Here is a 115,343-nt window from a genome sequence, read left to right as displayed (position 1 = left end):
GGGTGCGGATAATGGCCTGCTTGCCGTCTTCCCGCAACTGTATCTGTCGCAACTCGATGGTATTGAGGATCAGCTTGGCCACCATGAAGTTGGCGTTCTGGATCTTGCTGTATTCATCCCGGGTGACCTCCTTGCCCTCCGCAGGAAGAAGATGACGGAATTCCGGCGCGAACAACGTCATCAGGGGATCAAGTTCCTTGCGCATGACATGCGTCGTCTGCTCGTCCAGGAAGGCGCGGATATCGGCTTCAGTCATGACATCGAGGGCGCAGGCGATGTTCGCGGACAAGGCCAGCAACACCGCCGCCAGGAAACGCACCTCAGACTCCGGCAGCCGGCTGCAAGCGGCCGGCGATCAGGGAAGGAATGTCTTTCTCGACTTCCTTGAGCGCGACGCGGATGGCGTTGGCGAATGACTTCTGATCGGCGCTGCCATGGCTCTTGATCACAATGCCGGTCAGGCCGACCAGACTGGCGCCGTTGTAGCGCCCCGGATCCATACGCTGGCGCAGGCCGTTCCAGATGGGAATGGCAATAGCCCCGGCCAGCTTGGTGAACAGGTTGCGGTTGATCTCCTCCTTGACGAAAGCCCCAAACATGCGGGCGACGCCTTCGGTAGTCTTCAGCGCGATATTACCGACAAAGCCGTCACAAACCACCACATCCGCTTCTCCGGCAAAAACGCCATCGCCTTCAACATAGCCGATATAGTTGAGCCCGGAGTCCTTGAGCAGGCCGTTGGCCTCCTTGATGAGGTCGTTGCCCTTGATCTCTTCCTCGCCGATATTCAGCAGCCCGACGCGGGGGCGGTCAATCCCGTCCAGCGCGGAAGCCACCAGACTGCCCATCTGCGCGAACTGCAGCAGGTGCACGGCCTCGGAATCGACATTGGCGCCCAGGTCCAGCATGTGGCAATGCCCCTTCACGGTCGGCAAGGCGGTCATGATGGCGGGACGGTCGATCCCGGCGTGGGTCTTGAGCACAAAACGGCTGACCGCCATCAAGGCTCCGGTATTGCCGGCACTGACGCAGGCGGCGGCCTTGCCTTCATGAACCAGGTTGATGGCGAGACGCATGGAGGAATTGCGCTTGTTGCGCAGAGCGACCGCGACCTTGTCATCCATCAGCACGACCTCATCAGTATGCAGGATACTGACGCGCGAGGACTCTTCCGAGGTCAAACGGGCAAGCAAGGGACGAATGAGGTTTTCCTGACCGACCAGGACAAGGTTCAGTGCAGGATGGGTCTTGAGGACGGAAAGCGAGGCGGGAACGGTAACGCGGGGACCGTGGTCCCCGCCCATGGCATCAACGGCTAGCGTGATCGCCATGCCGTTTATTACTCTTCGGCGACAGCCACGGGGAAGAGTTGACGGCCACGGTACACGCCATCCTTGGTGACGTGGTGACGACGATGTACTTCACCGGTAGTGCTGTCCACGCTCAGGGCGGCAGCGGTCAGGGCATCATGGGAACGACGCATGTCGCGACGCGAGCGGCTTTTACGGTTTTGCTGAACGGCCATTTTGAGACTCCAGACAACATCTGTTGATTACGGGTTATTCGTCTGCCGCCGGCTTTTTGAGAGCCGCCAGCACCTGAAACGGGTTTTCGCGACGGGTTTCGCCGACGGGTTCCTCGGGATTCCGGTATTCAAGCTCGCAGCTCTCATGGGACGGAATATAAGGAATGGCCAGCAGCAACTCGTCTTCCAGGATTTCCGCCAGAATCAGGCCCTGCTCGGATACGACCAGATAATCCGCGTCGTCCGACAGCCGTTCGGCGTCTTCCTCATCATGTACCAGCGCCAGCTCCACCTCCACCGAGACCGGCAGGGCCATCGGCTTCAGACACCGCTGGCAAGTCAGCGTCACGCTGGTTGTCAGGGTTCCGCGCAGCCAAGGCACGCGCTGGGCGTCACGCTCGAACCGGCAATCAACCTGAACCGTGCCCGCCTGATCAGCCAGTCCCTCGCACAAACGCGGGAATGACGCCAAAGGGACATCGCCTGCCACTTGGGCAGCTCGGTCAGCCCATTTAAAGGGCTCGATTGAAGCAGGTAGAGAGAGGACTGGCATAATAGGCGGGCGATAATACGGGGTCGAAGGCTGCTTGTCAAAAGCCGGAGGGGCTTTTTTCTGTTTCCGGCCGTTTCAGGAGGCTTCGGCGCTGGTCCACTTCAGGAGGACACGGGTCAGCTCTTCCAGACGGATGGGTTTGCCGATAAAGTCCGTCATGCCCGCCAGCCGGCAGGCCTCGCGGTCGGCAGGCATCACATTGGCAGTCATCGCGATTACCGGCAAGGCATCGAATCCGGGCATCCCGCGCAGCATGGCAGTGGCTTCCAGACCATCCAGCACCGGCATTTGCAAATCCATGAATACCGCGTCGTAACAATTCATGCCGCTCGCCGCCAGCAAATCCAGCGCCAGCTTTCCGTCATCGGCGGTATCCACACGGACCCCGAGACTCTCCAGCATGCGCCGCCCAACCAACTGGTTGACCGCATTGTCCTCCACCAGCAGCACCCGTTTTCCAGCCAGCGGAGCAGCCATGGGCGGACGAACGACCGCTGCGCCCTCCTCCCGGATCCGGATCGCCAGATCCTTCAGGCTGATCGGGGTCACCGGCTTGATCAGGGTGCGCACGCCCTCGGGCAGCCCTGCGGGCCTGAGACGCTCTTGCCAGGGGAACTGCAAGACCACGAGCGGCAGCGAAACCCCGGTCAGCCTGCGGCACTCCTGGCATTGCTCGCCGGGGAGGTCCGCATCAAACAGCACCCAGTCATAGGGCGGCGGCATGGCCGTGACATCCAGGCAAACACTCCCCAGATCTCCCGCCACATCCAGCCGCCAGCCCCAACGTCCCACCAAAGCCCGCACGGCGCGGGGCAGGCCCGCATCCCGGGTGACCAGCAAAATACGCAAGGCTACGGCATCCTGAGGACCGTCTTCGGCATCCCGAAGGACTCCCAGCCGGACCTGGAATGAAAACGTGCTGCCCGCGCCGACCGCGCTGCGAACCTGCATTGCACCACCCATGAGGCCGACCAAGCGCTGGCAGATGGCCAGGCCCAACCCCGTGCCGCCGAAACGGCGGGTCATGGAGGCATCCGCCTGGCGGAAGGCCTCGAAGATACGCGACTGCTGCTCGGGAGTCATGCCGATACCGTTGTCACTGACGCCGAAATCCAGGATCACGGCATCCTCATGCTGCTCCCGGACACTGACAGCAAGGTCAACCCGCCCTTCGGGCGTGAATTTGATGGCGTTGCCAAGCAGATTCATCAACACCTGCAACAGGCGCAAGGCATCCCCCACCAAGACAAAAGGCACTTCGGGCTCAATCCGGAAACAGACTTGCACCGGCTTGTCCTGGGTGGCGCTGACCGCCAGATTTCGCAACGACTCCAGCAGCTGTTCCAGACGGAATGGCTCCTCCTCCAGCGTCAGCTTGCCGGACTCTACCTTGGACAAATCCAGAATGTCGTTGAGGATCTGCAGCAGCAACTCTCCCGAGTTTTGCAACCGGGTCAGATAATCCCGCTGCTGCTCGTCCAGCGTCGTCATTTCCAGCAAATGGCTCAATCCCAGTATCCCGTTCATCGGCGTGCGGATTTCATGGCTCATGTTCGCCAGGAACTCGCTCTTCGCGCGGGTAGCGCTTTCCGCCGCTTCCTTGGCTGCCCGGAGAACAGCTTCGTTTTCCTTATCAGGGGTAATGTCGATGAAGGCAACCAGGTTCAGCTTGCCCAGCAGGAAGGAGTGAAAACGGACATGACGAAAATCGCCGTTACGACAGACAACGCGGGCCTCCATCGGCTCCATGTCCTGACCGGCCTGCCGCGCCGCGGACAGCCGCCCGAACCAGTCACGCCGAATTGCATCGCGGTACACCGGATCGGGATAGGCTCGCACCCACCAATCCCCGACGGTATGAAGCTCATTCGGCTCATAGCCGAACATTTTTATGAAACAACGGTTTAACAGCGAAACCTCGCCTTCCTTTCCGGAAAAGATGGCAAAAGCGATGGGCGCATTCTCAATCATCAGGCGGAAACGCTCCTCGCTTTCCTCCAGCGCCCGCCTGACTTCCGCCTCCTGCCGGTGACGCTGTTGCAACCGCATCCGGAAAAACAAGAACACCACCAGCACCGCCAGGCCGCTGAAAAACGCTACCCCCGACAACACGGCGCCGGGCCGGTAACGCCAGTAATCCAACAGGCTGAATTCACGTTTGTGAACGCCCAGCCACTTTTCACGAATGGCCGCATGCTCGGCGGGAGTAATCTCCGCAATTACCCGGTCAAGCAGACCGGCCAGCAACGGCCAATCATCACGCACTCCGATCGACAAGGGCGAATTATAGGGCGTGATCGCCGCCAGCTTGATGCCGGTCACGTGCAACGACTGCACCAGCCACGATGCGGACGCATGGTTGGAAAGCACATAATCCACCTCCCCCATCGACAAGCCCGACACCAGCTCATCCAGAAAGCGGTAACGCACCGGCTTGATGCCGGGGTAACGGGTTTTCAGGATTTCATCAGTAAAGTAGTCCGCTTCCACACCCACCCGCTGACCGTTCAGGTCTTCCAGCTGGCCCAGAAACGGGGTCTCGGTGCGGGTCAGTATCACCACGGGAAAGCGCAGATAAGGACGGGTGAACAGCAGGAAGTCACGCCGCGACGGGGTTTCCGTGATGGATGGCGTAATATCGAGCGTCTTTTGCTGCAATTGCAGCTGGGTTTTGGACCACGGCTGGCGCGGGCCGACCGCGAAGCGCACCCCCAGCCGGGCAGAAACCAGCTTCAGGTAATCCGCGCTGATTCCCTGATGGCGGCTCTGATCATCGAGGAACTCATAAGGCGGCCATTCGGGATCGATACCGACGCGAATGACCGGGTGCTGCGCCAGCCATTCGCGCTCAGCCGCACTCAAGGTCAACGCCGACGCGGCCAAAGGCATCAATAACAGCCACAACAGCCAGGCGACCCGCGGAAAACCCATCCGGCCCTCCATTATTCTTGTCATGTACGATAAGGCACCTGACGACTATTTAAGGGAAGTGCGACGCGAAAGCAAAGAAAAACCGCTAATGAACCCCATAAAAAATGCCCGCGCAAGGCGGGCATTTTCTGATAACCGCCGAAGCGGTTACTTGGCGGCGGCGGCGGCCTGCGCGGCAACTTCTGCAGCGAAGTCGACCACAGCCTTCTCGATGCCTTCACCCACTTCGTAACGCACGAAGCTGACAACGGAAGCACCCGCCTTCTTCACGAAGTCACCGACCTTGGTGTCCGGATCCTTCACAAAGGCCTGCTCGACCAGGCTGACTTCGGCCAGGTACTTCTTCAGGCTGCCCTCAATCATCTTCTCGACGATATTTTCGGGCTTGCCGGATTCACGGGCCTTGGCGGCATAGATTTCCTTTTCACGGGCCAGCACATCGGCGGCCACGTCAGCGGGATTGACCACGGCCGGGTTGGCGGCGGCCACGTGCATGGCGACATCACGGGCCACGTCGGCGTTGCCGCCGTTCAGGACCACGGCGACACCGATCTTGATGCCGTGCACATAGGTGCCGACCACATCGCCGGTCACGATCACAGCGCGACGGACCTGGATGTTTTCACCGATCTTCTGAACCAGGGCGACACGGGCTTCTTCCACGGTCAGACCGTCGCCATAGGCGAGGCCGGCAATCTTGGCGGCATCGGTTTCACCGGCGGCCAAGGCCACTTCGGCAACCTGCTTGGCGAAGGTGGTGAAGTTGGCGTCCTTGGCGACGAAGTCAGTCTGGCTGTTCACTTCCAGCAGCAGGGCGGTCTTGCCGTCAGCCGAGGTGGCGGACAGGATGGCGCCTTCGGCGGCCACGTTGCCGGCCTTCTTGGCGGCCTTGGCCTGACCGGACTTGCGCATGTTGTCGATGGCCAGCTCAATGTCGCCACCGGCTTCGGTCAGCGCCTTCTTGCATTCCATCATGCCCAGACCGGTACGGTCGCGCAGCTCTTTAACGAGGGAAGCAGTAATTTCTGCCATGTTCGTGTCCTCTTTTGGATTTCCACAAAACAGTCCGTTTGCCAAGGCAATCCGGACTACAATCAGTATTAATGAAGAAAGGGAGACTTAGCTCCCTTCCTCAACGAACCACCGGCCAGAATCAGGCGGCGGATTCGGGGGCTTCAGCCTCGGCTTCGCGGCCGCCGCTCTGGGTGGCGGAATATTCCTTGCCTTCCAGGATGGCGTCAGCCATGGCGCCGGCGTACAGCTGGATGGCGCGGATGGCGTCATCGTTGCCCGGAATCACATAGTCCACGCCAGCCGGGTTGGAGTTGGTGTCGACGATGCCGATCACGGGGATGCCCAGCTTGTTGGCTTCCTGGATGGCAATGGCTTCGTGGTCCACGTCAATGATGAACAGGGCATCGGGCAGACCGCCCATGTCCTTGATACCGCCAAGGCTCTTTTCCAGCTTTTGCATTTCGCGGGTGCGCTCAAGGGCTTCACGCTTGGTCAGCTTGGCGAAGGTACCGTCTTGGGCCTGGGCTTCCAGATCCTTCAGACGCTTGATGGACTGGCGGATGGTCTTCCAGTTGGTCAGCATGCCGCCCAACCAGCGATGGTCGACAAAGGGCATGCCGGCGCGCAGGGCGTGTTCACGGACGATTTCGGAAGCGGCGCGCTTGGTGCCGACGAACAGCACCTTGTTCTTGCGGGCGGCCAGACCATTGGCATAAGTCAGGGCATCATTCAGGCGCTTGACAGTGATGTCGAGGTTGATGATGTGAATCTTGTTGCGGGCGCCGAAAATATACTCGCCCATCTTGGGGTTCCAGAAACGGGTCTGGTGACCGAAGTGCGCGCCGGCTTGCAGCAGGTCGCGGATCGAAACTTGTGCCATGATGTGAACTCCAGGTTCGGGTTAGGCCTCCATGTACCCCGGCTACCGACCTGACTGGCAGGCACCCAATAACCGTGACGGCACATGTGCGTGTTTTAAAAGTTGAAAAAACCTGTCCGGTTTATTTGCCGAAACAGGCGCGGCTTTATACCATATCGGCCTTCCCGCCTCAATGATGACGTAATGCTTTATGACCGTATCCCTGAAAACCCCTGACGAAATTGAAAAAATGCGTGTCGCCGGTCGTCTGGCGGCCGATGTGCTGATGATGATCGGCCCGTTCGTCAAGGCGGGCGTGACCACGGAAGAGCTGGACCGCATCTGTCATGACTATATTGTCAACGAGCAGCAGGCCATTCCCGCTCCCTTGAATTACAAGGGCTTTCCGAAAAGCATCTGCACCTCAGTCAACCATGTGGTCTGCCACGGCATTCCTTCTGACAAGAAGGTGTTGAAGAACGGCGACATCATCAACATCGACATCACCGTCATCAAGGACGGCTATCACGGCGACACCTCGAAGATGTTTGTGGTCGGTGAGGGTTCGGTGCTGGCCAACCGGCTGGTGAAAGTGACGCAGGAATGCCTGTATCGCGCCCTGGCGACCGTGAAGGCCGGTTCCCGCACCGGCGATATCGGCGCGGCCATCCAGAAGCACGCCGAGGCCAATCGCTTCAGTGTGGTGCGCGAATACTGCGGTCACGGCATCGGCAAGGTCTTCCATGAGGAGCCGCAAATCCTGCACTACGGCAAGGCGGGTGAAGGCCTGACGCTGAAGGCGGGCATGATCTTCACGATCGAGCCGATGATCAATGCCGGCGTTTGGCAAACCAAGCTGCTGCCCGATGGCTGGACGGCCGTCACCAAGGACCACAAACTGTCCGCCCAATGGGAACACACGATTCTGGTCACGGAGACCGGCGTTGAAGTCCTGACCGCCCGCCCCGACGAAGACCTGTCCTTCTTACAAGGTTAATCCCATGTCGCCTCCCCCCACGCTGGTCCCCCGCCTGTTTGACGCCGCCCGGCTGAATGCGCCGCAGCTCAGCAACGCGGAATACCGCGATCTGCTGAAGGATGCCCACCAGCAACTGCGTACCGAATTCGACGGCGGCACCTGTGTCCGGCTGCTGGTATCGGCGCGCGCGCAGGCCGTCGACGAGGTGCTGCGCCATGTCTGGGCCGCCGCCGGTCTCGACCGGACGCCCGAACTGGCCTTGCTGGCGGTCGGGGGCTATGGCCGGGGGGAACTGCATCCGGCCTCCGATGTCGACGTGCTGGTGCTGCACTCGCACGACACCCTCCCCCCGGACCTCAGCGAAGCCATCAGCACCTACCTGTCCCGGCTGTGGGACCTGGGACTCGACATCGGTTCCAGTGTGCGTTCGCTGGAAGAATGCGTGGAAGGCGTCAGCCAGGACATCACCATTGCCACAACTTTGCTGGAGGTGCGGACCCTGTGCGGGCCTGACAGCCTGCGCCAGACCCTGCTGCAGCTGACCCGGCCGCTGTGGACCGGAGCCGCGTTCTTCGAAGCCAAGAAGGAAGAACAACACGACCGTCACGCCAAACACAACTTCACTGAATACAATCTGGAACCGGACATCAAGAATGCGCCGGGCGGGTTGCGCGATATCCAGACCGTCGCCTGGGTCGCTAAGCGCCATTTCGATGCCGGAACGCTCTACGACCTGGTCAACCACGGCTTCCTCACCGAATTCGAGTATCGCCAGTTGATGGAAGGCGAAGCCTTCCTGTGGCGGATCCGCTTCCTGCTGCACATGCTGTCGAACCGCAATGAGAACCGGCTGCTGTTCGATTACCAGAAGACCATCGCCAACCTGCTGGGCTATACCGACAGCAATGCCAACCGGGCGGTTGAACAGTTCATGAAGGCCTATTACCGCGCCGCCATGAACCTGTCGATGCTGAACGAACTGTTGCTGCAATATTTCGATGAAACCATCCTGAAGACGGAAGAAGACAGCGAGATCGTTGCAGTTAACGACCACTTCCAGTTGCGCGACAACCACATCGAGGTCACGCACCATCAGGTGTTCGCCAAGTTCCCCTCGGCCCTGCTGGAAATCTTCCTGACCCTGGCCGAGAACACGCTGATCCAGGGTGTGCGCGCCAGCACCATCCGCCTGATCATGGTCGAAGCGCGCAAGATCAACGACGATTTCCGCAACAATCCGCGCAACCGGGAACTGTTCATGGGCATCCTGCGCGCGCCGCACGCCCTGTTCTCAACGCTGAGGCGGATGAAGCGTTACGGCGTCCTCGGCGGCTACCTGCCGGCGTTCGGGGCCATCATCGGCCAGATGCAGTACGACCTTTTCCACATCTATACCGTCGATGCGCACACGCTGCTGGTCATCAAGAACATGCGCCGCTTCCGTTATCAGGAAGGCGCGGAAGCATTCCCGGTGGTGGCGGACGTCGCACAACGCCTGCCGAAGCTGGAGCTGCTGTACCTGGCCGGCCTGTTCCACGATATCGGCAAGGGCCGCGGCGGCGACCACTCCGAGCTGGGATCGGTCGATGCCCGCGACTTCTGTCTGGCGCACGGCCTCAGCCTGCGCGAAGCAAACCTGGTCGCTTGGCTGACGCAGAAGCACCTGCTGATGTCCGTCACTGCCCAGAAGCAGGATGTGTCCGATCCGGAAGTGATCCACAAGTTCGCCGAACAAGTCGGCGACCTCGTGCATCTGGATTATCTCTACGCCCTGACCGTGGCCGACATCTGCGCCACCAACCCCAAGTTGTGGAACTCCTGGCGGGCTTCGCTGCTGCGCCAGTTATACCAGCAGACCCGCCGCGCCCTGCGTCGCGGCCTGAACAACCCGGTCGACCGGCAGGAATGGGTGCATGAAACCCGCATTCACGCCCTGGAAATCCTGGTCGATGAGCAGGGCATGGATGAAAGCCGCATCAATGACATCTGGAGAGGACTCGGCGAGGACTATTTCCTGCGGGAAACCGCCGCTGATATCGCCTGGCACACCGCCGCCATCCTGGCGCACGGCGACAATCCGGCGCCGCTGGTGGTGATCAAGGAAAGCCACGGCACCCAGTTTGAAGGCGCAACCCAGATCTTCGTCTATACCCGCGACCTGCCGAACCTGTTCGCCGCCTCGGTGGCGACGCTGGATCACCTGCACCTGACCGTGCTGGATGCCCGCATCATCACGGCGGAAAACCGCTACTCGCTCGACACCTACATCGTACTGGACGAGGACAACACCCAGATCTCCGACCCCGAGCGACTGGAATACATCCAGGCCGACCTGGAGCGGACCCTGTCGCATCCCGACCAGTTCCCGACCATTGTCCAGAAGCGCCTGCCGCGCCAGCTGAAGCATTTCAGCGTCAAGACCATGGTCAACATCAGCAATGACATCCAGCGCCACCAGACCATTCTCGAGGTCATCACGCTGGACCGTCCCGGCCTGCTGGCGCGGATCGGCCTGATCTTCATGGAGCACGGCGTCAACCTGCAGAACGCCCGCATCGCCACGCTGGGCGAACGCGCGGAAGACGTCTTCTTCATTACGGATCGCGACGGCCACCCCATTTCCAATCCCGAACTTTGTGAGAAACTGGCCTCCGCCCTGCGCAGCCAACTGGACACGGTGAACTGAATGAATCCCGACCTGAGCCAACTCCACCCCTATCCGTTCGAGAAGCTGGCGCGCCTGTTCAGCGACCTGACGCCGCCCGCCGACCTCAAGCCGATCGCCCTGTCTATCGGGGAGCCGAAGCATCCGTCGCCGGACTTCGTGATGCGCACCATCAACCAGCAATCCAAGCATCTGGCCACCTACCCCACCACCAAGGGTATTCCGGAACTACGTCAGGCCATCGCCGCCTGGCTGCAGCGCCGCTTCCGGCTGGTGCATCTGGATGCCGAAACCCAGATCCTGCCGGTCAACGGCACCCGCGAGGCGCTGTTTTCCTTTACCCAGGCCGTGGTCAACCGCCAGACCCGTCCGCTGGTGATGATGCCCAACCCCTTCTACCAGATCTATGAAGGTGCGGCGTTCCTGGCGGGCGCCGAACCCTGGTACCTGCCCTGCACCGCCGAAACCGGCTTCATCCCCGACTTCGATGCCGTCCCCGCCGAAATCTGGCAGCAAACCCAGCTGCTGTTCATTTGCAGTCCGGGCAACCCCACCGGCGCGGTCATCCCCCGCGACAAGCTTGTGCGGTTGCTGGAACTGAGCGACCAGTACGGTTTTGTCATCGCCTCGGACGAGTGCTACTCCGAAATCTATTTTGACGAAACCGACCCGCCGGTCGGCCTGTTGCAGGTTTGTGCCGAGACGGGGCGTCACGACTATCGCAACTGCGTGGTGTTTCACTCGCTATCCAAGCGCTCCAACGTGCCGGGCTTGCGCTCCGGCTTTGTCGCCGGTGACGCCAGCATCCTGAAGCCGTACCTGCTGTACCGCACCTATCACGGTTCCGCCATGCCGGTGCAACACCAGTGGGCCTCGATCATGGCCTGGCTCGACGAGGGCCACGTCATCCAGAACCGCGCGCTTTACCGTCAGAAATTCAAGGCTTTCCGTGACATTCTTGATCCGGTTTTGCCCTTGCAAATGCCGGATGCGGGCTTCTATTTCTGGGCCGATACCCCGACCGACGATGAATCCTTCGCCCGCCTGCTCTTCGGTCAGGCCCACGTCACCGTGCTGCCCGGACGCTATCTCGGCCGGACCGTGGATGGCTTGAACCCGGGTGAAAACCGGGTGCGGATGGCCTTGGTCGCCTCCCTGAACGATTGCGTGGCCGCCGCCGAGCGCATCAAGGCCCTGCTTTGATGATGCGATTGGCCGGTTTGATGCTGCAAGATGACCGGTTTGACCGGGAAAACCCGGTATAATGCCTCCCTTTTTACGAATACCTGACCGACGGAGACCTCCATGTCACTCGCCGACCTGATCACCCAGGCCTTTGAAGACCGCCTGCAGTTCAGCCCCACGAATGCCCCGCAGGACGTTCGCAATGCCGTTGCCGAAGCCCTGAACCTGCTGGACAGCGGCAAGGCCCGCGTTGCCGAGAAGATCAACGGGGAGTGGGTCGTGAACCAGTGGCTGAAGAAGGCTGTGCTGCTTTCCTTCCGCCTGAATGACAACGTTCCGCAGTCCGGCGGCAACGCCATCCAGTTCTACGACAAGGTCCCGACCAAGTTCGCCGACTGGACCGCCGACCAGTTCCGGGAATCCGGCATTCGCGTCGTGCCTCCGGCCGTCGCCCGTCGCGGCAGCTTCATCGCCCGCAATGTCGTGCTGATGCCGTCCTACGTGAATATTGGCGCGTATGTCGATGAAAATTCGATGGTTGATACTTGGGCCACCGTCGGCTCCTGCGCCCAGATCGGCAAGAATGTCCACCTGTCCGGCGGCGTCGGCATCGGCGGCGTGCTGGAGCCGCTGCAGGCCAACCCCACCATCATTGAAGACAACTGCTTCATCGGTGCGCGCTCGGAAATCGTCGAGGGCGTGATCGTCGAGGAAGGCGCGGTCATCTCGATGGGCGTCTACATCGGCCAGTCCACCCGCATTTACGACCGTGAGACCGGCGAAGTGCACTACGGCCGCGTCCCGGCCGGTTCGGTGGTGGTGCCGGGCAACCTGCCCTCCAAGGACGGCACGTACAGCCTTTATGCCGCCATCATCGTCAAGAAGGTGGACGCCCAGACCCGCAGCAAGGTCGGCCTGAACGAACTGCTGCGCGCCGACTGAGGCCGGAGACCGGATCGGCTCCTGACCGGTCCGGTTGCACACCATGATTACGATCTACGGCATCCGTAATTGCGATACGGTCAAGAAAAGTCTGCGCTGGTTTGACGACCGGCAGATATCCTACCGGTTTCATGACTTCAAAAAAGAAGGGCTGGATGAAGCATTGCTGGCCAACTGGCTTTCACAACGTGGCTGGCAAGCGCTGATCAACCGACAAGGCACGACCTGGCGGAAGCTCGGCCTGACGCCGGAGATGATGGAAGCCTCCGCGCTTTCGCTGATTCTGGCGAATTTGTCCATGATCAAGCGGCCGCTGATCGTCGAGGATGACGGATTGCCGTTAACGGGATTCGAACCCGCCATTTGGGAAAATGGCTTCATTTCCGCCCCCGGCTTTGATCGCGGAAGATAAATGAAACAAATCGGGTATTGCATACGCTACCGGCGCTGCCCTAATATTGGAAGATACCTTTAAGGTGATTTCTCAAGGAGTTCACACCATGCAACGCAAACTGCTCGGAATTGCAATCATCGCTCTTCTTCCCTTCGCTGGAGCCCACGCTGCTTCCGGTCAATCTTGCTCGGCTGCCGTGAAAAGTGCAAAGGATGGCGGAGCCTCTTACAAGTCTGCCATGAAGAGCGCCATTCAATCCGGCGCTTGTACACCCAAACAGGCCCGTGCTGCTGCTACCCGTCTGGCAACCACCCGTGCCGAGAGGCAGGAAGTCGTCACTGCCTACCATGAAATCAATCAGGAACTTCAAGCTACAGGCTCCAACGGCGGCACTGGTGGTAATGGTCAAGGCGATGGCAGCATTACCTCTAATGGCGGCAACACGGGCGGCCTGCTGAACTCCGGCAGCTTTGGCGGCTCGGGCGGCACCGGCGGTGGCGGCGGTGGCGGCTACGTTCCCAAGTAAGCTGCTGTTGCAGTCATTCCTGCTTGAAAAAAGGGTCGTCAGACCCTTTTTTCATATCTGCCCGACGCACTTGCTCTGACTTCGCTCGCATGGAAAAAGCTTTATTCTGCCTGCTGGGCTTCATGATCCTTTGGGCCCCTCTCCCCTTGGGAAGCAGCAGACCTTGGCCGGCCGGTTTTCTCGAAGCCTGCATGGCGATTTTATTCTTCGGCTGGTTGCTGACCTTGGCCCGTAAGCCCGGTATCAGCCGCAGCCTTGCCAAAAACCGATGGGTCATTGCCCTGTTCTGGCTGATCCCTGCCTATAACCTGTTGCAATTGATTCCCATGCCGCCCGACATGGTGAGCCTGTTTCGCAATACCCATACGCTTCCACCACTGCGAGACACGGTCTGGTCGCCCCTGACGGTTGATATCGGAGCCTCCGTATTACAACTGCAGAAGAGCCTGGCCCTGGCAATGCTCCTGACCGCGACCATCGGCATCGTCAACACCCCGAAAAAACTCGAACTGTGCATGGAACTGGTGGTGCTCACCGGTGTGATCCAGGCGAGTTACGGCGCGCTGGTTTCCTTGGGCGGCAATGCGTTTGACATTCTGAAAGTACATGAGGCCTACGCTCATAACTCCGAGGCCACAGGAACGTTCATTTCGCGGAATAACTTTGCCGGTCTGTTGGAAATCACGATTGCCACCGGCGTCGGGCTGGTCATCACGAATATTCTCCAGACCAAGGATCTGTATCTGGGCTGGCGGGCAGCCCTTCGAGGGTTCCTGCAAACCATGCTGGGCAAGAAAGCCCGATTACGTATTTTCCTGGCGCTGATGGTGGCCGCCCTGATTCTGAGCCGGTCGCGGATGGGCAATACCGCCTTCTTCGCCAGCCTGGGTATCTCAGCCGTGGTTGGCTTGCTGGTCTTCCGCAAACACCGTCAGCGTTCAAGCCTGATCTTCCTGTTTTCCAGCATGATCGCGATTGACTTCCTGATCCTGGGCTCCCTGTTCAAGCTGGATCAGCTTGCTTCCCGACTTGAGCACACTACCCTGGAGCAGGAAGAACGCGTCTACGTATTCCAGGCGGCTCTGGATATGGTCAAGGACGCCATGCCCGGCGGAACTGGAGGCGGGACGTTCGCCAGCGCTTTTGATGCATACAAAACCAATCAGATTTTCCTGAACTATATTGATGCCCACAATGATTACCTTCAGACCGCCATCGAATATGGCGCCGCCGGCGTCGTCATCTTTGGCCTGATCACCGTCCTGATCCTGTGGAAATCACTGTTCGCCCTCATATACCGTCAGACAGCCGCGCTGCGCGGGGCCGCATTTGCCGTCATCATGGGATTGATCAGCCACATGATCCACGCTACGGTCGAACTGAACTTGCAGGTTCTTTCAAACGCATTCCTGCTGACCCTCTTGTGTGCCTTTGCCTGTATTGCTTACGGCCTGGAGCACCAGCCCCACCATTCACACACCGCCAGGAGGCATCGCCATGAAAAGACTGATTCTCCCGATATTGCTAGCAGCCAGCTCGACCGCCGTCCTGGCTGACGAACCGGTACGCAACCGCATCGATTTCCAGACCGATGTTGAAACCGTCGCCACCAATGACTTGCTGACCGCGACCCTGAGCGTGGAAACCAATAGCCGCAATCCTGCCGCCCTGGCGCGGGAACTGACGCAGAAAATCAACGACGCATTGAAACAGGCTCAGGGGTTCAAGACCGTCAAGCTGACCTCCGGCAACCAGCAAACCTGGCCGGTCTATACGGACAAGAACAAGCTGGACAGCTGGCGCGGCCGCGCGGAAGTACGCCTGGAAAGCCAGGACTTCAAATCAGCGGGAGAGTTAATCAGTCAGCTGCAAAGCAACCTGCAACTGAACGGCCTGAATTTCAGCGTCGCCCCGGCAACGCGCCGGGAACTGGAAAACCAATTGACAGAACAAGCGGTACAGGCCTTCCGGCAACGGGCTGACCGTATCCGCCAGTCGTGGAACGCCAAGTCATACAAGTTGGTGCAGATGAACATCGGCTCGGCCAATCCCCCCTCTCCGCCCCCGGTTTACGCCATGCGGGCCGCCAAGATGGAGATAGCGGCGGATGTTCCGTCAGCGGAGTACTCCAGCGGCGAAAGCCGTCTCAGCATCCAGGTTTCCGGCTCCATTGAACTGGAGCCCTGATCCCGACCGCCGGACAGCCTTCAGAAAACTGGCAGCTCGATGTTCGCGAAGATGGCTTCGACAGACTCCGCATCACCGGCCGCAATCGCCGCTTCCACGCGTTCACGCGTCAGATGCGGCGAGAATTCCTGGATGAAGTCAAACATGAACCCTCGCAACCAGATCCCGCGGCGGAAGGCCAGGCGGGTGGTGCTGGCAGGAAAGAGATGGCTGGCGTCAAGTGCGATCAGATCGGTATCGATTCCCGGCTCATAGGCCATATGAGCCACGATACCGATGCCCATTCCCAGACGGACATAGGTCTTGATGACGTCCGCATCCGTCGCCGTGAACACGACGTTTGGCTGCACGCCCTCGCGACGGAATGCCTCATCCAGCACCGAACGGCCGGTAAATCCGAATACATAGGTGACAATGGGATAAGCAGCAACATCCTGAAGCGTCAGACGACCGATCTGCGCCAGCGGATGCGCTTTGGGCACCAGCACGGTGCGGTTCCATTGATAGCAGGGTAACAACACCAAGTTGTTGAAATTCTCCACCGCCTCGGTAGCAATGGCGAAATCCGTGGTGCCGTCTGAAGCCATCTGCGCAATCTGCTGCGGATTTCCCTGCTGGATATGCAAACTGACATCCGGGTACCGCTGACGGAAAGCACCGACCACCGGCGGCAGGCGGTAACGGGCCTGGGTGTGGGTGGTTGAAATGGAGAGACGCCCCCGACGCGGATCACTGAATTCCTCACCGATCTGCCGGATATTGTCGGCCTGCCGAAGCATTTCACGGGCAATCGCCAGCACTTCTTTGCCGGCCGGAGTGACTTGCGTAAAGTGCTTGCCGCTGCGGGTGAATATTTCAACCCCCAACTCGTCTTCCAGCAATCGGATCTGCTTGCTGACGCCCGGCTGCGAGGTAAAAAGGCTTTGCGCCGCCACCGACACATTCAGGTTGTTGCGCGCAACCTCAACGATATAACGCAGTTGCTGCAGCTTCATAACGCAACCTCATTCCATATGGTTATAAATATATACTTATTTGTTTCTTTATACGAGGCTCCCGATACCGTAGATTGCGCCCATTACTGAATCGGAGTGCATCATGACGGCGGACATCGGCTTTGTCATGGCGGGAGCATTGGTGGGAATGTGTGTCGGCCTGACCGGTGTCGGCGGCGGCTCGCTGATGACGCCATTGCTGACCATGATGGGGATCCCGCTGCATACCGCCATCGGCACGGACTTGCTCTATGCCTCGATCACCAAGTCCAGCGGCGCCCTGGTGCACTTCAACAAGAAGAATATCGAATGGTCCGTGGTCGGCTGGCTGGCCCTGGGCTCGATCCCCGCTTCCCTGCTTACCGCCTGGGCGCTTCATACCCTCTTCGGTAACGCCAACAACTATAAAGGCGTCATGACCGTCGCTCTGGGCCTGATGCTGATGCTGACGGCGCTTTCACTGATCTTCAAGAAGCAACTACAGAAATTCCATGACGCCAATCCGGTGAAAAGCCGCTTCCGGCGCTGGGTCAGTGACAACCATACGCAGGCGACGCTACTGATGGGCGTGATGCTGGGCATCCTGGTTACCCTGTCGTCGGTGGGTGCCGGGGCTTTCGGGGTGGTGGTGCTGCTCAGCCTCTACCCGGCGCTGTCAACCATCAAGATTATCGGTACTGATGTTACCCATGCCGTGTTCCTGACGCTGGTGGCCGGCCTGGCGCATGCCAAGATGGGCAACGTGGATTATCATCTGTTGTCGATGTTGCTGATCGGCTCCATTCCCGCCATCATCATTGGCACCCTGCTGAGTTCGCGGATGCCGGAAACGGTTATTCGCCCCTTGCTCGGCGTTACCCTGATGGCGCTTAGCATCAAGTTTGTCTTTTATTGATTCCCGCTTCGATGGCGAATGCCCGCTCATGCGGGCTTTCGTCGTTTTAAAGCATGCGCTCCGGCAGTATTTTCCCCAGAAAGGCCGCTTTCCAACGCTTCCAGAAACCGGCTTCCGGATCACGGGCCAGAATCACATCCTTGCCGTCAGGCCTTCCCCACCAGAGCAATCGGCCCGGTTCGCTTTTATCCGCAAAGACTTCATAGCTGAGGTCGGGCAACATCATCCGCTCGAAACTGGCGCGCAAATCCGCCGCCAGTTCCGGGCTGTCAATCAGGATGCCGGTTTCGGTATTCAAATACACCGAGCGCTGGTCCAGATTCATCGAACCGATGAACACTTGCCGGCTATCCAGAATCAGGGCCTTGGCATGCAGGCTGCTGAGGGATCTGCCGATCAATCGGAAGGAAGGCACCGGCTTGCGCGCAACCGGCCGCATTTCATACATTTCAACCCCGGCGTTAATCAGCGGTCCACGCCAGCGCGAATAAGCGCCGTGGACATAGGCGACATCCGTGGCGGCCAGCGAATTGGTCAACACCCGGACCCGTACACCGCTAGCAACCAACCCCTCCAGCAACTCCCGAAGGCGGGGACCGGGGACAAAATACGCTGAAACCAGCAATACGTCCTTTTTCGTGCGGGCGATCGCCGGGTATAGTTCCGCTGCGATATGCACGCCCTTGAACAAGCCCTTGACCTCGCTCATGACCTTTTCAGGACGGTCATAGAGCATTCGCGCCCGACCCCGACGGAAAAGCAACTGATGATTACTGATGTCTTCCGCCAGACGGCTGCGCGAGAACTGGGTCTGATAATTATTACTGCGTAACTGGCTCATCAACTTCTGCAGCCGGAAACGCATGGATTCCAGATGCTCTTCCGTGGGCATATCCCGCAGGAATGCGCGTACCGGTACGGCCAACTGGTGATTCCAGTATTCATCGAAACTCTCGGAGGCCTCAAACACGACCGGCCCCATCACCAGCACATCCACGTCGTTGAACTCGGTCTCGGCTTCACTGTCGAAATATTCGTTGCCAAGATTGCGGCCGCCAACTACCAGCGCCGAGTTGTCCACCACCAGCAGCTTGTTATGCATCCGCTTGTTCAGCGACGACTTTTGCAGGAATTCGAAGAAGCGCAGCGGGTTGCCCTGCCCCCGCGCCAGGAACGGATTGAAGACACGTATCTCGATATTGGGATGGGCGCTGAGCGTCGCCAGTACATGATCGCGCTTCAGGCCGAAGATATCATCCACGAGCAGCCGCACCCGGACGCCGCGATCGGCCGCCTGCAGTAACTGATGGATAATCAGCTGCGTGCTGCTGTCATCGCGCAGCATGTAATACTGCATGTCGATACTGCTGGAAGCCTGATCTATCAGCGCCAAACGCGCCGCCAGCGCATCACGGCCGGAGGTGATCAGGTGGAATGCCGAGATGCCGGGCGCCAGCTTCAGCGAGGCCGACCACTCCTGCAACGGACTGGTTTCCAGCGGCATGAAGGATTCGGAAATGGGACGGGGCGCCTTGGGGTTCAAGGAAGTACACCCCATGAGAAAGCAGCACAGGCAGCACAACAACCATGCCGTGAATTGCGGGGGCGCCTTGCCATTTTCATTTTTCGTCATGTAGGCCGACTGCAAGAGGAAACTCTTGATGCAAACCGACTTTATCACAGCAAAGCGGGACCACAGGTGGGATGACAGATATATCAGGACATAAAAAAACGGCTGACAAGGTGTCAGCCGTGTAAAACAGAATCCGAATCAACGAAAGTAGGCGTTTTCTGTAACAGTATGATCGGTGCTGTCAATCACCCGATGCAGCTCGGGAATGCTGGCCTTGAGCGTGGTCTCTACGCCTTGCTTCAGGGTCATGTCCACCGCCGAGCAGCCCTGGCAGCCGCCGCCGAACTTCAGCACCGCCGTCAGGCCTTCCTTGTCGTCGGTGAAGATTTCCAGCAGGCTGACATTGCCGTTGTGCGCCGCCAGGCCGGGATTGATTTCACTGAACAGGACGTGGTTGATGCGTTCCTCAATGCTGCTGCCCTCGCCGATCTGCGGCACCTTGGATTTGGGAGCCTTGAAGGTCAGCTGTCCCCCGAAACGGTCCTTGTTATAGTCGATGACCGCATCTTCCAGATATGGCGCGCTCTTCAGCTCGATAAAGGCAAAGAAACCGTCCAGTCCCATGCGGATATCGTCCGGCTGCTCTTCCCCGACCGTACAATAAGCCATGCAGCACTCGGCGCGGGGGGTGCCGGGGTTCTCGACAAAAATACGCACGGAGATGCCTTCGCTGTTCTGCTTCGCCAGCAGCTCGCGCAGATATCCTTGGGCAGCTTCAGTGATGGTGATGTTCAGATTGCTCATGCCACGGCTCTCGGGGAAGGGTTTTGACAATTATAACGGCTTTCATCATACCCGAGTAGATTACTAAGGTATACCCATCCGCCGGACAGCGGGACAGTCCGTGACCGTTTTGCTAGAATAGTCCCCCATTTTTGATTTCCCTCAATGTGTCCCCCGCCATGACCGCATCCCGTACCGCCCAGCTTCGCGCCGCCCTGCAACAACGCATCCTGATCATAGACGGGGCAATGGGCACGATGATCCAGCGCCACAAGCTGCAGGAAGCCGATTATCGGGGCGAACGCTTTGCCGACTGGCCGCACGATGTGCAGGGCAACAACGACCTGCTGGTGCTGACCCGGCCGCAAATTATCGCCGGCATTCACGACGCCTACTGCGCCGCCGGGGCCGACATCCTGGAAACCTGCTCCTTCAACAGCACGCGGGTGTCGCAGGCCGACTACCACATGGAAGAGCTGACGCCGGAACTGAACCGCGCCGCCGCCCGCCTCGCCCGCGAAGTCGCCGACAAATGGACGGCGCAGACCCCCGATAAGCCGCGCTTCGTGGCCGGGGTGATCGGCCCCACCTCGCGCACCTGTTCCATTTCGCCGGACGTGAACAACCCCGCCTACCGCAACATCACCTTTGATGCGCTGGTGACGGACTATTACGAAGCCACCATCGGCCTGGTGGAAGGCGGCGCGGATATCCTGCTGATTGAAACCGTCTTCGACACACTGAACTGCAAGGCGGCGATCTATGCCGTCAAGAAATACTTCGACGACACCGGCACCGAACTGCCGGTGATGATTTCCGGCACCATCACCGATGCCTCCGGACGCACCCTGACCGGCCAGACCGCCGAGGCCTTCTGGAATTCGGTGCGCCATGCCGACCTGCTGTCGATCGGTTTCAACTGCGCGCTGGGCGCGGACGCCATGCGGCCCTACGTCAAGGAAATGGCCGAAAAAGCCGACATCTTCGTTAGCGCGCACCCCAATGCAGGCCTGCCGAATGCCTTTGGCGAATACGACGAAACGCCGGCCCAGACCGCCGCCTTCATCCGCGATTTTGCGGAAAGCGGGCTGGTGAACATCGTCGGCGGCTGCTGCGGCACCACGCCCGAGCACATCGCCGCCATCTACGCGGCGGTGAAGGATCTGCCGCCGCGCGTCATTCCGGTTATTGAACCCGCCTGCCGCCTGTCCGGGCTGGAACCGTTCAACATCACCAAGGACTCGCTGTTCGTCAATGTCGGCGAGCGCACCAACGTCACCGGCTCGAAAAAATTCGCCCGACTGATCCGCGAGCAGAACTATGCTGAAGCGCTGGATATCGCCCGCCAGCAGGTAGAGGGCGGCGCGCAGATCATCGACATCAACATGGACGAAGGCATGCTCGACTCGCAGGGCGCGATGGTCACCTTCCTCAACATGATCGCCTCCGAGCCGGATATTTCGCGGGTGCCGATCATGGTCGACTCCTCGAAGTGGGAAATCATCGAGGCGGGCCTGAAGTGCATCCAGGGCAAGCCGGTGGTGAACTCGATCTCGCTGAAGGAAGGCCACGCCGAGTTTGTCGAGAAGGCGAAGCTGTGCCGCCGTTATGGCGCGGCGGTCATCGTCATGGCCTTTGACGAACAGGGCCAGGCCGACACCGCCGCCCGCAAGCGCGAAATCTGCGAGCGTTCTTACCGCGTGCTGGTCGATGAAATCGGCTTTCCGGCGGAAGACATCATCTTCGACCCGAACATCTTCGCCATTGCGACCGGCATTGAAGAACACAACAACTATGCCGTCGATTTCATCGAAGCCACCGGCTGGATCAAGCAGAACCTGCCGCACGCGATGATTTCCGGCGGCGTCTCCAATGTCAGTTTCTCCTTCCGCGGCAACGAGCCGGTACGCGAAGCCATTCATGCCGTCTTCCTCTATCACGCCATCCAGCAAGGCATGACGATGGGCATCGTCAACGCCGGGCAGCTGGCCATTTATGACGACATTCCCGCCGAACTGAAAGACGCCGTGGAAGACGTGATTCTCAATCGGAATCAAGGAGAAAGCCGCAACGACGCCACCGAAAAGCTGCTGGCGCTTGCCGACAAGTACCGCGAGCACGGCAAGACCGGCGACAATGCCGCCGCCGATACCCTGGAATGGCGCAACCAGCCCGTGGAAAAGCGGCTGGAATACGCACTGGTGAAAGGCATCACCGCCTTTATTGACGTCGATACCGAAGAGGCGCGCCTGCAAGCCAAACGGCCGCTGGACGTGATCGAAGGCCCGCTGATGGCGGGCATGAACGTGGTCGGCGACCTGTTCGGCGAAGGCAAGATGTTCCTGCCACAGGTGGTGAAGTCGGCGCGGGTGATGAAGCAGGCCGTGGCTTGGCTGAACCCGTACATCGAAGCGGAAAAGGTGGTCGGCCAGAGCAAGGGCAAGATCCTGATGGCTACCGTCAAGGGCGACGTGCACGACATCGGCAAGAACATTGTCGGCGTGGTGCTGGGCTGCAACGGCTACGACATCATCGATATGGGCGTGATGGTGCCCTGCGAGAAGATTCTGGAAACCGCGATCCGTGAGAAGGTGGACATCATCGGCCTCTCCGGACTGATCACGCCGTCGCTGGATGAAATGGTCTATGTGGCGCGCGAGATGCAGCGCCAGGGCTTCAAGATCCCGCTGATGATTGGCGGCGCGACGACCTCGAAGGCGCATACTGCCGTCAAGATCGACCCACAGTATCACAACGACGGAGTGGTCTATGTCGCCGACGCCTCACGCGCCGTCGGCGTAGCCACCACCCTGCTCTCCCCGGAAATGAAACCGGCCTTCCTGGCGGAACGTCGCGCCGAATATGAAGAAGTGCGCGTGCGCCACGCCAACCGCCAGCCGAAGGCGGCGAAGCTGAGCTACGAACAGGCCATTGCCGAAAAGTTCAAGAAGGACTGGGATGCCTACACGCCGCCCAAGCCCAAGCAATTGGGCGTCACCGTGCTGAAGGACTATCCGCTGGAGGAAATCCGCCAATACATCGACTGGACGCCGTTCTTCATCACCTGGAGCCTGGCGGGTAAATTCCCGGCCATTCTCAACGATGCCGTGGTGGGCGCGGAAGCCACCCGCCTCTATAACGACGCGCAAGCGATGCTGGACAAGCTGATCGGTGAAAAGTTGCTGCAAGCGAACGGCGTGATCGGCTTCTGGCCCGCGGCGCAGGTCAATAACGATGACGTCGTGGTCTATGCGGACGACTCGCGCCAGACAGTGCTGACCACCCTGCACCACCTGCGCCAGCAAAGTGACAAGGTCAGCGGCAAGCCGAACTACTCGCTGGCCGACTTTGTCGCGCCGCAATCATCTACCGCCAAGGACTATATTGGCGGCTTTGCCGTGACGTCGGGTCTTGGCGCGGAAGCGCTGGCCAAGCAGTATCGCGATGCCGGGGATGACTACAACGCCATCCTGGTGCAGGCGCTGGCCGACCGGCTGGCCGAGGCCTTTGCCGAACGCCTGCACGAGCGCGTGCGCAAGGAGTTCTGGGGTTATCAACCGGCGGAAGCGCTGAGCAACGAAGAACTGATCAAGGAAAAATATGTCGGCATCCGCCCCGCGCCCGGCTATCCCGCCTGCCCGGAGCATACCGAGAAAGGCACGCTCTTCACGCTGCTGGATGCAGAAAGGAATACGGGCATCGCGCTGACCGAGCATTTCGCGATGTGGCCGGCGGCTTCCGTGAGCGGGTTCTATTATTCGCTGCCGGAAAGCACCTACTTCAATGTCGGCAAGATCGACCGCGATCAGGTGGCGTCGTATGCGCAGCGCAAGGGCTGGGATCTGATGAAGGCGGAAAAGTGGCTGAGTCCGAACCTGGGGTATGATCCGGCCTGATACAGGTCTTCAGACAGCCGTTCGGGATTGAGCGCCAACCTTCATCGACCGGCGCTCAATCTCCGCCCGTTTTTGCCCGCAAGATCAGACTGTTGGCGAAAATGGCGTCCCAATCCACGATGGTCGTATCATCCGGCCATCCCTCATCATTATCGTGAGGCACCCCCAGCCCATCCGCGCTGCTTTCAACCACCGCCAGCTCGAAACCGCCGATCCGCAGTTGATCACCCACTCGCAGCAGCTGGACTTCATTCTTGAACAGCTCGTTTTTGCCCACCCAAACCGGATTCACACCGGCCGTCACCCGCAACCACCAGCTTCCCGACACCAGATCAATCCGGCAATGCTCCCGGCTGACGTGCTGATCCGGCAGGGGCAAGGTGCAGTCGGGGCTGCGACCGATGGTCAGCACGCCGGTCAGTGGCACAGCGCGACGATCCGGCATGGAAACGCCCGGGGGACATTTGAGAATCACCAGCGTCAGCATGGAAGCACCTTGGAGGGTATCGGGGTAAACCAGTCTGGAGCATGCCATAAACGGCAAAACCACATCAAGAAATTGGCGCGCCCCATGGCGTATGCCAGAATGAAGCGCCCTCCAACCACCCCCGGAAACATCATGACCATTGTTCCGCTTTACGCAGGCCTGCTTGCCCTGTGGTTTCTTGCCCTCAGCTTCCGCGTCGTACAAATGCGCCATGTTGTCAGTCTGGGTGATGGCGGCAACCCGGAACTGCTGCGTCGCATCCGGGGACATGGCAACTTCACCGAATACGTCCCTTTCATTCTGCTGATGCTTGGTTTTCTCGAAGCCAGTCACTACCCGGCCTGGTTGCTGCATGCGCTGGGGGCGACACTGGTGGTTGCCCGACTGCTGCATGGGTATGCGCTGTCCTTCAGCTTGCAATTCAAGTTTGGCCGCTATTGGGGCACCGTGCTGACTTTCCTGCTGCTGATTATCTGCGGACTGCTGTGTATCTATCAGGGCATTATGGCTCCGGTATCGCCCCTGTAAATCAAAAAGGGGCTTGAAGCCCCTTTCTGGTTTATCCGTGATTCAGTTCTGCTTCGCGAAAATCACGCCCAAGGCATCCATTTGCTCATCATGATCCTCACCCAGTACCTGTTGCAGACTCTGGTCGGCGCTGATTTTCACCCCGCTCTTTTCCAGATCCGTCACGACGGTTGATACATCCTTACCTGCCAATTGGGCGACCATGGACAGCGGTCGGGACAACAGGGCATCCATCGCCAATGCACGGCCGGAGTCCTCGCCGCCCTTGGGAGCCGGCATGAACGACAAACCAAGAACCACCACAAACACACCGACGATCGCAAACGCGGGGCGATGCTGGAAATGCCTTTTCGCCCCATGGATATTGGCCGTTACGTGCATACCGACACCCGCCAGCAAGGCCCAACTCAACCACTCGTGAGCCGGTTTGTTGAAACCGGTATCAATTTCAAAAAACATCAACAGCCCGGTGACAGCCATCAGCATGAAGCTGCCCATGGTCAGCGGGGTCGCCCAGTCTCTCAGGTTCATGGTTTTCCATCCTTAAAAAGTATTTACTATTTCAGTATAAACCCGATTGTGCTTCGGGTAACCAGCCTGCCCGGACAAGAAAACGCCGGATTTCTCCGGCGTTCAGACATCAACGGCACTTTACATAACAGTGCGGCGGGATTTTGTCGGCAATCAGTACATGGTAATACGGCAACAACGACCAGTGGATGAACGGCTTGATGTGATGTGCGGTGTGGTAGCCCAGGTTACAGGTGCGAATGTTGTAGAGCCGGCCGACGCGGTTGCGCGAGGCTTCGTAATGGTTCTTGGTATACAGGCCGCTATGGTGTTCGTAGGTCAGGTCATAAACATACAGCAGCATCATGAATGACGGAACCAGGAACACCGCCAGGTAGTTCTGCCAGTTCACCCAGGCCAAGGCCGCCTGCACCGCCAGATACGGCAGGAACATCAGCGTGAAATACAGCAATACCTTCGGCCGCTTGCGGATGCCGACCAGGATGCTGTCATAGGACGCCCGGAACAGCAGGTTCAGCGTGTATTCGGGGCGGGTCATCAGGCTGCCGTCAGGACGGGCCCAGCGGGATTCGTCTTCATCTTCGTCGGGCGGCTGGTTCATGTAGTTGGGATGATGGCCGAAGTTGTGGTGTAACACCCAGGCATAGGACGTGATCATGGTCTGCGTCCCCAGCACGGTTTCAAACACCCGGTTCAGAAACGGCGACAGGAACGCGTTATGGTGTTGCTGGTGATGGTTGTAGATGGCGCTGGTGCCAAGGAACGGCAGCAGCAGTATCCCGGCGACAACCGCCCCCCACAGCGGCAGATACCACCATGCCAGCAGTTGCACGACAAACAGGCCGAAAATATAGGTGACCGGCCCGCGGTCAGCCCGGAATTTCAGGATGCGGCCTTCAACCGTCTTGTTCTTTGCGTAAATCTCTTCCAAGGTCACGACAGTGTTTCAACCCGAATGCTGTTGTTATGAGGGTTTAACCGGGACGACCCGGCTGAAAAGGAATGGGAATCTATCACGCGGGCCTCCGGGCTGTCATGCATGGCCCGACAGACTCCGGGCCGAGCCGGATATCAGCCCTGCTCCAGATTGACCGGGCTGCTGCCGGGACGATCCCACAAATGCCATTCTTCCTTGAACCAGGCATAAAACACCGGCGCCGCCGCCACACCAACCAGACCGAACAGGCGCTCCATCACCAGCATCCACAGCAGGATTTCCCAGGCACGGGCGTTAATGCTGGTGCCGACAATACGGGCGTTCACAAAGTATTCCAGCTTGTGGATGACAATCAGGAAGACCAGGGCGGCGATCGCGACTTCAAAGGACACGCTCAAGCTGATGACGGTAATCGCGGAGTTCGAAATCAGGTTGCCGATGACGGGTAGCAGCCCTGCCAGGAACGTGACGGCAATCAGCGTCTTGCTAAGCGGAATCTCGACGCCGAACAACGGCAGCAACACCAGCAGATAGATACTGGTCAGTGTGGTATTGAGGGCGGAAATGCGCAGCTGCGCCGAGGCGACGCGCCAGAACGACTCACGCAGACCTTCCACTTGTTGCAGCATCCGGCGACTGACCGGGCCCAGCGGCGCAGAACGGGTCGCGTCGGAAACCGCCACCATCGCCCCCAACAGCACGCCGAACAACACATAGCCCACCCCTTTCAGGGCGCCCAGCCCGAAGGTGCCGATCTCGGTTGCATGCGTTCGTAGCCACTCGGAAATCTTGTTCAGCAATTCGCTTTGCTGCGGAATGGCCTGGCTCATCCGCTCCGGCAGCCAGTTACGGGCCGAGGTCAGAATTTCACTCATCTTCAGCAATAGGTCATGGACATCCGTGCTGGCCTTGAGCAGCAGATGAATAATCGCTCCCGCCACAACCAGCACAATCACCACCAAGGTAGCGACCAGTGCGGTCGCCACCCACTTCGAACGCGCCGAACGGATCTTTTCATCCACAATGGTGCCGGATGTCTTCAGCACCATGGCATACGCCAGCAAGCCGGAATACATGGGCACCAGCAGTCCCATGCGGACGGCCAGCAGGAAGACACCGCCCACAAAAAGGAACGTGATGAAACGGGCATTGCGGGCCTGGTTGAAATAGCCGGGCAGCATGAGGGGTTCCCTGTCACAACAGTCAGATGTAAAGCATTGTGACAGAGATTTCCGGGGAGTGGGTAGCCTCCGACAAGGGCGCAACCAACTTCTGGTAACGCCCGGATGAAAATTGCAGCGTCAGGCCGCCAGCGGCATCTTGTCGCCCAGATAGTCCTTCAGCAAACGCAGGCCTTTCTCACGCAAAGCACGGCTGTCGCTCTGGTTGGGATGAAAATCCGGACGGTAATACGCCAGATAACGCGGCAGCATGCCCCGGAAGAAGCCCTTGGGGCCAGCCAGCTTGCCCAAACCGGTCGCCACGGCGCGCCAATTACCCAGTTCGCCCTGATGGTGCAGCAGCTGAACGGTATGGAAGCCGGTAAAAAAGCTGAACAACACTGTTGTCAGCGCCATTTCACTGGTGCGTGTCCAGTAACTGCCTACCTGCTGCTGATAAACATCGAAGGCCACGGCCTTGTGCTCGCTTTCTTCGACCGCATGCCATAACCACAGCGGGCGCAAGCGCTCGTCAATCGCATCCAGGAATTCCGGATGCTCCAGCACCGTTTCCGCAAACATGGCGGTAAAGTGTTCCAGCGCACACGTCTTGGCCAGCATGCGCTCCTTGGAGAAAACACTTTCCTCCTTGGCGATGGCCTTCTTGACGAAAGTGGTGATTTGCTCAATGGGCAAGCCCTTGCGCGCCATCAGGTTGTTGAAGGCCTCATGCTCCTTGCCGTGATGCGCCTCTTGCCCGATAAAGGCGCGCACTTCCTTTTGTAAATCCGGATCGGTGATGCGGTCCTGATAATGACGCACGGCGCGCATGAACATGCGCTCCCCTTCCGGGAACGTACATGACAAACCGGTCAGCAGCATGGTCAGGAGCGGATTGTTGTCGAACCAGTACAGCGGAATAGCATCATCAAATTCAAAATCCATGCGGCGAACCGGAATATTGGGAGTCCCTGCCGGGGTCACTGTTTTTTTCGTGGTCATGGCGATGATCTCGGGTTAACGCGTTGAGCGATGAGATCAGTATCGTTGTTTACCGCGCATACGGTGATGGATCAAAATGCCATTATTCCAGTCATTTCAGGCCAGACGAGCCCGCATGGACCGGCGCACACCGGTGCGCCCATGGTGAGGCTTTCTCCAACTGCCCCGCCAGCCGGAACAGGGTTGCCTCATCGCCGAAGCGGCCAGTGAACATCATCCCCACCGGCAGGTTATCGGTCGTCCAGTGCAAAGGCAGCGAGACTGAAGGATGACCACTCATGTTCATAACCGGTGTGGAAGTCACCCAACGGAAATTCTGCTCGGCGAGACGGGTCAGGATCGGCAAGAGGTGCACCAGCGGACCGACCGGAAAACGCTTGGCCAAAGGGGCCAGCCACTTTTCGGCGCCCTTGAGGCGGAACTCGCCGAATCCCGGCGGTGGCGAGGCCAGCGTCGGGGTCAGGAAGACATCATAACCCTGCATGAAAGCATCGAAGCGCCGCAACTGGCCATAGATCAGCCGGTTGGCGTTATCGAGCGCGCCAGCGGTGAAGGATTGGCCCAGACGAACCAGTGACCAGGTCTCGGTCTCAAAGTCGTCCAGCGTGAGACGGCGGCCCAGCGTCCGCTCTGCTTCACCGACCTCACCGGCCGTCGCGGCGGCAATACGCAGCAGATAGCCTTCGGCCAGCGCCTGCTTGTCCAGCACCGGCGCCGCCTCCACCACCTCATGACCGAGCGACTCCAACAAACGGACCGTGGCCTCCAGCCCCTTCAGGCATTCCGGCTCCATGACACCGTCACGCAGCAACGGTTCCGCCGTCCAGGCAATGCGCAAGCGACCCGGCGCGACCGAGACTTCATCCAGAAAGCGCCCGCTATACGATGGAGCGGCATACAGTGCGCCCTGATCCGGGCCATGCGTCGCATCGAGCATGGCGGCGGTATCGCGTACCGAACGGCTGATCACGCCTTCCTGCACCTGCCCGAACCAGGGTTCGGATACGGCCGGCCCGTGCGGATTGCGGCCGCGGGTAGCCTTGAAGCCGACAAGTCCGCAACAGGAGGCCGGAATGCGCAAGCTGCCACCGCCGTCGCCGCCACTGGCCATGGGGACGATCCCGGCAGCAACGGCCGCCGCCGCTCCGCCGCTGGAGCCACCGGGCGTACGCTCCAGATGCCAGGGATTGCGCGTGATCCCGTAGAGAGCGGGCTCGGTCACCCCCATCAAACCGAATTCGGGTGTGTTGGTTTTGCCAAAGATGACTGCCCCGGAAGCCTTGTAGCGCTTCACCATTTCGCTGTCGAAGTCTGGAATATAGTGCCGATAAGCACGGCTGCCGCTGGTCAGGGGAACTCCGGCATAGGCAGCCAGCAGATCCTTGATCAAAAAAGGGACGCCGGAGAACGGACCATCCGGAACCCCTTGTCTGAGCGTTTCGCGGGCCTGACGGCCCATATCCAGAATGACGGCGTTGATGAAGGGATTGATACGGTTGCGGCGTTCGATCGCCTCTTCCAGCAGTTCCACCGGGGAAACTTCGCCCCGCTTCACCAATTCCGCCAGCCCGAGGGCATCATAACGATCGTATTCGGCAAATCCTGTCATGTCCGCCACTCCCGCCGGTTATCAGAAACGAGGGCGCTGCACCAAACGCTCCCACCAGCCCAGCAGCACCCGGTCAAGACTGGAGGCCGCCACCAATCCCACGCGTTGCAGCAAAGGAACCTTCTGCACAAAGCGGACCGCAAAGATATCCGCTTCCTTGCTGGCCGTTTGCAGGTATTCGTCGCTGGTCATCAGCTTGTCTATCAACCCCAGATCCACGGCGCGACGGCCGTACCAGTGCTCACCGGTCGCCACTTTGGCGATGTCCAGCGCGGGGCGGTAATCCTTGACGAAGTCCTTGAAGAGCGTATGCGTATCCTCCAGCTCCTCCACGAATTTTTCCCGCCCGGCATCGGTATTTTCCCCGAATACGGTCAGGGTGCGCTTGTATTCCCCGGCGGTCAGCACTTCGAAATCAATGTCCCATTTATCCAGCAGGCGATGAAAGTTGGGAATCTGCGCCACCACGCCGATGGAGCCCACAATCGCGAACGGAGCCGCCATAATGGTATTGCCCAGACAGGCCATCATGTAGCCGCCGCTGGCCGCCACCTTGTCCACACAGATGGTCAGGGGCACATTATTCTGCCGGATACGCGCCAGTTGCGAGGCGGCAAGACCGTAGCCATGAACCATGCCGCCCGGGCTTTCCAGACAGACCACAACCTCGTCACGGGCCTCGGCCATCGTCAGAATGGCGGTAATTTCCTGACGGAGGTTATCCGTTGCCGAAGCGCGCATGTCGCCATTGAAATGGATCACGAAAATACGGCGTCTGCCTTTGGCTTCATCACCGGTCTTGGCGGAATCCTTCTTGCTTTCGGCTTTCTCACGGTCCTTTTCGGATTTCAGGAACGCCTTGAACTCGGCCTTGTCGAGCACCGCCATGCGCAGGACATCGGCGAAATGCTCGTAACGGTCGTTCAGCCGCATGATCTCGATATCGCCATCGTCCTCGCTGTGCCGCCGCCGCTCACCCAGATTGGCCACGGTAATAATGACGAACATGGCAGCGATGACCACCGTGATGGCCTTGGCCAGAAAAAGTCCGTATTGCAGCAACATGTCAACCATAGTGACTCCGTAAAGGCGGGTTTGGCTTAGCCGTATTTGGCGGTCAGCTCGTCTACCGCCGCCATGATCAGACTGTAGGCTATGCTACCGGCTGGAGGAATCATCGGCAGGTTCCTATAGTGGAAGAATTGTGCATCCATGATCTCCTCTTCCTGAATCACAATGTCGCCGCCGGCCCATTCGGCGCGGAAGGCCAGCATCAGATTGCTTGGAAAAGGCCAGGACTGGCTGCCGAAATAGCAAAGCTTGTCCACCCGCACCCCCGACTCCTCCGCCACCTCGCGCGCCACGGCCTCCTCCAGGGTTTCACCAACTTCCACGAAACCGGCCAGCAGGCTGTACATCGGGATGTTGTAGCGCTGGGCCCGCGCCAGCAGGATGTGATCGTCGCGGGTAATTGCCACAATCACACAGGGCTGGATACGGGGATACTGGCTGTACTCGCAAACCGGGCAGACCTTGGCGCGCTCACCCTTGGGATGGGGGACGGTTGACGATCCGCAATGACTGCAGAAACGATGGTTGCGATCCCACTCCAGCACCTGCAGGGCGGTTGCCGCCAGACGAAACGCCTCTTGGGACTCATCCAGCAGCAACTCGCGCAATCCGCGCAAGCGGTAATCCGGGGACGGGGCGAAACCGGTCAGGCGTGCGGTTCGCACACGACGAGCCGCGGTCTGCTCAACCAGATGGACAGCTTCGGGGGGAAAGTCAAAAACCGGCTCCGCGAGCAGCGGACTACCGGTTTCGGCGTGAACAACAAGCTTGTTTTCATGAAAGAGGAGCCAGAGATCAAGCTCTGGCTCCAGGGTCAGCAGCGGCATCAGGCGGCCTGTCGGTTCAGAACGGGGAAGCCCAGTTCTGCCACACTCTCCTCACCGATGTCAAAGACATTGTCGCTGACCGGTTTGTTGACTTCCAGGCTTTCCAGATAGTAGTCGACACACGCGATGGCGTCGGCAAACGTCTCGATGACAGACATCGGCGCCATCTGCTTGGTATTCACCAGCCGGTCAATAAAGGCCGCACAGGAGCGCAGGATGCCGGCGCCACGCTCGGCCATCAGGAACGACAGGCCGCCGCTGGTAGACTGCAGCGTTGCCGGGACATTGGCCAGATGCAGGGTATCGCCCTGCGACTCAATGTAGGAAAGGATGGCGCGCTTGACCAGCGACATGCCAGCGCGACTCTCGGCCACGAGCATGGAGCGTGCTTCATCAAGCTGGTGGATGGAGATGCGGGCATTATTGACAACAGTCTGGCTGCCGGGTGTCATTTCCTTGTCCAGCGCCGCCACCGCATTGTCGGCCTGAAGCAGGATATCCACCAGCACGTTCAGCTCGCCTTCTGCCGGGACATCCTGCCAATGGCGAACGACGTCAGCCTGACGGCGCATGGCGCCGGCCACGTCATTCAGCGAGAGCATGATCAGCGTCTGCGAGGCCTTGGTGATTTCGTCAGCGACAGTCTCGTAGCTCTCCTCTTCCTGCTGCGAGCCGCGGGCAATGATATCGAGCACATCCTTGATATGGGCGATTTCGTCCTTCAGAACGGCTGCCACCGTCTTGATGACCGAACCGCCCGGGCCGAACATCGAGTCATGCTGCAGCCGCAATTGGCTCTGGGGAATACAGCTGGCGCCGAGCTCGAAGGCGGACTGCACTTCCAGCACATGCTCACCGGACTCGCCAAGGCCGACGATCGCCAAGGCATTGGCCAGCACCGACGTATCAACCGGCTGCGAAGAGCCGCCCGGCAAAGTCAAAAGACGCAGTTGTTGTTCAAGCTGGGCAAGCAGGCGCTTGCGACCGTCAGTCAGCTCAACCCCTCCCGACAAGGCCTCCATAACGGCCTGACCCACCCACCACAGCAGGGACTGGGCGTTGCCGGCACAGATCTGGGCCGCGCGCTCGAGCGCGCGGCCCATCAAACGATAATGAACCGGCTCGGCCTGGTCACGCAGCAGGTTGAGCAGACCGATCTGGTACATGTGACGGATACGGTGGGCCAATTGCAGCTCGCGCGACGAATCCAGATCCAGCGGCATCAACGCGGGCGGCGCCGGGAGATAAGGCACATCCAGGAAAAAGCCTTCGCCAAGCTCCGGCAGGCCCAGCGCCTTGCGGCACTCGTTGATGGAAGGCAGCAGCAATTGCGGCAGACTGACTGCCTTGATCTGCACATATTCCAGATAACGGTTCATGACCATCATGCCGTTACCCAGCGCCGAGAAATAGCGCTCCGGCGTGTTTTCCTGCAGTTCGTTGATCTGCCGCAACAGCGCAAACATCAACTCGGACAGTTCGGAAGCGCCGTGAACGTTGATGAGGCGCAAGGCCCCCCACACCTGCTCCATGGCTTCGGCACAGTCGCCAAGGGTGCCGTTGTTGGAGTTATCCTCGACAAAAGCGCTCAATGCGCCCTCGATCTGGGTCAGGGAAACGTCGATTTCGGACTTGATAAGGTTCAGCGCGCTTACATCGATTTTCGGAAGCATGGATTCCTTCCTGTATTCTTCGGGTTGGGGAAACGGCCGGGAGCCGGTGTTATTATTGGTCTTAAAATAATGGTTTTACCGGCTTCACGCCAGCCCCTCTTCGCGCCAAATGCACGTTCCGCCACAGGATTTGTCAATAATATCGAGGCGGGCGGCATGGGCTGCCGATTCTTCAGGCGATGCCGCGATCACCCGCAATCGCGGCCGGTCGGCGGGCAGGCGGCGGACGGTTTCCCGCGCCCCGTCTCCGGCCTCGCTGTCATCCTGCAGGCTGAGTCCGACCTGCCCGCCCGTCATGGCCAGATAAACATCCGCCAGGATCTCGGCGTCAAGCAGCGCGCCGTGATAGGTCCGCTGGCGGTGGTCGACAAAGTAGCGCTTCGCCAGCGCATCCAGGCTGTTTTTCTGCCCGGGATGCTTCTGCCGCGCCAGCGTCAGCGTATCCAGCACGTCACAGAAACTGCGGATGGTGCTGAAGCCGGGCGACAGCCGGCGCATTTCATGATCCAGAAAGCCAACGTCGAAGGCGGCGTTATGAATGATCAGTTCGGATCCCCGGACGAAAGCTTCAAACTCGGCAGCCACCTCTTCAAACTTCGGCTTGTCCTGAAGAAACTCATCCGTAATGCCGTGAACCGCCACTGCTTCCGGATCCACCGGGCGATCCGGCTTCAAGTAATAATGAAAGGAACGGCCGGTCAAACGACGGTTTTCAAGCTCCAGGCAGCCGATTTCAATGATGCGGTGCCCCTCCAGCGGGTTCATGCCGGTGGTTTCGGTATCCAGTACAATCTGTCTCATGAGGCGATTTCCAACATTTCATCAATGGCCTGATTGGCCAGGCGATCCGCTTCCTCATTACCTTCGTGGCCGGCATGGCCCTTGACCCACTGCCAGTCGACACGATGGCGCAAGGCCTCCCGCTCCAGTTCCTGCCAGAGATCGGCGTTTTTTACCGGCTCGCGGGCCGCGGTCTTCCAGCCCTTGGCTTTCCAGCCGGACAACCACTCGGTCATCCCTTTCTTCACATATTGGGAGTCGGTCCAGACGGTGACGTCGCAGGGCTCACGCAATGCCCTCAATGCCTCGATAGTGGCCTTCAGCTCCATGCGGTTGTTGGTCGTCAGTTTTTCGGAACCATACAGCCTTTTTTCGCGGTCGCCGTATCGCAGCAGGGCGCCCCAGCCGCCGGGCCCGGGGTTTCCCCGGCAGGCTCCGTCGCTGTAGATTTCGATTTTCTTCATGATGGAAACGTCATTCATCCTGTTGTTTGAGCGAATCGGAACTGCGCGTCTCCGCCACCAGGGCCGGTCGCAGCATTTGCAGTAGCGGTTGTCGCAGGCGCATCGGTGTCATGCAGGAAACCCGCTTGCGCGCCAGCACCACATAACCCGCGCCGCCCTGGCTCCAGTAGCGCGATCCCAGCGCTTCCAGCCAGTCAAGCCGTCGACGCATCCAGGCGTTATCCACCGGCGGCAGGAAACAGGCCGACTCCACGCCAACCACCTCGAAATCCAGTAGGGACAGCCAGTCCGTCAAGCGTTGCGGACTGAACACCCGACGCAACCAAGGCGTTGACGACCACGGCAACCGGAAAAGACGCCATAGTCCCCACAGGCTCCACGGATTGAAGCCCACAATAACCAGATGCCCCTCCGGCAACAGCACCCGGCACGCCTCGCGCAGAACCGCGTGCGGGTTGGCGCAGACATCCAGCAGATGGTGCATCACCACTACATCGACGCTGTCAGCCGCCAGGGGGAGATATTCCGGACGGGCGCGGAAAACCGACAGTCCTTCAACCGGCTGTGGCGAGACATCTGCCACCAGACGATGACGGATACGGCTGGATTGCAGCAGGTTGACCGGCGCGACCTGACCCATTTGCAGGGCATGGTAGCCAAACAGGTCCGGCAGCACATGCCCGAGCAAGCGGGTTTCCGCCGACAGCAATTCCCCCCCCAATTCGGTGCCGAACCAGGCCGCCAGGGAGCCGGACAGATCCAACCGCGAGGCCGGCTGCCAAAGATGGGGTAATTCCATGTCAAAAAACCCGCCTGATTGCACTAAGATGCATTATGGATGCAGAGAGGTCGCCTGTCATGTCCGAGACGTATACGCTATTGCCGGTTCCCATGTTTCACGACAACTATCTGTGGTTGTGGGCTTCGTCATCCGGTGAAGCACTGGCCGTTGATGTCGGCGATTACGCGCTGTTGGCCAAGGTATTGCAAGACCGCGGCTGGCGGCTGGCGACAGTATTCGTCACCCACCATCATCATGATCATACCGGAGGCCTGCCCGAAATCGCGCACCGGCACCCCGGGATTCCAATCTACGGACCAACCGCCATTGCGGGGATAAACCGGCCGGTTAGCGGCGGAGAAACCCTGGCTTTACCCGGGCTGGGAGACTGGACGATATTGGCGACCCCCGGCCATACCCACGACCACGTGAGTTTCTATCATCCGGAGGAAGCCGTCCTCTTTTGCGGGGACACCTTGTTCAGCGGCGGTTGCGGCAGGATATTCGACGGTGACAGCGAATCCTTCTTCCAATCGCTGCAAACAATATGCGGACTACCCGACCGGACGCGGGTTTGCTGCGCCCATGAATATACCGTCGCCAATCTGGATTTTGCCCTGGCGGTAGACCCCGGTAATAAACTCCTGCATGAATATCGCACAGCGGCGGAAACCCTCAGGATGGCCGGCATTCCCACGCTTCCGGCCATGCTCGGTCTCGAAAAAGCCATCAATCCGTTCCTGCGGACAACCCGCCCCGACCTCCGGGAAATCCTGGCGGAGACCATCCCCGGACTCGGTTTAAATCCTTCTGCATCAGAGACTTTCGCCCGGCTTCGTCGCTTCAAGGACAGCTGGCGGCCTCCAGAGGCTTGAAAAAACGGTATTTTGCCGCACTTCGTTACAGTTAAGCGGGATTATTGGCGGCCATTGGCTTGCCAGTATTCCGCCTGCCTCCCTAAAATCTGGCAGCTTTTCGTATATACGGAGTAATATGGCATGCATTTTCGGCTTCACCTCAGCAAATACGTTCAACAAGTTCTGGTATTTGCCTTCGCAAGCCTGATTCTGTCTGCCTGCTCCACACAGCCTCATAAAGCCGTCGCCGGTATTTTCTCCTCCCCCGTACAAACGTCTCCCGTGGTTGCCACCGTCGTATCCGCCCAAAGCGGCGACGGCCTCAGCAATGCCCCCGCCGGTTACTACGATACCGACGGCAGTGAGTTCACCCAGGACGACATTGATGAATTGCTCGGCGTGACTGAGATGGAGCCTGTCTCCCTCAGCCCCGAAGAACTGGCGAAATTCGGCGACCTCTGGGCTCGTGTGCGTGCAGGCTTCAAGATGGACCTCACCCAGAACAACGAGCGCATTGCGATGCAGCGCAACTGGTTCGCCAAGCGTCAGGACTATATTGATCGCATGACGGCGCGGGCCAGCCACTATCTCTATCACACGGTCACCGAGGCGGAAAAGCGCGGCCTGCCCACCGAGCTGGCGTTGCTGCCGGTCGTGGAAAGCTCCTATGATCCGTTCGCCTTCTCCCCCGCCCAGGCAGCCGGCATGTGGCAGTTCATTCCCGGCACCGGCAAGATTTACGGTCTGAAGCAGAATTACTGGTATGACGGTCGCCGCGATGTCATGCAGTCCACACGCGCCGCCTATGAATTCCTCAGCACGCTTTACAAGAAGTTCGGCTCATGGGAACTGGCGCTGGCCGCCTATAACGCCGGCCCGGGCACGGTGGAGCGCGCCATCAACAAGAACGCCGCCGCCGGACTGCCGACCGACTACTGGTCGCTGGACCTCCCGGCCGAAACCGAGGCTTACGTCCCGCGTTTCCTGGCCGTCGCCCAGATCGTCAAGTCGCCCGCCAACTACAACATTGCGTTCAAGCCGATCGTCAACCAGCCGATTTTCCGGACGGTCAAGGCTCGCAGCCAGGTAGAACTGGACGCCGTGGCCCGCATCGCCGGCCTGACGCTGAAGCAACTGTATCAATTGAACCCCGGCTTCCTGCGCTGGGCGACCGACCCGCAGGAATCGCACAATATCCTGGTGCCGACAACCGCTCCAGGCGACTTTGACAATCGTCTGGCCGCCCTTCCGCCGGCCGAGCGCACCGTGGTTCAGCGCTACAAGACCCGCAAGGGTGATACGCTGGCCAAGCTGGCCTCCCGCTTTGATACCTCCGCCAAGACCCTGGCGGCAATCAATGGCCTTTCCACCAAGAAAAAGAAGCTGCCCGCCGGGCGCTGGCTGGTGGTGGCCCATATCAAGGTGAAGGGCCATTATTATGATCGTCCTGAAAACGCCGTCACCACCCGTGTGGCGCAGTTGATGGAGGAAAGCGAGGACCAGGTGGTTTCGGAAGTTGACGAGACTCCGGCCTCCGATGCCCCCGCCGCCAAAACCAAAGCCTCGGACAAGATCGCCGATGCCGGCGACACTCAGGATTCCGGTAAGGACCGCGGTGGAAAAGCCGCCAAGGCTGACAAGACCGACGCCAAGAAAGCCTTGGTCTCCAAGGACAAGCCGGCTGACAGCAAGCGCGAATTCCACAAGGTTCGTCCCGGCGAGACCCTGTACGCCATTTCCCGCAAGTATGACATCAGCCCGAAGGACCTGGCCCGCTGGAACGGCATGAAAGCCAACGAGAGCCTGCGTCCAGGCAAGCGTCTGGTAATCAATATCGAAAGTGACGATGCCGAACCGGAGACCAAGCCCAAGGCGCGCGGCAAAAAGGATGGCAAGGACAACCGCGATGAACGGGTTGCCGAAAGCAAGCCTGGCAAGAAGGACAAGAAGTCCGAACGCACCGCCAAGCGCGACAAGTCTGAGAAGGACAGCATCAAGCAGGTTCGCTACGAAGTTCGCCGCGGCGACACCCTGTACTCCATCAGCAAGCGGTACAAGGTCTCGGTCAGCCAGATCCAGACTTGGAACAAGGGCTCCCGCAACATCAAGCCCGGCCAGGATCTGGTGCTCTACCTCGCCAAGGGCTGATTGCCTGAAGCACACAAAACCGCCGCATTTGCGGCGGTTTTTTTTGTTAAGCTGCTGCCTTACAATTCCGGCCTCAATGCCCTGTTTTCATTATTAAAAAGCTGTCTGCGGTTTTCGAGAGATCCTGCCCATGAACAAGCTGTTGTTCGCCACCCTGATGTCCCTGACGGTCACGATGGGCCATGCCGCCATCATCTCCAGCAACGCCATCGCCCTGCATGGCAAACCCACCCAGCCCGATAACTTCAAGGCCTTCCCCTATGCCAGGCCGGATGCGCCCAAGGGCGGCGAATTGCGGCTGCGCGCACTGGGGACGTTTGACAGCACCAACCCCTTCATCAACAAGGGAAATCCGGTGGAGGGGACCGACTATCTTTATGATTCCCTCACGGTTGCCGCACTGGATGAGCCGTTTGCCCGTTACGGTCTGTTGGCCGACCGCATTGATCGCGATCCCGAGGATCCCAGCTGGATCACCTATCACCTGAACCCTGCGGCCCGTTTCAGCGACGGCTCACCGGTAACCGCTGACGATGTCGTGTTCACCTTCGACCTGATCCGTAAGGAAGGTGCCCCCAACCTGCGCAACTATTACAATGAAATCAGCAAGGTCGAAGCGCTGGACAAGCAAACCGTCAAGTTCAGTTTCAAGAACAAGAACAATCGTGAGCTGTCACTGATTGTCGGCGAGATGTCGATCCTGCCCAAGCAGTTCTGGAGCAAGCGAACCTTCAACAGCACCAACCTGGACATTCCTATAGGCAGCGGCCCCTACCTGCTGACCAAACTGGATCCGGGAAAATCCGCCACCTATACCCGCAACCCGAAATATTGGGCGGCCAACTTGCCGGTCAATCGCGGCAAATTCAATTTCGACACCATCAAGTTTGTCTACTATCAGGACATGACGGTGGCTTTTGAAGGATTCAAGGCCGGGCAATACGACTTCCTGACTGAATTCAAAGCCAAGACCTGGGCGACCGAATACACGTTCCCGGCGGTCAAACAGGGGCTGGTGAAAAAGGTCGAACAACCCAATTTCAACCCGGCCGGGATGCAGGGTTTTGTGTATAACCTTCGGCGCCCGTTGTTTCAGGATCGTCGCGTGCGCCAGGCGCTGTCGTACGCATTCGACTTTGAATGGAGTAACCGCAACCTCTTTTTCAGCGCCTACAGCCGGTCGCAAAGTTACTTCGACAACTCTGAACTGGCCGCCACCGGGCTGCCTTCGCCCGCCGAACTGGCCTTGCTGAATCCGTTGAAAGCCCAAGTGCCGCCGGAGGTCTTCACCACACCGTTCCAGGCCCCGAAAACCGACGGCTCGGGCAATGTGCGCGCCAACCTGATGGCTGCCCAGCAACTGTTGCAAAGCGCGGGCTGGACCATCAAGAATGGCAAGCTGGTGAATGCGAAGAATGAACCCTTCAAGTTTGAAATCCTGCTGGTGCAGCCGGAATTCGTCCGCATCGTCGAGCCGTTCACCCGTAATCTTGCCCGCCTTGGCATCGAAGTCAGCATCCGCCCGGTGGATTCATCACAATACATCAACCGTGAGCGCAACTTTGACTTCGACATGGTGGTGGAAGGCTTTGCCCAATCCCTGTCGCCCGGAAATGAACAACGTGGTTTCTGGGGTTCCCAAGCCGCGGACACACCGGGCAGCCATAATCTCGCCGGCCTGAAAAGTCCGGCCGTGGATGTGCTGGTGGACAAGATTGTCGGCGCGCGCAGCCGGGAAGATCTGGTGACGGCGACCCGGGCGCTGGACCGCGTGCTGCTGTGGAACCACCTGGTCATCCCGCAATACCATAACCGCAGCTACCGCCTCGCCTACTGGGACTTCCTGGAACAACCGGCCATCAAGCCGAAATACTCCCCCGGCATTGACTTCTGGTGGGCCAACGCGGCCAAGCAGGCGCGCATCCGCGCCGCCCAAGGCAAGCGATAACGGAGAGGCATGATGCTGGCATACCTGCTGCGACGCCTGCTGCTGGTGATCCCCACCCTGCTGGGCATCCTGCTGATCAATTTCGTGATCGTGCAGGCGGCTCCCGGCGGGCCGGTCGAACAGGCCATCGCCAAGGCCAAGGGACTGGACACACGGGGGAATCCGGTCAGCGGCGGCGCAGCCGGCGACATGACCTCCGGCGGCAACAGCCAGGGCAAGGAAAGCCCCTATCGCGGCGCACAGGGTCTGGATCCCGAACTGATCAAGGATCTGGAGCGCCAGTACGGATTCGACAAGCCGCCCGCCGAGCGCTTCTGGCTGATGCTCAGCAGCTATGCGCGCTTCGATTTCGGGCAGAGTTTCTTCCGCGACAAAAGCGTGATCGGCCTGATTGTCGAGAAGATGCCGGTTTCCATCTCACTGGGTCTCTGGAGCACCCTGCTGGTTTATCTGGTTTCCATTCCGATGGGTATCCGCAAGGCGATCCATCACGGCAGCCGTTTTGATATCGCCACCAGCACCCTGATCATCGTCGGCTACGCCATTCCGGGGTTCCTCTTCGCTATCCTGCTGATCGTGCTGTTCGCAGGCGGCAGCTACTGGCAATGGTTCCCGATGCAGGGCCTGGTTTCCGACAATTTCCAGACCCTCAGCCCGATCGGCAAGGCTCTGGATTATGCGCATCATCTGGTGCTGCCAACGTTATGCATGACCATTGGCGGTTTCGCCACGCTGACCATCCTGACCAAGAACGCCTTTCTCGACGAAATCCACAAGCAGTATGTCGTCACGGCCCGCGCCAAGGGGCTGAACGACACCCAGGTGCTCTATGGCCATGTCTTCCGTAACGCCATGCTCATCATCATTGCCGGTTTCCCGTCGGCGCTATTGTCGATCTTTTTTACCGGCTCCTTTCTCATTGAGGTCATTTTCAATCTGGATGGCCTTGGGCTGCTCAGCTTCCAGTCGGCGATCAACCGCGACTATCCCGTGATCTTCGGCACGCTGTTCATTTTCACCCTGCTCGGCCTGATCCTGCGCATCATCAGCGATCTGATCTATACGTGGATCGATCCGCGCATTGACTTCGAGAGCCGGGGATAAATCATGGGATTGTCACCCGTCAACCAGCGTCGCTGGCAGAAATTCAAGAACAACCGTCGCGGCTATGTCTCGCTGTGGATTTTCATGATCCTGTTTGCCCTCAGCCTGTTTGCCGAACTGCTGGCCAACGACAGACCGTTGCTGGTTTCCTTCCAGCAGAAACTCTATGTTCCGGTGCTGAAGGATTACCCGGAAACCGTCTTTGGCGGAACCCTGGCCAGCAACACGGACTACCGCGACCCCTATGTGGCGGAGCTGATCCAGGCCAAGGGCTGGATACTGTGGCCGCCAATCCGCTACAGCTACAGCACCATCAATTACAACCTCAGTGTTCCGGCCCCGGCCCCGCCTTCCAACGAAAACCTGTTCGGCACCGATGATCAGGGGCGTGATGTGCTGGCCCGTATCATCTACGGCTTCCGCATCTCGGTCCTTTTCGCCCTGACGCTGACCCTCGGCAGTTCGGTCATCGGCATTGCCGCAGGAGCGCTGCAAGGATATTACGGCGGCTGGGTGGATCTGGTCGGACAGCGGGTGATCGAGATCTGGTCCGGACTGCCGATGCTGTTCATGCTAATCATTCTGGCCAGCCTGGTGCAGCCGGGGTTCTGGTGGCTGTTGGGACTGATGCTGCTGTTCTCCTGGCATGAACTGACCGGGCTGGTGCGCGCGGAGTTCCTGCGCGGCCGTAATCTGGAATATGTCAGGGCGGCGCGGGCGCTGGGTCTCAGCGACCGCAAGATCATGTTCCGGCATATCCTGCCTAACGCCATGGTATCGACGTTGTCCTATCTGCCGTTCATTTTCACCGGCGCCATCAGCCTGCTGACCTCACTGGATTTTCTCGGCTTCGGCCTGCCGGTCGGATCACCCTCGCTGGGAGAGCTGGTCGCGCAGGGCAAGAACAACCTGACCGCCCCTTGGCTGGGCCTGTCCGCGTTCCTGACGCTGGGTATCCTGCTGACACTGCTCGTCTTTATCGGAGAAGCCGCCCGTGACGCTTTCGACCCCCGCAAGCAATAAGACCGGCGAGCTGTTGGCGATCGACCGTCTGACGGTCCGCTTTGCACAGCATGGCCAGGAAAGCACGCCGGTGCAGGCGGTCAGCCTTTCCATCCAGCGCGGGGAAATGCTGGCCATTGTCGGTGAAAGCGGATCGGGCAAATCCCTGACTGCGCTGTCCATCCTGAAGCTGTTGCCGGATAACGCCCGCTGCGACGGCTCGATTCGACTGGAAGGCGAAGAACTACTGGCCGCTCCCGAATCCCGCCTGCAACAAGTGCGCGGCGAACGTGTCAGCATGATCTTCCAGGAGCCGATGACCTCGCTGAACCCGTTGCACACCATCGGCCGTCAGATTGACGAAATCATGATGCAACACCACCCGGATACCGCGACCGCCATCCGGGCCCGTACCATCACGCTGCTTGAGGAAGTCGGTATTCCCGATCCCACCGGACGGGTCAACAGTTACCCGCATGAGCTCTCCGGCGGCCAGCGACAGCGCGTCATGATCGCCATGGCCCTGGCAAACCGCCCCGCCCTGCTGATCGCCGACGAACCGACGACTGCCCTTGATGTCACCTTGCAGGAACAGATCCTGAGCCTTCTCAGGCAGCTTCAACAGAAGTTGGGGCTTTCAGTGCTGCTGATTTCACACGATCTGGGGCTGGTGCGCCGCTTTGCGGATAAAGTCGGCGTCATGCAGCAAGGCCGACTGGTGGAAATGAATGCCACCGATACCCTGTTTGCCGATCCGCAACATCCCTATACCCGTATGCTGCTGGCCGCCGAACCAGAAGGGCAGCCCGCACCGGTTCCGGCCGACGCCGCTACGATCCTGACCGTAGACAAGCTGCGCATCTGGTTCCCGATCCGCAAGGGTTTTCTGAAGCGCACGGTCGGTCATATCAAGGCGGTGACGGACCTCTCCCTGCAACTGCGGCAAGGGGAAACCCTGGGTGTGGTTGGCGAGAGCGGTTCGGGCAAGTCGACGCTCGCCTTCGCCGTGACCCGCCTGACGGAAATCAGCGACGGACGTATCGTATTCCTGGGGCGGGAGATTCACCATCTGGCGCAATCCGTCTTACGGCCGATGCGCAAAGACCTGCAGATCGTTTTCCAGGATCCTTATGGCAGCCTTAGTCCGCGTCTCAGTGTCGGGCAGATCGTCGCCGAAGGCCTGGAGCTTTCCACGCTGACGGCCGAAGCCCGGGAAGCGCGGGTCATCGAAGCGCTGACGGCCGTCGAAATGGATCCCGACACCCGGCACCGCTACCCGCACGAGTTCTCCGGCGGCCAACGGCAACGGATTGCCATCGCCCGGGCGCTGGTGCTGAAGCCGAAAGTCCTGATTCTGGATGAACCCACCTCCGCTCTGGACCGTACCGTACAAAAACAGATTGTGTTGCTGCTGCGCCGATTGCAGGCTGAACTGGGCTTCTCCTGCCTGTTCATCAGCCACGACCTGAAGGTGGTGCGGGCGGTCAGTCACCGAGTGCTGGTGATGCGCTTCGGCGAAATGGTCGAAACCGGTGATACGGAAACGGTTTTCAGCAACCCGGTATCCGACTATACCCGGCAGTTGATGGCCGCCGCCTTTGCCGGCGATCACCCCTGAACCGGAATATCTTCGACTGGAGAACCTGCGAAGATTTGTGGCACACTCCGGGGCGGTTATCGGCCGCCCGTCATGCGACCGCCTCCGCTAGCCTTGACCACATACGTTAAACAGGAGCACAACATGGGTTTTATGTCCGGTAAAAGGGTTCTGATCGTCGGCGTCGCCAGCAAACTTTCCATTGCCTACGGCATCGCCGCCGCCATGCACCGCGAAGGCGCGGAACTTGCCTTCACCTACCAGAACGAAAAGCTCAAGTCCCGCGTGGAAGAGTTCGCCGCCACTTTCGGCTCCAGCCTGGTTTTCCCCTGCGATGTCAGCAATGACGCGGAGGTAGCCGCTGTTTTTGCCGGACTCTCCGCTCACTGGGAGGGACTGGACGGTCTGATTCACTCGGTCGCCTTTGCTCCTGGGGACCAACTGGAAGGTGACTTTGTCGATGTCACGACTCGTGAAGGCTTCCGTATCGCCCATGATATCAGCAGCTACAGCCTGCTGGCGTTGGCCAAGGCCGCCAAGCCCATGCTGGAAAAGAACCGCGGCGTCATCCTGACACTGACCTATCAGGGTTCGGAACGGGTGCTTCCCAACTATAACGTCATGGGTTTGGCCAAGGCCTCACTGGAAGCCAACGTTCGCTATCTTGCGTCCAGCCTCGGCCCCCTGGGTATCCGCGTCAATGGCATTTCCGCCGGGCCGATTCGCACCCTCGCGGCCAGCGGCATCAAAAACTTCCGCAAGATGCTGGCCTACAACGAGTCCGCGACCCCGTTGCGCCGCAACGTCACGATTGAAGAAGTCGGAAACGCCGCCGCTTTCCTCTGCTCTGACCTGGCCTCCGGCATCAGCGCCGAGATTCTCTATGTCGATGGCGGTTTCAACACCACCGCCATGCCCCCGCTGGAATAACCGGTCGCTGTAAAAACAAAGCCCGCCAATTGGCGGGCTTTGTTTTTACGATAGATCAGGACATCAGTTTTTCTCAGGCTTGATGATCTCGATCTTGGCCTTGCTGCGCAAGTACTCAACGTAATCCATCAGTTCCTGCTGGCCGCGCATGGTTCCCTGGGCTTGCGCAAGTTGCTGACGCTGTTCAGGCGCCAAGGGGGTAAGGTCTTCCGTCACGGCGCTAATGGCGATGACGGCGAAATCCTTGCCCAAGGGCTTGGCATCGGCCGACCAACTGCCAGCCTTGGGGGCTGGCAAGCGGAACGCGACTTTCTGGATATCCGCCGAGGGTGTTTGCGCCGAGCGGGTCACCGCCGCGAAATCGACCCATTGCAGTTGTTCAGCCGCTGCGATTTCGGCAGGGCTCTTGCCAGCCGCAAGGGCCTTGGCCGCATTCTCGGCATGCGTGCGCGCCATCGCCGAAGCCTTCTCCAACTGCAGCCGCAGCCGGATCATCCCGGTCACATCCGCCAGCGGCTTCAGGGCCGCCTTGTCATGACTCTTCACCCGCAGCCAAACCACGCGCTTGTCTTCCAGGCGCAGACCGGCAGAGTTCTTCCCGTCCTTGAGCAGATCATCGCTGAAGGCGGTTTGAACGAATTTGCGGTTGGCGGCAACACCATCTCCGCCCTTGAGCGTGAACGGAGTGGTGACTTCAACCGGCAGCTGATAGGCCTTCGCGATGTCCTTCAAGTCTGATGACTCGTAGGCAGTGGCGTCCAGCTTCTCGATCGCTTCATTGAAAGCGTCTTCGGCCTTGATCTGGCGCACCTCGGTTTCCAGTTCGGCGCGCATGTCCGCCAGCGTCGGTACGGCCGCTTTCTGAACATCCAGCAGCTTGATCAGGTGATAGCCAAACTGGGTCTTGACCGGAGCGGAGACTTCGCCGGTTTTCAGGGCAAACAGCGCCTTTTCAAACTCGGGAACGAACATGCCATGACCTGCCATCCCCAAATCCCCATTGTTAGCCGCGGAGCCCGGATCCTGGGACAGTTCCTTTGCCAGCTTCCCGAAATCTTCACCGGCCTTGACGCGCTTTTCGATCGCCTGGATTTTCGCCCGAGCATCCGCGTCCTTGGTCTTGTCATCCACCTTGATCAGGATGTGGCTGGCATGACGCTGCTCATTAGATTCCAGGGCCTTCAGCTTTTCCGCATAGCGTTGGTCAAGATCATCCTGTGTAATGGTTACCGTTGACTGGAAGCGCTCGGGTGACAAGGCAACATATTCGGCGGTCACCTTTTCTTCAGAGGTATAGCGATCCGGGTGTTGCTTGTATTCCGCCGCCACCTCGGCATCCGTCGCCTGCACCATTCCGACAAAGTGCATGGCGGGAATGGTCAGGACGTGAATATCACGCTTCTGGTTATTCAGGCGGGTCACCAGGTTCATTTCATTCAGGGACGTGAAACCGGTCGCGATAATGCCGGACATCAACTGGCGCTGGGCGATACGTTCCTTGGCCTGAACGGGAAAGGTTGCCGGGTCTTCGCCAACGCTGCGGAGAACCTGGGCAAAACGGCTTGGGGAAAACTTGCCGTTCTCCTGAAAGGCAGGCTCCTCACTGATCATGCGGCTGATCATGGCGTCGGAAACCAGAAATCCCGACTTGGCAGCGTCCTGCCGCAGCAGTTCCTCATCGACCAGGTTGCGCAGGATTTCGGAACGCAGGACCGCCATATCAATGCGGGAGGCATCAGCGCCAGGCCCCATTCCGGACAGGATTTCCTGCTTCTGCTTTTCCAGGGCCTTGTCCAGCTTGGTCATGGGAATGTCGGTGCCGTTGACAGTGGCGGCCGGAGCGGCGTGTCCACGGACAAAATAGGACTCGATACCCACCAAGGCGAATGGTACGAGCAGCAGGACCAGCAAGGCTTTGCCCAGCCAGCCCCGGATAAGGTCACGAAAAGCTTCCATGTATCTCCACCACAGGTTGATGTTGCAACAAAAACGCGCCCATGAGGGGCGCGCTTTTCAGTACGGCGAAACAGCCGTTCAGGCGATGGCGTCTTTCAGGCCCTTGCCGGCCTTGAAGTCAGGCACCTTGCGGGCGGCAATTTCAATCTTTTCGTTGGTCTTGGGGTTACGGCCGGTACGCGCTGCGCGCTCCTTGACGCCGAAAGTGCCAAAACCAACCAAAGTCACCGAATCACCGGCCTTCAGGGCATCAGTAATTGCTGCAGTAACCGCATCCAGTGCCCGGCCAGCATCCGCCTTTGTCAGGTTGGCAGAGGCTGCGATGGCATCAATCAATTCGGACTTGTTCATTTCTTCCCCTTGTTCTTGCTTTGATGATGTTGCAGAAAGGTCCGCGGCAAACAGGCACCGCAACAGGTTGCCATTTATAGCAATGGCCCCGTGTCAGGGTCAAGTTAAAGACAGTAGCCATTCGTCAATACGTGACGAAAATTCCGTATTCTCTCCCCTTAACACCCTCAGGGCCTTATTGCTACGATAACCTCCGACACATTGAGGGAATAACCATGTTGCTCAGAACCCTGGAGAAGCGGCTGATGCCGCCCGATCTCAGAGATGCTTTCGAGAAAGCGAGAAAGCCGCTGGGCAGTCTGGAATACGACCGCTGGGGCTATCATCTGCCTACCAGTCATGTCGCCGCCGCCCTGACCCGCCCCTTCTACGAACGCTATTTCCGGGTGGAGTCCTTTGGCCTGGAGAACATTCCCTCCCGGGGCCGGGTGTTGATCGTGCCAAACCATTCCGGTTATGTGCCGCTCGACGGCTCACTGATCGGCTACAGCATGCTGACCAATCCGCTCGGCCCCCGCGTGCCGCGCGCGATGGTCGAGCGCTTTTTCCCCGATATTCCCTACCTTGGCAACTTCCTCAACGCCATCGGCGCCGTCGTGGGCGAACCCCATAATTGCCTGGACATGCTGAAGCAGGAAGAAGCCGTCATTATTTTTCCGGAAGGCGTCCGCGGCACCGCCAAGGGCTTCGGCAAACGCTACCAGCTCCAGCGTTTCGGCTGCGGCTTCATGCAGATCGCCATTGAAACCAATACTCCGATCATCCCGGTCGGGGTTGTCGGTTGTGAAGAGGCCCTGCCGATGCTGGGGAACCTGAAAGGACTGGCCAAGCGGCTGGGCCTGCCCTATGTTGCGGTCGCCCCGCCCTTCCCGCTCCCGGTGAAGGTTACGCTGCACTACGGCGAGCCGCTCTATTTTTCCGGGCCGATCCAGTGCGAGGACGATCTGGAAATCAAGGTGGAAACTGTCCGCAACAAGATCCGGCAACTGATTCAGCAAGGCCTCGACCAACGGGGACAAGGACCAACAACATGAAAGATCCCCGCAAAAAGACCGTCCTGATTACCGGCGCCGCCGGGGCCTTGGCGCAGCAGGTCATCAACCGCCTGCACGGTCATTACAACCTGGTCGTCTGCGATGCCCGGCGAGAAGTGAGCATGCCGGAAGACATTCCCAGTTATCAGGTGGACTTCAACAAACGCCGCTTCGAGGACCTGTTCCGCGAACATCACTTCGACAGCATTATCCATCTGGGCCGCATCGGCACCAATGAATACAGCCGGGAGGGCCGCTACGCCGCCAACGTACTGGGGAGCCAGCGCCTGCTGGATCTGGCCCGCAAATACCAAGTGGGCCAGACGCTGATCCTGTCCACCTACTTCGTCTACGGCGCACATCCGCTGAATCCGGCCTACCTGACCGAAGCCGCGCCGCTGAAGGCCGCCGGGATCACCATGGATCTGGTGGACTCGGTGGAACTGGAAAACCTGGCCACCATCTATTTATGGAAATACCCGGAACTCAATATTACGATTCTGCGCCCCTGCAACATTGTCGGGCCAGGCGTGAACAACACCCTCAGCCAGTTGCTGATGCAGGATCGCGTGCCGGTGCTGATGGGCTTTTCGCCAATGATGCAGTTCATCCATCTGGAAGACATGGCGGAAGCAATTGCGGCCGCCTTTGAGGGGAACCAGCCCGGCATCTACAACGTGGCGCCGGATGACTGCGTCCCGTATGCGAAAGCGGTCGCCTTGTGCGGCTGCAAGACGCTGCCGGTGCCGTCGACTCCCGCGAGCATGCCGGCGCTGATGTCGCGCCTGCTGGGCCGTCAGCTGTTCCCGCCGCACCTGCTGAACTATTTCAAATACGCCGCCACCATTGATGGCAGTCTTTTTGCGACGACTTTCCGTTTCAAGCCGCGTTATTCCCTGCGCGACATTTTCACCCACTACCGCCACTTGAAAAGCTGAATGCAAAAAGCCCCGTCCACCCATGGCGGCCGGGGCTTTTCAGGTTGCAGCAGGGTCTCAGGAGTCCTTGCGGTTGCGCCTCATCTCTTCGGTCAGTTCCACCAGTACGCTGGTCAGCGTATCCAGGCGCTCGTTAACCGTGTCCAGTTCGCGCTGGGTGGGAATTCCCAGCCGGTTCAAGGCTGCCGACAGCTTGTCATCAAAGGCTTTTTCGACCTTGCCGCGGGTGTCACTGGCCTTTTCCAGCACCTTGTCACGGGCTTCCGCCACGGTTTCCACCGTCGTGTCGGCGATATCCCGGGTCCGGGACTCCAGCTCTTCGCCCACCTTGACCAGGTTGTCAAACAGCTTGCCGCCCTCTTCCTCGGCGCGGGAGAAAGCGCCCAGACCGGCCAGCCAGATCTGTTGGGTGTACTTGCGGAGGTCCGTGACGGACGTCAGCTTCTGGGACTTATCGGTCCCCTTTTTTTCATTCGTCATGGCAGCCCCCCAAAATGGCATTTTTATAAACGAGCAATGCTAGCACGCGCATTTGGCCCAATCTCATAAATTGTAGGACAAAATTATGGCGGCAGGCTTTGCATTCTGCGCCGACAGACGTTATAAGAGGAAAGGACCGGATCAATGCCGCCCGCACCAAGACAAACAATACCCCTCTGAAAAAGATGACTGGACGAGAAGAAAACGCCCAACACTCCGGCACGCTGTCCTATTTCTGGCTGAACAGCCTGGAAAGCCTGCTCAACTCCTTTCTGGAGCTTGATCCTGAACACCGGCAGCATATCGCTCCGCTGGACGGGATGGTCGTCCGCGTCAAAACGTTCTCCCCCTACATGGTGTTTTACCTGCAGTTCTCCAGCGACCGCATCGAGGTTTCCCCGCGCGCGCCCGGCGAGGTCCAAATCCGTATGAGCGGCCGTGTCCGCGATCTGGTCTGGACATTCCTGGGGCTTGAAGATGAACAGCGCATGGAGGACAAGGGCCACCTCAACCTGTGGGGCGACACCGAGATCACCAATAATCTGCGCTTGCTGATGCAGGAGTTCAACGTGCGTTCGGCCGCCGGTCTGTGGCTGAAGAGCCACTGGCCGCTGAACCAGCTTTGGCAGAAACTGAGCCAGCAGGACCTGACCTGGCTGCAGGACCTGCAACCGCTGCCGGAGTTGATCCGCGAAACCCGCGAGGAAGTATCGGAACTGCGGCGTGAAGTGCTTTCACATAAGCACCAGCTGGATACCATCACCGAACAGTTGCAGACACAACTCTCGTATATCCGCTTCATGATGGTGGTGTTGCTGCTGACACTGGGCGGCGGCATCGGCGCCTGGGTAGTCTACGCCCTCAGCTAGGGCCGGTCAGACGTCATCGGTTTGACGCCGCCATTTTCCGATCAGGTTGCTGAGGCTGTCACTCAGCAGATCCGAGCCTGACTTGGCAGCCTTCCATGTGGTTTCACGCAGCATGTCCGCCGGACGAGGATCACTCAGGCTTTCGGTTACGGCCCGGCGCACCCGGGTTTCAACCGTGCGACCGATATCATCATGCAGCTGGCGAAAGCGCACCTCCATGTCCCGCTCCCAGAAACGGCGGAAGATCCAGTAACCGAAGGTAAGCGTCAGCAGACTGGAAAGAATGGCAGTGGCGATAACGATGATCAGGGTGGACATACAACGACCGTTCCATGAGTTGAGGCTGCATTCTAGCAAAGGGCAAATGCCTGCCGCGCAACAATTGTAAGGAAAATCAGCAAGCCTGGTGCGCCACCTTTACTCGCCGGGACCTCATGCTAAGATGCGGCTCCGCCTCAACAAGTGACCCCATCATCATGATTACCATCGAAATCACCAATCTGGATGAACTCGTCAAGGAGCATCGCGGCTCCTTGACCGCCATGCTGGGCAAGATTGTGGCCGATGTGGAAGGCGAGGTCGAAAAGATTGTGATCGAAGAGTTGCGCAACGAATTCGAACGGCGCGGGATCCGCGCCAACTTCTGCAGTATCGCCGGCATCAATCTGCGCCGGATTGTGACCTCGTGACCCGGCCCCGCTAGTGGGGAACAAAGCCGCCCGTGCGGCTGCCCTGCCCCGCGGCCAGCACCGGCATATCCAGCACCATCACCTCGGCCAGTGAAAAAGCGGTCGATCCGCCACCCTCGCACCAATAGGCCGCCAGCAAGCCGACCACCGGCATGTGGCAAACCAGCGCAATCACCGAATTCTCGGGCAAATCCAGCGAGTCCAGCCAGGCCGTAATCTCGCGGGGATCACGATCCGGCGTGATGCGATCCGTCAGCGTGACCGGCACATCCAGGACATTGCCGATTTCACCGGCGGTTTGCCGCGCCCGATAATAAGGACTGGCAAACAGGCCGTCCAGGCTGACGCCATGATTGATCAGCCAGGCGGCAGCCTGCTGGGCCTGATGAAGTCCGTTCAGAGTCAGGTTGCGTTCGGCGTCGGTACGACGCATCGGCTCGGCTTCACCGTGCCGGATCAGGATGATTTGCATGAAAGCTCACCGGTTGGGCAATACGAATTCGACATCGCTGCGCTGGCCGCTGGTCATCATTGCCGCGGCGACCTCAAAGATCGGCTTGTCGTTAAAAATGATCTCGTAGAGACCGGCGACAATGGGCATGTAGACCCCCAGACGGTCGGCCTGCTGGCGCACCTGCAGGATAGTGTTGATACCCTCGGCCGTCTGCTCCAGATCAGCCACGATATCGGCCAGCTTTTTGCCTGAGCCCAGCGCAAAGCCGACCTGATAGTTACGACTGAGGGGAGAACTGCAGGTTGCAAAGAGGTCGCCGACGCCTGAGAGTCCGAGGAAGGTCAGGGGATTACCGCCCATCTGCACGGCGAAGCGGCTCATTTCCGCGAGGGCGCGGGTCAGCAGCATGCTGCGGCTGTTCTCCCCGACCTTCTGGGCCACCGCCATGCCGGTCGCGATGGCGTAAATGTTCTTCAAGGCGCCGCCCAGCTCGACCCCGTAGATATCGGTATTGGCGAAGACACGGAAGTAGGGACAGGCCAACGCCGTATGCACGGTTGCGCGCACTTCCGGATCGATACTGGCGATCACGGTGCCTGCTGGCATGCAGGCCGCGATTTCCTTGGCCAGGTTGGGGCCGCTCAGCACCCCGATGCGTCCTCCCGGCACTTCTTCGCGCAGTATCTGGCTCATCATGGCGAAGGTGCCGGCCTCGATGCCCTTGGTCATGCTGACCAGCATTTGCCCTGGCTGAAGATGCGGCTTGACGGTCTGCACTACCTGACGGAAGGCTTTGCTGGGAATGGCGACAAACACGAGATCAGCGCCCGCGACCGCCTCGGCCAGATCGTTGCTGAAGCGCAGGCCGTCGGCCAGCCGGAAACCCGGCAGATAGCGGGTATTTTCCCGGGTAGCGCTCATGTCGGCGACCAGATCGGCGTCACGCAGCCAGAGTGTGGACTCGCAGCCGTTACCGGCGGCCAGATTGGCGATCACCGTTCCGAAGCTGCCTCCACCCAATACGGCCACACGCGGTCTGACGGTCTCAGTCATTTTGCACCTGCCTTGAAATCCATACGAAAACCGCCTGCCAGCCAGACGGCAATTGCGGAACATGATAACGCAGCTTAATCCGCGATGGATGTATTCATTTCACCGGTTGCTCATGCTAGCGTCAGCACCCAACACCTCCCGCTACTGGATCACCCCGTCCACCATGAGCCATTATCCCTTTCCGCAATCGTTTTTCCGCAGCCCTTTCCGTCCCGCCAAGGGGTTGGAAAATGCACACCTGCAAACCGTTTTCGCGACCTTTCACCGCCGTAATCCGCCCGGACTGCATCGTCGGCGGCGGGAAATCACGCTGCCCGACGGCGATCACTTATGGCTGGACTGCCATGAGCCGCACCCCGTCGCTTCCGATGTCCCGCTGACCCTGATCGTGCATGGATTGGGCGGCAGCAGCGAGTCACACTACGTCCTCGGGTTGCAAAAGGCGCTGGCGGCGCTTGGCTGGCCCAGCGCCGCGATGAACTGTCGCGGCGCCCGGATTCCCAACCGCCTGCCGCGTGCCTATCACGCCGGAGCCAGCGATGATGTCATCGCCGTACTGGAAATGCTGGCGGCTGAAAGCGGCCGGAAAGTCGCGCTGGTCGGTTATTCCCTGGGTGGCAGCATGGTGCTGAAAGCGTTGGCGGAGTTGGGTTCCGACAACCGGCTGTTAGGCGGGGTCGCGGTTTCCGTACCGCTGGATCTGGCGCAATGCGCCGACCAGATGAACCGGGGATTGTCCAGACTGTATCGCAAGCATTTGCTGACCGAGATGGGCGGGCTGTGGTTGTCCAAACTGCAGCATTTCCGGCAAACCGGCGCCAATGAGGCCGTCCGGTTGCTGGAAAAGCACGTCGGCAACGGCCGCTTTACTTCCTTCTGGGAATTTGACCAGCAGGTGATGGCGCCACTGCACGGCTTCCGCGATGTCGATGATTACTATACCCGCTGCCAACCCAGCCAGTTCCTGCGCCACATCAGCGCCCCGACGCTGGTCATCCATGCCGCCGACGATCCGTTCATGGTGCCCGAAGTGGTGCCGCCCGCGGAAATGCTTTCGCCCAGCATCCATTTCGAACTGGCGGATAAAGGCGGGCATGTGGGGTTCATCGGAGGAACGTGGTTGCGGCCGGACTACTATCTGGAGCGGCGGATACCCGCCTTCCTGCAGCATATCCGCCAGACCGGATGTTGAAAAACAAACAGGCCCGCAATAGCGGGCCTGTTTGTTGAATATGGCGGTGAGGGAGGGATTCGAACCCTCGGTACGCTATTAACGTACACACGCTTTCCAGGCGTGCTCCTTAAACCACTCGGACACCTCACCGGGTCTCGCCGGGCTTGGCCCTGCGAGGTGCGAAAGATTAGCGCAATGTTCTTGGAAACGCAAAAGTTTTTTCATCATGCTTTCTCCTTGGCCCGGGTGTGGAAATAGACCGGGCAATGGTAAAATGCATGAACGAATAGCCAGCCATTCCCCGATCCCACGGAAATCCACCCCAAAGCCCCATTCCAGTTCCAGGCCCGTCACGGCGCCCACGGAGAAGATTTTTTCATGCAGTCCCATGATTCCCAGCGAACCCCGATGCCCGCCCTGACCCTGGGCGCCCTTGGCATTGTTTTCGGCGATATCGGAACCAGCCCGCTGTATGCGCTCAAGGAGTGTTTCCACGCCAGCCACGGCATCGCCATCACCCACGACAATGTGCTGGGCCTGCTGTCGCTGATTTTCTGGTCCATCACCGTTGTGGTGTCGCTGAAATACATTGCCTTCATCATGCGTGCTGACAATAACGGGGAAGGCGGCATCATGGCATTGCTGGCCCTGAGCCTGCGCAACAAGTCGCTGGTCGCCTGGCAGCGGCGTCTGCTGATCGCCATCGGCCTGTTCGGGGCCGCGTTGTTCTTTGGCGACGGCATCATTACACCGGCTATTTCCGTGTTGTCGGCGGTCGAGGGTATGAACGTCGCCGCGCCCGCGCTGCACCAATACGTTCTGCCGATCACCATTACCGTGCTGTTCACGCTGTTTTTCATTCAGCGCCACGGCACCGGTTCGGTTGGCAAGTTGTTCGGCCCTATCATGCTGATCTGGTTCGCGACGCTTGGCGGACTGGGCCTGTACAACATCCACAACCATCCGGAAGTGCTGCAGATGGTGAACCCGCTCTGGGCCGTCAGCTTTCTGACAGAGCACCCCGGCACGTCGTTCATTACCCTTGGTGCGGTTGTGCTGACCGTGACCGGCGGTGAAGCGCTGTACGCCGACATGGGTCACTTCGGACGCAGCCCGATCCGCTACGCCTGGTTTGCCCTGGTTTTCCCGGCGCTGATCCTGAACTACGCCGGTCAGGGCGCCCTGCTGCTGACCGATCCGTCGGCCATCAACAATCCGTTTTACCAACTGGCCCCGGACTCGCTGCTGATTCCGCTGATCATCCTGGCCACCGCCGCCACGGTCATTGCCTCCCAGGCCGTCATCTCCGGCGTATTCTCCATTGCCCGTCAGGCCGTGCAACTGGGCTATCTGCCCCGTTTCGACATCCAGCACACCTCGGTCAAGGAAATCGGCCAGATTTACATCCCCTTCCTGAACTGGTTGCTGTTGGGCTCAATCATCATCCTGGTGCTGACGTTCAAATCCTCCAGCAACCTGGCCTCGGCTTATGGCATCGCTGTCACCATGACGATGATTTGTGACACCTTGCTGGCCGGTTTTGTCGCCACCACCGTCTGGGGCTGGTCGCCCTGGCTGGCCGGGCTGCTGGCCGCACCGTTCCTGATTGCCGACTTCGCCTTCTTCGGCGCGACCTCGTTGAAGATCCTGCAAGGCGGCTGGTTCCCTCTGACTTTGGGCGCCACGGCGTTCACCATCATGATGACCTGGAAGCGCGGCCGTGAAATCCTGTTCGAGAAACTGAACAACGAAACCATGCCGTTGAAACTGTTCGTCAACAGTATCGCCTCCGGCCCGATCCAGGAAATCGAGGGCACCGCCGTCTTCATGACCGGCAGCCATCAATACGTACCGCACGCCCTGCTACACAATATGAAACACAATAAAATCCTGCATAGCCGCAACGTACTCTTGACTCTGCACACCAAAGATATTCCATTTGTAGAAGACCGGCATCGGCTTAAAGTTGAACAGATTTCCCATAATTTCTGGCTGATTACCGGTGAATACGGTTTCAAGGAGCAACCGGATGTCCCCCGATTATTGTCGGGCTGCGCGGACTTCGGGCTGGAATTCGATATGATGGACACCAGCTTCTTCCTGTCCCGGGAACGGCTGATTCCCCGAGTCGAAGGCGGCATGGCTCCCTGGCGTGAAATGCTGTTCGTGGCGATGTCGCGCAATGCCGCCTCCGCTACCGACTTCTTCCAGATCCCCACCAACCGGGTGGTGGAGCTGGGAACCCAGATCGAACTCTAGTGATGAGGAGATCCGGAGCCTTGCCGATCAGGCTCCGGGTGGTTGGCCGAATGAATCGACCGGCGCACGGAATGAAAGAAAACGGATAAGCGACACTAAACTCATAGTCAAAACAAATAAGAAGGAGCCATCATGGCCACCGCCCAGAAAAACTTCACCAAGATCGGGATTTTTTACGACGGTAATTTTTTCCTGCATGTCAGTAACTACTACCAGTATTACCATTCCCGCAAATCCCGCATCAGCATCTCCGGACTGCATGACTTCATCCGCCACCGCGTGGCTGTCGAAGAAAACACCGATGTCCGCTATTGCCATATCGTGGATGCCCACTATTTCCGCGGCCGCCTGCGCGCCCAGGATGCCGAGCAACGCGACCTGCTGCTGAAAGAACGCCTGTTTGATGAAGTACTGATGCGCGAGGGCGTCACCACCCACTACCTGCCGTTGGGACCGGATGGTGAAAAAGGCATTGATGTCTGGCTGGCGCTGGAGGCCTACGAGCTGTCCATCTACAAGCAGTTTGATGTCCTGGTGCTGGTCGCCTGCGACGGCGATTTCCGGCCTTTGCTGCGCAAGCTGAATACGCTGGGCACCCGCGTGATGCTGCTGGCCTGGGACTTTGAATACACCGATCGCAACAACCTGCAAAAACTGACCCGCACCGCCCAAGTACTGCTGGACGAAGCGACTTACCCGGTGCTGATGCACCAGATCATTGATGACCGCTCCATGCGCAATGACGCCCAGATCAACAGCCTCTTCCTGTATCCCAAGGAGGAGCAGGGCATGTTCAGCGGCTTTGGTTTCGGCAGTAGCGGCAACGGTCATCATCATCATTCGCCACCGGCCCCTGTCGCGCCGACACCGCCGCATATTCCCAACCCGGACATCCGCAGTGAAGGCGTCATCCAGAGCCTGAAGGAAGGCGGCTTTGGCTTCATTACGCCGGACGACAACATGGACAACGTCTTCTTCCACTTCAGTGAAGTCAAGAACCGTAATTTTGCCTCGCTGCATGTGGGCGACCGTGTCAGCTTCCTGCTGGGCCGCAACGACAAGGGTTTTTGCGCCACGCAAATCATGGTGATGACGCCGGAACAAGCCCCGGCGCAGCCCTTCATTCCTTATGAGGACAGCGTCGAGGAATGAAACCTCCACTGTCCGGCGAATCCCCTTCGTCCGGACAGTTCCCCTGACCTGCAAGCCCCTATAAACTATGGGGAAACCTGCCGGGATTCCCCCATGAACAACGCCCTGATCTTCGACCCCGAACTCTTGCAACGCTATGACCTGTCGGGGCCGCGCTACACCTCGTACCCGACCGCCGTACAGTTTCACGAAGGCTTCGGCGAGGAAGCTTACCGGGAAGCCATCGCTGCCTCCAATACGGCGGCGCGACCGCTGTCGTTGTACGTCCATCTGCCCTTTTGCGGCGTGGTCTGCTATTACTGCGCCTGCAACAAGATCATTACCGCCAACCGCAAACGCGCCTCCCCCTATCTGGCCGACCTGCACCGGGAAATCGAACTGCAATCCGCCCTGTTTACGCCGGGGCGGGAGGTTCGCCAGTTGCACTGGGGCGGCGGCACGCCAACCTTCATCAGCGACGAAGAAATGAGCGCGCTGATGAACAAGCTGCGCGGACACTTCACCTTTCTCGACAACGATGAAGGCGACTACTCGATCGAGATCGATCCCCGGGAAGTCACCCCGGCCAAGATTGCGCACCTGCGCCAGCTGGGCTTCAACCGCATGAGCTTCGGCGTGCAGGATTTTGACCCGGTCGTGCAAAAGGCGGTAAACCGTATCCAGACCGTCAAGGAAACTTTCGATGCCGTGGATGCCGCCCGCGCCAACGGTTTCAAATCCATCAACATCGACCTGATCTACGGCCTGCCCTTCCAGACGGTCGACAGCTTCGCCGTGACGCTGGAAAAGATTCTGGAACTGTCGCCGGACCGGCTGTCAGTCTTCAACTATGCGCATATGCCGCACCTGTTCAAGGTGCAAAAGCAGATGGATGCCGACACCCTGCCCTCTCCCGCCGTCAAACTCGCCATCCTGCAATACGTGATCGAGAAACTCACGGCGGAAGGCTATGTCTATATCGGCATGGATCACTTTGCCAAACCGGATGACGAGTTGGCGCTGGCGCAGGAACACGGCACGCTTTACCGTAACTTCCAGGGTTACAGCACCCACGCCGGCTGCGACCTGGTGGCGATGGGCATTACCTCAATCGGCATGGTGGACGACACTTACAGCCAGAACGTGAAGTCGCTGGAGGAGTACCACGAGCGGGTCAGTGCCGGAAAGCTGCCGGTTTATCGCGGCGTAAAGCTGACTGAGGACGACAAGCTGCGCCGGGCTGTCATTACCGAATTGATCTGCCATTTCTCGGTCGATATGGCGGCGATGGGGCATGCCTGGAATATCGACTTCAGCACCTATTTCGCCAAGGAACTGGCGCAACTGCAGGACATGGCCGCCGATGGCCTGATCAATCTGAGCGATGGCCGCATTCAGGTTCAGCCGCGCGGACGGCTGCTGATCCGTAATGTTTGCATGGTGTTTGACGCCTACCTCAAGAATGAGGAAAGCAAGAAGCGCTTTTCGCGCGTCATCTGAGACATCCGGCCCGGCATTCGCCGGGCTTTCAGTTTCCGGAGCCCATAAAAAAGCCCCGTCACCTTGTGAGTAACGGGGCTGCTTGCCTTCGGTAAAAGGCGAGGTTTCTTACACGCGCTGGATGATCGTGGCGATGCCTTGACCCAGGCCGATACACATCGTGGCCAGGCCGAACTCGGCATCCTTCCATTCCATCACGTTCAACAGCGTGGTGGTGATACGCGAGCCGGAGCAACCCAGCGGGTGGCCCAGGGCGATCGCGCCGCCGTTCAGGTTGACGAAACCGTCAGCCTTGTCGAGGATCTTCAGACCCTTCATCACCGCCAGGCCTTGCGCGGCAAAGGCTTCGTTCAGCTCGGCGATCTGGATGTCATTGATCGACAGACCGGCGCGCTTCAGGGCCTTTTCCGTTGCCGGAACCGGGCCCCAGCCCATGATGGCGGCGTCGCAGCCGGCCACGGCCATGCTGACGATCTTGGCGCGCGGCTTCAGACCCAGTTCGGCGGCCTTGGCGGCGGACATCACCAGCATCGCGGATGCGCCGTCGGACAGCGCGGAGGACGAACCGGCGGTAACCGTGCCGCCCTTCGGGTTGAAGGCGGGCTTCAGCGAGGCCAGCTGTTCCAGCGAGGCGTCCTGACGGATCACTTCGTCGATCTCGCAGAGGACCTTGAAGCCGTTGGCGTCATGGCCTTCGATGCCGATCACTTCGTTCTTGAAACGGCCTTCCAGCGTGGCTTCCCACGCCTTCTTGTGCGAACGCAGGGCGAACTCGTCCTGCATTTCACGGCTGATGCCGTTCATGGTGCCCAGCATTTCGGCCGTCAGGCCCATCATGTTGGACGCCTTGGCGTAGTACTTGGACGCAGCCGGGTTCAGGTCGATGCCGTGCATCATGCCGACGTGGCCCATGTGTTCCACGCCGCCAATGACGAAGACGTCACCCTGGCCGGTGGCGATCTGGGCGGCGGCGGTATGCAATGCCTGCATCGAGGAACCGCACAGACGGTTCACGGTCTGGCCGGGAACGGTACGCGGCAGCTCGGCCAGCATGGCGATGTTACGGGCGATGTTCATGCCCTGTTCCATGGTCTGGTTGACGCAGCCCCAGATCACGTCTTCGATGTCGGCCGGGTTCAGGGCCGGGTTGCGCACCAGCAGAGCCTTGACCAGCTCGGCGGACAGCGAGTCGGCGCGGACATTGCGGAACATGCCGTTGCGGGAGCGGCCCATGGCGCTACGCACGCCATCAACAATCACGACATCACGAGGATTCAGTGCCATTTTCATGCGCTCCTTAATTAACCGAAGAACTTCTTGTTGGCGGCGGCCATGTCACGCAGCAGTTGCGGCGCTTCGTAAGCCTTGCCCAGATGAGCGTACTTTTCGCACTGGGCGACGTAGTTCGCGACACCGATCTGGTCCACATAACGGCAAGCGCCGCCGCGGAACGGGGGGAAACCGATACCCATGATCAGGGCCATGTCGGCTTCGGCGGCGGAGGCCACAATGCCTTCTTCCAGGCAGCGCGCCACTTCGTTCACCATCGGGATCATGCAGCGGTCGATAATTTCCTGGGCGTCGAATTCCTTACGCTCGGCAGCGATCGGAGCCAGCAGTTCGTAGGTGGTCTGATCGACAACCTTCTTCGGCTTGCCCTTCTTGTCCTGTTCGTAGACGTAGTAGCCCTTGCCGTTCTTCTGGCCGTAGCGGTTGTTTTCGAACATGATTTCAGTGCCGGACTTGTAGTTCGGCTGCATGCGGTCGGGGAAGCCTTCGGCCATGATCTTGGCAGCGTGCACGCCGGTGTCAATACCGACCACGTCGAGCAGGTAAGCCGGGCCCATCGGCCAGCCGAAACGTTCCATGACCTTGTCGACGGCCTGGAAGTCGGCGCCGTCACGTACCAACATGTCGAAACCGCCGAAGTACGGGAACAGCACGCGGTTCACCAGGAAGCCCGGGCAGTCGTTGACGACGATCGGGGTCTTGCCCATCTTCTGGGCCAGCTTCACAGTGGCGGCGACAGCGGCGTCAGAGGACTTCTCGCCGCGGATGACTTCGACCAGGGGCATCATGTGCACCGGGTTGAAGAAGTGCATGCCGACAAAGTTTTCCGGACGCTTCAAGGCCTTGGCCAGGTAGGTGATGGAAATGGTCGAGGTGTTGGAGGCGAGGATGGTGTCTTCGCTGACCAGACCTTCCACTTCGCTCAGCACGGCAGTCTTGACCTTGGGGTTTTCGACCACGGCTTCGATGACGATATCGACCGTCTTGAAGTCGCCGTAGTTCAGCGTCGGACGGATGCGGGACAGCACCTTGCCCATTTCGGCCGGGGTCATGCGACCCTTTTCCACGGTCTTGCCCAGCAGCTTGGTGGCTTCGCCCATGCCCAGATCGAGGGCCTCGGTGCGAATGTCCTTCATGATGATCGGGGTGCCCTTGCTGGCGGCCTGGTAGGCGATGCCGCCACCCATGATGCCGGCGCCGAGCACGGCGGCCTGGTTGATTTCCTTGTTGGAGCCCTTTTCGTGCTTCTTGGAAATCTTCTTCACGGTCTGGTCGGCGGTGAACAGACCGATCAGCGCGTTGGCCTGAGGGGTCACGGCGACCTTGGCGAACTGCTTGGCTTCGACCTTGAGGGCGGCGTCGCGGTCCAGGCTGACATGCTGCTGCATGGCTTGCAGGGCCAGCTTCGGCGCCGGGTAGTTCGGGCCGGCCTTGCCGACGACCATGGCGGTCGCGGTCTGGAAAGCCATCATCTGCTCCAGCATGTTCAGCTTGACCGGGTTCAGCTTCTCGGCGCGCTTGGCTTGCCAGTTCAGCTTGCCGTCGAGGCACTGCTGCACCAGGTTGATGGCGGCGTCACGCAGCTTCTCGGGAGCGACCACGGCATCCACGGCGCCATCCTTCAGGGCAGCGTCCGGACGCTTTTCACCAGCGGCGGCAATCCACTCGACGGCATTGTCGACACCGATCACGCGCGGCAGGCGCACGGTGCCGCCGAAGCCCGGGAAGATACCCAGCTTGACTTCGGGCAGACCGACCTTGGCGGCGGTGGACATGACGCGGTAATCGCAGACCAGGCACATTTCGAAACCGCCGCCCAGGGCGATGCCGTTGATGGCGGCCACGGTCGGGATCGGCAGGTCTTCGAAGCTGTTGAAGATGGCGTTGGACTGGGCCAGCCACTCGAGAATGGCGGCTTCGCCGGAGGCAAAGCTGTCGCCGAATTCAGTGATGTCGGCGCCGACAATGAAGACGGGCTTGCCGGAGGTGACGATCAGGCCCTTGATGCTGCTGTCGGCCTTGACGGCCTTGACGGCGGCGGCCAGGTCTTCGACCGTGGCGCGATTGAATTTGTTGACCGATTCGTTGGCGAGGTCGAACTTGAACTCAGCAATGCCGCCGTCGAGGGCTTGCACGCTGATGGCAGTTCCGGAATAAATCATGCCGAAGTCTCCATAATTTTGTGTTGGATGGCACAGTGACACGGCGGTCGGATCCGTCAGCCGCACTGGGCGTTCGGGAGGCCGTACCCGCTATTCAGGCTGGGCGGTGCGACATTTCGGGCGCACGTCGCCTGGGCGGGGCTAAGTGTATGACACTCGATAGGGCTTTTGGCAGTCTTTTGTGGACTGCCGGTCATTATTTTTACGATGGCAAGATAAGGACGAATGTGCAGGAATGGCAAGGGTTTGCGCGGAAACCGACCTGTAACTTACCGGATGATTGTATGGCAAATGACGCTCAGAAAATTCCCGCTTCCAGCCCCGCCGCCAGATACAGTCCCGCCTCCTCCGCCAGACCGGCAAATTCCTCCCGCCACTCGCCGCGCAACACCAGCGGCTCGCGCACCTGCTTCCAGCGCAAACCGGTCAGGATCGTATCCAGCGCACGGCGGGTGCCGGTGCCGTCATGCCCGGCGCGGATGACAACCAGGCATGGCAATCCCTGCTTTTCTTCCAGCACCGGGTAATAGCAACGGTCAAAAAAATCCTTGAGCGCGCCGCTCATGTAACCCAGGTTTTCGGTGGTGAACAGCAGGATGGCGTCACAGCTACGGATGTCATCCGGTTCGGCTTGCAAGGCAGGCTTATGCATCACCTCCACCCCGGATATATCCGAATGCGCTGCTCCATGCAGGAGAGAGTCCAGCAAGCGCCGGGTATTGGGCGACGGCGTGTGGGCGACAATCAGCAGTTTCCTGGACACGACAACCCTCCTGACTCGGACCGGCTCCGAACCCGGTCGGAGTGCGAACAGCAGACAACAGCGGGACTTCCCTGAAACACAAAAGGAGGCCCCGGGCCTCCTTCTGGATTAGTTCATGCCCGCTTATTGCGCCAGCATGAAATGCACTTGCAATTCGCCCACCAGGAAGCCCAGCGCCGCGCCGACGGCAATCAGCGACCATTCGTCTTCCTTGAAGGCCGGACGCAACATGCCCTCGAACTCGGTCGGGGTCAGGCGCTGCATGCGCTCCACCAGCGTGTTGCGGATGTCCATCGCGTCTTCGGCGTAGGACTCCATGTGCTTCATGGTTTCTGGCAGTTGCGCCATGATGCGCTCGGCAACATTCGCCTTCATCTCGATGTACTGCTTGGTGCCGACAGCGTAGACCACCAGCGGCTTGACCATGCCGGACTGGTTATCGATCATCAGGCGGACATGGCGATGGATCAGGTCCATGATGCGGTCGCTCATCGCGCCGCGGCAGAGCTCTTCCACCATGTTGGCCGGGGTCAGCAGCTGCTTGGAAATCAGGGCAGCGTAATCGCGGGCGACTTCATGCTGGCGACGCAAGAACAAGCCCTGGAAGGTAATGCCCAGGTACTTTTTCGGCTCCAGCGGGCGGAACATCATCTGCAGCGCCGCCCAGTCACTGAAAAAGCCGACAAAGCCGCCGAAAGCGGGCAGCATCCAGCCCTGCTTGAAGATCAGCCAGCACACCATCTGGATCAGGCCGATACCAAAGCCGAAATAGAAACCGGCGTTGCTAAAGAAACGGAACTCCTGGCGTCCCACTTTCTTGAAGATGTCGTTCAACATGCTCTTGTCCTTGAGCAGGTTGCTGATCACCATGTGCTTGATGTCGAAGTACTTGGCGACATCCTTCTGCACTTCGGTCATGACCGCTTCGACCACGGCGGGGGCTTCCGCCTGCACTTTCTTGATCACTTTCTGGCGGGCGAAGTCCGGCATGGCTTCCCACAAACCCGGCTTGTAGGTCTGGGCGACCTCGTGGACGATTTCTTCCACGGCCGCCGTCATCGGCACTTCAATTTCCTTGGCAATGCGCTTGGGATCAAGGCGGGCGAAGATTTCCTCGGCGCGGATCAGGCGGGTGGTCATCAGCTCCACGGAAATGGTGGCCATCTTCACGGCCTTGCGCGGCACGATGCCCTGCCAGCCGAAGAACGGCTTGATGCCGACAAATTCCAGCGGCGAGAACATCATCTCAATCGCCACCACCTTGGTGACATAACCGATGAAGCCGCTAATGAACGGAATGGAGATGTACAGCCACATATGGGCCTGGAATTCTTGCCACATGAAAGTGTCCTTGCCGGGTCTCAGCCCTGTTCAGTAGATCAAGTCGGTTTTGACCCGTTAATGTGATGGATTCACACTGACGGGTCAATGCTCATCGGCGACAGAAGCTGGCGTCATCAAGGCCAATCGGCTTACTGGTTGCTGCGCAGGTCAATAAAAGGCGTTGAACCGCCGGTAACTTGAGGCAGTTTGCCGTCCCATTTTTCGATGGCGCGCTGTTGCATTTCAATCTGACGCAGCTTGATCAGGTTTTCGGTCACGTTTTCCTTCTGCACGCGCAGGGCTTCTGCCTCGGCGCGGGCCTGCGTCATTTTCTGTTCGGACTCGATCCGGATGCGTTCCAGATCACGTTCGGCCTTGAGTTTCAGCTGTTCGGCCGTGGTCTTCGATTCAATGGCGTTACTGAACTCGCGGGAAAAAGCGAAATTGACGATGGAAAACTCGTCAACGATGACGCCGTTATGCGCCAGCCGCTCACGCAGCAGGGAACGGATCTTGTCGCGCACTTCCTGACGGCGGGAAACCAGCTCCTCCGCTGTGTAGACTGCAGTGGCCGCCTTGACCGATTCCTGCACCGCCGGAAGGATGATGCGCTCGGCCACCTCCGCCAGCGTGCCGACGGTCTGGTAGGTTTCAGCCACCCGCGTCGGGTCCAGGTGGTAATTGATGGCGACGTTGGTGGTGACTTGCTGCAGGTCCTTGGAGGCGGCATCCCCCTGCCCTTCCCCCTTTTGCACCTTGACGTCCATCACCACGACTTTCTGCATGATGGGGATACGGAAATGCAGGCCTTCGCCCATGATGTCTTTTTGCACCGCACCGAAATTCATCACGACGCCGCGCTCACCGGCCCCGATCACGACGAAGGGGTTCAGGATTAACACAAGCAGTAATGCGCCGACGCCCATAACCGCGTATTTTATAAAGTTTACATTCATGGTCGATTCCCTGGAGTTTCCCTTGAGGCCTAACCCGTTCAAGCTAATCATATTTGTCCTGACATGGCTAGCATGGGGCTGCGCCGCCCAGGCCGCCGAACTGAAACGCCTGGATGCCGCAACGGCAGGGTTTGGCGGCTCCAAGCCTACCGCCGCACGCGAATTCCTCCCCGCCGAACAAGCCTTTACCTTGCTGGCCAGCCCTCAGGGCGACGGGGTTTCATTACAGTTCAGCGTGACGCCCGGCTATTACCTTTACAAGGATCGCTTCAAGTTTACGGTCAACAGCGGCAATGTCCTGCTGGGCGAGGCTGTTTTCAACCATGCGCCGGAAATCAAGGATGATCCGGAGTTCGGGCGCGTTCCGGTGTATCACAGCGACGTGCTGGTGAACCTGCATCTGAGCGGCCAAGGGGAAATCAAGGTCAGTTGGCAAGGCTGCGCCGAAGCCGGCCTGTGCTATCCGCCGCAATCGCAGACTATTCCCGTCAGCGCCGCCGCCCGCACGCCAGATATCCGCATTACCCCGAAAGATGTGAGCATTCCCATTCCGACCATTGTGCCCACCATCACCTACGATGTGGACGATGAAGGACCTGACACCCCGAATGCCGCTCCGGCCACCGCCGCAGCGGCCGGCGATACCCTCCCAGCCGCCGGTTCAGCCACGGACAGTTTCCACTTGGCCGACCGGCCGCTGCTGGCGCTGCTGACCCTTTGGGTACTGGGGCTGGGGCTGGCGTTTACTCCCTGCGTACTGCCCATGCTGCCGATCGTCGCCAGCCTGGTGGCGCGCCAGCATGCCGCCAATGCGCGCCAGGGCTTCCTGCTGGCGCTGGCCTATGGCATCGGCGTGGCGACCAGTTACGGCACGATCGGCGGGCTGGTGGCTCTCTTCGGGGGCAAGGCCAATCTGTCATTGTGGCTGCAGCATCCGGCGGTGCTTGTTGTATTCAGCCTGCTGTTCGCCCTGCTGGCGCTGGCCAGTTTCGATGTCTTCCACCTGCAACTGCCTGCGGGGTTGCAACACCGGCTGGACGCGCTCAGCCGCAAGGGCAAGGCGGGCAGCTACGCCGGCACGCTGATGATCGGCTTCTTTTCCGCACTGGTGGTTTCTCCCTGTGTTTCCGCGCCGCTGGCGGGCGTGCTGCTCACGGTTTCCGCACACGGCAATGTGACCATGGGATTCGCCGCCTTGTTTGCACTGGGACTGGGACTGAGCACGCCGCTGATGATTCTCGGCGCCAGCGAGGGTCGCTTCCTGCCCAAGTCCGGCACCTGGATGAACCGGGTCAAGCAGGCGTTCGGCGTGATGTTGCTGGGGGTGGCGATCAGCTTGCTCAACCGCCTTTTGCCCGGCCCGGCGACACTGTTCCTGTGGGCGGTGCTGGCGGCGGGTACGGCTTTCTGGCTGAACCTGTGGGGCGGCAAATGGCGCGTGTTGTGGCGGACGTTGTCTTATACCGGCCTGATCTGGTCGGCGATGCTGCTGGCGGGCGCCGCCAGCGGCGGTTCCGATCCCTTGCAACCGCTATCGCATTGGGGTCAGGGCAATCCCGCCGATGGGGCCCGCGCCTTCCGCACCATACACAGCAGCACCGAACTGGATGCCTTGCTGGAAACCTCGCGCAGCACGGGTCAGCCCTTGCTGCTCGACTTTTATGCCGACTGGTGCGTCAGCTGCAAGACCATGGAACGCGAGGTTTTCGCACAACCGCAAGTGCAGGATCGCTTGCAAAACTGGCTGCTGGTGCGCGCGGACATCACCGATAACACGGCAGCCTCGCGGCAGTTGCTGGACCGCTTCCAATTGTTCGGCCCGCCCGCCGTACTGATTTTCCGGCAAGGCGCCGAGGTCACGGAAGCCCGACGGGCCGGGGAATTGACCCTGGATCAATTCGAGCAATTAATTCGGCAATACCCTTGAGAAAGGTGTGCAAATCCTCCGCGGCTGACCTATGGTTTTGATGAAAGGGGCTTTGACCGGAGTGACAAAATGGAACAAGAGTGGCTGACCGCTTCCGCGGACTTCGAGGACGGAACCAAGAAAATCTACAGCGTGCGGCAACACGCGCCGGCAGGCGCGGATCCCGACGCGTTCTCAACCGTGGTGGTCATCGAATGGATTTTCGAGGATCAGTTGCCGGATCAGCACCTGCTGCAGGAAATGCAGGCGTTCCAGGAGTTGCTGGACCCGCTGGATGACGCCGAGGAAAGCTTCCTGGTGCACATCATCACCGGCGACGGCCAGCGCGAGTGGTGCTATTACACCCGCAGCTATCCGCGTTTCATCCAGCGCATGAACAAGCTGCTGGCCGGGCACAAGCATTACCCGCTGGATATCGAGTACCAGGAACATACGGACTGGGAGTACTGGGAAGAAATCCGCGAGTATGTGCAGGAAGGGGCCGAAGGCTAGGCCCCATTCCGTCAAAGGCATCGGCTATTCGGCGGCAGCCTTTGAATCGCCGCCCTTGCCTTTTTTCTTGCCCTTCTTCTTTTTGCGGCCGCCGCCCTCGCCGTCATCGCGCTCGGCTTTATGCCAGCGCTTCAGCTGTTTCAGCACCCGGCCGGTAATGCTGTCATCGGGGTAATGCCCCTTGGCGTCCGGCGTCCCTATCGGCATGCCCAGCAGCAACTCCAGCGCTTCCTCGGCGCGGCTGATGGCATAAATGGTGAAATGCCCCTGCTCCACCGCTTCCAGCACATCGGCGCGCAGCATCAGGTTGCGCACGTTCTGCACCGGCATCACGACGGCTTGCTTACCGGTGATGCCTTTCAGCTTGCAGGCGGCGAAGAAACCCTCGATCTTGGCGTTGATGCCGCCGATCGGCTGCACGTCCCCGACCTGGTTCATGGAGCCGGTAATGCCGATGCCCTGCTGCACCGGGATGCCGCTGATGGCCGACACCAGCGCCGCCAGTTCGGCCAGCGTGGCGCTGTCGCCGTCGACGCCGCCGTAGTTCTGCTCGAAGGCGATACTGGCGGAAAAATGCAGCGGCCGTTCACGGCCGAAACGCGACTTGAGGAAGCTGGACAGGATCAACACACCCTTGGCGTGCAAGGGGCCGCCCATGTCGACGGTGCGCTCGATATCCAGCACGTCGCCGCCGCCGTGATGCACGGTGACGGTAATGCGCGACGGCATGCCGAACTCGCTGTCGGCGTAATGGATGACGGTCAGGCCGTTGATCTGGCCGACCACGCCGCCGTCCAGCGTCAGCAATTGCGTGCCGTGGGCGATGTCTTCCAGATAGTATTCGCGCAACTGGCCGCGACGGCGTTCCTGTCCGTTCAGCGCCAGCCGTACATGGCGGGAGGTGACTTGCTTGGCGTCTTCCGACTTCGCCCAGAAATGCGCTTCACGCAACAGGTCGCCGACGCTGGCGGCATGCAGCGACAGCTTGAACTGGTCTTCAGCCGAACGCGCGCTTTCCTCGATCAGGCTCATCAGCGCGCTGCGGTCAAAGGGCATCAGCTTTTCCTTGGCGACGCAATCCGCCAGGAAATGGCCGTAACGCTGTTCGTTGTCGAGGCTGCGCGGCATGGTGCCCGCGAAATCGGCGCGGATCTTGAACAGTTGCTGGATTTCCGGATCGTATTCCTGCAACAGGTAAAAGGTTTCCGGATCGCCCAGCAGCACCACCTTCAGGTTCAGCGGAATCGGGTCCGGCTCCAGCGAGATGGTGCCGGTCAGGGTCAGCATCTGCTCCAGCGACGACTGCTTGATGGCGCGCGACTTCAAGGCACGCTTCAACCCTTGCCAGGCGTAGGGCTGCTCCAGCACCTGTTCGGCTTCCAGCATCAGGAAACCGCCATTGGCGCGGTGCAGCGAGCCGGCGCGGATCAGGGTGAAGTCGGTGGCGACCGTACCCATGTAGGTGACCTGTTCGACATGCCCCATCAGGTTGTAGTGCGTCGGCAGGTCTTCGAACACCACCGGCGCGCCCTTCTTCGGGTTATGCGACACCACCACGTTGATCTGGTAGCGCGAGGGAATGGCGTTGTCGGACGTGACGCTGGCGACGGCATCCTGCTCGTTGTCTTGGGCGTTGAGGATCAGGTCGATGTTGTCGACCACGTCCTGCTCGTAGGCCTGCAGGTAATCGGTGAAGGCCTTGAGGTCGCTGAACTGGTCATGCACGCGCTGGATCAGCGGCTTGATCGTGGCCAGCGCCACTTCCTCGTTCAGCTTCTGCACCTGGTCGCGGTTGATCTCTTCCAGACGGCCGAGTTTTTCGGCCAGCTTCTGCATGCGCTCTTCCATGTCGCCCATGGCCTTCTTGCGCTTGTCCTGTTCTTCCGGCGGCAGGGTGTTGAACTCCTCGACGTTCATCACCTCGCCCTTGTCGTTCACCGGCGAGAAGCCGTGACCGCCGGGCGTGCGCAGCACCAGTTTCAGGCCGCGCTTCTCGCCCTCGTTCGCCAGCTCCTGCAAGGCATTCTGCTGCGCCGTCGTCAGTTCACCCTTCAGGCTTTCCACCCGGCCCTGATAGGCCTCGTGCTGGAAGGTGGTGAGGATGGCGCGGCTGAGCTGCCGCCACAGTTTCGCCAGCGCCTTCTGCATCAGCGCGCCCTTGCCCGGCGGCAGCTGCAGCGCGATCGGCTTGCGGGGATCGGCGAAGTTGTTGAGATAGCACCAATCGCTGGCCGGCGGCAGGTCCACGGCCATTTCCTGCAACAGCCGCTTGATCATGGTGCGCTTGCCCAGACCGTTGGAACCGACCGCGAAGATGTTGTACCCGTCGTGCGGCATGGCCAGCGCCATGTGCACCGCCTCGCGGGCGCGGTCCTGGCCCAGAAAGTCATTGAAGGCCTTGGTGCGACGCGTGGACGCGGGCAGGGATTCGGCATGGGCGGGTTTGTACAACTGGTCTACGGTCAGGGGTTTGACAGGCATGAAGGCTTCCGGGGGACAGCGATATTTCGGGGAAAGAGGGTCATATTAGCAGTTTTCTCCGGGGGGCTGTACGCCGTACAATCGCGCATCCGTCCGACCTGTTCATTTTCTACTGGAACCCGAATATGCGCGCCAGCCGATTCCTGCTCGCCACCCTGCGTGAAACCCCCAGCGATGCCGTCGTTATCTCCCACCAGTTGATGCTGCGCTCCGGCATGATCCGCAAGGTCGGCACCGGCCTGTACAACTGGCTGCCGCTGGGTCACCGCGTGCTGAAAAAGGTGGAAGCGATCATCCGCGAGGAAATGAACCGCGCCAACGCGCTGGAAGTGCTGATGCCGGTGACGCAGCCGGTCGAGCTGTGGGAAGAATCCGGCCGCTATGTGCAATACGGTCCGGAACTGCTGCGTTTCAAGGACCGCCACGGCGCGCCCTTCGTGCTGGGCCCCACCCACGAAGAAGTGATCACCGATCTGGCGCGCAACGAACTGCGCTCCTACAAGCAGCTGCCGGTCAACTTCTACCAGATCCAGACCAAATTCCGCGACGAGATCCGTCCCCGCTTTGGCGTGATGCGCTCGCGCGAGTTCATCATGAAGGATGCCTACTCCTTCCACGCCGACCAGGCTTCGCTGCAGGAAACCTACGACGTGATGTACGACACCTATTGCCGGATCTTCACCCGTCTGGGTCTTGATTTCCGTCCGGTGCAGGCGGATACCGGCAGCATCGGCGGCACTGGCTCGCACGAATTCCACGTCCTTGCCTCCAGCGGCGAGGATGACATCGCCTTCAGCAATACCAGCGATTACGCCGCCAACATTGAAATGGCCGAAGCCGTCGCCCCGGCGCAGCCCCGCGCCGCCGCCTCGGAAGATTTCCGCGAAGTCTCTACCCCGACCCAGACCGCCTGCGCCGATGTCGCCGCCCTGCTGGGCGTGGGCGTGACCCGCACCGTCAAGGCCGTGGCCGTGGTGAGCGAAACGCAAGCCGACGAGAAAGCCCCGGTGGTGAAGCACTTTACCCTGCTGCTGGTGCGCGGCGATCATGACGTCAACGAGATCAAGGCCGGCAAGCTGGCCGGGCTGAAGGATCACCGTCTGGCGACCGAAGCCGAAATCGTCGAGTTCCTCGGCTGCAAACCCGGCTTCATCGGTCCGGTGGGCGTCAGCAAGGCCGTGCGTGTCATTGCCGACCGCACCGTGGCGGTGATGAGCGACTTCATCTGCGGCGCGAACAAGGAAGGCTTCCACCTGGCCGGCGTCAACTTCGGCCGCGACCTGCCGGAACCGGAAGTCGCCGATGTACGCAACGTGGTGGAAGGCGATCCCTCCCCCGACGGCCAGGGCACGCTGGTGATCAAGCGCGGCATTGAAGTCGGCCACATCTTCCAGCTGGGCACCAAGTATTCGCAGGCGCTGAACTGCAACGTGCTGGGCGAGGACGGCAAGCCGTTCACCGTCACCATGGGCTGCTACGGCATCGGCGTCACCCGCGTGGTGGCTTCCGCCATCGAGCAGAACCACGATGAGAACGGCATCATCTGGCCGGACGCCATCGCCCCCTTCCACATTGCGCTGGTACCGATGAACTGGGCCAAGTCGATGCGCATCCAGGAGGAAGGCGAGAAGCTGTACCAGACGCTGGTTGCCGCCGGTTACGATGTCTTCTTCGATGACCGCAACGAGCGCCCGGGTGTGAAGTTTGCCGACAGCGAGCTGATGGGCGTTCCGCACCGGCTGGTACTGGGCGAGAAAGGACTGGACCAAGGCTTTATCGAGTACAAGGGCCGCCGCGATAGCGAAACCACGCATATCCCGCTGGATACCCTGCTTGATTTCCTGAGCAAAACGATAAAAAAATAAACAGTCGGGGCGTGTTGGCGCACGCCCCCCTTGAACGATGGATGCAATCTGGTATCATGCACCCCTCGTTGAAAGACGGGCGATTAGCTCAGCGGGAGAGCACTACCTTCACACGGTAGGGGTCACTGGTTCGATCCCAGTATCGCCCACCAAATACCTTGAAAACAGGCGCTTGCAAGCGCCTGTTTTCATTTGCGCGTCATTCCTCCCTCTATCCCCCGCCTGTTGAAGCGCCTCGCGCACCGCATGCAATTCCACAAATTTGTGCCATAATCGATCGATAACGCCGGTGGGGGACATCTGCCCCGCTGCAGCCTAACAACGATGCGTTGACAATAATCACAGGCCCCGACAGGGCCCGGCATAAGGATGAATCCCATGTTTTCGAGCCTCAAAAAGAATCTGCTTCACGTCTGCCAAGCCGGTCTGCTGCTGGCCGGCGCCAGCGCCATGGCCGCCGACCTGCTGCCGTTGGCCACCGACCTCAAGCCCGGCACCGAAGGCCTGCCCGCCGCCTTCGCCAAGCCCCTGAAAATGTCCATCTGCTTCTTCGACATGCAGGGCCGCAACGGCGAGTACTATGGCCGCGCCCAGGATCTGGCGCTGATCGCCAAGCGCTGGAACATCCAGGCCACCCTCAAGGTCTTTACCGAGGAAGAAGACGCCGTCAAGGCCTTCAAGGCCGGACAATGCGAAGGCGCGGTGATGTCGACGTTGCGCTCGCGTGAGTTCAACCGGTTCATGGGCAGTATTGATGCCCCCGGCGCCATACCCACCTACCAGCACATGCGGGTGGTGCTGAAGACCCTGCTGGACAAAAAGATCGAGCCCTACACCATTTCCGGTCCTTACCAGACGATCGGCGTTTATCCGCTGGGCGCGCAATACCTGTTCACCCGCGACGGCAGCACCAAGACGCTGGATGCGCTGAATGGCAAGAAGATCGCCATCCTGAACTGGGACAAGACCCTGAACACGCTCATCGGCAAAATGGGCGCGACCCCGGTGGCCGAGTCCCTGAGCGGTTTCGCCAAGCCCTTCAATAAGGGAGAAGCAGACGCCATTCTGGCTCCGGCCGTGGCCTACTACCCCTTCCAGCTCGGTCAAGGCATCGGCGACAAGGGCGGTGTCTTCAAGACGCCGATCACGCAGCTGACGGCGGCTCTGGTGATCAACCGCGACATGATCCGCAAGAAAACCGAGGATGTGGATGCCCGCGTGGCGGCTTTCCGCTCCATGTCCGCCCAGTTCCTGGAAGACATGCTGAACCAGTTCTTCATCAGCATCGACCATCAGGACAAGGATGTTCCGGGTAAGTACTGGATTGAACAGGAGCCCGCTCAGGCTCAGGCGCTGGAAGACTTCCTGACCAAGTCCCGCATCGAAATGACCAAGGAAGGCCTGTACGACGCCCGGATGATGAAAATCCTGAAGAAGGTGCGTTGCTCGCTGGACACCACCCGCGCGGAATGTACCGGAACCGACGAATAATCCCGGTCTGGTCAACCCAAAAAGGATGCCCTCGGGCATCCTTTTTTTATGGGCGTTGCAGCTCGAACCGTATTTCTTCCACGTGTTTCAAACGTTTCACCCGCGCAAACAGGGCCGAGGCTTCGGGATAGCCCTGCGTCAGCATTGCCAGCCATTGCTTATAACGACTGACCATGCCGTGTTCGGTCCATTTCGCCCCGCTGCACGCCTCAACCGGATTGATTCCCGCCTCTTCCATATGCGCCAGGAACTGCTTCTGCCACGTCACCACCTCTGGCCAGGTCAGCGTGAAGTTTTCGCCGCGCAACTGTCGGACCAGATCCGGACGGGAAACCGCCCCCCGCCCGATCATCAGGTCTTCGCAACCGGACAGGGCGCGGCAACGCTCCGCCTCGGCGGGGCTGACAATATCGCCATTGGCGATGACCGGCATGGTGGTCGCCTCGCGGATACGACCGATGGCGTCCCAATGCGCGGGCGGGCGATAGCCGTCGGCCTTGGTGCGGGCGTGAACCGTCAGCCAGGCGGCTCCGGCCGCCTCGATACCGCGCGCGTTGTCGAGCATGTATTCGCGGTCGTTCACGCCCAGGCGCATCTTCGCCGAGACCGGCACCTCCGGCGGCACCGCCCGCCGCACGGCGGCGACGATGGCGTGAACCACGTCCGGCTCATCCAGCAGCACCGCCCCACCCCGGTGCTGGTTGACCGTCTTGGCCGGGCAGCCGAAATTGAGATCGATGCCCGGCGCACCCAACTCGGCCGCGCGGGCGGCATTTTCGGCCAGTACGGCGGGCTCGCTGCCCAGCAGCTGGATATGTACCGGCGTCCCGGCGAACGTCCGGCTGCCCGTGAGTAATTCCGGGCAATACTGGTAAAAGGTGCGGGCAGGCAGCAAGCGGTTGGTAATGCGGATGAACTCGGTCACGCACCAGTCATAACCCTGCGGCCCGGCGATGCGGGTCAGCAGGTCGCGCATATGCACGTCGGTCAGCCCTTCCATGGGGGCGAGAATGAGTTTCATGGGGAAAGAAAACCGGGACGGAAGGCGGGTGATTATACCCGCCTCCGAGACGGGGTGTTACCGGCGGTGCTCTTCGTCCCAGTGCTTCTGCCGGTCTTCGTTGATGAAGTCGGGCAGCCATTTAACCCGGGGGAAGAACAGCACCCGCACCAGACCGATCAGCATCCAGCCATAGCAGGTGCTGAAGACAAAGCCGCACCACCAGGTAATGTATTCAAAGTTGTCCGATACATATTTGATGCCCCACCAGGAGGCCACATCGGTCAATGACGCCGCCAGGCCCACCGGAAACACCCACTGGTAGATTTTCAGCCGGTTGAAGTGCATCGAGAATGGGATACCGATAATGAAGAAACTGGTGGTGAAGCCGAACAGGTGCGCATGCGTGAAGGCAATCAGCTTGCCCTGCCCCATCTGATGGAAATAGGCTTCAGCGCTGCCATGCAGTCCCATCTGGTAATTGATTTCCAGCCCGCCGAAACAGAAGGCGATGCCGAACAGGATTACCGCCATGCCGATGCCGCGCTGGGCCGCTACCGGCAGGTCGTGCAGGTCGAAACGCATGGCGGTTTCGCGGAACGGAATCAGCCAGCGCACGATGAAACAGAAGGTAAAGAACAGGCCAAGCAGGGCTATCGGACCGCCGATGGTCATCCATTGGGGCTTCGGCGGCTCCACATGCACCAGTTGCGCATCGGGGATAGGCTTGTCGCTGAAGAAATCGAAACCCGCCTGATCGGCGCCCCAGGCCTGGGCGGTCAGCACCAGCAGTGGCAGCAACAGCCAGCGGTAACGCCACGGATTCATGATCAGGCTCCCTTCAGGCGCACGTACAGCAGCACCCCCGCATTTTTCACCGCCGTAGTGATGGCGGCATCCAGATCGCTGCCCTTGGGGGCGGGAACGGTTTGCGCCTGCTGACCGTTGAACGACGCGTAGACCTTGCTGCTCTTGGCGGCGGGCAGCTTGTCGGCATGCAGTACCGAGACCCCGGTAATCTTCAGGGCGCGGTCGGTGGTCATCAACAGGAAACCGGTCTTGCCCTGGAACGTGACCGGGAAAATCAGCGCGGTGCCGGCGGGATGCTGGTCCTTCACCGGCACATAGATGGTGTTTTCATCGGCGGCGCTCAGTGTCGCGCCCATGCTTTTCGCCGTGGCGATATCCGCCGGGGTCAGGATGGCGTCACGCGGCATCCAGGTCAGGATGCCCGGAAAACGCGCCTGGACTTCCTTGGGAATCAGGCTGGCCATGTCCAGCCAGTTGCCCGGCTGCTTGAGGGTGGATGCCTTGTCGCCGGGATTGGCCTTGCCCTGGGCCTCGGCGGCATTGGCCGCGCCATCACCGTCACTGTCGGCGGCGGCGATCCGGGCGAAGGTGGCGTCGTTCTTGCCCGCTTCCTTGAAGGCCTTGCCGAAGCCGTTCAGCGCTGTTCCCCCGCCTTCCGTATGGCAGGCATTGCACGACGGCATGTAACCGTACTGCTGCTTGTAGGCGCGCGCAAAGGCGGGCATGGCCTGGGCAGGCAGTACCGCCCCCAGGAGCAGCGACCCCATCAGGAATGGAAGCAGGCGCATAGAGTCCTCGTGATTTTAAAAGTCAAACATCCCCGGCACCGTCTCCCGCATCTTCTGGCGGTATTCCGGTCCGGCTTTCTTCAGCTTCTGGTACTGCACCGAGTCGCGCGGCGGCATCAGCTTCGAGGCCTTGTCGGTGCCTTCGTAGCGTTCCCAGTCCAGCGCGTCCCGGATTTCCTTCTTGGCTTGCAGATTGGCCAGCACCGCATCTTCGTTCGCGCCGTTCATGAAGTCCAGCCGCTTGGCGGGATTGCCGCGGTGGCAAGCAAAACAGTGTTCTTCAAAAGGCTTGAGTTGCAACTGGCGCACGATCTTCAGCGGCGGCACGCCGGAGGCGACCGGCGGCGACATTTCGTCGGTTTTCAGGCAGCAATAGTCACGAGGCTTGTCCAGCAGCGCATTCATCATCGCCACCCGTGAAAACGGCCTGGCGGCAAAGGTTTCCGGCGACAGGGAAGCAACACGGCTGCGCAGCTTGCGGATGTCATACCCGTACTGCTCGCCCAGGGTCTTGATGTCGGCATCGGTGAAAAACGAGGCCACACCGTAGACGCCGTCGATATCCGACGCTTTCAGTATCTGTTTCGGTGGCCGCACGGTCAGCGGATCCACGTCGGCGGCCAACGGCGGCAGCTTGTCGAAACGGCTGAGGTCCTCGTTGTCCTTCGCGCCTTCACCGAAATGGATATCGCGGGTAACCAGCGACTTCAGCCAGCCCTTGAACCCCTGTTTCTCACCGATCGGATCGCGGTTATGCAAATCGGACTCCGGGACGGTGATGCCCTCCTTGGGAAAGGTTCCGGCCTGCAACTGGCGCAACTTATTGGCCTCCGCACCCTGGCTGTCGAAGCCGCCGGGATTATCGGCATACAGCAGGGCCAGCGACAACATCTGACGCCGGCACTCATTCCCCTCCGCGCCACAGCCATCCAGCCACAACTTCTGGGTGGCTTTCAGGAAGTTGCCGACATCGGTCAACTGGTCAAAACGCTCCGGCATCGACAGGGGCTGGCGCACCGGAATACTGTGGTAAGGCTTGTCGCCACGGGCGGCGGCAATGGCGTTGGCAGTGGCCTGTTGTCCGTTGGTTTCGTTCCACGGGCGCTGAGAGAAGATCGGGGTGCCGCCCTGGTGACAGGTGGTGCAGATAGCGCGGCGGGCGTACACAATACGCGGCACACAACCCTCGCAATAATTCTGCACCAGCTGGAATTCAAAACGGCCGGCGGCTTCGTTGTAGCTCAATACCTCGATTTCCTTGGCATTTTCGACAAAGCCCAGAAACAGCTGCCCTTGCGGAGCCACGCCCAGCGCCGCCGGTGTATTCGGCTTCTGGTAGTCCGCGGCGACCACAATGCGCGGATGGGCGTCATCTGCTTGCCCTTTCAGCAGCGACCGTCCGTGCGGGATCAGCAAGGCTACCGGCGGTTGGCCCTCGGGGTGCTGCTTTTGCAGGAGGGCGACCAGCTTGCTGAAGGGGTGCGGCAAGCCGTCATTCTGGACGATGAAGTGGTCAAAGGCGGAGCGGGTGCCGGGGGGCGGCAGGTCCGATTCGAGAATCAGTTTTTCCGAGAGGGTCGGGGCATGCGCGGGCTGGGTTTTGGCCAGTTCGGCGATGGAGGTGGTCGAGGCGGCCGGTTGACGCAGTAGCATCCAGGCCGTGATGACCACCAGGACGGCGATTGCGGTAATGATCAGGGGCTTGCGGGGTGGCATGCGCATTCAGGCTTTTCTCGGGAACATTCGGCATCCGCCTGCCGCGGGCCTTACTTTTGTCTTGGCAAAAGTAAGCAAAACCGTGTCCGCCTCAAAACTCACCTGAGGCCGGGACGCTGTCGTTCCGCAACGATTCAGGCGCTTCGTTGCCCATCGGGTGGCTCGGACAGTTTCGGCGGACGGGTACTTTTTACTTTTAAATGTTTTATTAATTGACTGATTTATTTCGCTTTTTCCGGAATCCGGGAGCGCGGGGTTGCCGCGCTCCCTGTTCCGTTTACATCAGTTTCAGGAACTCCCGCAGGGCGTATTTGTCTTCCTTGCTCAGGTCGACACCGAACTGGTGTCCCTTGTTTTCGACCAGATCGTCACACTTCATGAACAGGGCGTCGTGCGGGTCGGCCGAGGCGGCGTAAGCCACCGGGGTGCCCTTCTTGATCGTGATCTTCGGCCAGCCCTGCATGTCCTCACGCGGGGTTACGACCATGTCCTCGTTCAGGGTGGTGATCTTCTGCGGACGATGCACCTTGGCCTTGGGATCATCGGAAGTCATCAGCTCGTCGAAGGCCATTTCGAACTGCTTGATGCGTCCGGCAATGGTGTAATCCGGCGAACCGTCCTTGAGGAAGGTGACTTCGCCCACGGCGTTGTTGTGCAGGAACGGAGCGGTGGCCCAGACCGACAGCAGCGAGATATTGCGCAGGTAGCCGGAGCCGCCGTCAATTTTGCGCTCGCCGAAGGTCTTGCCGCCCAGCCACGGAATCAGCCGGTTGAAGACACGCTTGTCCGGTTGTACAGCCGGGGAGTTCTTGTAGGTTTCGGACGAGAACTCTTCCCAGATGTGGCCCTTGCTGTGGTTGTCGTGGAAGGCGCGGCACTTGTTGGTGCCCACGATGTTGTACGGCGTGCGCTCGTCATTGCCCAGCCAGTCCTGACCGAAGATGCCCTTTTCAGCGAACTGAACCGGACGCAACTTGCCGCTTTCATCCTTTTTCAGGTACTTGGCGATGAAGTCCGGTGAATTGCGTTCGGCTTCGGTGAACTCGTACTGCCAGTAGTCTTCCTTGCCGAAGACATGGCCGTCATAGAACTTGGCCAGCGCTTTCTTGTCGGCGCGGATATTCTCCGGGGCCATCTTGGAACTATGGCAACCTGCGCATTCGGCGGCGAAGATCTTGCGACCCTGCGGCACCACCTTGGTGTCGACAAACTGCGGGCCGGCGACGCCGTTGCTGTCCTTGGCGGCCATCAGGTACGTGGGACCGCCGGTAATCAGGAACGCTGCCAGATCATCCATCTTGGCATCGGCATAGTTCCACGGATCGCACTTGGCGGCGCACTGCATGATGCGCATCGGGCTTTGCTTGGTGCCGCGACCGATCAGCTGGCCGGGGAACGGGAAGTTGGGTACCCAGCATTCCTCGGTGCACATGCCGATGTTCACATAGACGCGGATCAGCGCCAGATGTTCGCCAACGCTGTCTTCCCCGCCCTTCAGCACGTGGCGGGTATGGGCGGAACTGATCTTGCCGGTAACGGGGTCCTTCATGTCCTCGGTGAACATGCGCTTGTTCGAGAAGTCCATGATGTTGTTCTGGGTGCCGGGGTTGTGCATCCAGTCGGAAGCCACCAGCGAGGTATCGATGGTGCCGAGACGGCCGCCCATGACAATCTGGTTGGCCGGCGACGCCGACGGCGCGCCCTGGAAGAAGGCCAGCGGCTGGCGCGTATGCTGGTTGCCGATGGTGGCGCTCAGGTTTTCCCACTTCGGCTGGTTCGGGTTGACCGGCGGATTGGTCGGATCGAAACCGACGTGGCACTGCACGCAGGGGTGACCGATCACATAACGCTTGTTCTGCTTGATTTCATTGACGTCGTAGGCGGCGGTGCGCGGGTCGTAGACCACCTTGCCGCTACTGTCCTTGACCGGGTCGGCGTAATACTTGCGATAGCCGAGCACGCCGGAGGAATGCGGGTCCTGGCACTTGTCATACCAGTTGGTGGAAGCATCGCCCTGCACGCAGTCCGGATCGTTGATCAGGCCCCACTTGGTAAAGCGCTCGTTACGGGTGCGGGTGTCCAGCCACGGGTAATACATGTGCTCCTTGCCGACGACGCGGGTCTGGTGCAGGTAGTTTTCATCCTGGTTGCCGAACGTGCCCTTGAACCAGACATCGCGGCCGCGACGGGCCTGCTCGCGCATGGCTTCGGCCTTGGCCGGGTCTTTCGCCTCGACATCCTTGAACAGGCCGGAGACATAACGGCAGCCTTCCGCATCATAGCCGGTGGGCTGAGGCTGATTGCACGGCGGCGGCGTGTACTGGGGAATGGCCTCGAAACCCCAGGTCACGGGATCGCCGCGCTTGTGGGTGTCGGGCGACTTGCCTTCCGGCCAGACCTTGCGGGCGGCCAGGGTGTCGTAGAAGTGATCCTTGAACCATTGCTCGCGCTGCTTCCAGTACGGCGTACCGGTATAAACACCGGTAGTCAGGTCACGGGTGACCAGATCCTCGATGGATACGCTGCGGTTGGTGGAGCGATAAGGTTCTGCCGACACCGGCACATGCCCTGCGGGCAGATCATACGGCGTCAGGGCGGGAACCTTGGGAACCGGGATATTCGCGGGAACCGGCGGAACTTCCGGCGGCGGGGGCGGCAAGGTCAGGAAGTGCACGCCTGCTGTCACACCGACCACCGCGAGTGCGGCGATTCCCCATGTTTTTTTCTTCATGACATCCCCCCGTGAGCAATTGTTGTGCAAGTGTAATCAGAATGTTTAGCATTCACAACTGGTGCAACTGCTCTAATTTTTGTTGTATTTCAAAGAGTTATTTGCCAATTTCCAGAGTCTTTACTCTAAAAGCGGGAGCCTGGAGCCGCCTTCGCGGCCAGCCCTGAGAATAGCGGCATCCCCGGAGCGTGGCCACCCGTTTTTGAAGCCCCTCACCCTTCAGGCGGAGGCATACCCGGCCGGATTTTGCCGCTGCCAGTTCCAGGCGTCCCGACACATGGCTTCCTGATCAAATTCCGCCGCCCAGCCGAACAATTGTTGCGCCAGAGCAGGATCGGCATAACATGCCGCCACATCACCGGGGCGGCGACCCACTAGTTCGTAAGCCACGGGCTTACCCGAGGCCCTTTCGAAGGCCTTGACCATGTCCAGTACGGAGTAGCCTCGCCCGGTTCCCAGGTTGACGGTGACCAGCCCCGGATGCGATTCCAGATATTGCAAGGCCTTGACGTGGCCGCGCACCAGATCCACCACATGGATGTAGTCTCGTACGCCGGTACCGTCATGGGTGGGGTAATCGCTGCCAAACACGCTCAGACGGGACAACTTACCAGTCGCCACCTGTGCAACATAAGGCATCAGGTTGTTGGGAATACCGTTGGGGTCCTCCCCGATGCGACCGCTAGGGTGCGCCCCGGCCGGATTGAAATAACGCAGTAGAGCAATACGCCATTCCGGTTGGGCATGGATCAGGTCACGCAGGATATTCTCGATCATCAACTTGCTGCCACCGTAGGGATTGGTGGCGGAAAGCGGAAAATCTTCACGGATGGGAACCGTATGCGGATCACCGTAAACCGTCGCCGAAGAGCTGAAGACGAGGCAACGGACATTGGCGGCGGCCATCGCCTGCAGCAGGGTCACCGAGCCGCAAACATTATTGTCAAAGTAATGAAGGGGCTCCCTCACCGATTCACCAACCGCCTTCAAACCGGCGAAATGGACCACGGCGGAAATCGGATATTGCGCGAAAACACGATCCAGCAACGCCCGATCGCGGATATCGCCTTCAATCAGGGGAAAATCCTTGCCGGCCAGCTCCCGGGTCCGGCGCACCGCCTCCGGCTTGCTGTTGCTGAAATTATCCAGCGCCAGCACCTCATACCCCGCCTTCACGAACTCAATGGCCGCATGTGAGCCAATATATCCGGCTCCGCCTGTCAACAAGATCATTGCTCTGTCCTTTGCTGTTAAACCGTTTGTACATCATCTCACATTTAAATGACCATGCTCTGGCAGCTGTGTCGCCAGTAGCTGCTTTTCCAACGCCTCCCAGTCCGCTCCGCCGGACACGATCAGCTCGAGGCGGCTGTCAGCGGAGGGACTCCGCGAGTGCAGCCCTGCATCCAGCCCGGTCAGGTTCACTTCCAGCCAGCCCTGGTCGGTATGAATGACCCCTTTGATCCGGTCGGCGCGACAGGCAAACAGCAGGTTCAACAGGTCATTATGGCGGAAGCGCCAGTCTGCCGGAAAGACCCAGCCGCCAACCTCGAGGTCCAGCACCAGTTGGTGATAATGGTAGGGCGGGATTTGCGGGGAAGCCGGGGACTCCGTGGCCTGCCGGACATGCAACAGCGACCGTTTCACCAGCCGGGTATGACGACGGGGTATATCCAGCAACGCCGCCGGCAGGTCGCCTCGGGCGCTGAAGGCCGCTTCCCGTACCGGGGGCGGCAGCTGCGCGGCAAAATCCCGGGCCTGTTGCCGCCGGGCATCATCCAGCAGGTCGTCCTTGCTGAAAACAAGGACATCGGCAATGTCCGCTTGCGCCAGAAAGGTTTCGTGGGTCGTGACGCGCGGGTCATCCAACTGGCGGGCATCGACCACGCACAGGGTGGCGCGCAGGTCCAGCGTCGACCGCCAGTGATCCTCGGTCAGGTTCTCCACAATCTGCCGCGGATGACCCAAACCGGTCGGCTCGACCAACAGCCGGTGCGGACGCGCCTTGGCCAGCAGTTGCGACAGCGCCACCTGCATCGGCAAAAAGTTGGCGCAGCAGATGCAGCCGCCCGCCACCTCCTTGATATGAATGCCGTCAGCGTTGTTTTCGATCAGGCTGCCATCAATGCCGATCTGGCCGAACTCGTTGACCAGCACCGCCCAGCGCTCGCCGGCGGGGCGACGCTGCAGCAGGCTGCGGACCAGGGTGGTTTTACCTGCGCCGAGGAAGCCGGTGATGATGTTGGCGGGAATGGCTTGCAGGATGGGTTGCATGTCCAGGGCCGGATAAGGGAATGATGGATCGGGATTGTTCCACGGATGCCGGATCGGGGTAAACCGCTATGACAACAGAATAATGCGTCCAATAGCCATCCCCCGCCCTCACCCGCTACACTCCGCCCCATTCGCACACTCCGGGCATGAACCATGCGCATCCTCCTCACCGGCGGCACCGGCTTCCTGGGCAGCCACCTGACCCCATTGCTGCTCAAGGAAGGCCATCACGTGACCATCGTGACCCGCCAGCCCATGAAGGTCTTCACCCGTTACGACGGCATGGTGCGCGCGCTGCGCCGTCTGGCCGACCTCACTGTCAACGACCACTTCGACGCGGTGATCAACCTGTCCGGTGAAGGTATCGCCGACAAGCCGTGGACGCATCCACGCAAGCTGGCGCTGTACACCAGCCGCGTCAATTTCACCGAGGAACTGGTCGACTGGATGCGCCGCGCCGTCAGGCCGCCGAAGGTATTGCTGTCCGGCTCCGCCATCGGCTGGTACGGCGATCAGGGGGATGCGCTGCTGGATGAGGACTCGGCGTTCCATGACGAGTTCACCCACCACCTGACCCGCGACTGGGAAAAGGCGGCGATGGAGGCCCGCAAGATCGGCGTCCGCGTCTGCCTGCTGCGTACCGGCGTTGTCCTGGGCCGGGCCGGTGGCATGCTCCGTCGCCTGCTGCCCGTGTTCGGCCTTAGCCTGGGCGGCCGCATGGGCGACGGACGGCAGTGGATGTCGTGGATCAGCCTGCAGGACTGGCTGGCGGCGGTGCTGTTCCTGCTGGCCGATGATCGTCACGACGGCGTGTTCAACCTGACTTCACCGCAGCCGGTCACCAACACCGACTTTACCGAGCAACTGGCCGAGGCGCTGGGCCGCAAGGCTTTCCTGCATGTGCCGGGATCCGTGCTGCGCATGCTGATGGGGGAAATGTCAGTGCTGATGCTGGGCGGCCAGCGGGTGCTGCCCAGCCGCCTGCTTAATGCGGGCTTCCGCTTCCGGGCGCCGGCGTTGCGGAAGTCGCTGGAACTGGAGTTGGGGATGTCCGGTAACTGAAGCGGTATTTGACCTGTCCAAGCAATTCGCTGAGGCCAAATAAATTAATCAGAAAAAGATCTGCCCGAGGCTCCAAAGCCCTTGGGGCACTCTTCATGTACGAAAGCGGATATCCTGTTGGAGCGGGAATGACCTCAAAGCCATAATATCTGAAAATCTGCCAAGAACGTCCCATATGCCACGCATCTGTAACCAGCACAACGCGCTTGATGCCTGCTGGCAGAAGCATTCGAGCTGAAAACTCCGCATTTTCAGCCGTTGTTTGGCTTTTGTCTTCCATCCAAGTCACAGACAATCCATAGTCTTGTTTTAATGTTTCCTTCATGCCTTTGGCCTCAACCCCAGACAAGGCCAAAGGCAAGCCTGTCCGATGAGCCAATTGGACCGCATATCTCAATCGCCCCAACGAGTAACCGCCGGCAACCTCTATGTCCCCAGTTTCAGGACTTCTATACAGACCACTGCCCAAGACAACAATCGCCTGCGCCCCTCTACTGACCAATGTCTGAGGAGCCACTTCGGGCGGGAAATAACCGGTAGCACTGATTAACCCGCGTGTAACAGCCGCCGTGCATAACAAATATAATGACATAGCCATTGTCCCCAAAAGGGTGGTCATTATCCTTAACTTACCGGCCCTGCCCAACCAGATAGCCAGCAACAATCCCCAAATCAATAAAAACGGTAGAGAAAAGAAAACTTTCATCAATAAAGGCCATCCGGTCGGACGCGGGACATGACGACCGTCCCCCCGCTGCGTTATTCTATCCGACTTCATTTTTCCCAGATATGACAACCGCCACGGCCATGCAAGAACAGTACTCCCCGCACGAGATCGAACCCCAGGCCCAGTCCGACTGGAACGCCCGTCAGGCCTTTGCCGCCGTTGACGGCAGCGACAAGCCGAAATACTACTGCCTGTCGATGTTCCCCTACCCGTCCGGCAAGCTGCACATGGGCCACGTGCGCAACTACACCATCGGCGACGTGCTGTCGCGCTTCAAGCGCATGCAGGGCTTCAACGTGCTGCAGCCGATGGGTTGGGACGCCTTCGGCCTGCCCGCCGAAAACGCGGCGATGAAGAACAACGTCGCCCCGGCCGCCTGGACCTACAGCAACATCGACTACATGAAGCAGCAGCTGAAGTCGCTGGGTCTGGCCATCGACTGGACGCGCGAAGTCACCACCTGCAAGCCCGAGTATTACCGCTGGGAGCAGTGGCTGTTCACCCGCCTCTACAAGAAAGGGGTCATCTACAAGAAGAGCGGCGTCGTCAACTGGGACCCGGTGGACAACACCGTGCTCGCCAACGAGCAGGTCATCGACGGCAAGGGCTGGCGCTCCGGCGCGGTGGTCGAGAAGCGCGAAATCCCGATGTATTACTTCGGCATCACCCAGTATGCCGAGCAGTTGCTGAACGACCTCGACCAGCTGGAAGGCTGGCCGGAACAGGTCAAGACCATGCAGCGCAACTGGATCGGCAAGAGCTACGGCGCGGACATCGTCTTCGACTATGACGAAGCCAGCATCGGCCAGACCGGCCAGCTGAAGGTCTACTCCACCCGTCCCGACACGCTGATGGGCGCGACCTACGTCGCCGTCGCCGCCGAGCATCCGCTGGCCACCCTCGCCGCCGCCAACAATCCGGCGTTGCAGGACTTCATCCATGAGTGCAAGGGCGGTTCCGTGGCCGAGGCCGACATGGCCACCATGGAAAAGAAAGGCATGGCCACCGGCCAGTTCGTCATCCACCCGCTGACCGGCGACAAGCTGCCGGTGTTCGTGGCCAACTACGTATTGTGGGGCTATGGCGAAGGCGCGGTGATGGCGGTTCCGGCGCATGACGAGCGCGACTTCGAGTTTGCCCACAAGTATTCGCTGCCGATTAAACCTGTTTATCGTCGAATCGGCGCTATGGTTGATAAGGTGCCGGGTGAACGCTCTACCGCTGATGAAATTGACGAAAAGGTTGATCCAAGTGCTTGGCACGACTGGTATGCCGCAAAAGATGAGCTGATGTATACCGTCAACAGCGGCAAGTACAACGACCTGACGTTCAATGCTGCTTTCGACGCCATCGTTACCGACCTCGAAGCCAAGGCCCACGGCACAAAACGCACCCAGTTCCGCCTGCGTGACTGGGGCATTTCCCGCCAGCGCTACTGGGGCTGCCCGATTCCCATCATTTATTGTGACAGCTGCGGCGACGTGCCGGTGCCGGACGACCAGCTGCCGGTGGTGCTGCCGGAAGACGTGGTGCCAGACGGCGGCGCGTCCCCGCTCAAGCGCATCGACGCCTTTGTGAATTGCGCCTGCCCGACCTGCGGTCAGCCCGCGCGCCGCGAAACCGACACCATGGACACCTTTGTCGAGTCCAGCTGGTACTACGCCCGCTACGCCTCGCCGCAATGCGACACCGGTATGGTCGACAAGGCCGCCGCACAGCAATGGCTGCCGGTGGACCAGTATATCGGCGGTATCGAACACGCCATTTTGCACCTGCTCTACGCCCGCTTCTTCCACAAGCTGATGCGCGACGAAGGCCTGGTGCAAGGTGACGAACCCTTCACCCGCCTGCTGACGCAGGGCATGGTCATTGCCGAAACCTATTACCGCGATCTGGGCGAAGGCAAGAAAGACTGGATCAACCCGGCTGACGTCACCCTGACCAAGGATGACAAGGGCCGCATCCTGTCCGCCGTGCTCACCACCGACGGCCTGCCCGTGGAAATCGGCGGCATGGAAAAGATGTCGAAGTCGAAGAACAACGGTGTTGACCCGCAGGCGCTGATCGACCAGTTTGGCGCGGACACTTCCCGCCTGTTCATGATGTTCGCCGCCCCACCCGACCAGTCGCTGGAATGGTCCGACGCCGGGGTGGAAGGCGCCCACCGCTTCCTGAAACGGCTGTGGAAAGCCGTACACAGCCATGTGCAGAAGGGAGCAGCGCCCACACTGAACGTCGCCGAACTGGACGACAACAGCCGCGACCTGCGCCGCAAGACGCACGAAACCATCGCCAAGATCACCGACGACTACGCCCGTCGTCTGACCTTCAACACTGCCGTCGCCGCTGTCATGGAACTGCTGAACAGCATCCAGAAGTTTGAAGCCGCCAACGGACAGGCGCTGGCCGTGGAACGTGAATCGCTGGAAACCGCCGTGCTGTTGCTGGCCCCGATCGTGCCACACATCAGCCATGCGCTGTGGCAGGCGCTGGGGCATGAGGATGTCGTCAACGCCGCCTGGCCGGTGGTCGACGCCAATGCCCTCGTCCGCAACACGCTGGAACTGGTGGTGCAGGTCAACGGCAAGTTGCGCGGCAAGATCCAGGCCGCCGCCGACGCTGACAACGCCACGATCGAACAGCTGGCGCTGGCCAACCCGGATGTGCAACGCTTCCTCAACGGCCAAACGCCCAAGAAAGTGATTGTGGTCAAGGGCAAGCTGGTCAGCGTGGTTGTCTGAGATGACAGCCCCGCGCTTCCTGGGCACGATACTGCTGGCGCTGAGCCTCGGCGCCTGCGGCTTCCACCTGCGCGGCAGCTACGCCATTCCGCCGGAGCTTCAACGCCTCAATGTGAGCGCACCGGGCAACAGCGCCCTCTCCCAACCCTTGCGGGACGCCCTGAAAACCGCCGGGATTTCACTGGACTCGGGCAGCTACACCCTGACGCTCACCACGGAAAAGCTGACCAAGCAAACCAGCAACACCGACGGCCGCGCCAAGGTCGCTGAATACACGCTGCTGTATGACGTTCGCTACCGCATCAGCCGCCCGGACGACGCCGAACCCGCTCCCGAGCAGAAACTGTCGCTGCGGCGCAGCTACCAGTACGACACCACCGCCATTGTCGGGAAGAGCGAGGAAGAAGAAACCCTGATCCGCGAGCTCTACGCGGATGCCGCCCAGCAAATCCTGAGACGGCTCAGCTTCTTCAAGCCTGCGCCAACGCCTTCTTCCCCATGAAATGCGACGCCCGCGCCCTGCCCCGGCAACTAAAGGTTCTCAAGCCTGTCTACGTCATCCACGGTGACGAGCCGCTGCTGGCGCAGGAGTCGCTGGATGCGCTGCGCGCCGCCGCCCGCAAACAGGGATTCACCGAGCGCGACCGCCACGATGTGGGCAAAGAGTGGGACATGGCGCTGCGCAGCTGTGACACTTTGTCGCTGTTTGCCGACCGCAAGATTCTTGAACTGCATGCCCTGAACAAGCCGGATGCCGCCGCCGGCAAGGCGCTGGACGCCTTCCTCAAAAATCCTCCCGACGACATCCTGTTGCTGATCGTACTGCCACGCCTGGATGCCGCAGCGCAGAAAGCCGCCTGGTTCAACCGCTGCGATGCGGTCGGCGTCACGGTCAGCTGTCAACCGCTTACCAGCCGGGAACATCGCGATTGGCTGGTGGAGCGGCTGGGCCGCCAGCGGCTGACCGTGACCGAGGATGCCCTGACCTGGCTGGCCGGGCAGACCGAAGGCAACCTGCTGGCCGCCGACCAGGAGGTGCTGAAACTGCACATGCTGTTCGGGGAAGGAAGCATTGATCTGGCGCAGGTCCAATCCGCCGTGGGCGACAGCGCCCGCTTTACCCTGTTCGATCTGACCGACACCGCGCTGGCGGGCGATGCCGCCAAGACGGCGCGTATCTTTTTCAGCCTCAAGGCCGAGGGACTGGCCGAAAGCCTGATCCTGTGGACACTGTCACGCGAGATCCGCTCCCTGCTGGCCTTTGCCGAAGGCCAACAGCAAGGCACGCCTCCGGCGCAACTGTTCCAGCAATTGGGTATCTGGGCAAAGCGTCAGGGACTGGTCAGCGCGGCGCTGCGCCGCCTGCCGCCCGCCACGCTCAAGCGCCTGAATAACGAGCTGATGGAGGCCGACCTGGCCATCAAGGGCCAAAGCCCTGACAGCGCCTGGGATATACTGCTGCGCCTCAGTCTGGACCTGGCGGGAGTGCGCCTGTTCGATGCCGTTATCTGACCCGGAATTCCGTCGTCTGTCCCGTCTGGTATACCGTGACGTGGCGGTCGATACCGTTGGCAACCTGCTGCTGTGCCTCGGCCTGTACCTGGCGTTCAGCGAGGGCGCGCGCGGCTTCCCGCTTTGGCTGCAAAGCCCGGCCATCAAGGCGGCGCTGATCGCTACCGGCCTGATGAACCTGCGCTTCCTCGGCAACCGTATCCGCCGCCTGCGGCAATGGCAGGCCGAACGACGGGAGCGCGACAACCCCTGAGTCCTCCCGCCGGCTTGCCATTCCCCGGCAACTGGTGAATGATGCCCCAACCGGAAAACAGACAAGAACATAACCCGCATGAAAGAAGACCAGGATACCTCCAGCATTTCCTTCACCGCCCACTATACCGGCTTTGTCTGGTATCGCTTCGGCCTGTCGCATCCGGCCTTCGCCACCCGTCAGGGCTGCGCTTATTTCCAGTTCCTGCGCCCCTTTGAAGTGGCCGCGCGCAAAGTGATCGGCTCGGATATCAAGACGACGCTGCTGCAACGTCATCACCTGATTGACCATGAGCTGGAACAGCTGATCGGGAAATACCCTGACATCCAGATTGTGGAGCTGGCCTGCGGCCTGTCTCCGCGCGGCTGGCGCTTCCACCGCGACCATCCGTCCATCACCTATGTGGAAGCCGACCTTCAGGAGATGGCGGCCCGCAAGCAGGCCCTGCTGCGTGAGCTTCACTCACTGGACGAACGCCACACGGTTCAGGTCTGCAATATCCTGATCCAGGACGCTCCGGAAAGCCTGGAATCCTTGCTGAAGCGCGAGCTGGATCCGGCCCGCCCGGTGGTGGTGATTACCGAAGGCCTGGTCAACTATTTCCGGCTAGAAGAAATCAGCGGCTTCTGGTCGCGGCTGGCGAAAGTCCTGCAAGACTTTCCCATGGGTTTCTATCTCACCGACATTTATCCGCAAGTCACCCGCCACCGCTTCTTTCACTGGATCCAGATGGCGAACAAGACCCTGAAGCTGTCGTCGCGCAGCAACTTTACGATGCATTTCGAGCAGCCCGAGGAAGCGCAATCCTGCCTGCAGCATTGCGGCTTCGATACCGTGACCGTCTTCAACCCGGACGAAACGCCCGGTGACCGGTTGCCGAAAGCGGACGGAGGCTCGCTGGTCTGGGTGATCCGCTCGGAAATCTGAATCCTGACTCGCCCAATAAAAAGGCCGGACAATGTCCGGCCTTTTTATTGGGCGTCGGGTCACTCAGGGCGCACCGGTCGGACGAACGCCGGAGTGCGGCAGCGGCGTGCAGTACGCGGGGTTGTCCAGTAGCTTCTTCAGCTCCTCGGCGATGGCGAAGCTGCCATGCAGGAAGAAGCAACGCAGCCAGCCGTCACCCTGATCAATCACCATCGTTTCAATACGCAACGGCGAATCCGGCAGGCACAGGATCAGGTCCAGCGTATGCTCGCGGACAGAAAGCAGCGGGTGCTCGTGGCGCAGCAGGCAGCCAAAGAAGTTGAGATCGACAATTTCCACCGGCGAGTCAATCTGCGGCATGCCGTCCAGATGCGAAAAACTGACCACCTGCCCCGCCTGGTTGTGCGGGCGGTAGCGCAATTCACCCCGGCGATCCATGTTCAGGCATTCGTCGCGGGTGAGGGTGTCAATACCGGGCACCTGGCCGACATCTTCATTGCGCAAGAAAGCGCTGAACATCGACACCGACTCCTCGCGCTTTTCCAGTTGCGGCACGTGGTCGGAGCCGCGAACCAACGCAAAGGTGGCGTTGGGGCAACGGGTCGCGTACAGGGCATTCTCATACGGCAGCGTGAAGCTGTCGTAGTCTCCCGTCGCCACCAGCGTCTTGCAGGTCGGATAACCCAGCACTTCCTCCACCTGCAACAGGCGATTGGCGTTGATGCGGTAGCGCGCCTGTTCGTTTTCGGAGAAGTTCTTCATTTGACGATGGAACAAGCGACGTGTGATGTCGCTGATGCCGGTTTCCTTCAGGCGGGCATGGTTCACCAGGTACAACACCACCGCCTGGCCGAACTCATCCATCCGGCCCTCATCCAGCACCTTCAGCGACACTTCCAGCAGCATGCGCCACGACTTGCGCGGGCGGGTCAGCGTGCCGGTCAGGATCAGGCGGTCGATACGGTCAGGATGCTTGAAGGCGTAGGTGCCGGCCACAACCGAGCCCAGGGACAACCCCATCACCGACACCTTGTTCAGTCCTTCGTGCTCCACCCACTGGAACAGCAGGTCGGCCAGGTCTTCCAGCCCCAGTTCGGGGGCCAGCTGGCTGTTGTTGCCCAGGGACGGCAGGTCAATCAGGATGACCGGCACAACCTGCAGCACTTCTTCCACGCAGAACTTGTAGGAATTGAAATTCTGGAATGCGCCGCCCAGCACAATCAGCGGGTCGGCGGTACATCCTTCGGGTCCGGCAAAGGCCAGATAATCCACTCGCCAGCGTCCAATCATGGTGACGCGAGGCTCTTGCTTGAGCGACTGTCGGTGATAGGTTTCAAAAACCGGCATGCATACCTCTGTTATTTTTTATTTCAGCCCGCCAACTCAGGGGGACAGGTTTATCAGATTATGCCCGGATGCTACAACGAAAGCCTTACCGATGGTACCTTTTGGACCTTGAGCTGTTTTTTTTGTACAACAAAACAACGATATTCGCCCGGCCTCCGGACTTGCGTATAATTGACCGATTGACCTCTAAGAGATTAAACCCCTGATGGACATCGATGCCTACATGCAGAACCTGGGTGAGGCAGCCCGCAATGCATCCCGCGCCATGGCACGGGCGCACACCAACGCCAAGAACGCCGCGTTGCAAGCCATCCATCGCGCTCTCGGCGAGAACCGCGACATCATCCTCGCCGCCAACGCCCGCGACATGGAAGCGGGCCGCGCCGCGAATCTGGAGGCGGCGCTGCTGGACCGGCTGGAGCTGACACCCTCGCGCTTCGAAGGCATGCTGGAAGGGCTGCGCCAGGTCATCGCCCTGACCGATCCGGTAGGCGAAATCACCGATCTCGCCTACCGCCCCACCGGCATCCAGGTCGGCAAGATGCGCGTGCCGCTGGGCGTCATCGGCATCATTTACGAATCCCGTCCGAACGTGACCCTGGAGGCGGCCGCTCTCTGCCTGAAATCGGGCAACGCCACCATCCTGCGCGGCGGTTCGGAGGCCATTCACTCCAACAAGGCCATTGCGGTCGCCATCCAGTCGGGACTGGCCGTATCCGGCCTGCCGCCGACTGCCGTGCAGGTGGTCGAAACCACGGATCGCGCCGCCGTCGGCCGGCTGATCACCATGCCGGAATACGTGGACGTCATCGTCCCGCGCGGCGGCAAGAGTCTCATCGCCCGTATCTCGGCCGAAGCCCGTGTACCGGTCATCAAGCATCTGGACGGCAACTGCCACGTCTATATTGACCGGGAAGCCAACCTGAACAAGGCGGTCATCGTGGCGCTGAACGCCAAGACCCATCGTTATGGCGTCTGCAACGCCATGGAAACCCTGCTGGTGGACTCGCCGATCGCCGGAGAAGTGTTGCCGCAACTGGCGCAACTCTATGCCGACAAGGGTGTGGAACTGCGCGGCTGCCCGCGCACCGCCGCGTTGCTGGAGTGCAAGGAAGCGACCGAGCAGGACTGGTATGAGGAGTATCTGGCGCCGGTGCTGGCGGTCAAGATTGTCAGCGGCATCGACGAAGCGATCGAGCACATCAACAAATACGGTTCGCACCACACCGACGCGATTGTCACCGAGAATTTCACCAAGGCCCGCCGCTTCCTGGCCGAAGTCGACTCCAGCTCGGTCGTGGTCAATGCTTCAACCCGTTTCGCGGACGGTTTCGAGTACGGACTGGGTGCGGAAATCGGCATTTCCACCGACAAGATCCACGCCCGCGGCCCCGTTGGACTGGAAGGCCTGACCTCGCAGAAATGGGTTGTGCTGGGCGACGGCCACATCCGCGGCTAAAGCCTCCCTCAGGCGCCGGGGGCCTCCTCCCCCGGCGTTACCGGTAACAATACGCTGACGGAAAACCCGCCCGCCAAACGGTTGGCGAAACGTATTTCCCCCCGGTGCAACCGGACAATCCTTCCCACAATTTCCAGACCCAGTCCGGTCCCCTGGATATCGCGGGGCGCCGCCCGTACAAAACGTTGACTGATCTGGGACAACTTGTCTTCCGGAACTCCCGGCCCCGAGTCTTCCACCTGGATCATCAGGCCTTCCCGTTTCAGGGACATGGCTATCCGGATGGATCCGTTCTCGGGCGTATAATTCACAGCGTTTTCCAGCAAGTTGCGCACCAGAACGGCCAGTAAATCAGCCTGCCCGGGCACGGATGGCAAATACTCGCCCGCCTCCATCACCAGCTCCAGCCGCTTCCCTTCCAGGACGGGACGGAATTCCTGCACCAATTGCAGGACGATATGCCGTAAATCAACGGCCGCCACCTCCATCACCAGCGCGTCGGACGCGTCCAGCCTGGCCATCATCAATAATTGCTGGACGACGCGGGTGTTGCGATCGACACCCAGAATCACCTTTTCCAGACTGCGGTTCTTGCGCTCGGCATCCGGGTATTGCAGGGCGTTCTGCGCATGCAGCCGGATGATGCTCAGGGGTGTCCGCAGTTCATGGGCGGCGTCGGCGATAAAGGCGCGCTCGCGCTCAACCCCCTGGGTCACCCGGTCAAATAAGTGATTGATGGCTTCGGTGACCGGCCGTATCTCCTCCGGCTCGTCATTCAACCGGATTACCTGCAGGTGATCGAGGCGACGCTCACTGATATTCCGGCGCAACTCCTCCAGCGGCGACATGTCGCGCACCAGCCGCTGACGCAACAGCACGATGGAGACCAGCAAGCTGGCCAGCAGCCCCACCAGCAGCGAGGCCGCCACATTCAGCGAAAGTTCGCGACGGATATCGGTCCGCTCCCCCACCATCAGCCAATACCGGTTCGACGGCAGGTACGTGGTGTAGACATGCCAGACCTTGCCATCGCGACGGGCGATCAGAAAGCCGGGCTTCAGCTCGGCAAAGGCCTCTTCCGGCGCACTGACGCTGCGGAAGAGTTGCAGTCCCTCCGCCGACCAGACTTGTACCGCCACTTTTTTGGTGTAGGAGGTGTTGTAAGACTCCTCGTCGCTCTCGGTGGGCTTGGGCTCCCGGGACAGGGCCTGCTGCAGCAACGGCCAGTCATGGTCATGGGCCGGCAGCGACAACATGCCCGCCAGCACGTGCGCTTCTTCCACCAGTTGGGCGTCGAACATCTCATCAATTTCATGCCGGGCGGTAAAGAATCCGAGCACGACGCTGATGACCAGCGCCAGACCGATGATCAGCAGGAACGAGCGGGTCAGTCGCGCCTTGATCGAGTTCATCATCACGGCTGCGGTCCGCCTTCCACCATGTAGCCCACGCCGCGCACGGTCTTGATCAGTTCGGGATACAGCTTCTTGCGCAAATGATGAATGTGTACCTCCAGCGCATTGCTTTCCACTTCTTCGGACCAGCCGTACAGACTTTCCTCCAGCTGGGATTTGGAAAGGATGTGACCGGCATGCATGCATAACTCCTTCAGCAGCAAAAACTCGCGACGCGACAGCACCACCGGAGAGCCGTCGCATAAGACCTGATGATTTCCCGTATCCAGAACAATCCTGCCGATCGACAACTGGTTGGATGGCCGCCCGGACGCCCGGCGGGTCAGTGCGCGGACACGCGCCATCAACTCGGCCAGATCAAACGGCTTCAGCAAATAATCATCCGCCCCGGCGTCCAGGCCCGCCACGCGGGCATCCAGGGCGTCACGCGCCGTCAGGATCAGGACCGGCAAAGGCGTCTGGCGGGCGCGAATCCGGGCCAGCACTTCCATGCCATCCATGCGCGGCAGCCCCAGATCCAGCAGCAGCAGATCAAAGTCGCTGGCCTCCAGCGCATGCAGGGTGGAAACTCCGTCCTTGTACCACTCCACCACGTATCCCTGCAGGGCCAGCGCTTCCTGCAATCCTTCGCCCAGCAAAATATCGTCCTCAGCCAACAAGATGCGCATAGGATGCCTCCCCGGTTCAATAAGACTGACCTTAACCGATCATGCGGCCCCCGTCACGACCACGCAGGCAAATCCCGGCCGCCGCCTACCTTGTCTGCGCCACCGCCCTGCGCTAGGCTGGCCTGAATCGGACAACGGCTATCCCATGACACCTCTGGCTTACCTCGGCGGCTCTTTCGATCCCGTGCATCAGGGCCATCTGCACACCGCGAAGGAACTTCTGCGGCGCTTCCCTTTCGAGCATCTGACACTGCTGCCCGCCGCCCGATCGCCGCTGAAGGAAGCAGGCACACCGTTCCGCCATCGCCTGGCCATGCTGCAACTGGCGATCGCCGGAGAGCCGCGTCTCGCTGTGGACGATCGCGAGGCGCGCCGGCCACCGCCGTCCTTTACCATAGACACCCTGGCCGAGCTGCGCCGCGAGTCCGGTCCGGAACGGCCGCTCGTGTTCATCATGGGCCTGGACAGCCTGCTGGCGATCAACCGTTGGCATCGCTGGCGGGAGCTGACCGCTTTTGCCCATCTGCTGGTGGTCACCAGACCGGGCTGGCGCGCCGATTTCGTCGGAGAAATCGCGGAATGGCTGGCCGCCCATAGGGCCGACGACCCGCACATGCTAGAATGCGCGGCTAATGGCCGCATCCTGCTGGCCGAAACCACCCCGCACGCCGTCAGCAGCACCGCCATCCGCGCCGCGCTGCATCAGGGAGCCGCACCCGAATCGCAGCCCCTTCCGGCGGCGGTGGCCGGTTATATTCGCGAAAACCACTTGTACGGAGTCTCTCCCCCGCATGAATCCCGCACTGACTTCTGAGGATCTGGTCAAGGTCGTCCAGGACGCCCTCGCCGACATCAAGGCCCAGAACGTATTGACACTCGATGTCCGCAAGCTGACCGGCCTCGCCGATTACATGGTCATCGCCAGCGGCACCTCCACCCGTCACGTCAAATCCCTGGCCGACAACGTTGTGGTCAAGTCCAAGGAAGCCGGCGTCCGCCCGCTCGGCGTCGAGGGTGAACGCGATGCCGAGTGGGTGCTGATCGACCTCGCCGGCGTCATCGTCCACGTGATGCTGCCCGCCACCCGCAAGTTCTATGATCTGGAACGCCTGTGGACGGTGCCCGAAGGCAAGACCGCCGAAGCCTGATGCGCATCCGCTTGCTGGCTGTCGGGCAGAAAATGCCCGACTGGGTCACCGAAGGCTATCAGGAATACGCCAAGCGCCTGCAGGACGATGTCCGGCTGGAACTGGTGGAAATCCCGGCCGCCAAGCGTGGCCGCAACCATGAAGTCGAGTTGTGGAAACGGCAGGAAGCCGAGGCGCTGCAAGCGGCGATCCATCCTTCCGACCGCATCGTGGCGCTGGATGTGCTGGGTAAGCCGTGGTCCACCGAAGACCTGCGCGACCGCACGGCGCAATGGCTTCAGGGCGGGCAGAACATCGCGCTGCTGGTCGGCGGGCCGGATGGGCTGGATCCGGAGCTGATCCGCATGGCCAGTGAACGCTGGTCGCTGTCGGCGCTGACGTTGCCGCATCCGCTGGTGCGGATTGTGGTGGCGGAACAGATTTACCGCGCCTGGACCCTGCTGAAGGGACACCCCTACCACCGCTGAGCGATCATGGCCCCGAAAAAGCACCTCAAGGACAGCCAGCTTGAAGCCGCCCTCTTCCGGCGGCGGGCGCAAGTGGCGGGCCTGATGGTGTTTCTGGCCTTTTCACTGCTGATTGTCCGCTACGGCTGGCTGCAGATTGTGCAGCATGAACGCTACCAGACCCTCTCCGACAATAACCGCATCAAGCTGCAGGCGATCGCACCGCCGCGCGGCTATATCTATGACCGCAACGGCGTACTGCTGGCCGACAACCGTCCGGCCTTCACCGCCACCCTCAACCGAGAAGAAGCCAGGGACATCAACGACACGCTGGTACGGCTGGCGCCGGTGCTGCAGCTCAGTCCCGACGATATCCAGCGCTTCCGCACCCGGCTGAAGACCGCCAGCCCGTTCGAGAACATTCCCGTCAAGATCAACCTCAGCGAGGCTGATATCGCCCGCTTCGCTGAAGTGCGTTTCGACTTCCCCGGCATTGATATCGAGGTCAAGCAGGAACGCTACTATCCGCATGGCGAACTGTTTGCGCATGCCTTGGGCTATGTCGGCCGTATTTCGGAAGATGAGGCCGGCAAGATCGATCCGGCGGTCTACAGCGGCACCGATCTGATCGGCAAAACCGGCATCGAGAAGTTCTACGAAAAACTGCTGCAGGGTCGTCCCGGCTATCAATACATCGAAGCCAATGCCCACGGCCAGATGCTGCGTCCGCTGGACCGCACCGCCCCCACGCGCGGCGATGATCTGGTGCTGCACCTCGACTACGGTCTGCAAAAGCTGGCCACCGAGCAACTGGCCGGACGCCGCGGCGCGATCGTGGCCATCGACCCGGACAGCGGCGGCGTCATGGCGTTCGTCAGCTATCCCAGCTTTGACCCCAATGCCTTTGTCGACGGAATTCCTTACAAGCTGTATACCGAATGGCGGGACCATCCTGACAGGCCGCTGTACAACCGGGCTTTGCAAGGCATCTATCCGCCCGGCTCCACCATCAAGCCGTTCTCGGGTATGGGCGGGCTGAATTACGGACTGGTGGACTGGGACTTCAAGATCAGCGATCCCGGCTATTACCACCTGCCCGGCGACACCCACATTTTCCGCGACTGGAAAAAGAATGGTCACGGCACCGTCAACCTCCACAAGGCGATTGAACAGTCCTGCGATACCTACTTTTACCAACTGGCCGCCCGCATCGGCGTCGACCGCTTCCATGACTGGATGCAGCAATTCGGCTTCGGCCAATTGACCGGTATCGATCTGGTCAGTGAAAAGAGCGGAACCCTGCCTTCCACCGCCTGGAAACGCAGCAAACTGAAAGCTCCGTGGTATCCGGGGGAAATGCTGTCCGTCGGCATCGGTCAGGGTTATTTCACCGTTACGCCGCTGCAACTGGCCATGGCGACCGCCATCATGGCCAACAAGGGCCGCCATATCACGCCACACTTGCTCAAGAGCGTCACCGGTCCCTTTCCTTTTACGCCGGCCAACCAGCCGGACGGCCATGTCGCCTTCAACGGCAATCCCGTTGAATGGGATCGCATGCACGACGCGATGAAGGCGGTCGTTCATGGCAACGGTACCGCCACCAGCCTGCGGCGCGGGCTGGAAGGCTACGAAATTGCCGGCAAGACCGGAACCGCCCAGGTCAAGGGCATCAAACAGGGTGAAAAATACAGCGAGGCCCGCCTCGACCCGCGCCACTGGGACCATGCCTGGTTCATGGGCTTCGCGCCGGCGGACAAGCCCAAGGTGGCGCTTGCTGTGCTTGTGGAAAACGGCAAGCACGGCGGCAGCGCGGCCGGCCCCATCGCCCGCGCTATGTTCGATTATGTCGTTCACGGCACGGTTGCTCCCGCTCCGAAAATCATGCCCCCGGTCGAGAGTACACTCCCGGCGGGAGCCGCCGCCCCCACGACCCCGCCCCCGGTCGCCGATCCCGGAGTCATCGAGTGAACGACCAGAACCAGTACCGCTTCCAACGGCAGGCTCCCCAGGACGGCTCCCGTTTCACCGGCCCCTCACCGCTATGGGCGCGCCTGCATATCGATGTCCCCTTGCTGGTTGCCTTATTGCTGACGGCGGTGATTGGCCTCATCGAGCTTTACAGCGCCACAGGCCGGAACTGGTCATTGCTGCTGAAACAGGTTGCCAGTTTCGGCATGGGTATCGCCGTACTGCTGTTCATGGCGCAAATCCCGCCACGTATTTACCAGGCCTTCTCGCCCTGGCTTTTTGGCGCGGTGATGGTACTGCTGGTGATGGTGGCCCTGTTCGGAACGGTCGCCATGGGCGCGCGGCGCTGGCTCACCATTCCCGGCGTCACCCGCTTCCAGCCCTCGGAGTTCATGAAGCTGGCCATGCCGATGATGATGGCGTGGTATCTGGCGGGACGACCGCTGCCGCCAACGCTGAAGGTTGTCGCGCTATCGCTCATCCTGATTCTGGCCCCGGCGCTGCTGATTGCGCGCCAGCCCGACCTCGGCACCGCCATCCTCGTCAGCGCCAGCGGATTTTTTGTCCTTTTCCTGGCGGGGCTACCCTGGTGGCTGATGCTGCTGGGGCTGGGCAGCGCCGTCGCGATCGCCCCGTTTGCCTGGCATGCGCTCCATGATTATCAGAAGCAGCGCATCCTGACCCTGTTCGATCCGGAGGCCGACCCGTTGGGCACCGGCTGGAACATCATCCAGTCCAAGACCGCCATCGGCTCGGGCGGACTGCTGGGCAAGGGCTGGCTGAAGGGATCCCAGGCCCATCTGGAGTTCCTCCCGGAAGGCCACACCGACTTCGTGATCGCCGCCTATTCCGAGGAGTTCGGACTGATGGGCATTCTGGTGCTACTGGCGCTTTACAGCTTCATCCTGACCCGCTGCCTGTATATCGCCACCACTGCCACGGACTCCTACAGCCGCCTGCTGGCGGGCTCCATCGCCCTTTCGTTTTTTGTTTATGTCTTTGTGAACGCCGGAATGGTGAGTGGTATAGTCCCCGTCGTCGGCGTTCCCCTGCCCTTCATCAGTTACGGTGGCACCGCCATCATCACCCTGATGACCGGTTTCGGCATGCTGATGTCCATTCATACCCATAAAAAGCAGCTGTAACAGGATACCTTCATGATGCCTTTCCGCTTCCTTCCCGCACTGCTGTCGCTGCTGTCCGTATCGCCCGCCCATGCCGGGGATTTTGACCAGTACGAAGAACTGCAAGCGCTGATCGGCAGTCTGGAAAAGGAAGGCGTTTATCCGCCCGGTGAGTTGACAGCCGTTTTCACCAACGTCAACCGCCAGGACAAAGCGCTGGAAGCAATCGGTCGCCCGGCCGAAAAGACCCGGGAATGGAAAAGCTATCGCCCCAACTTCGTGAATGACGAGCGAATTCGCAAGGGTGTGGACTTCTGGAACAAATACAGCACGGAACTGGACGCAGCGTCGCGCCAATTCGGCGTGCCGCCGGAAATCATCGTGGCGATCATCGGGGTAGAGACCAAATATGGCGGCAACAAGGGCAGCTTCAGGGTGCTGGATACATTGTCCAGCCTCGCCTTCGATTACCCGCCGCGGGCTCCGTTTTTCCGCAAGGAGTTGCGCACTTTTCTGGTGCTCGCCAAAGAGCAGAAGCTCGATTTGCTCAACACCTACGGTTCCTATGCCGGAGCGATGGGCTTCCCCCAGTTCATGCCGTCCAGCTGGCGCAACCTGGCCGTGGATTACAGCGGTGATGGCAAGACCGACCTGATCAACGATCCCGTGGATGCTATCGGTTCGGTGGGCAACTATTTTCTGGCCAACGGTTGGAAAAGCGGGGAGCCGGTCGCGGTGCGCGCCCGGATTATTGCCGACAATTATGACGAGGCCAGCACTACCGAGCTGAAAACCACCACCACGCTCAATGACCTGGCGTCCAAGGGATTAGCCCCGCGCGACGGCGATTTCCCTCCTGACTCCGCCGTGGCGGGGTTACGGTTGCAGGGTGAAAACGGTGCCGAATTCTGGGTCGCGTTCAACAACTTCTTTGTCATCACCCGCTACAACCGCAGCCACCTTTACGCCATGGCGGTTTACCAGTTGGCCGAGTCTATCCGGGCGGCCCGATCCCCCGCCGCGCCGTCGCCGACAGCTTCTTGAAACGATATCTATTTCAGACTGTTTTTCATACTTTGTTGCAATTTTGGCACGCTTTAAGCATATTGAAATTGTCTAATTCATGACCGAATTTAGACAAGCCAGGAAAAAACAGGTAGGATGCCTGCATCGCCGCCCAGCAACACCAATAAAAAAACGGGCAAATTCGTTCAACTACATGTCTAGGAGTCAAAACCGATGACATATCAAAATCCGCTGATTCGTGCGGGTGTTGGCCTCCTCGTTGGCGCTGCCCTTGTCGCCTGTAGCCATACCCCACCCCGTGCAGCCGGCAATGCTGCAGGTTCTCCGGCCAAAATCGCCAAAGGCGATTATGTGGTCAATGAGGATGGCCCTCCCGCCTATCGCCTGTCCGAAAAGGAACTGGCGATGCTGCAGGACGCCGTACCCGTGGATGAGCCGATGAGCCGCTATGGCAACACCAGTCCGTATACCGTTCTGGGTGAGACGTATCATGTCATGGCCAGTGCCCAGAATTTCCGCCAGAGCGGCCGCGCCTCCTGGTATGGCAAGAAATTCCACGGCCAGCGTACATCCAGCGGTGAACGTTACGACATGTACAGCATGACCGCCGCTCACAAGAACCTTCCCATTCCGTGTTATGTGCGCGTCACCAACAAGGACAATGGCAAGAGCGTTATCGTGAAGGTCAACGACCGTGGTCCGTTCCATTCCGACCGCATCATGGATGTCTCCTTCGCCGCTGCCGCCAAACTGGGCATGCTCGACAACGGCACCGCAAACGTCAGCATCGAAACCATCAATCCGGCCAAGGTTCTGAAAGAACAAACCATTATCGCCAAGGCCGAAAAGCCGGCCGAAATGAAGTTCTTTGTTCAGGCCGGCGCCTTTGGTAATCGCGACAACGCTACCGCCCTGCAGGCTCGCCTGCTGGAGCTGGCCAGCCTGCCGGTGAACATCCAGACTTCGGATGACCCCATGCCGGTACATCGTGTCCAGATCGGCCCGTTCGATGACGAAGCCACGGCCGAGAAAACCACTCGCCTGTTGCGCGAGGCCGCTGTCGGCTCGCCGATCATCGTCAAACGCTGATCCCTCAGGCAATAAAAAAGGGCGGAATATCCGCCCTTTTTTATTGCCGCACGCCGGGCCTACTTGAAGCCCAGCATCAACTGCAGCCAACCGGCCAAGGCGCCGGTCACACCGCCCAGCACCACCAGAATCCACTCATCCTCCCGAAAGGCCGGGCGCAACAGGTTCTGGAACTCGGTGGGAGTCAGTTTCTTCATCCGCTCCAGAAACAGCTCATTGACCTTCTCGGCTCGGCTCTCATTCAGACCCGGATCAGAAATCGGCCCCATGGTTGCTTCAATCGACTTGTCGATGATGGTGTCCTTCAAGCGGGCATACTCCTCCCAGCCCATGGTCATCTGGATGGCGGTCCGGACCAGCGGACTGTCCAGCATCTTGCTGACATGACGCTTCACCACTTTGCGCGTCTTGTCCGCTTTTGGCCCGAACATCATCTCGGTCATGATCTGCTTGATGGTGAACAGCTCACGGGTACTGATATGGGCGAAAACTTCTGAAACCTCTTTTTGACGGCGCATGAATGCCCCATGCCACGTCCAACCCAACACCGGAATGCGCTTGGGTTCGATCGGATTGAAAACCATCCAGATGGCGATCCAGTTGGTCAGCAAGCCCCAGAAAGCCGCCCAGAACACCAGCGTCCAGTGCCAGGGCACCACCAGCCAGACGCCCATCTGCACGCAGCCAAAGAACGCACCGATGGCGGCACTGATGTGCCAGATGAAATCAATTTCCTTCTGCCCGACACGCAGGAACATCCGCACCATCAGTTCACGATCGTTTTCCATCTGCCGGACAACCATTTCCCGCATGTCCACCAGATTCTCGACGTTGAAGGTCAACTCCGTCACCAGGCTGTCCATGACCCCGGGAACTTGCTTGCGCACATGCTGGTAAATACGGCGCTTGATCGCCATGGGCAGGTTTTCCCACAATGTGGCGTTCCGCTCCGACATCACCTCGTCAATCAGTTCTTCCACGTTGTCCATCATGGATTCACTGATGAACTCGGCCATTTCATCCGGCTTCATCTCCCGGAAGAACTCATCCAGTGATCCGATCTTGGACAACGACTGATCCACCAGGATGCCCGAAATCTTCCCTGCCTTGCGTGGAACAATGCCTTGCCACCCCAGCGGGATCGGCCCCAGCTTCACGCCGATAAAACGGATGGGATAGAACACCATCTTCAACGCCATCCAGACGTGTATCCAGGTTACGAAGGAGGCCACCGGCGCGATGGTAATGAATCCCCAGAAATCGGGTCTGGAAACCAGTTGCTGCCAGAGTGAGACGTCAGTCATAAATAAGGCTGCCTTTCGGGTTGATCATGATCCGGATAGGGTCCGGCGGGCCGGACCCGCAAAGCGGTGTCAGCGCCCCACCCGCCTAGAAAATCTTGAGGCTGATGGAGTAACTGAAAAACGGCGTCGGCTTTGAGCGTAACCGGGCGCTGCCGGATGTCTTGGACTCCCCCGCACCCAGTCCGACAGAGAATACGCGTAACGTATTCGGTGTAATCCACTGATAAGAAACATCCGCCCCGGCGCCCATCCGGTTTATCTTCTTGCCATTCAGGCCATCGCCAATCACCTGGCCGGCAAAAATTCCCAGCTGGTAACCGTCCTCATTAATCCCGGCTGTCAGCGGGTGCCGCCAACCGGCGTTAAAGGCGGCCCCCTGGTTATTGGCCATGAAGCGGCCGGCCCGGGCATAGAAGACACCATTCGGGGTCAACAAGGTGCCATTGAGATTGATCATGTCATTGAATACGCCAACCCCTGCAAATCCGGACCCGGGCTTGAACTTGGCAAAGTCAGGCTTCGGCATGGAAATCTTGGGCATGGTCAGGGGATGACGCTTGAAAAATCCCGGAGGCTCGGCAACCGGCAAACGGTCTGCCGGGTAGGGAATCTCGGTTGGAGCCGCCGCAGCCGTGGCGGCCTGAGGCGCACTTGCCGGGTCGGGAGCGGCGGTCGCCGCAGCAGGCTGTTCAGTCGCATCATTTGACGGAGCAGGTTGCTGACCGGCTTCATCGGCAAATACCGCTCCGGCCATCAGCACGGAAAGAAAGGCCAACACTGGAGCACGGGGATGAAACATGCGGAATTCCTCTAGAAACGCTACTTTTTATTATCAACCGGTGATGATAAAGCCAAGCGCGCCATTTAGGCAGCACTCAGACGTTATTTTTTCGTGGCGCAAAAGCCGGGATATCCGAAAATGGCGGGCGCCTTTCAGGCTTCCAGCCGGAAATTCAGGGCGAGCATTCGCTCCTTGAGCCAGGGGTCTTCAACGCCGACCAACCGAACCCGCCCGGATGAAAACTCCCGCCGCGGCCAGTAACCCTTGCGCAGGGCGTCAAACGCGCCCGGAAGCATGTCCCGCTCCAGCAACTCGCGGCGCAGGTCGGCATCATCCCGGCTTATCGGGTAAAACGCCTTGACCAGACTCGCCAACCCCGACCATCCCTGACCGCTTTCCACTATCTTTACCTCCGATAACGCCCGGCCGGTCAACGCCGGAGCTTCGGGTGGCGCAGTCCCCAGGAAATTCGACAAGGCTTCGGCCACCATCAGGCTTCCCCGCCATTTGCCTTCCTGGCTGTAACCCGCGATATGGGGAGTCCCGATCCGGATTTTCGCCAGCAACGCCCGATCTAGATCCGGCTCCTTTTCCCAGACATCCAGAACAACCTTACCCGGATCGAAACAACCCGACACGATCAAGGCCAACAAGGCGGCATTATCCACCACCGGACCACGACCGGAGTTGATCAGGACTTTCCCGGCAAACCGCGCCAGCCGGGAGCGATCCAGCAGATGGAAGGTAGGATGAGGACCGGCGTGGGTCAGCGGCGTATGCAACGACACCACATCCGCACGGTCGAGCAGAGTATCAATATCCACCTGCTCAACACCTTCAAGATCAACAAAGGGATCGCACCCCAGGACCCTGACTCCCAACCGTTGCAAAACGACCGCCAGACGGGCGCCGACGTTTCCCAAGCCGACAATCCCCATGACCTGCCGGTCCCAGTCCACGTCTCCACGCGCCCAAAGTTCAAACAGCGCGGCGATCACATATTCCACCACACTCATGGCGTTACAGCCCGGAGCCGAGGTCCAGGCAATGCCCTGCCCGTCCAGCCAGGCCGTATCCAGATGGTCCGTTCCGATGGTTGCGCTTCCCACAAACCGGACCCGGCTGCTGGCCAGGAGTGTTGCATTGACACGCGTCACCGAGCGCACCAGCAGGATATCGGCCTCCCTGACATCCTCCGGGCGCATCGACCGGCCGGGCAGACACACCAGCTCACCCATGGAGCCGAACAACTCCCTGACCAGCGACAGGTTCTCATCCGCAACGATTTTCATGCCTTTAATATCATCCTTCACACGTCCGGAAACCGACAGGCCCGACAATCCGGACGGCTCCGGGGAATGCCTTGTCGTGCCAATTACTTCACCATTTGCAGCCAAACAACCCTTTGACTGACGGAACGCCATATGCGTTAATCTGTATAGCTTTATACTTTTTATCTGCCATGCGGCCCGCTTTGCCCATGTGTACACAATTCAACCAGACCAATGCATACTATCATGAACAAGGGAATCTCGATTTTTGCCGGCTTTTTCGCAGCCATCGCCATTCAAAATGTCACGCTTGCCGCCGGGGAAAGCAGTGTACCTGCCGACCTGCAGGATCTGAAGTCAGATATTCTCAATCTGAACCGTGAAATTACCCAGCTTGAAAGCGAACTGCTCTATCCCAGCTCCAGCACCGCCATTCTGGTTGGGATCAACGCCGGCAGCCGCTTGAGACTTGTCGACATCAACGTCAGTGTGGATGACCAGAATGTCGGCTATCACGCCTATTCCGAACAGGAAACCGCCGCGCTTGGCAAGGGCGGTCTTCATCGCGTCTACATGGGCAATGTGACCAGCGGACAACACGTCCTCAAGGCCGTCATCAATGCCTACGACGCCCGCGGCAAGGACTTCCAGCGCACCGTTACTTACACCTTCAACAAGGGAAGCCTCCGCAAGATCGTTGAAGTCAAGGCCGCCGAGGATCCTTCCGGAGCCCAGCCCGCCGTTTTCACATTCAATGAGTGGGAAAGCAAAAACTAAGGCTGAGGGTTCAGGAACATAGCCAACATGAAAATCAGAACAAACCGAACATGGGGAGCAGGGCTCGCGGCCCTCGTTCTCGCTTCCGGAGCGGCGCAGGCCGTTGACTTGCGCAAACGCCTGGAGGTTTCCACCGACATCCGTGAACCTGTCTTCGGTGAAATTTATTACGACTATCACCTGGGACACCACTTTTCCGCCCTGAACAGCCTGATTGGCGCAAAACAGGCCGGCGTCTTCGAAATCGACGACCCGACGACGGAAATGCTTTTGGGGGATCTCTACACCGAATTCGGACTCCCCAGAGAGGGTGACGTCGCCATTTCCCGCGTTCAGGCCCAGGACATTCCCTCCAGCACCCGGAACATGCCCTGGTTGCGCTACGGCAAGCTGCTTTATCAGCTGGGAAATGATGCCCCGACCGAAAACTACCTTCGCAAACCGCCCTCCACCCTGACCAGCTATCAGGAGGCCGAGCGCCGTTTGATGCTGGCCAATATCCTGATCCGCAAGCGCTCCTTCAATGAAGCCATCAACATGCTCAAAAGCATGCCGGCCGAAGGCGCCATGGCCAATTACGGGGTCTACAACCTCGGGATTGCCTACTTGCAGGGTGATCAGCCGGAAGAAGGGCTTGCCCGTCTGGACAGCCTGGCGAACCAGAATGTCACCGATGAGGAAGGGCTGAACCTCAAGGACAAGGCCGCACTGGCCGTGGCTTACTATCATATCCAGAACGAAGACTACGAACTGGGCCGACAGTCCCTGCTGCGAGTCCGTCTGGAAGGCCCCTACAGTAACCAATCCCTGCTGGCGCTGGCCTACTCCCATTATCTTAACAAGGCATACGCTGAAACCCTGCCGGCCTGTCTGGAACTTCAGCGCCGCAACCCGGCAGACCCCGCTGTTCAGGAAGCCTTCCTGTTGTCCGCCCGTGTTTACGAGGAAATGGGCTTCAAGGCGCAGGCCCTGGCCGGATACCGGATTGCCAACAAGGTTCTTCGCGAGCAGTTGCTGCAGCTTGAAAAAACCAGTCTCAAGATTGACGGGGAAAACTGGCCCGACATCATGGCGCCCAGGCAGGTAAATACCGAAGATCTGGATCCGCTGAACGTCAAGCAGATCCCGGCCACCAATGACGCCATTACCGCCGGCCTGTTCGCCAAGCTGTTCGCCTCGCCCAAATTTAACGAGGGTTTCAGGCAATACCAGCAAGTCAGCCGTCTGGTGCAATTGCTTGAGGAGCGCCATCGCGACGTTGACGCCTTGCAGGAAATCGCCAAGACACTGGAAAACCGCAAGGATAACCTGTCTGTCTCCGCTGATCGCCAGCAAGCGCTGAAAGATCAGTATGTTGCGTTGATCAAACGCTGGCAGGATCTCCAGCTGCGTTTCAAGCAGATGAACTCCAGCGCGGAAGCCTATACGGATGCCGCCTCCCAAGCCGAAAATGCGCGCTTGCAGCAGTTGAACCGACTGGGCCGGAAGCTGCAGAAGCTCAAATCTGCGGGTACTGAACGGGATGTGCGCGACATTCAGGCCCGTCTTGACCGCCTGAAAAGCATCACCCTGTTTGAAATCGCCCGCCATGCCGCCTCGCGCGACGAGATTTTTGACAAGTTGCAGCAGTCCACTGCCCAACTGCGCCTGACCAAGAGCCGCCTGGCCGTTCTGGACAACCTCCTTTCCGACAATCAGCAAATTCAGAAAGCCGCTTACAGTCAGCGGCTGCCGATTCTGGAAAAGAAGATCAACGAGCTGGAGGTTCGCGTCACCGACGCCAAGGGGCAATACCGCGATTACCTCAAGAATCTGGCCCGTTCACTGCTCCAGGAACGCCGCGACACCCTGACCAATTATCTGGGGGAAACCTATCTTGGCACCGAGCGTGTCGAGAGTAAGCCCGCGCCCGCCGCCCCCACCGAAGAAAGCACTGGCAAATCATGATGAGTCCGAAAACCCTCTTCCGGTTGAGTCCGCTGGCTGCCGCCCTTTTGATGGGCGCGTGCAGCACGCTGCCTGAAGCCAGCTCTCCGCCCACCGCTACCCCGGGACAACCGGCAAATTCCAACCCGGGCGCTCCGGTGCCGGGGCCGCGCGCTACCCTGGCCAGCCTCGACAACATTACCATCAACATCCCCAAAATGGATGACCAGCTGGCCACAGCCCGTGTGCAGCTGCAAAAAGTTGAAGCCGGAAAGGCGCTGGCCACCGCTCCCGCCGTTGCGCAGGATGCAGCCGGGACTGCCGAGCCTCAGCCCCGATCGCTTGATGATCAGGTCAACGACAAACTGAATGAGAGCCTGTACCGGCAGATTCTGGAACAGGCCAAAAAGGCCCCCGATCCCGGAACCGCCAATGCCTACCTTCAGGTGGCCCGCAAGCTCAAGATGGGCAATGCCAAATTTGCCGCCGAGAAGGAAGAGGAAAAGCTGCTGCAGGACAGTATTGAGTTTTATCAGGATCTGTTGAAGCGTATGCCATCCACGGAGGCGCGCGCCGAAATCTATTACGATCTGGCAAAGACTTATGACCTGATGGGCAAGAAGGTTGAGTCTGCGGCCGCGCTCAAGGAGCTGGCGCAGAAATACCCCAAAAGCCCTTATCTGACCGAAGTGTATTTCCGACTGGCTGAAGAGTCTTTTGCGGGGAACCGCTTCACCGAAGCGGCTGGATATTACCAGAAGGTTCTCGACTCCAAGGACTCGACATTCCAGGACAGCGCGCTTTACAAGCGCGGCTGGGCGCTGTACCGCTCCTCCAACTTTGAAGATGCCCTGCCCCTGTTCTTCCGCTTTGCCGAAAAGATCATGGTCAAGCCGCACAAGACCAAACAGGAAGACGCCAAGCTGCAGGACTCCTACGACGTCATCAGCCTATGCTTCATGATGATGGATGGTCCGAAATCCGTTGACGAATACTTCACCAAGAACGGCGAGAAGTTTTACGAATCCGGTATTTATGCCAACCTGGCGCAAGCCTATCTGAACAAGCGCCAGTTCAGTAACGCCGCCGAAACGTATACGGCTTTCATCAACCGGCATCCGTTCGATCCCAGCGCGCCTGAACTCAGCACCGCCATTATCAACATTTACCAGCAAGGCGGTTTCCCGGCTCAGGTCATCATGGCCAAGGAAGAGTTCATCAACCATTACAATCCTGACGGCGCCTACTGGAAACAGGCAGATGAAGCCAGCCGTACCCGGCTTCGCCCGATCCTGGAAGGTCATATTATTGACCTCGCCAAGCACTATCATGCCTTGGCGCAAATGGACAACAATGAAGGCGATTACCTGAAGGCCGCGACCTGGTATCGCATGCATCTGGCCCTGAAGCCGGCGGAACAGGACGCCATCGCCATTAACGAGTTGCTGGCCGAAGCGCTTTACTCCGCCAAGCACTATGCGGAAGCCATTCCCGAGTTTGAAAAAACCGCTTACGAATATAACAATCCCAAGGGTGCTGACGCAGCCGCCTTTGCGCTGGTGAGTTATCAGGACTGGGATAAATCACTGGGTGTGGACGAAGCCGCCAAGCTGAAGCTGCTGCCGGCCCGGGTAGCGGCCGTCCTGAAGTTTGCCGATAAATTTCCCCAGGACTCCAACACCCCGAAGTTGATGCAGGGCATGATCCAGACGGTTTACGAACGCTGGAAGGATGCGGATGACGCCTCGAAGCCTTTGGTCAAGGATCTGGAAGCCGGCGCCGTGACTTACGCCGGACGTTACCCCCAGGATCCTGCTAGCGCCCTTCTGCTGCAAGGGATGACCAATCTGCACCTCCACTTCAAGGACTACGACAGCGCGGTCCGCACCGCCCAACTGCTTCTGGCCATCAACCCGCCGGTCGCCGAACCGCTGCGACTGGAAGCTGCCGGCGTAGTGGCGGACGCCCAGTTCGACCAAGGCAGATTCGCCGAAGCTGAAAAATCCTACCAGCAGGTGATGGCGTTCAGCATCCCCGATGCCAAGCTGAAGGCGCGTTATCAGGATCGTCTGGCGACCACCTATTATCGTCAGGCTGAAAAGCTCCGCGACGACAAGAATCCGGAAGAAGCAGCCGCTTTCTTCCAGAAAGCCGCCCAGGCATCGGTGGACACCAAGATCCGCACCTCTTCGGACTTTGACGCCGCTGCTGTTCTGTTGAATGGTGAAAAATACAAGGAAGCCATTCCGGTCCTGATTGCCTTCAAGCAGAAGTATCCGGATCACGCCCTCTCGGCGACCATTCCCGAGAAGCTGGCCCTGGCGTATGAAAAGTCCGGCGACATCCCTAACGCTGCCGCCCAGTATGAGGCTATAGCCGCCCGCGACCAGAAGAAGAGCCCGCAATCCGCGCGTGAAGCACTCTGGCTGGCGGCGGAAATGTATGAAAAAGGCAAGCAGCCTGACGCCGCGCTGCGGATCTACCGTCAATACGCCAACGACGCGTCCAATCCCGCCGATCTTCGCGGCGAAGCGACGTTCAAACTGTATAACCATGCAGTCGCCAACCAGCAACTACCGGAACAGAACGCCAATCTGAAGACCTTGGCCCAGCTTTACGAAAAACAGGCGACCGGAGCATCGCCGCGCATCAAGTATTTCGGCGCTTTGGCCAACTTCAAGCTAAGTCAGCCGGTATACGACGCCTTTATCGCGGTTCCCATCAAGCAACCGCTTAAACAAAGCATCCTGATGAAGAAGAAAGCCATGCAGGCGGCGTTGACGGCTTACAACAAGGTTGCCGCCATCGGTGTCGCCGAGTTCACCACTGCCGCCTATTACCAGCAGGGTGAAATCTACCGCATCATGGCCAACGACCTGCTGAAAAGCGAGCGCCCCAAAGGCCTGAGCGATCTGGAGCTGGAGCAATACACCATCTTGCTGGAAGAGCAGGCCGAGCCGCTCTCCGACAAGGCGATCGCCATTCATACTATCAACGCTGACCTTGTGAAGCAGGAAGTCTACGACGGTTATGTCCAGAAGAGCTTTGACGCCCTGGCCGAATTGTCACCCGGACGCTACAACAAGCACGAGCAACTGGAAGACTCGATCGATGAAATTTATTGATGACGCAAGCCTGATGGCCCGCAGATCATCCGGCATCTGCTTGCTGCTGGCGGGAGCCGCCCTCACCGGCTGCTCGTCCATGAAAAGCACACCCCAGCCCCAGACTCCTGCGGTAGAAATCCCGGCCCCCACGGCGGAAGAAATCAGCAGCGAGCCGGATCTGGAAAAATTGGCCCGGGAACGCGCCGCCAAGGGTGAAACGAAATCCAAGGATACCGAAGGCAAAGCCACTGTCGCGGGTGCGGATACGTCGCGCGGTCCTGAACTGGCCGCCCCGGTCGATGAAGGACAAAAGACATTGGCGCGCGCTCTGCAAGCCGATTATGACAAAGCCATCGGTCTGATGAAGTCGGGGCAGCTTGACGAGGCATTTGCACTGCTCGACGACATTCAGGGCAAAGCTCCGGCATTTTCGGGACCGGCCCTGAATCAGGCGTTGATCCGCCTGAAGCAACAAAAGCCCGCCGAGGCGCTGTTGCTGCTGAAAAAGGCAACCGGCATCAACGAGAAAAACCCCTACGCCTGGAACTTGACCGGCTTTACCGAAAAGCAACTGGGCCATTTCAAGAGCGCTCGTGAAGCCTACGAAAAGGCTTTGGCGCTTTCGCCGAACTACGGTAAGGCCCACTTTAATCTGGGCGTACTGGCGGACCTGTATTTGCTGGATCTGCCATTGGCGCTGCAGCATTATGAAGCTTACCAGGCGCTGCAGTCGCAACCCGACTCCACCGTCGCCAAATGGATCATCGACCTGCAGAAACGGACCGGCGTTTACAAGCCTCCGGCGAAGAAGGTGGTGACTGAAGAAATTACGGAAGAGCCATCTCCCGATGCCGCCAAACCAGCCGATGCCGCGCCCCCGCCTGCTGATGCCGCTGCGGCCGGATCCCCGGCAACCACGCCTGAAACAGCGCCGGCAGGGAATGCACCTGCTGCGGCACCGGTAACCGCTCCGACGCCGGTTACCGGGTCTGAGACCTCCGCTCCGCCTGTCGAGGGGACCAAGCCATGAAAAATACCTTTACAACCGGATTGATATTGCTGGTTGCCATCGCCCCGGCTTTTGCCGCCGAGAAGGCGAAAGAAGCCGCCAAACCCGTCTCTGTGGTTAAGTCGGCGATTTCTGCTGCCAACAAGCCCGCAAATCCGGCAAAAACTGCCAAAAACGCCACGGGCGAAGTTGATGTCAAGGAAGGTCTCGATATTATTGGCAGTCAGGATGCACCTTTGGAACTGAATATTGTTCCCTGGAAGGACAAGGAGAATTACCTTCCCAAGAATGCGCTCGAAGCATCCGTGCTGAATGAGTCCCTGGATCCGGTCGATCGTGAAGTGATCCGCCGGGAAGTGGACTTTTCACGAGCCTTGCAGTCGGCGCCAACCCCTTAAACCTAACCGTGAAATTCAAAAAACCAAGTAGGAGTACACACCATGTGGGCAGTTCGTTTTATTCAGGAAGGCGGTTTCTTCATGTACCCGACCCTGATCATCATGCTGATCGGATTCGGTATCGCCATTGAACGCATTCTCTTCTTCATCCGCGTCAAATCCGCCAACAAGGCTCTCTGGGACAGCGTATTCCCGGCCATCCAGAAAGGCGATCTCGACAAGGCCCTGAAGCAGGTCAAAGATAATGACACTGAAATCGGTCGCATTCTGGAATACGGCCTGACCCGCAACAAGAACGCCCGTCGCGTTGAAGACGTCGAAACCGCGATGGAAGAAGCCCTGATGGAAGTGATGCCGCGCCTGGAAGCACGCACGCCCTATCTGTCTTCCTTCGCCAACATCGCCACCCTGATCGGTCTGCTGGGTACAGTGCACGGCATGATCATGGCGTTCGCCGCCGTCGCCAACGCCGACCCCGCCCAGAAGGGTGACATGCTGTCGGCCTCCATCGCCGTCGCCATGAACAATACCGCGCTGGGTCTGGGCGCCGCGATTCCCCTGCTGCTGGCCGCCGCTTACCTGCAAAGCCGCACCAGTGAATCCATCGAAAGCCTGGAAATGGCCTCGGTCAAACTCCTCAATGTGTTCCGTCAGATTCGTGGCCAGGCTGAATAACGCTAGTAATAACAGCCGCCCAGATTGAGGAATTGATCATGCGATCAAAACATCAGCACCAAGAGGAACTGAACCTAACTCCGTTCCTGAACCTCATGGTGATCCTGATCCCCTACTTGCTGCTGAACGCCGTCTTTACACAGGTTTCCGTCCTGCAAGTATCGATGCCCAGCAGCGGTGGCGGAGCAGGCGCCCAGGCCAAGCCGCCTTTGGTCCTTGAAGTCATGGTATTCAAGGACCGCTTCATGGTGGCCGACCGTCAGACCGGCCCTCTGAAGACCATTCCGGTTTCCGAAAAGGGAGAACTGGACTATGCCGCGCTGAATGATTATCTGCACGGTGTGAAAACCCAGTATCCGACCATCACCGAAGCCAGCATCCTGCTTGAACAAGACACGCCTTATGACAAGCTGATCCATACCATGGACGCCGTTCGGATCATTAACGGCAAGACCGGCAAATTCGCCCTTTTCCCGGATGTCAGCATTGGTGACGCTCCTGCCAATACAGGAGGCAAGCCATGAGCAGTCATGAAAGTCCGCGTGTAAAACGCCATCAGCGCGCTCAACGCCGTCAACGCCGCAAGGGACAGGAAGGCCTGCTCCTGACCGCGCTGATCGACATTTTCACCAACCTGCTGTTCTTCCTGCTGGTCATTTCGCAGAACCCGAGCAAGTTGCCCAACTTGAAGGATCTGCAACTCCCGTCTTCAACGGCGGAAAAGATGCCCAAGGAAACCTTGGTGGTTATGGTGACCACGAAGGAAATCCTTGTTCAGGATGTCCACGTTGCGTCCATGGATGAAGCCATCGCGACCAAGGGTGATGTCATTCCTTCGCTGTCGACTGAACTCAAGTATCGCGCCTCCAAGTCACCCGCTCCGTTGAATGAGCAGGGCGTGCCGGAGCGCGAGATCACCATTATCGGGGATCGGAATCTCCCTTACAGTGTCTTGAGGAAAGTGATGGCTACCTGTAGCGAAAATGACTTTGCCAAAATGTCATTTGCCGTGGCCCGGGGAGACAAGAAATCATGAACACGATTCTGATCAAACCGGCTCTGGCCTGGGATGAACTCCCGGAGGATGCCCAGCGCTCGCGCCGAATCAATACGGTCGCCCTGATTCTGGGATTGCTCTGCTTTTTCATCATTCCCAATGTCAAGCTGCCTAAAATTGATCGCACCCAGCAGGAAGCGATTCCGGAACGGATGGCCCATATCATCCGTGAAAAGAAGATAGAACTGCCTCCTCCCCCGCCCAAGCCGCTTGAGCAAAAAAAGGTTGAGGAGAAAAAAGCGGCTGTCGAGGAACCTGTCGCCAAATCCAAGCCAATGGAGATCAAGAAGCCCAGCGAAACCGCAACCGCGAAGCAGATCAACGATGCCAAGGCGAAGGCCGGCAACGCCCTGAAGGCGTCGGGTGTGGTGGACGCGCTGGCGGATCTCCGCAGTTTCGAGACAGCTGGCGAATCCATGGCCAAAAACCCCGGCACCGGCGGCGACCTGCAGAAAAACAGCGGCGAACCGATCGGCACCAGCCGTAACATGATCACCAGCCGCGCAGGCGCCGGTTCTGGTGGCCTGGCCTACCAAGGCGCCGCCAGCTCCGGCTTTGGCGGCGGCGTGGCCGGTGGCAAGGGCGGCAAGGGCGACTTCAACCTGGGCCCGAAAGGCGCCAAGGATATGAAGGGCGGCCTGATCTCGTCGGTCCAGGGTGTCGGCGGCGCCGGTGGCGGCCGTGGCGCCGGTAACGGCGGCGGTCGCGGTGAAGGCGGTATTGGCAAGCGTACTCCTGAAGAAATCCGTTATATCTTCAACAAGTACAGCGCCAAGATCGACAGCGCCTATGCCCGCGCCCTCAAGGATGACCCCAGTCTCGAAGGCA

At 59.7% G+C, this 115,343-nt stretch carries 98 protein-coding genes, 2 tRNA genes and 3 pseudogenes (2 of these 103 cut by a window edge); 55 read left to right on the top strand and 48 right to left on the bottom strand.

All coding sequences use genetic code 11. From position 1 onward, the window contains the following. From EV700_RS14955 to rpsB, 7 genes are all read right to left on the bottom strand, one after another. Positions 1 to 319, bottom strand: partial view of a Cif family virulence factor gene (locus EV700_RS14955; protein WP_130415248.1) — the 5' portion only. Its footprint begins 128 nt before the window's first position; 319 of the gene's 447 nt are visible here — the first part of the coding sequence; the start codon lies at positions 317 to 319; its stop codon lies off the left edge, out of view. Position 320: 1 nt separating this feature from the next. Next, the gene (gene plsX / locus EV700_RS14950; RefSeq protein ID WP_207224695.1) at positions 321 to 1,331 is read right to left on the bottom strand and encodes a phosphate acyltransferase PlsX; all 1,011 of its coding nucleotides are present in this window, start codon (positions 1,329 to 1,331) and stop codon (positions 321 to 323) included. 8 nt (positions 1,332 to 1,339) lie between these two features. After that, positions 1,340 to 1,525, bottom strand: coding sequence for a 50S ribosomal protein L32 (gene rpmF, locus EV700_RS14945; protein WP_130415244.1), 186 nt, complete (start codon positions 1,523 to 1,525; stop codon positions 1,340 to 1,342). Between the two features lie 34 nt (positions 1,526 to 1,559). Beyond that, positions 1,560 to 2,015: a YceD family protein gene (locus tag EV700_RS14940; RefSeq protein ID WP_165391507.1), complete on the bottom strand. Its 456-nt coding sequence runs from the start codon at positions 2,013 to 2,015 to the stop codon at positions 1,560 to 1,562. A 138-nt stretch (positions 2,016 to 2,153) separates the two neighbouring features. Next, positions 2,154 to 5,009 carry an ATP-binding protein gene (locus tag EV700_RS14935; protein WP_165391506.1) on the bottom strand — a complete coding sequence of 952 codons (2,856 nt, stop codon included), beginning with the start codon at positions 5,007 to 5,009 and terminating at the stop codon, positions 2,154 to 2,156. Positions 5,010 to 5,156: 147 nt separating this feature from the next. Beyond that, positions 5,157 to 6,041 carry a translation elongation factor Ts gene (tsf, locus tag EV700_RS14930; protein ID WP_130415238.1) on the bottom strand — a complete coding sequence of 295 codons (885 nt, stop codon included), beginning with the start codon at positions 6,039 to 6,041 and terminating at the stop codon, positions 5,157 to 5,159. Positions 6,042 to 6,162: 121 nt separating this feature from the next. Then, the gene (rpsB, locus tag EV700_RS14925; RefSeq protein ID WP_130415236.1) at positions 6,163 to 6,903 is read right to left on the bottom strand and encodes a 30S ribosomal protein S2; all 741 of its coding nucleotides are present in this window, start codon (positions 6,901 to 6,903) and stop codon (positions 6,163 to 6,165) included. A 190-nt stretch (positions 6,904 to 7,093) separates the two neighbouring features. On the opposite strand from rpsB, the gene map reads away from it, so the two are divergent. The 8 genes from map (at position 7,094) to EV700_RS14885 (ending at position 15,760) form a co-directional block, all read left to right on the top strand. Then, positions 7,094 to 7,879 (top strand): type I methionyl aminopeptidase, encoded by a 786-nt coding sequence (map, locus tag EV700_RS14920; RefSeq protein WP_130415234.1) that lies wholly within the window; start codon positions 7,094 to 7,096, stop codon positions 7,877 to 7,879. A gap of 4 nt (positions 7,880 to 7,883) precedes the next feature. Continuing rightward, positions 7,884 to 10,547, top strand: coding sequence for a [protein-PII] uridylyltransferase (gene glnD, locus EV700_RS14915; protein WP_130415232.1), 2,664 nt, complete (start codon positions 7,884 to 7,886; stop codon positions 10,545 to 10,547). After that, complete coding sequence (gene dapC, locus EV700_RS14910) at positions 10,548 to 11,729, top strand: succinyldiaminopimelate transaminase (protein ID WP_130415230.1); 1,182 nt, start codon at positions 10,548 to 10,550, stop codon at positions 11,727 to 11,729. It abuts the gene before it with no gap. A 102-nt stretch (positions 11,730 to 11,831) separates the two neighbouring features. Beyond that, positions 11,832 to 12,653 carry a 2,3,4,5-tetrahydropyridine-2,6-dicarboxylate N-succinyltransferase gene (dapD, locus tag EV700_RS14905; protein ID WP_130415228.1) on the top strand — a complete coding sequence of 274 codons (822 nt, stop codon included), beginning with the start codon at positions 11,832 to 11,834 and terminating at the stop codon, positions 12,651 to 12,653. A gap of 43 nt (positions 12,654 to 12,696) precedes the next feature. Then, entirely contained in the window at positions 12,697 to 13,065 is a 369-nt protein-coding gene (locus EV700_RS14900; protein ID WP_165391505.1) for a Spx/MgsR family RNA polymerase-binding regulatory protein, read from the top strand. An 88-nt stretch (positions 13,066 to 13,153) separates the two neighbouring features. Further along, positions 13,154 to 13,573 carry a hypothetical protein gene (locus EV700_RS14895; protein ID WP_130415226.1) on the top strand — a complete coding sequence of 140 codons (420 nt, stop codon included), beginning with the start codon at positions 13,154 to 13,156 and terminating at the stop codon, positions 13,571 to 13,573. A gap of 89 nt (positions 13,574 to 13,662) precedes the next feature. Next, positions 13,663 to 15,129 (top strand): O-antigen ligase family protein, encoded by a 1,467-nt coding sequence (locus EV700_RS14890; RefSeq protein WP_130415224.1) that lies wholly within the window; start codon positions 13,663 to 13,665, stop codon positions 15,127 to 15,129. Further along, positions 15,071 to 15,760, top strand: a complete 690-nt coding sequence (locus EV700_RS14885; RefSeq protein ID WP_130415222.1) for an SIMPL domain-containing protein — start codon at positions 15,071 to 15,073, stop codon at positions 15,758 to 15,760. The genes EV700_RS14890 and EV700_RS14885 overlap by 59 nt, the downstream gene beginning before the upstream one ends. Before the next feature lie 20 nt (positions 15,761 to 15,780). Here the strand turns inward: EV700_RS14885 and cysB are convergent, their stop codons facing one another. Next, positions 15,781 to 16,755, bottom strand: a complete 975-nt coding sequence (gene cysB, locus EV700_RS14880; RefSeq protein WP_130415220.1) for an HTH-type transcriptional regulator CysB — start codon at positions 16,753 to 16,755, stop codon at positions 15,781 to 15,783. Positions 16,756 to 16,858: 103 nt separating this feature from the next. On the opposite strand from cysB, the pseudogene EV700_RS14875 reads away from it, so the two are divergent. Continuing rightward, a pseudogene (locus tag EV700_RS14875) lies at positions 16,859 to 17,641 on the top strand (sulfite exporter TauE/SafE family protein); the annotation flags it as partial. 55 nt (positions 17,642 to 17,696) lie between these two features. Here EV700_RS14875 and EV700_RS14870 read toward each other — a convergent pair. Both EV700_RS14870 and nfuA read right to left on the bottom strand, forming a co-directional pair. Next, positions 17,697 to 19,154: a phospholipase D family protein gene (locus EV700_RS14870; RefSeq protein WP_165391504.1), complete on the bottom strand. Its 1,458-nt coding sequence runs from the start codon at positions 19,152 to 19,154 to the stop codon at positions 17,697 to 17,699. A gap of 267 nt (positions 19,155 to 19,421) precedes the next feature. Continuing rightward, the gene (nfuA, locus tag EV700_RS14865; protein WP_130415214.1) at positions 19,422 to 20,027 is read right to left on the bottom strand and encodes a Fe-S biogenesis protein NfuA; all 606 of its coding nucleotides are present in this window, start codon (positions 20,025 to 20,027) and stop codon (positions 19,422 to 19,424) included. Positions 20,028 to 20,185: 158 nt separating this feature from the next. On the opposite strand from nfuA, the gene metH reads away from it, so the two are divergent. Beyond that, positions 20,186 to 23,902 (top strand): methionine synthase, encoded by a 3,717-nt coding sequence (metH, locus tag EV700_RS14860; RefSeq protein WP_130415212.1) that lies wholly within the window; start codon positions 20,186 to 20,188, stop codon positions 23,900 to 23,902. Positions 23,903 to 23,957: 55 nt separating this feature from the next. On the opposite strand, the gene EV700_RS16880 is transcribed toward metH, so the two are convergent. Continuing rightward, positions 23,958 to 24,437, bottom strand: a complete 480-nt coding sequence (locus EV700_RS16880) for an FHA domain-containing protein (RefSeq protein WP_165391503.1) — start codon at positions 24,435 to 24,437, stop codon at positions 23,958 to 23,960. Between the two features lie 84 nt (positions 24,438 to 24,521). On the opposite strand from EV700_RS16880, the gene EV700_RS16875 reads away from it, so the two are divergent. Beyond that, a complete protein-coding gene (locus EV700_RS16875; RefSeq protein WP_165391502.1) occupies positions 24,522 to 24,917 on the top strand; it encodes an MAPEG family protein in 396 nt (131 codons plus the stop codon). Positions 24,918 to 24,959: 42 nt separating this feature from the next. Here the strand turns inward: EV700_RS16875 and EV700_RS14850 are convergent, their stop codons facing one another. From EV700_RS14850 to EV700_RS14800, 10 genes and pseudogenes are all read right to left on the bottom strand, one after another. Beyond that, positions 24,960 to 25,448 (bottom strand): DUF4405 domain-containing protein, encoded by a 489-nt coding sequence (locus EV700_RS14850; protein WP_130415208.1) that lies wholly within the window; start codon positions 25,446 to 25,448, stop codon positions 24,960 to 24,962. A 109-nt stretch (positions 25,449 to 25,557) separates the two neighbouring features. Continuing rightward, positions 25,558 to 26,385, bottom strand: coding sequence for a fatty acid desaturase family protein (locus tag EV700_RS14845; protein ID WP_130415206.1), 828 nt, complete (start codon positions 26,383 to 26,385; stop codon positions 25,558 to 25,560). A 134-nt stretch (positions 26,386 to 26,519) separates the two neighbouring features. Then, positions 26,520 to 27,566: an AI-2E family transporter gene (locus EV700_RS14840; protein WP_130415204.1), complete on the bottom strand. Its 1,047-nt coding sequence runs from the start codon at positions 27,564 to 27,566 to the stop codon at positions 26,520 to 26,522. A gap of 120 nt (positions 27,567 to 27,686) precedes the next feature. Next, positions 27,687 to 28,547, bottom strand: coding sequence for a metal-dependent hydrolase (locus tag EV700_RS14835; RefSeq protein WP_130415202.1), 861 nt, complete (start codon positions 28,545 to 28,547; stop codon positions 27,687 to 27,689). A gap of 91 nt (positions 28,548 to 28,638) precedes the next feature. Continuing rightward, positions 28,639 to 30,156 carry an amidase gene (locus tag EV700_RS14830; protein WP_130415200.1) on the bottom strand — a complete coding sequence of 506 codons (1,518 nt, stop codon included), beginning with the start codon at positions 30,154 to 30,156 and terminating at the stop codon, positions 28,639 to 28,641. Between the two features lie 21 nt (positions 30,157 to 30,177). Then, the gene (gene sohB / locus EV700_RS14825; protein ID WP_130415198.1) at positions 30,178 to 31,230 is read right to left on the bottom strand and encodes a protease SohB; all 1,053 of its coding nucleotides are present in this window, start codon (positions 31,228 to 31,230) and stop codon (positions 30,178 to 30,180) included. A gap of 26 nt (positions 31,231 to 31,256) precedes the next feature. Beyond that, entirely contained in the window at positions 31,257 to 32,054 is a 798-nt protein-coding gene (gene nudC, locus EV700_RS14820) for an NAD(+) diphosphatase (RefSeq protein WP_130415197.1), read from the bottom strand. Continuing rightward, positions 32,054 to 33,727: a FimL-related protein gene (locus EV700_RS14815; RefSeq protein ID WP_130415195.1), complete on the bottom strand. Its 1,674-nt coding sequence runs from the start codon at positions 33,725 to 33,727 to the stop codon at positions 32,054 to 32,056. Before EV700_RS14815 ends, nudC begins: the two co-directional genes overlap by 1 nt. An 84-nt stretch (positions 33,728 to 33,811) precedes the next feature. Beyond that, positions 33,812 to 34,974 (bottom strand): annotated as a pseudogene (gene dnaQ, locus EV700_RS17330) (DNA polymerase III subunit epsilon). A gap of 7 nt (positions 34,975 to 34,981) precedes the next feature. Then, the gene (locus EV700_RS14800) at positions 34,982 to 35,770 is read right to left on the bottom strand and encodes a class I SAM-dependent methyltransferase (protein WP_130415189.1); all 789 of its coding nucleotides are present in this window, start codon (positions 35,768 to 35,770) and stop codon (positions 34,982 to 34,984) included. A 59-nt stretch (positions 35,771 to 35,829) separates the two neighbouring features. On the opposite strand from EV700_RS14800, the gene gloB reads away from it, so the two are divergent. From gloB to EV700_RS14765, 7 genes are all read left to right on the top strand, one after another. Next, entirely contained in the window at positions 35,830 to 36,627 is a 798-nt protein-coding gene (gene gloB, locus EV700_RS14795; RefSeq protein ID WP_165391501.1) for a hydroxyacylglutathione hydrolase, read from the top strand. 264 nt (positions 36,628 to 36,891) lie between these two features. Continuing rightward, complete coding sequence (locus EV700_RS17310; protein WP_423201220.1) at positions 36,892 to 38,757, top strand: lytic transglycosylase; 1,866 nt, start codon at positions 36,892 to 36,894, stop codon at positions 38,755 to 38,757. Between the two features lie 130 nt (positions 38,758 to 38,887). Beyond that, positions 38,888 to 40,705 carry an extracellular solute-binding protein gene (locus EV700_RS14785; RefSeq protein WP_130415183.1) on the top strand — a complete coding sequence of 606 codons (1,818 nt, stop codon included), beginning with the start codon at positions 38,888 to 38,890 and terminating at the stop codon, positions 40,703 to 40,705. Between the two features lie 12 nt (positions 40,706 to 40,717). Next, positions 40,718 to 41,809: a microcin C ABC transporter permease YejB gene (locus EV700_RS14780; protein ID WP_130415313.1), complete on the top strand. Its 1,092-nt coding sequence runs from the start codon at positions 40,718 to 40,720 to the stop codon at positions 41,807 to 41,809. Positions 41,810 to 41,818: 9 nt separating this feature from the next. Further along, positions 41,819 to 42,832, top strand: coding sequence for an ABC transporter permease (locus EV700_RS14775; protein ID WP_242610285.1), 1,014 nt, complete (start codon positions 41,819 to 41,821; stop codon positions 42,830 to 42,832). After that, positions 42,804 to 44,429, top strand: a complete 1,626-nt coding sequence (locus EV700_RS14770) for an ABC transporter ATP-binding protein (protein WP_242610282.1) — start codon at positions 42,804 to 42,806, stop codon at positions 44,427 to 44,429. Before EV700_RS14775 ends, EV700_RS14770 begins: the two co-directional genes overlap by 29 nt. Before the next feature lie 123 nt (positions 44,430 to 44,552). Beyond that, positions 44,553 to 45,338, top strand: a complete 786-nt coding sequence (locus EV700_RS14765) for an enoyl-ACP reductase FabI (protein WP_130415179.1) — start codon at positions 44,553 to 44,555, stop codon at positions 45,336 to 45,338. Positions 45,339 to 45,401: 63 nt separating this feature from the next. Here EV700_RS14765 and EV700_RS14760 read toward each other — a convergent pair whose 3' ends face one another. Both EV700_RS14760 and EV700_RS14755 read right to left on the bottom strand, forming a co-directional pair. Then, on the bottom strand, positions 45,402 to 47,294 hold the full coding sequence (locus EV700_RS14760; protein WP_130415177.1) for a SurA N-terminal domain-containing protein: 1,893 nt from the start codon (positions 47,292 to 47,294) through the stop codon (positions 45,402 to 45,404). Positions 47,295 to 47,372: 78 nt separating this feature from the next. Further along, the gene (locus tag EV700_RS14755; protein ID WP_130415175.1) at positions 47,373 to 47,645 is read right to left on the bottom strand and encodes an HU family DNA-binding protein; all 273 of its coding nucleotides are present in this window, start codon (positions 47,643 to 47,645) and stop codon (positions 47,373 to 47,375) included. A 215-nt stretch (positions 47,646 to 47,860) separates the two neighbouring features. On the opposite strand from EV700_RS14755, the gene EV700_RS14750 reads away from it, so the two are divergent. After that, positions 47,861 to 48,679, top strand: a complete 819-nt coding sequence (locus EV700_RS14750) for a lysophospholipid acyltransferase family protein (protein ID WP_130415173.1) — start codon at positions 47,861 to 47,863, stop codon at positions 48,677 to 48,679. Beyond that, a complete protein-coding gene (locus EV700_RS14745; protein WP_130415171.1) occupies positions 48,676 to 49,617 on the top strand; it encodes an SDR family oxidoreductase in 942 nt (313 codons plus the stop codon). The genes EV700_RS14750 and EV700_RS14745 overlap by 4 nt, the downstream gene beginning before the upstream one ends. A gap of 57 nt (positions 49,618 to 49,674) precedes the next feature. On the opposite strand, the gene EV700_RS17130 is transcribed toward EV700_RS14745, so the two are convergent. Then, positions 49,675 to 50,097 carry a phasin family protein gene (locus tag EV700_RS17130; RefSeq protein ID WP_278044918.1) on the bottom strand — a complete coding sequence of 141 codons (423 nt, stop codon included), beginning with the start codon at positions 50,095 to 50,097 and terminating at the stop codon, positions 49,675 to 49,677. A gap of 185 nt (positions 50,098 to 50,282) precedes the next feature. Between EV700_RS17130 and EV700_RS14735 the strand changes: the two genes are divergently transcribed. Then, on the top strand, positions 50,283 to 50,966 hold the full coding sequence (locus EV700_RS14735; protein ID WP_130415167.1) for an SCP2 sterol-binding domain-containing protein: 684 nt from the start codon (positions 50,283 to 50,285) through the stop codon (positions 50,964 to 50,966). A 6-nt stretch (positions 50,967 to 50,972) separates the two neighbouring features. On the opposite strand, the gene EV700_RS14730 is transcribed toward EV700_RS14735, so the two are convergent. Further along, positions 50,973 to 51,284 (bottom strand): hypothetical protein, encoded by a 312-nt coding sequence (locus EV700_RS14730; protein WP_130415165.1) that lies wholly within the window; start codon positions 51,282 to 51,284, stop codon positions 50,973 to 50,975. A gap of 158 nt (positions 51,285 to 51,442) precedes the next feature. Between EV700_RS14730 and EV700_RS14725 the strand changes: the two genes are divergently transcribed. Then, positions 51,443 to 51,655, top strand: coding sequence for a cytochrome-c oxidase (locus EV700_RS14725; RefSeq protein WP_130415163.1), 213 nt, complete (start codon positions 51,443 to 51,445; stop codon positions 51,653 to 51,655). Between the two features lie 10 nt (positions 51,656 to 51,665). Here the strand turns inward: EV700_RS14725 and sixA are convergent, their stop codons facing one another. Together sixA and EV700_RS14715 are read right to left on the bottom strand one after the other, a co-directional pair. Further along, on the bottom strand, positions 51,666 to 52,127 hold the full coding sequence (gene sixA / locus EV700_RS14720) for a phosphohistidine phosphatase SixA (protein WP_130415161.1): 462 nt from the start codon (positions 52,125 to 52,127) through the stop codon (positions 51,666 to 51,668). A gap of 6 nt (positions 52,128 to 52,133) precedes the next feature. Next, positions 52,134 to 53,162, bottom strand: coding sequence for an NAD(P)H-dependent glycerol-3-phosphate dehydrogenase (locus tag EV700_RS14715; protein ID WP_130415159.1), 1,029 nt, complete (start codon positions 53,160 to 53,162; stop codon positions 52,134 to 52,136). A gap of 112 nt (positions 53,163 to 53,274) precedes the next feature. Between EV700_RS14715 and EV700_RS14710 the strand changes: the two genes are divergently transcribed. After that, entirely contained in the window at positions 53,275 to 54,354 is a 1,080-nt protein-coding gene (locus EV700_RS14710) for a hydrolase (protein WP_242610281.1), read from the top strand. Positions 54,355 to 54,395: 41 nt separating this feature from the next. Here EV700_RS14710 and EV700_RS14705 read toward each other — a convergent pair. After that, a tRNA-Ser gene (locus EV700_RS14705) sits at positions 54,396 to 54,486 on the bottom strand. 228 nt (positions 54,487 to 54,714) lie between these two features. On the opposite strand from EV700_RS14705, the gene EV700_RS14700 reads away from it, so the two are divergent. The 3 genes from EV700_RS14700 (at position 54,715) to hemN (ending at position 59,226) form a co-directional block, all read left to right on the top strand. Continuing rightward, on the top strand, positions 54,715 to 56,595 hold the full coding sequence (locus EV700_RS14700) for a potassium transporter Kup (protein ID WP_130415157.1): 1,881 nt from the start codon (positions 54,715 to 54,717) through the stop codon (positions 56,593 to 56,595). Positions 56,596 to 56,727: 132 nt separating this feature from the next. Continuing rightward, positions 56,728 to 57,747, top strand: coding sequence for a cold shock domain-containing protein (locus EV700_RS14695; protein WP_130415155.1), 1,020 nt, complete (start codon positions 56,728 to 56,730; stop codon positions 57,745 to 57,747). Between the two features lie 93 nt (positions 57,748 to 57,840). After that, positions 57,841 to 59,226, top strand: a complete 1,386-nt coding sequence (gene hemN / locus EV700_RS14690; RefSeq protein ID WP_130415153.1) for an oxygen-independent coproporphyrinogen III oxidase — start codon at positions 57,841 to 57,843, stop codon at positions 59,224 to 59,226. Positions 59,227 to 59,334: 108 nt separating this feature from the next. On the opposite strand, the gene fadA is transcribed toward hemN, so the two are convergent. The 5 genes from fadA to EV700_RS14665 all read right to left on the bottom strand — a co-directional run bounded on the left by fadA (position 59,335) and on the right by EV700_RS14665 (position 65,720). After that, positions 59,335 to 60,510, bottom strand: coding sequence for an acetyl-CoA C-acyltransferase FadA (gene fadA / locus EV700_RS14685; protein ID WP_130415151.1), 1,176 nt, complete (start codon positions 60,508 to 60,510; stop codon positions 59,335 to 59,337). A gap of 17 nt (positions 60,511 to 60,527) precedes the next feature. Then, positions 60,528 to 62,678, bottom strand: coding sequence for a fatty acid oxidation complex subunit alpha FadB (gene fadB / locus EV700_RS14680; protein ID WP_130415149.1), 2,151 nt, complete (start codon positions 62,676 to 62,678; stop codon positions 60,528 to 60,530). A 298-nt stretch (positions 62,679 to 62,976) separates the two neighbouring features. After that, complete coding sequence (locus EV700_RS14675) at positions 62,977 to 63,441, bottom strand: flavodoxin family protein (protein ID WP_130415147.1); 465 nt, start codon at positions 63,439 to 63,441, stop codon at positions 62,977 to 62,979. A gap of 123 nt (positions 63,442 to 63,564) precedes the next feature. Next, complete coding sequence (locus tag EV700_RS14670) at positions 63,565 to 64,782, bottom strand: DUF445 domain-containing protein (RefSeq protein ID WP_130415145.1); 1,218 nt, start codon at positions 64,780 to 64,782, stop codon at positions 63,565 to 63,567. Between the two features lie 131 nt (positions 64,783 to 64,913). Further along, on the bottom strand, positions 64,914 to 65,720 hold the full coding sequence (locus EV700_RS14665) for a prohibitin family protein (RefSeq protein ID WP_130415143.1): 807 nt from the start codon (positions 65,718 to 65,720) through the stop codon (positions 64,914 to 64,916). On the opposite strand from EV700_RS14665, the gene dsbD reads away from it, so the two are divergent. Both dsbD and EV700_RS14655 read left to right on the top strand, forming a co-directional pair. Beyond that, positions 65,719 to 67,647: a protein-disulfide reductase DsbD gene (dsbD, locus tag EV700_RS14660; RefSeq protein ID WP_130415141.1), complete on the top strand. Its 1,929-nt coding sequence runs from the start codon at positions 65,719 to 65,721 to the stop codon at positions 67,645 to 67,647. The two genes, EV700_RS14665 and dsbD, sit on opposite strands and share 2 nt — an antisense overlap. A gap of 69 nt (positions 67,648 to 67,716) precedes the next feature. Next, positions 67,717 to 68,139 carry a DUF695 domain-containing protein gene (locus EV700_RS14655; RefSeq protein WP_130415139.1) on the top strand — a complete coding sequence of 141 codons (423 nt, stop codon included), beginning with the start codon at positions 67,717 to 67,719 and terminating at the stop codon, positions 68,137 to 68,139. A 24-nt stretch (positions 68,140 to 68,163) separates the two neighbouring features. Here EV700_RS14655 and EV700_RS14650 read toward each other — a convergent pair whose 3' ends face one another. Beyond that, positions 68,164 to 70,620 carry a Lon protease family protein gene (locus EV700_RS14650; RefSeq protein WP_130415137.1) on the bottom strand — a complete coding sequence of 819 codons (2,457 nt, stop codon included), beginning with the start codon at positions 70,618 to 70,620 and terminating at the stop codon, positions 68,164 to 68,166. Positions 70,621 to 70,745: 125 nt separating this feature from the next. Between EV700_RS14650 and EV700_RS14645 the strand changes: the two genes are divergently transcribed. The 3 genes from EV700_RS14645 to EV700_RS14635 all read left to right on the top strand — a co-directional run bounded on the left by EV700_RS14645 (position 70,746) and on the right by EV700_RS14635 (position 73,976). Further along, a complete protein-coding gene (locus EV700_RS14645) occupies positions 70,746 to 72,485 on the top strand; it encodes a proline--tRNA ligase (protein ID WP_130415135.1) in 1,740 nt (579 codons plus the stop codon). Between the two features lie 77 nt (positions 72,486 to 72,562). Next, positions 72,563 to 72,637 (top strand) — tRNA-Val (locus EV700_RS14640). A gap of 226 nt (positions 72,638 to 72,863) precedes the next feature. Then, complete coding sequence (locus tag EV700_RS14635; RefSeq protein WP_130415133.1) at positions 72,864 to 73,976, top strand: putative solute-binding protein; 1,113 nt, start codon at positions 72,864 to 72,866, stop codon at positions 73,974 to 73,976. A gap of 46 nt (positions 73,977 to 74,022) precedes the next feature. Here EV700_RS14635 and EV700_RS14630 read toward each other — a convergent pair whose 3' ends face one another. The 7 genes from EV700_RS14630 to EV700_RS14600 all read right to left on the bottom strand — a co-directional run bounded on the left by EV700_RS14630 (position 74,023) and on the right by EV700_RS14600 (position 83,295). Beyond that, on the bottom strand, positions 74,023 to 74,997 hold the full coding sequence (locus EV700_RS14630) for a tRNA dihydrouridine synthase (RefSeq protein WP_130415131.1): 975 nt from the start codon (positions 74,995 to 74,997) through the stop codon (positions 74,023 to 74,025). A 57-nt stretch (positions 74,998 to 75,054) separates the two neighbouring features. Continuing rightward, positions 75,055 to 75,804 (bottom strand): hypothetical protein, encoded by a 750-nt coding sequence (locus EV700_RS14625; RefSeq protein ID WP_130415129.1) that lies wholly within the window; start codon positions 75,802 to 75,804, stop codon positions 75,055 to 75,057. 2 nt (positions 75,805 to 75,806) lie between these two features. Further along, positions 75,807 to 76,574: a hypothetical protein gene (locus EV700_RS14620; protein ID WP_130415127.1), complete on the bottom strand. Its 768-nt coding sequence runs from the start codon at positions 76,572 to 76,574 to the stop codon at positions 75,807 to 75,809. Positions 76,575 to 76,589: 15 nt separating this feature from the next. After that, positions 76,590 to 78,296 (bottom strand): hypothetical protein, encoded by a 1,707-nt coding sequence (locus tag EV700_RS14615; RefSeq protein WP_130415125.1) that lies wholly within the window; start codon positions 78,294 to 78,296, stop codon positions 76,590 to 76,592. A gap of 271 nt (positions 78,297 to 78,567) precedes the next feature. Beyond that, the gene (locus EV700_RS14610; RefSeq protein ID WP_130415123.1) at positions 78,568 to 81,021 is read right to left on the bottom strand and encodes a hypothetical protein; all 2,454 of its coding nucleotides are present in this window, start codon (positions 81,019 to 81,021) and stop codon (positions 78,568 to 78,570) included. A 219-nt stretch (positions 81,022 to 81,240) separates the two neighbouring features. Next, complete coding sequence (galE, locus tag EV700_RS14605) at positions 81,241 to 82,254, bottom strand: UDP-glucose 4-epimerase GalE (RefSeq protein ID WP_130415121.1); 1,014 nt, start codon at positions 82,252 to 82,254, stop codon at positions 81,241 to 81,243. Positions 82,255 to 82,287: 33 nt separating this feature from the next. Continuing rightward, on the bottom strand, positions 82,288 to 83,295 hold the full coding sequence (locus tag EV700_RS14600; protein ID WP_130415119.1) for a CobW family GTP-binding protein: 1,008 nt from the start codon (positions 83,293 to 83,295) through the stop codon (positions 82,288 to 82,290). Between the two features lie 153 nt (positions 83,296 to 83,448). Between EV700_RS14600 and EV700_RS14595 the strand changes: the two genes are divergently transcribed. Beyond that, complete coding sequence (locus EV700_RS14595) at positions 83,449 to 84,357, top strand: TIGR01777 family oxidoreductase (protein WP_130415117.1); 909 nt, start codon at positions 83,449 to 83,451, stop codon at positions 84,355 to 84,357. Here the strand turns inward: EV700_RS14595 and EV700_RS14590 are convergent. Next, positions 84,281 to 85,063 (bottom strand): YdcF family protein, encoded by a 783-nt coding sequence (locus EV700_RS14590; protein ID WP_165391500.1) that lies wholly within the window; start codon positions 85,061 to 85,063, stop codon positions 84,281 to 84,283. The two genes, EV700_RS14595 and EV700_RS14590, sit on opposite strands and share 77 nt — an antisense overlap. Before the next feature lie 83 nt (positions 85,064 to 85,146). On the opposite strand from EV700_RS14590, the gene leuS reads away from it, so the two are divergent. The 5 genes from leuS to EV700_RS14565 all read left to right on the top strand — a co-directional run bounded on the left by leuS (position 85,147) and on the right by EV700_RS14565 (position 90,517). Beyond that, positions 85,147 to 87,825: a leucine--tRNA ligase gene (gene leuS / locus EV700_RS14585; protein WP_242610280.1), complete on the top strand. Its 2,679-nt coding sequence runs from the start codon at positions 85,147 to 85,149 to the stop codon at positions 87,823 to 87,825. 1 nt (position 87,826) lies between these two features. Further along, complete coding sequence (locus EV700_RS14580; RefSeq protein WP_130415111.1) at positions 87,827 to 88,327, top strand: LPS-assembly lipoprotein LptE; 501 nt, start codon at positions 87,827 to 87,829, stop codon at positions 88,325 to 88,327. Then, entirely contained in the window at positions 88,324 to 89,337 is a 1,014-nt protein-coding gene (gene holA / locus EV700_RS14575; protein WP_130415109.1) for a DNA polymerase III subunit delta, read from the top strand. The genes EV700_RS14580 and holA overlap by 4 nt, the downstream gene beginning before the upstream one ends. Beyond that, on the top strand, positions 89,324 to 89,590 hold the full coding sequence (locus EV700_RS14570) for a hypothetical protein (RefSeq protein ID WP_130415107.1): 267 nt from the start codon (positions 89,324 to 89,326) through the stop codon (positions 89,588 to 89,590). Before holA ends, EV700_RS14570 begins: the two co-directional genes overlap by 14 nt. A gap of 78 nt (positions 89,591 to 89,668) precedes the next feature. Next, positions 89,669 to 90,517 carry a class I SAM-dependent methyltransferase gene (locus tag EV700_RS14565; RefSeq protein ID WP_130415105.1) on the top strand — a complete coding sequence of 283 codons (849 nt, stop codon included), beginning with the start codon at positions 89,669 to 89,671 and terminating at the stop codon, positions 90,515 to 90,517. A 63-nt stretch (positions 90,518 to 90,580) separates the two neighbouring features. On the opposite strand, the gene EV700_RS14560 is transcribed toward EV700_RS14565, so the two are convergent. Next, a complete protein-coding gene (locus tag EV700_RS14560; RefSeq protein ID WP_130415103.1) occupies positions 90,581 to 91,864 on the bottom strand; it encodes an alpha/beta fold hydrolase in 1,284 nt (427 codons plus the stop codon). Positions 91,865 to 92,069: 205 nt separating this feature from the next. Here EV700_RS14560 and EV700_RS14555 point away from each other — a divergent pair, with 205 nt between their 5' ends. Then, the gene (locus EV700_RS14555; RefSeq protein ID WP_207224694.1) at positions 92,070 to 93,323 is read left to right on the top strand and encodes a glutamate-5-semialdehyde dehydrogenase; all 1,254 of its coding nucleotides are present in this window, start codon (positions 92,070 to 92,072) and stop codon (positions 93,321 to 93,323) included. 8 nt (positions 93,324 to 93,331) lie between these two features. On the opposite strand, the gene EV700_RS14550 is transcribed toward EV700_RS14555, so the two are convergent. Then, positions 93,332 to 94,738: an ATP-binding protein gene (locus EV700_RS14550; RefSeq protein ID WP_242610284.1), complete on the bottom strand. Its 1,407-nt coding sequence runs from the start codon at positions 94,736 to 94,738 to the stop codon at positions 93,332 to 93,334. Next, positions 94,738 to 95,406, bottom strand: coding sequence for a response regulator (locus EV700_RS14545; RefSeq protein WP_130415099.1), 669 nt, complete (start codon positions 95,404 to 95,406; stop codon positions 94,738 to 94,740). The genes EV700_RS14550 and EV700_RS14545 overlap by 1 nt, the downstream gene beginning before the upstream one ends. A gap of 145 nt (positions 95,407 to 95,551) precedes the next feature. Here EV700_RS14545 and nadD point away from each other — a divergent pair, with 145 nt between their 5' ends. From nadD to EV700_RS17275, 8 genes and pseudogenes are all read left to right on the top strand, one after another. Continuing rightward, on the top strand, positions 95,552 to 96,220 hold the full coding sequence (gene nadD / locus EV700_RS14540; protein WP_165391499.1) for a nicotinate-nucleotide adenylyltransferase: 669 nt from the start codon (positions 95,552 to 95,554) through the stop codon (positions 96,218 to 96,220). Continuing rightward, a complete protein-coding gene (gene rsfS / locus EV700_RS14535) occupies positions 96,198 to 96,554 on the top strand; it encodes a ribosome silencing factor (protein ID WP_130415095.1) in 357 nt (118 codons plus the stop codon). Before nadD ends, rsfS begins: the two co-directional genes overlap by 23 nt. Next, positions 96,554 to 97,021, top strand: coding sequence for a 23S rRNA (pseudouridine(1915)-N(3))-methyltransferase RlmH (rlmH, locus tag EV700_RS14530; RefSeq protein ID WP_130415093.1), 468 nt, complete (start codon positions 96,554 to 96,556; stop codon positions 97,019 to 97,021). Before rsfS ends, rlmH begins: the two co-directional genes overlap by 1 nt. Positions 97,022 to 97,027: 6 nt before the next feature. Continuing rightward, positions 97,028 to 98,971: a penicillin-binding protein 2 gene (gene mrdA, locus EV700_RS14525; protein WP_130415091.1), complete on the top strand. Its 1,944-nt coding sequence runs from the start codon at positions 97,028 to 97,030 to the stop codon at positions 98,969 to 98,971. Next, complete coding sequence (gene rodA / locus EV700_RS14520) at positions 98,968 to 100,116, top strand: rod shape-determining protein RodA (RefSeq protein ID WP_130415089.1); 1,149 nt, start codon at positions 98,968 to 98,970, stop codon at positions 100,114 to 100,116. Before mrdA ends, rodA begins: the two co-directional genes overlap by 4 nt. Positions 100,117 to 100,128: 12 nt before the next feature. After that, on the top strand, positions 100,129 to 101,139 hold the full coding sequence (gene mltB / locus EV700_RS14515) for a lytic murein transglycosylase B (RefSeq protein WP_130415087.1): 1,011 nt from the start codon (positions 100,129 to 100,131) through the stop codon (positions 101,137 to 101,139). Positions 101,140 to 101,622: 483 nt separating this feature from the next. Continuing rightward, positions 101,623 to 101,922 (top strand): annotated as a pseudogene (locus tag EV700_RS17280) (septal ring lytic transglycosylase RlpA family protein); the annotation flags it as partial. Positions 101,923 to 101,979: 57 nt separating this feature from the next. Then, complete coding sequence (locus EV700_RS17275) at positions 101,980 to 102,210, top strand: SPOR domain-containing protein (RefSeq protein ID WP_242610283.1); 231 nt, start codon at positions 101,980 to 101,982, stop codon at positions 102,208 to 102,210. Between the two features lie 59 nt (positions 102,211 to 102,269). On the opposite strand, the gene EV700_RS14505 is transcribed toward EV700_RS17275, so the two are convergent. The 3 genes from EV700_RS14505 to EV700_RS14495 form a co-directional block, all read right to left on the bottom strand. Beyond that, a complete protein-coding gene (locus tag EV700_RS14505) occupies positions 102,270 to 103,514 on the bottom strand; it encodes a DUF445 domain-containing protein (RefSeq protein ID WP_130415083.1) in 1,245 nt (414 codons plus the stop codon). Positions 103,515 to 103,599: 85 nt separating this feature from the next. After that, positions 103,600 to 104,313 (bottom strand): hypothetical protein, encoded by a 714-nt coding sequence (locus tag EV700_RS14500; RefSeq protein WP_130415081.1) that lies wholly within the window; start codon positions 104,311 to 104,313, stop codon positions 103,600 to 103,602. Positions 104,314 to 104,447: 134 nt separating this feature from the next. Continuing rightward, a complete protein-coding gene (locus EV700_RS14495) occupies positions 104,448 to 105,587 on the bottom strand; it encodes a 4-phosphoerythronate dehydrogenase (RefSeq protein ID WP_130415079.1) in 1,140 nt (379 codons plus the stop codon). Positions 105,588 to 105,812: 225 nt separating this feature from the next. On the opposite strand from EV700_RS14495, the gene EV700_RS14490 reads away from it, so the two are divergent. The 9 genes from EV700_RS14490 to EV700_RS14450 form a co-directional block, all read left to right on the top strand. After that, a complete protein-coding gene (locus EV700_RS14490) occupies positions 105,813 to 106,343 on the top strand; it encodes a hypothetical protein (protein ID WP_130415077.1) in 531 nt (176 codons plus the stop codon). Between the two features lie 108 nt (positions 106,344 to 106,451). Next, a complete protein-coding gene (locus tag EV700_RS14485) occupies positions 106,452 to 108,290 on the top strand; it encodes a hypothetical protein (RefSeq protein WP_130415075.1) in 1,839 nt (612 codons plus the stop codon). After that, positions 108,287 to 111,394, top strand: a complete 3,108-nt coding sequence (locus tag EV700_RS14480) for a tetratricopeptide repeat protein (protein WP_130415073.1) — start codon at positions 108,287 to 108,289, stop codon at positions 111,392 to 111,394. Before EV700_RS14485 ends, EV700_RS14480 begins: the two co-directional genes overlap by 4 nt. Beyond that, positions 111,381 to 112,406, top strand: a complete 1,026-nt coding sequence (locus tag EV700_RS17240; protein WP_165391498.1) for a tetratricopeptide repeat protein — start codon at positions 111,381 to 111,383, stop codon at positions 112,404 to 112,406. The genes EV700_RS14480 and EV700_RS17240 overlap by 14 nt, the downstream gene beginning before the upstream one ends. Further along, positions 112,403 to 112,783: a hypothetical protein gene (locus tag EV700_RS14470; protein ID WP_130415069.1), complete on the top strand. Its 381-nt coding sequence runs from the start codon at positions 112,403 to 112,405 to the stop codon at positions 112,781 to 112,783. Before EV700_RS17240 ends, EV700_RS14470 begins: the two co-directional genes overlap by 4 nt. 42 nt (positions 112,784 to 112,825) lie before the next feature. Beyond that, positions 112,826 to 113,458 carry a MotA/TolQ/ExbB proton channel family protein gene (locus EV700_RS14465; protein WP_130415067.1) on the top strand — a complete coding sequence of 211 codons (633 nt, stop codon included), beginning with the start codon at positions 112,826 to 112,828 and terminating at the stop codon, positions 113,456 to 113,458. Positions 113,459 to 113,496: 38 nt separating this feature from the next. Continuing rightward, positions 113,497 to 113,982 (top strand): ExbD/TolR family protein, encoded by a 486-nt coding sequence (locus EV700_RS14460; RefSeq protein WP_130415065.1) that lies wholly within the window; start codon positions 113,497 to 113,499, stop codon positions 113,980 to 113,982. Continuing rightward, positions 113,979 to 114,494 (top strand): ExbD/TolR family protein, encoded by a 516-nt coding sequence (locus EV700_RS14455; protein ID WP_130415063.1) that lies wholly within the window; start codon positions 113,979 to 113,981, stop codon positions 114,492 to 114,494. The genes EV700_RS14460 and EV700_RS14455 overlap by 4 nt, the downstream gene beginning before the upstream one ends. Beyond that, a protein-coding gene (locus tag EV700_RS14450) for an AgmX/PglI C-terminal domain-containing protein (RefSeq protein WP_130415061.1) crosses the window boundary here: on the top strand, positions 114,491 to 115,343 show its 5' portion. It continues 185 nt past the right edge of the window; the window shows 853 of its 1,038 coding nt (coding positions 1–853); its start codon is at positions 114,491 to 114,493; its stop codon lies beyond the right edge, outside the window. Before EV700_RS14455 ends, EV700_RS14450 begins: the two co-directional genes overlap by 4 nt.

It is taken from the genome of Fluviicoccus keumensis (assembly GCF_004217445.1).
Classification (GTDB): domain Bacteria; phylum Pseudomonadota; class Gammaproteobacteria; order Pseudomonadales; family Moraxellaceae; genus Fluviicoccus; species Fluviicoccus keumensis.
Note: the sequence above shows the minus strand (reverse complement) of the source record. Positions and strands in the feature narration are given on the sequence as shown.

Coding starts and splice junctions, on each gene's coding strand:
- plsX (WP_207224695.1), bottom strand. CDS start 1,331: ATGGCGATCACGCTAGCCGTTGATGCCATGGGCGGGGACCACGGTCCC.
- rpmF (WP_130415244.1), bottom strand. CDS start 1,525: ATGGCCGTTCAGCAAAACCGTAAAAGCCGCTCGCGTCGCGACATGCGT.
- EV700_RS14935 (WP_165391506.1), bottom strand. CDS start 5,009: ATGGGTTTTCCGCGGGTCGCCTGGCTGTTGTGGCTGTTATTGATGCCT.
- tsf (WP_130415238.1), bottom strand. CDS start 6,041: ATGGCAGAAATTACTGCTTCCCTCGTTAAAGAGCTGCGCGACCGTACC.
- rpsB (WP_130415236.1), bottom strand. CDS start 6,903: ATGGCACAAGTTTCGATCCGCGACCTGCTGCAAGCCGGCGCGCACTTC.
- map (WP_130415234.1), top strand. CDS start 7,094: ATGACCGTATCCCTGAAAACCCCTGACGAAATTGAAAAAATGCGTGTC.
- glnD (WP_130415232.1), top strand. CDS start 7,884: ATGTCGCCTCCCCCCACGCTGGTCCCCCGCCTGTTTGACGCCGCCCGG.
- dapC (WP_130415230.1), top strand. CDS start 10,548: ATGAATCCCGACCTGAGCCAACTCCACCCCTATCCGTTCGAGAAGCTG.
- dapD (WP_130415228.1), top strand. CDS start 11,832: ATGTCACTCGCCGACCTGATCACCCAGGCCTTTGAAGACCGCCTGCAG.
- EV700_RS14900 (WP_165391505.1), top strand. CDS start 12,697: ATGATTACGATCTACGGCATCCGTAATTGCGATACGGTCAAGAAAAGT.
- EV700_RS14895 (WP_130415226.1), top strand. CDS start 13,154: ATGCAACGCAAACTGCTCGGAATTGCAATCATCGCTCTTCTTCCCTTC.
- EV700_RS14890 (WP_130415224.1), top strand. CDS start 13,663: ATGGAAAAAGCTTTATTCTGCCTGCTGGGCTTCATGATCCTTTGGGCC.
- EV700_RS14885 (WP_130415222.1), top strand. CDS start 15,071: ATGAAAAGACTGATTCTCCCGATATTGCTAGCAGCCAGCTCGACCGCC.
- cysB (WP_130415220.1), bottom strand. CDS start 16,755: ATGAAGCTGCAGCAACTGCGTTATATCGTTGAGGTTGCGCGCAACAAC.
- EV700_RS14870 (WP_165391504.1), bottom strand. CDS start 19,154: ATGCCGCTGGAAACCAGTCCGTTGCAGGAGTGGTCGGCCTCGCTGAAG.
- nfuA (WP_130415214.1), bottom strand. CDS start 20,027: ATGAGCAATCTGAACATCACCATCACTGAAGCTGCCCAAGGATATCTG.
- metH (WP_130415212.1), top strand. CDS start 20,186: ATGACCGCATCCCGTACCGCCCAGCTTCGCGCCGCCCTGCAACAACGC.
- EV700_RS16880 (WP_165391503.1), bottom strand. CDS start 24,437: ATGGCATGCTCCAGACTGGTTTACCCCGATACCCTCCAAGGTGCTTCC.
- EV700_RS16875 (WP_165391502.1), top strand. CDS start 24,522: ATGACCATTGTTCCGCTTTACGCAGGCCTGCTTGCCCTGTGGTTTCTT.
- EV700_RS14850 (WP_130415208.1), bottom strand. CDS start 25,448: ATGAACCTGAGAGACTGGGCGACCCCGCTGACCATGGGCAGCTTCATG.
- EV700_RS14840 (WP_130415204.1), bottom strand. CDS start 27,566: ATGCTGCCCGGCTATTTCAACCAGGCCCGCAATGCCCGTTTCATCACG.
- EV700_RS14835 (WP_130415202.1), bottom strand. CDS start 28,547: ATGACCACGAAAAAAACAGTGACCCCGGCAGGGACTCCCAATATTCCG.
- EV700_RS14830 (WP_130415200.1), bottom strand. CDS start 30,156: ATGACAGGATTTGCCGAATACGATCGTTATGATGCCCTCGGGCTGGCG.
- sohB (WP_130415198.1), bottom strand. CDS start 31,230: ATGGTTGACATGTTGCTGCAATACGGACTTTTTCTGGCCAAGGCCATC.
- nudC (WP_130415197.1), bottom strand. CDS start 32,054: ATGCCGCTGCTGACCCTGGAGCCAGAGCTTGATCTCTGGCTCCTCTTT.
- EV700_RS14815 (WP_130415195.1), bottom strand. CDS start 33,727: ATGCTTCCGAAAATCGATGTAAGCGCGCTGAACCTTATCAAGTCCGAA.
- EV700_RS14800 (WP_130415189.1), bottom strand. CDS start 35,770: ATGGAATTACCCCATCTTTGGCAGCCGGCCTCGCGGTTGGATCTGTCC.
- gloB (WP_165391501.1), top strand. CDS start 35,830: ATGTCCGAGACGTATACGCTATTGCCGGTTCCCATGTTTCACGACAAC.
- EV700_RS14785 (WP_130415183.1), top strand. CDS start 38,888: ATGAACAAGCTGTTGTTCGCCACCCTGATGTCCCTGACGGTCACGATG.
- EV700_RS14780 (WP_130415313.1), top strand. CDS start 40,718: ATGCTGGCATACCTGCTGCGACGCCTGCTGCTGGTGATCCCCACCCTG.
- EV700_RS14765 (WP_130415179.1), top strand. CDS start 44,553: ATGGGTTTTATGTCCGGTAAAAGGGTTCTGATCGTCGGCGTCGCCAGC.
- EV700_RS14760 (WP_130415177.1), bottom strand. CDS start 47,294: ATGGAAGCTTTTCGTGACCTTATCCGGGGCTGGCTGGGCAAAGCCTTG.
- EV700_RS14755 (WP_130415175.1), bottom strand. CDS start 47,645: ATGAACAAGTCCGAATTGATTGATGCCATCGCAGCCTCTGCCAACCTG.
- EV700_RS14750 (WP_130415173.1), top strand. CDS start 47,861: ATGTTGCTCAGAACCCTGGAGAAGCGGCTGATGCCGCCCGATCTCAGA.
- EV700_RS14745 (WP_130415171.1), top strand. CDS start 48,676: ATGAAAGATCCCCGCAAAAAGACCGTCCTGATTACCGGCGCCGCCGGG.
- EV700_RS17130 (WP_278044918.1), bottom strand. CDS start 50,097: ATGACGAATGAAAAAAAGGGGACCGATAAGTCCCAGAAGCTGACGTCC.
- EV700_RS14735 (WP_130415167.1), top strand. CDS start 50,283: ATGACTGGACGAGAAGAAAACGCCCAACACTCCGGCACGCTGTCCTAT.
- EV700_RS14730 (WP_130415165.1), bottom strand. CDS start 51,284: ATGTCCACCCTGATCATCGTTATCGCCACTGCCATTCTTTCCAGTCTG.
- EV700_RS14725 (WP_130415163.1), top strand. CDS start 51,443: ATGATTACCATCGAAATCACCAATCTGGATGAACTCGTCAAGGAGCAT.
- sixA (WP_130415161.1), bottom strand. CDS start 52,127: ATGCAAATCATCCTGATCCGGCACGGTGAAGCCGAGCCGATGCGTCGT.
- EV700_RS14715 (WP_130415159.1), bottom strand. CDS start 53,162: ATGACTGAGACCGTCAGACCGCGTGTGGCCGTATTGGGTGGAGGCAGC.
- EV700_RS14710 (WP_242610281.1), top strand. CDS start 53,275: ATGCTAGCGTCAGCACCCAACACCTCCCGCTACTGGATCACCCCGTCC.
- EV700_RS14700 (WP_130415157.1), top strand. CDS start 54,715: ATGCAGTCCCATGATTCCCAGCGAACCCCGATGCCCGCCCTGACCCTG.
- EV700_RS14695 (WP_130415155.1), top strand. CDS start 56,728: ATGGCCACCGCCCAGAAAAACTTCACCAAGATCGGGATTTTTTACGAC.
- hemN (WP_130415153.1), top strand. CDS start 57,841: ATGAACAACGCCCTGATCTTCGACCCCGAACTCTTGCAACGCTATGAC.
- fadA (WP_130415151.1), bottom strand. CDS start 60,510: ATGGCACTGAATCCTCGTGATGTCGTGATTGTTGATGGCGTGCGTAGC.
- fadB (WP_130415149.1), bottom strand. CDS start 62,678: ATGATTTATTCCGGAACTGCCATCAGCGTGCAAGCCCTCGACGGCGGC.
- EV700_RS14670 (WP_130415145.1), bottom strand. CDS start 64,782: ATGTGGCAAGAATTCCAGGCCCATATGTGGCTGTACATCTCCATTCCG.
- dsbD (WP_130415141.1), top strand. CDS start 65,719: ATGGTCGATTCCCTGGAGTTTCCCTTGAGGCCTAACCCGTTCAAGCTA.
- EV700_RS14665 (WP_130415143.1), bottom strand. CDS start 65,720: ATGAATGTAAACTTTATAAAATACGCGGTTATGGGCGTCGGCGCATTA.
- EV700_RS14655 (WP_130415139.1), top strand. CDS start 67,717: ATGGAACAAGAGTGGCTGACCGCTTCCGCGGACTTCGAGGACGGAACC.
- EV700_RS14650 (WP_130415137.1), bottom strand. CDS start 70,620: ATGCCTGTCAAACCCCTGACCGTAGACCAGTTGTACAAACCCGCCCAT.
- EV700_RS14645 (WP_130415135.1), top strand. CDS start 70,746: ATGCGCGCCAGCCGATTCCTGCTCGCCACCCTGCGTGAAACCCCCAGC.
- EV700_RS14635 (WP_130415133.1), top strand. CDS start 72,864: ATGTTTTCGAGCCTCAAAAAGAATCTGCTTCACGTCTGCCAAGCCGGT.
- EV700_RS14630 (WP_130415131.1), bottom strand. CDS start 74,997: ATGAAACTCATTCTCGCCCCCATGGAAGGGCTGACCGACGTGCATATG.
- EV700_RS14625 (WP_130415129.1), bottom strand. CDS start 75,804: ATGAATCCGTGGCGTTACCGCTGGCTGTTGCTGCCACTGCTGGTGCTG.
- EV700_RS14620 (WP_130415127.1), bottom strand. CDS start 76,574: ATGCGCCTGCTTCCATTCCTGATGGGGTCGCTGCTCCTGGGGGCGGTA.
- EV700_RS14615 (WP_130415125.1), bottom strand. CDS start 78,296: ATGCGCATGCCACCCCGCAAGCCCCTGATCATTACCGCAATCGCCGTC.
- EV700_RS14610 (WP_130415123.1), bottom strand. CDS start 81,021: ATGAAGAAAAAAACATGGGGAATCGCCGCACTCGCGGTGGTCGGTGTG.
- galE (WP_130415121.1), bottom strand. CDS start 82,254: ATGATCTTGTTGACAGGCGGAGCCGGATATATTGGCTCACATGCGGCC.
- EV700_RS14600 (WP_130415119.1), bottom strand. CDS start 83,295: ATGCAACCCATCCTGCAAGCCATTCCCGCCAACATCATCACCGGCTTC.
- EV700_RS14595 (WP_130415117.1), top strand. CDS start 83,449: ATGCGCATCCTCCTCACCGGCGGCACCGGCTTCCTGGGCAGCCACCTG.
- EV700_RS14590 (WP_165391500.1), bottom strand. CDS start 85,063: ATGAAAGTTTTCTTTTCTCTACCGTTTTTATTGATTTGGGGATTGTTG.
- leuS (WP_242610280.1), top strand. CDS start 85,147: ATGACAACCGCCACGGCCATGCAAGAACAGTACTCCCCGCACGAGATC.
- EV700_RS14580 (WP_130415111.1), top strand. CDS start 87,827: ATGACAGCCCCGCGCTTCCTGGGCACGATACTGCTGGCGCTGAGCCTC.
- holA (WP_130415109.1), top strand. CDS start 88,324: ATGAAATGCGACGCCCGCGCCCTGCCCCGGCAACTAAAGGTTCTCAAG.
- EV700_RS14570 (WP_130415107.1), top strand. CDS start 89,324: ATGCCGTTATCTGACCCGGAATTCCGTCGTCTGTCCCGTCTGGTATAC.
- EV700_RS14565 (WP_130415105.1), top strand. CDS start 89,669: ATGAAAGAAGACCAGGATACCTCCAGCATTTCCTTCACCGCCCACTAT.
- EV700_RS14560 (WP_130415103.1), bottom strand. CDS start 91,864: ATGCCGGTTTTTGAAACCTATCACCGACAGTCGCTCAAGCAAGAGCCT.
- EV700_RS14555 (WP_207224694.1), top strand. CDS start 92,070: ATGGACATCGATGCCTACATGCAGAACCTGGGTGAGGCAGCCCGCAAT.
- EV700_RS14550 (WP_242610284.1), bottom strand. CDS start 94,738: ATGATGAACTCGATCAAGGCGCGACTGACCCGCTCGTTCCTGCTGATC.
- EV700_RS14545 (WP_130415099.1), bottom strand. CDS start 95,406: ATGCGCATCTTGTTGGCTGAGGACGATATTTTGCTGGGCGAAGGATTG.
- nadD (WP_165391499.1), top strand. CDS start 95,552: ATGACACCTCTGGCTTACCTCGGCGGCTCTTTCGATCCCGTGCATCAG.
- rsfS (WP_130415095.1), top strand. CDS start 96,198: ATGAATCCCGCACTGACTTCTGAGGATCTGGTCAAGGTCGTCCAGGAC.
- rlmH (WP_130415093.1), top strand. CDS start 96,554: ATGCGCATCCGCTTGCTGGCTGTCGGGCAGAAAATGCCCGACTGGGTC.
- mrdA (WP_130415091.1), top strand. CDS start 97,028: ATGGCCCCGAAAAAGCACCTCAAGGACAGCCAGCTTGAAGCCGCCCTC.
- mltB (WP_130415087.1), top strand. CDS start 100,129: ATGATGCCTTTCCGCTTCCTTCCCGCACTGCTGTCGCTGCTGTCCGTA.
- EV700_RS17275 (WP_242610283.1), top strand. CDS start 101,980: ATGAAGTTCTTTGTTCAGGCCGGCGCCTTTGGTAATCGCGACAACGCT.
- EV700_RS14505 (WP_130415083.1), bottom strand. CDS start 103,514: ATGACTGACGTCTCACTCTGGCAGCAACTGGTTTCCAGACCCGATTTC.
- EV700_RS14500 (WP_130415081.1), bottom strand. CDS start 104,313: ATGTTTCATCCCCGTGCTCCAGTGTTGGCCTTTCTTTCCGTGCTGATG.
- EV700_RS14495 (WP_130415079.1), bottom strand. CDS start 105,587: ATGAAAATCGTTGCGGATGAGAACCTGTCGCTGGTCAGGGAGTTGTTC.
- EV700_RS14490 (WP_130415077.1), top strand. CDS start 105,813: ATGAACAAGGGAATCTCGATTTTTGCCGGCTTTTTCGCAGCCATCGCC.
- EV700_RS14480 (WP_130415073.1), top strand. CDS start 108,287: ATGATGAGTCCGAAAACCCTCTTCCGGTTGAGTCCGCTGGCTGCCGCC.
- EV700_RS17240 (WP_165391498.1), top strand. CDS start 111,381: ATGAAATTTATTGATGACGCAAGCCTGATGGCCCGCAGATCATCCGGC.
- EV700_RS14470 (WP_130415069.1), top strand. CDS start 112,403: ATGAAAAATACCTTTACAACCGGATTGATATTGCTGGTTGCCATCGCC.
- EV700_RS14465 (WP_130415067.1), top strand. CDS start 112,826: ATGTGGGCAGTTCGTTTTATTCAGGAAGGCGGTTTCTTCATGTACCCG.
- EV700_RS14460 (WP_130415065.1), top strand. CDS start 113,497: ATGCGATCAAAACATCAGCACCAAGAGGAACTGAACCTAACTCCGTTC.
- EV700_RS14455 (WP_130415063.1), top strand. CDS start 113,979: ATGAGCAGTCATGAAAGTCCGCGTGTAAAACGCCATCAGCGCGCTCAA.